This is a genomic window from Thalassospira sp. HF15 (assembly GCF_011806525.1).
Lineage (GTDB): Bacteria > Pseudomonadota > Alphaproteobacteria > Rhodospirillales > Thalassospiraceae > Thalassospira.
Genome location: NZ_JAAVKI010000008.1, coordinates 57,672 through 173,014, shown reverse-complemented (window position 1 = coordinate 173,014; position 115,343 = coordinate 57,672). Strand labels below are relative to the sequence as shown.

Here is a 115,343-nt window from a genome sequence, read left to right as displayed (position 1 = left end):
CAACTCCAATTCGAGGATAATTGGATCATGTTTCAATCACGCGGTTATCACGCGACACGTTGTTGTCGCTAAGTAAAGAGGCTCGAAAATCATGGCAGAACGTATTTTAAGCGGTTCGGAAGTAGTGTTGCAGGCCCTTGCTGATCAGGGTGTGGAAGTCGTGTTCGGCTATCCCGGCGGCGCTGTGCTACCGCTATATGACGAGATATTTAAACAGAATCGGATTCGTCACGTTCTCGTGCGCCATGAACAGGCTGCTGTCCACGCTGCTGAAGGTTACGCCCGCTCGACCGGTAAGGTCGGCGTAGTACTGGTGACCTCGGGACCGGGTGCGACAAACGCCGTTACGGGCCTTACCGACGCGTTGATGGATTCCATTCCAGTTGTCTGCCTGACAGGTCAGGTCCCGACCCACCTGATCGGGAATGATGCCTTCCAAGAAGCTGACACCACCGGCATTACCCGTCCGTGCACCAAGCATAACTATCTGGTGAAAAATCCGGACAAGCTGGCGCGCACGATGCACGAAGCCTTCCATGTCGCTTCAAGCGGCCGTCCGGGACCGGTTGTTATCGACCTGCCCAAGGACATTCTGGTTGGCAAGGCGCCATATCTGGAACCGGGACAGGTTCAGCACCGCACCTATAACCCGGTGGTCAAGGGCGAACGCAGCCAGATCGAAGAAGCCATGGAAATGCTGGCATCGGCCAAGAAACCGATCCTGTATTGCGGCGGCGGTGTGATCAATTCCGGCACGCAGGCCTGCAAGCTTCTGACCGAATTTACCCGCATGATCGGTGCACCGATCACACTTACCCTGATGGGGCTTGGTGCGTATCCTGCGTCGGACAAGCAGTATCTTGGCATGGTCGGAATGCACGGCACTTATGAATCGAACATGTCGATGCATGATTGCGACGTCATGGTTGCGATTGGCGCGCGTTTCGATGACCGTGTGACCGGCAATCTTGATTTCTTTGCGCCGAACTCGCAGAAAATTCAGATCGACATTGATCAAAGCTCGATCAACAAGAACGTTCCGGTCGATATTGGTATTGTTGGCGATGTTGGTCATGTACTCGAAGACATGATCAAGATCTGGAAAGCCAAACAGTACAAAATCGAAGCAAACGCGCTCGATAGCTGGTGGAAAGAGATCGAAGGATGGCGCTCCAAACGCTGCCTGTCCTACAAGCAGTCCAAGGATGTCATCAAGCCGCAACATGTTATCCGCTCGATCCATGCCGCAACCCGTGATCGCAAGACCTATATCACCACCGATGTTGGACAGCACCAGATGTGGGCCGCCCAGCATTTCGGGTTTGAACATCCGTATGAATGGATGACGTCTGGCGGTCTGGGCACAATGGGCTATGGCATGCCAGCCGCCCTTGGTGTGCAGGTTGCCCACCCGGATGCGACGGTTGTGTGCTTCACGGGTGATGCGTCGATCATGATGAACATTCAGGAATGCGCGACGATGACGCAGTATCGTCTGCCAATCAAAACCGTGATCCTGAACAACCGTTACATGGGCATGGTCCGGCAGTGGCAGCAGCTTCTGCACGGGTCGCGTTATTCCGAAAGCTATAGCGAAACCCTGCCCGACTTCGTCAAACTTTCCGAGGCCTTTGGCTTTACCGGACTGACCTGTGACAAACCGGCTGATCTTGATGATGCCATCAAGAAGATGCTGGAAATTGACGGTCCGGTAATTTTGGACGTTGCTGTTGATGACAAGGAAAACTGCTATCCGATGATTCCGTCGGGCAAGCCGCACAATGAAATGCTGCTTGCGCAGGACACCAGCGGCGACGAGGCCATTGATTCCGACGAAGGGATGGTTCTGGTCTGATCCGCACATACCAACTGTGCGCAAAGAACTTATCACATCAAAATGAAAAGGCCGGCGGGCGGCATCTTCCTGCCCCCGACCGAGCCCTAGCGGAGCGAAACCGTGAAAGAAACCGAAATTTCGAAACACACCATATCCGTTCTGGTGGATAACGAGTCCGGCGTTCTGGCCCGTGTTATCGGGCTGTTTTCCGGCCGTGGCTATAACATTGAAAGCCTGACCGTCGCCGAAGTCGACGCCAACGCCCACCAGTCGCGCATTACCGTGGTTACCTCGGGTACTCCGATGGTGATTGAACAGATCAAGGCACAGCTTTCCCGCCTTGTCCCGGTACACAAGGTCAGCGATCTGACCCTTGCCGGGCCAAGTGTCGAGCGCGAGCTTGCATTGGTCAAGGTGATCGCATCGGGTGAAAAACGTGTGGAATCCCTGCGTATCGCCGATATCTTCAAGGCGCGCGCAGTGGATGCGACCAATGATTCCTTCGTGTATGAAATCATCGGCAGCCCTGAAAAAATCGACGCCTTTATCAAATTGATGGAGCCGCTTGGGCTTTCGGAAATTTCTCGTACCGGTGTGGCTGCAATTTCGCGCGGCACACTGACGATGTGAGTTTGCCCTGCCCGGTGATCCGCATCGGGTACGGCATTGGGGCCTGCCCCATAATAATTATTACCATCCGCCACGCATGAAAATCAGCGTGGTCCAACGTCCAGAGGTATCGAAAGATGCGTGTTTATTACGACCGCGATGCAGATGTTAATCTGATCAAAACCAAAAAAGTTGCCATCATCGGTTACGGTTCGCAGGGCCATGCCCATGCACTGAACCTCCATGATTCCGGCGTTAAAGAAGTTGTTGTTGGTCTTCGTGAAGGCTCCGCTTCGCGCAAAAAGGCAGAAAATGCTGGCTTGAAAACCATGACCCCGGCTGAAGCTGCTGCTTGGGCAGACGTCGTCATGATCCTGACCCCGGATGAGCATCAGGCTGCGATCTATGCCAACGAACTGCGCGACAACCTGAAACAGGGTGCCGCCCTTCTGTTCGCACACGGCCTGAACGTTCACTTCGGCCTGATCGAGCCGCGCGCTGACCTTGACGTCATGATGATCGCGCCGAAAGGCCCGGGTCACACCGTTCGTTCCGAATATGCACGTGGCGGCGGGGTTCCGTGCCTTGTGGCCATCGAACAGAACGCATCGGGCAACGCGCTTGAAGTTGCTCTGTCCTATGCTTCGGCAATCGGTGGCGGTCGTTCGGGCGTTATCGAAACCACCTTCCGTGAAGAGTGTGAAACCGACCTGTTCGGCGAACAGGCTGTTCTGTGCGGCGGCCTCACCCAGCTGATCAAATACGGCTTCGAGACCCTGACCGAAGCTGGCTATGCGCCGGAAATGGCCTATTTCGAATGCCTCCACGAAGTTAAACTGATCGTTGACCTGATGTATGAAGGCGGCATGGCCAACATGCGTTACTCGATCTCCAACACCGCAGAATACGGCGACTATGTCACCGGCCCGCGCGTTGTTGATGCATCGGTCAAGGAACGCATGAAAGAAGTTCTTGCTGACATTCAGGAAGGCAAATTCGTCCGTGACTTCGTTCAGGAAATGCATTGCGGCCAGCCGATGTTCAAGGCAACCCGCCGTCTGAACGCTGAACACGAAATCGAAGAAGTTGGTACCAAGCTGCGCGCGATGATGCCGTGGATTGCTGCAAACCAGCTCGTCGACAAAGAAAAGAACTAAGCTCCGCTTGGATCGTTCTTACGCAAACGGCCGTCCCGATGGGACGGCCGTTTTTGCTTTGGGCAGTCATTTTGATTAATCAGGCCCCGTGTTTCATTTGACCCACCGGGAACCTGAGCTCGGTCAAGGCCCAGATCACCGCACACAGGATCGAAACCGCCAACCCAAGCGCCACGACGGCAGGCCATTCGCCCATGCCATAGGACACCGCTGCACTGGCCGAACCAAAAGCCCCACCCAGAAAATAACTGGCCATATAGCCCGTGGTCAGGCGGTTACGCGCTTCGGGGTTCAGGCGGTAAATCTCGCTCTGGTTTGAGATATGCGCGCCCTGAATGCCGAGATCAAGCAACACCACCCCGATGCCAAAGGCAATGATTGACCATTGCCCCCAATACAGCAGCGGCCAGCTTGAGATCGTCACACACAGGAAGCCACCAGTGCTGAGCCGTGCCCAGCCCTTGTCGGCGAGCTTTCCGGCAATGCGGGCTGCCAGAATGCCAATCGCCCCGATCAGGCCGAACATCCCGATCATGGCCTCGGACATCTGATACTGGCGCACCAGCATGAAGGCCATCGCGGTCCAGAAAATACCAAAGACCGCATATTGCAGGCCACCGATCAGGCTGCGTCGACGCAGTACGGCCTCATCACGAAACAGATGCAGGATCGACACATAAAGGGTGCGATAGCTGGTGTTCGAGGTCGGGGCCAGGTGCGGCAACACCCGCCAACAGGCCACGGAATACATCGCCATCAAAGCCGCCGCGACAATAAACACCGACCGCCAACCGGCAAGTTCGGCCATGACACCGGAAAAAGTGCGCGCCAGAAGAATGCCCATTAGCAAGCCGCTCATCACACCGCCCACCGCCGAGCCGCGCTTTTCATCCGATGCCAGATGGGCCGCCAGTGGTACGAGAAGTTGCGCTGTTACACAGGTGGTGCCGACCACGACACTAAAGGCCGCAAGTAACATGAAAGACGGGGCAAGCCCCATCGCCAGCAGCCCCAATGCCGTTAAAGCCGATGTAATGACCAGGAGTTTGCGCCGTTCGTGATGATCGCCCAGCGGCACGACAACAATCAGCCCTGCCAGATAACCCAACTGTGCCAGTGTCACCAGAAAACCGGCATTGGTTTCGCTAAGGCCGTATTCACGGGCAAGAAGTTCGAGCAACGGCTGAACATAATACAGACTGGCAACGGACAGGCCGCTTCCAACCGCCATAAAGGCCAGAAGACCGGTTGTCAGGGTGGGCTTGGCATGCATTTTCGGGTGGGCCTTAAGTCGGTTGGTGGTGCACCTACGATAGCCGCCAAATCAAAGACTTACAATCCAGGTTCAGGACCCATTAATTTGGTTAAATGGGTCCTGAACCTGACGCCTGACACAGGTGCCGTGCCGGTATGGAACCGGTTGATCCCGCCACGCACAGCAGCCATTCGCAAAACCGCTTGCTTTGCGCTGGATTTCAAAGGCCGACCTGTTTAATTCTGGGCTTTAAAACTCTCACTCAAAAACGAGTATGATGAATGTCGGACACTATTGATATCGCCCCCGAGGTCGCAGAAGCCTTTGCCGCAGGCAAGCCTGTTGTCGCCCTTGAATCCACCATCATTTCCCATGGCATGCCCTATCCGCAGAACCTTGAAACCGCGCGCGCAGTTGAACAGGATGTGCGTGACAATGGCGCGATCCCGGCCACCATTGCCGTGATCGGCGGTCGCTGCAAGATCGGCCTGTCCCCCGAAGAGCTGGAATATTTTGCCAAGGGGACCGACATTCTCAAACTGTCACGTCGTGACATCCCCTATTGCCTTGCCAAGAAACGTGATGGCGCCACCACCGTATCGGCAACCATGATCCTGGCCGAAAAGGCCGGCATTCGCGTCTTTGCCACTGGCGGCATTGGCGGGGTGCATCGTGACCTTGCCGGGAACTTTGATGTCTCGGCCGATCTGACCGAACTTGGCAAAACCGGTGTTGCGGTTGTTTGCGCCGGCGCCAAGGCGATCCTTGATATCCCCAAAACACTTGAGCATCTTGAAACGCTTGGCGTGCCGGTTATTGCCTATGGCACCGATGAATTCCCGGCATTCTATTCGGTCGAAAGCGGCCAGAAAGCCCCGTTGCGCCTTGACACGCCCGAAGAACTTGCCGCCTTCCTGAAATCGAAATGGGAATTCGGTCTTGAAGGGGGTGCGGTGATTGGCAACCCGCCAGAAGCCGACAAGGCATTGGCACGCGAAGCGATCGAAGGGGCGATTGACGATGCCCTGATCGAAGCCAAGGAAAAAGGCATTCAGGGGCGTGACGTCACCCCCTTCCTTCTGGCCCGTGTCACCCAACTGACCGAGGGCAAAAGCCTTGAAGCCAATATTGCACTGGTGCGCAACAATGCCCGCCTTGGTGCGAAAATTGCCGCTGCCATGGCAGACTGATCGACGCTTCGTCGTCATTGAACCTCAAAAAAAAACAGGCTGGCGAAGTTGCCGGCCTGTTTTACGTTTAGCTGCGTTGATAACCTTTGCCCTCGAACCCCGGCTTGATCCGGGCATCATCGACTGGCGCACCCCATGTCGTCCTGCAAGGCAGGACACCGGCCCAGACGCCAAGATCATAGTCTTCTTCATCATCAACCGGATCACCGGCCCGGATTTTTGCCGAAACCTGATCAAGGTCAAAACCAATAAACATGGTGGCCTTGAGTTCCTGCTTGTTGGGTTCTCGGATATGTTCCCACCGACCCGGTTCAAGCTTTTCGGTGAACAGTCGGGAATGCTCCATTTTCTCGGCGTCATCGGCCACAAGGGTTCCTTTGCCATAGATAACGACCGACCGGTAATTGGCCGAATGGTGGAACGCGGAACGCGCCATCACCAAACCATCAAGATGGGTGATGCACAGGCAGGCCTCTGCCCCCTCGGCAATGGCTGCAAGGATCCGGTTCTTTGACGCGCCGTGGATATAAATCCGTCCCCCTCCCCGCCAATGAGCGGTCGGAATCATCGCCGGGCGGCCGTCCACGACGGTTCCAACATGACAAATCAGCGCATCATCAATGATGGCATGGACCTGATCGCGGTCATAGGAAGCACGCTTGGCACCCCGGACAACTTTGGTGTGCGGATGGACTTGGTATTGATCAGACATAACAGACCCCGAATTCAAACTTGGTGGCAAAACTGCGCCGATCATGGATCAAATTGGACTTTTCAAAAGGTCCACTATAATAAAAATGACAGGACCAATTTTTCACCGGGGTCGCGATGGTGCGCAGTGATTACAGCTGGATCTATCCAAGCCAGTCGAACAATGCCGATGATGATGGCGGGACCACCGCTTATCGCCGTCTGTATCATGGCATCAGATCCGCCATTCTGGATGGCCGGTTGCATCCCGGTGAACGCCTGCCGGCCAGTCGCGATCTGGCAAAATCACTTGGCATATCTCGTAACACGGTGGTGACCAGTTTCGATCTGCTGACGTCAGAAGGATATCTTGAAACCCGGGTTGGTGCCGGAAGTTATGTTGCCGCTTCCTTGCCGGACAGGGATATGCAGACGGGTCAAAACGCCACAGACAAACACGCCATAGCCCCCGAAGACCGCGATGTCCGGCTCAGTCAAAGTGCCCAGCGCATGCTGACCTATCAGCGGCGCTTTGCGCGCTTTCGGGTAGCCCGGCCATTTAACCCGGCGACACCGGATCTTGATGCATTTCCGTTTGATCTTTGGGCCCGATTGCTGCGCCGGTCGTGGCGTGCGCCAGATATCGACCTGACCATCCCCGATGATCCACTGGGTCTGCCGCTGTTGCGCGATGAAATTGCCAAATGGCTGCGGCAATCCCGCGGGGTCAATTGCAACGCTGATCAGGTGATGATCGTTTCCGGCGCGCAGCAGGCGCTTGATTTGGCCGCGCGCGCCCTTGTCGATCCGGGCGACATCATCGCTACCGAAGACCCGGGCTATGAAGGCATTCGGGGTGTGCTGGCGGCAAGCGGGGCTGTGGTACATCCGATCACGGTTGATGAAGACGGCCTGGATGTCGCAGGCCTTGGCAAAACATCCTCGCCCGCACGGATTGTGGTTACCACGCCATCAAGGAACTATCCGCTGGGCACAACACTTTCACTCGCACGACGCCTGTCGCTTTTGCAATGGGCCCAGGATAACGATGCCTGGATTGTCGAGGATGATTACGACAGCGACTATCGCTATGACGGGCCGCCGCTGTCATCCCTGCAGGGCCTCGATACCGATAATCGGGTGATTTATGTCGGCACGTTTTCACGGGTGATGTTCCCCGGTATCCGGCTTGGTTATCTTGTTCTGCCCCCGGCACTGGTTCCGGCCTTTCGTGGCATTCGTGGTTTTGCTGATGGCGTGCCCGCACCAACAACGCAGGCCGCACTTGGTGCCTTTTTCGCCGAGGGGCATTTTGGCAGCCATGTGCGCAAGATGCGCCTGCGATACGGTGAGCGCCGTTCGCACTTGAAAGACCTGATTGCGGGTGATGCATCCGATATCCTGTCAGTCATGCCATCAGATGGCGGATTGCATCTTTGCACCCGTTTGATTGCGGATCAGGATGATATTAAAATCCAGGAAGAACTGGTGAAGGTCGATCTCGATTGTCGGGCACTTTCATCCTATTTCCATGATCACCGATCAAGAAGTCAGCCAATCCCCGTGCGCGGTCTTGTGCTTGGTTTTGCCGGCTGGAAAAAAGATGTGATTTCGCAAAGTTTCAGTGAACTGGTCAGAACCATCAAACGTATCTCTTGATGTACCCCGAGCCAGAGAGAGTGCTTCGACTTGCCTCTAAATGCTGTCACAGTCGTTTCACTCTCTCCCCTCCGGCATAAAACCCCTCCCCCAGAAGTTCAAAACTTGCAGGAACACAGATGACTGAACGCCCGATCGCCGTTATGTGGTTTAGAAACGACCTGCGATTGGCGGACAATCCGGCCCTTTTGGCGGCCTTGAAATGGGCCAGGGAAAATGACGGCGCTGTGCTTCCGGTCTTTATCCTTGATCCGGTGATTTCAGATCAGTTGGGCGGTGCGACGAAATGGTGGCTGGAAAAAAGCCTTTCGGCGCTCAATAAAGACATCGCAGATCACGGCGACACAAAATCCGATCGGGCACTACGCCTGTTCAAGGGCGATGCGAAAACCGTTCTTGAAGCCGTCGCCGATCACAAACCTGTTCAGGCAGTTTTCTGGAACCGTCTTTATGACCAGCCCTCGACCGAACGCGATATCGACATCAAATCAGTGTTGCAGGACCGCGGCCTGACGTGTGAAAGCCACAAGGCGAACCTGCTGTTTGAACCGTGGGAGGTCAAAACCGGTTCAGGGACGGATTTCAAGGTCTATAGCCCGTTCTGGCGGGCCTGTCAGAAACTGCCGACACCGCGTGAACCCTATTCCAAACCCAAGAGTATTGCGCTGTTTAAGGGTGACATTGAGGGTCAAATAAACATCACCGACTTTGATCTTTCCCCGAAGCCCGTGAATTGGGCCGAAGGCCTCGAGGAACGTTTCACCCCCGGCGAACAGGGCGCAAAAGACCAGCTATTTGAGTTCATTGATGATCGATTGACCGATTACGCAGATATGCGCGACCGCCCGGACCATCGAGTGACATCGGAACTCTCACCCCATCTGCGCTTTGGTGAAATCAGTCCCTATCAGGTCTGGCATGCCGCCAACCATTATGCTGATGCCAACCCGGGCAAAGGCAAAACCGCATCAAAATTCGTCGCCGAGCTCGGCTGGCGGGAATTTGCCCATCATATTCTGTTTCACGCCACTGATCTGCGCACGGTCCCGCTACAGGGCCAGTTCAAGAATTTCCCATGGTCCGAGGACGCAAAAGCCCTTCGGGCCTGGCAGAAAGGCCAGACAGGCTTCCCGATTGTCGATGCTGGCATGCGCGAACTTTGGCATACGGGCTATATGCATAACCGGGTACGGATGATTGTCGGCTCCATCCTTGTGAAACATCTTTTGATCCATTGGCGCGATGGTCTGGCATGGTTTGATGACACCCTTGTTGATGCCTGCCCGGCCAACAATCCGTTTTCATGGCAATGGATCGGTGGATGCGGGGCCGATGCAGCCCCCTATTTCCGTATTTTCAATCCGGTGCTTCAGGGTGAGAAGTTTGATCCCAAGGGCGAGTATGTCCGGCAATGGGTCCCGGAACTGCGCGACATGCCCGAACAATACATCCACAAGCCCTGGGAGGCCTCCCCGCTTATCCTCAAGGCCGCTGGCGTGACATTGGGCACGACCTACCCCGAACCCCTGATCGGCCTTAAGGAAGGTCGTGAACGCGCCCTGGAAGCCTATCAGGATATGAAAAAGGCTGTCGGGTGAACCCGACAGCCCTTGGCATTTGACACGCTGTTTGGCGCTACTTCCAGAAAACCTTCTGATCGATAAAGTCATGCATCGCGTCTTCGATACCCTCAAGACGATGATCGGCGCGCGCACCAAACCAGCCCGAAATCAGACCAACTGCAATCATGCCGTCTTTTGAAAGCTCAGGCGCCAGGGCCATCAGGCGCGCCTCGGCAACTGCGGCGTCCTGAAGCTGGCCGAGGATTTCCTGCATCGTGGTCAGTTTGGATCGGAACTTCTTGACCTTCTTCGTGCCATAGATCGCGCCGAAGAACTCGGTCCCATAGCGCATCTGTTTGACATCAAGGCGCAAGGCGTGAAGCTGTGGCGTGCTGAGCCCCGCAACATGATCACCACGTCTGGTGACACGTTTATAGGCCTGTTCAAGAAGCGGTTCGGCCATTTCTGAAACCGGCGCAGCCATCGCCTTCATCTGCACGGCACTGGCACCTGACGCCCAACGTGAATAGCTGGCCCATGCCCCGAGCAGCAAAAGCAACTGTCCGTATTCCGGCTGATCCAGCATATTGCGCGCGGCACCAAGCGCTGCTTCGCGTTGCTTTTCTGCCGCCTTTCTCAGCTCCGCGATGCCCGCATGATCGGGGAAACGTTGCTCGATCATCGGCAGCGTCTCGGTCAGGAACACATCCCAATCGCGCAGACCATCAAGGCCCTTGCTGCAAAGTTTAAGCAACCGGCGCAGCAAAACCGCCTCGCCCGCTGGCAGGTTTTTCTTGAACAGGTTCAAGGCAACCCGCAGACGCCGCATACCCACGCGCATCTGATGGCAGCCTTCGATATCAAGGTCCTGACGGACACAAACCTCGTTGCTCAGTATCATCCGCAGCCCTTGCGCAATCACGGCCCGAAAGGCTGTTTCCGCCGACATATCCGGGGTTAGCTGAACCGCTGCTGCGCGATAGGCGCCCGGCCCCTTACCAAGATACAGGTCACGACCGCGCGATGCCTTGGATCGCATGCTCAGCAACAGCGGAACGGTGCGTTGAAGTTCGAGTGCAAGGTCAAAAAGGGCTGCCGGATGGCCTTCTTTGAGCTCGAACTCGACCTCGGAAATCGGCACTTCCTTCTCGCCAGAGCGCACAACACCCTGATCAATCGCAAGCTCCATGACCGCATCGCGATACGTCAGATCCACTGCCCCGCGTTTGAGGTCACTCTCAAAGATGCGGTCGATCTTCTTTTTCTTCACAAACTTCTTGAGAAGCTTTTTGACGTCCTTGTCGGTGAAAAGGTCAAGATCAAGAACACCTTCTTCAAGCTCGACCGTCCATTCATTGCGTTCTGGCAGGGCCTCACGCAGGCCATTGGTCGCCTTGACGGTCTGTTCCCAGCCATGGGCGCCCTTCCTGCGCAGGCGGACGGCAAGGCCCTTTTCAGCCAGCGAGAGTTTCGGCGTATCGTGATAGATGGAAACAAGATGCGTTGTCACCAGACGGCGACCTTCCTTGACCTCGCGCAGGACCGGCGCACTTTTAAGGCGCGCAACATGTTTCGGATCGATGCGAAGCTTGAGTTCGATCTCGATCTGCTTCTCGGCCATCTGGTTCTCCCAAGCGAGTTATTATAACAGCGCAACGCACGCTGTTTCGCTACCAAGTAGTAACCAATTTTATGTTTCAGCAGTTTGAAACAGGCGGCAGGAATGATGGTAGCGAAATGCAAAATTTCCGCAACAAAAGGCAGAAATGCTACCGAAATCAAGCCTTAAACGACAGATCAACACTTTGCTCAGACGTTCGTTTTCATTCGAAAGCATTTTGAGTTAATTTTTGCGTGAAAGCAGTAAGGTGGTTGATAATCTATATGCCTACGATCTGGTCTGCATTGATCCAAATCCATCTTGGCGAATCAACAAACCGACTTTTAGTTGCGTTTGTAAAACCCCCATTTTCATCTTGCGATTGCCAATTCATTCCCGCACTAATACCCATGGCAATCTGAACCATTTTTTGTTTCGTTATTTACGTGAAACAAGAATTCGATCATAGATTTTTGTTTTCGGACGTACCTCAAATTCCAAGGCTCCGCGCGAATGAATTTTTTCAAAAGCACTCGGTTTTCAACATTCTCTGCTTTCTTTGGTTTGGTCATTCTGTCGGGCTGCCAAACCGTCGATGTCCCGGATCCCAAATATAATTGGTTTTCATCAAATCGGATGTTTGGCGGCTTTAACGTACCATCAGCTTCAAATGTTCCGGTCAGCAGTGTTTCTGGGGGGGTTCAAGCCGGGAACTTCAGGCGGTCGGCAGAACGATGGGTGCTCAACTGTAGTGCTGGCGATATCATTATTGAGCACGCCTCATTCACCGTTTACGACCGACAAGCATTCGACAGTGTAAAGGACGAGACCAAGTTTATAAAACGCTTCGAAAAGCGCCTGCCAACCCCAGATACTCCTTATCGCATTGAAAAAATAGATCAAATCGGGCCACTCGCAGTCGGACATATCGCATCTTTTGAGAATTTGGAGGGCGAACGCTGCCAACACGGACTTGTAATAATGCGAGCCCGCGACAAGCGGATAGATGAATGGGACTCCGGCTTTGTAGATACATTGGTAGATATTGATTATTGCGGAACGCCAGCATTAGACATCCGTAGTCTGATAGAAAACCTCAAACTTGCTTCGGAAATCCAGCCAAGAGATATACCTTCCGAAAATTGGTCGCCCGCTCAATGTCCCTCAATTGCAAGGCACTTTGACTTCGAGAAACCTCTCGACACAAAGTCTTTTGCAAAAATGTCGCTCATCTGGAACGGGAAATCTGTCGAAAACGAAGTTCGCGTCGTCGAATTCAATTCGAACAAACGTGAAGGCTTATTCAAATTCGCCAATCACGAAAATATTCTCTGCAGCGGCACTTATCAATCTGCTACAGACTTCCCAGTCGTTCAAGGCAACTGGAGTGTCATTTGCGACGATGGAAATTCGGCAATCGGAGAGTTCGCAACGTCCAAACCCGGTGTCATTATCGGCATTGGATACGACGCGAATGGCAGAGTGACCCGCTTTGAGCTGACGAACTTCGTTCTGAAAAAGAATGATTTGAAGCTCTCTGAAAACAACGTGAAGTAGCTCTAAGAACTCTGTTACTTACTCAGCAGCGACAAATTTGCGAGAGATCACGGGGTATTGCGATGACGCAGCAGTTACGAAGGGCCAAGAAGTTAGTTGTTGTTTTTGCAATGGCAACTCTCTTTGGCTGTGTCACGAACTCGCCGCCCACCTATCAAAGTCTGGTCGCGAAGATCGACAAACCGGGAATCCCATTCCTTCATAACTATATGACAAAAGCGAAGTTCGAATGGCCTCAGATTGGAAATAACAATACCTACGACATTTGGATTCGTAGCAACGTCGTAGGTGGTAGGTTTTATGTATATGGAACTCAGAATTGTCTCGGCCACTACGCTATGAGTAAAAGCGAGTATGCCGCTGATGGCCATTGGATAATCATTTGTGAAAATGACAGCTTGGCCAAAGGGACACTCATACTGTCCGAGGATCGAAGAATTCTTGCTCGCGGCGAAGATCAGAGCGGGCAGTCAGTAGCATGGCAGTTCGTAGACGTTCGTTAAGCTCACCCTGCTTGCTGGCCCAAATCGCCCACCTAACCAAAGAGCCAATCTCTCCCCACACCTTCGAACAGGTTTCATTAAATTCATAAGTGTTTATCGTGCTCTAAGGACGTAAAACACCGAGGGAAACAATGAAGTCTGAGAATTTTTTGCAGCGTCTTGCTGCAAGCATACCTTTTCTATTGCTGGCCGCGTGTCAAACCACCCCGAATAACAGTTTTTCCGAATGGCAAGAAAAACCACTGATGAGCACTCGGTTCAATGTGCCTACAGTTTCAACGATACCTGTTACCAAGCTGGAACAAAGTGACCGCAACAATGGCCAAGTGCAGAATGACCGCCTACAGTTAGCGTGCGGCCAAGGGTTGGTAATGATAGAATACACCTTTGACGTTTGGTTCACCCAACAAACTGAGACCGCGCTGGCAGATGAAAGCAAGTTCCGCGCAACGTTTAATAATTCAGAAATTTCTGTCGGTGAGATTTCGCCAATCACATCAAACGCAAATGGCAAAGCAGTTGGCTATTACGGAAATGCGAGTTTGAATGGTCAAGCCATCTGCAAAGTTGCTAAGTTTGGTGTTCGTGCAAAGAAGGGGCGCAAGATATACGACAATGACCGGGGCGGCATAGATACAGTTGTAACGGCCTTCTACTGCGGTTTATCTGAATTCGATCTTGAACGCTTTACCCACAACATCGCCCTTGTTGAAGACAAGGAAGCATATGGCGCAAGCATCGCCAATCTAGATACCCCTCAGTGCAAGGCTAAAACTTCAGCGTCTTTATTCCCCGAAAACACCGCCGGATAAGATAAAAAAGGTTACAGGCATAACGACGAAGAGATGTCGTGGTAACTAAATACGTATACTTCGAAGGATGCCCGCTTGATTGCCGGGCATTTTTTTGTTCGCCGAAAACCTACTTCCCGGATCTCATCATTTGCGATGTGCCAAACTTCGCTTAAAGTCACGAAGTCAAAGCTGCATCTGAGGGCACGAATGCACTCTCGAACACAAAAAATTATTATTTTGGCAGGTCTCTGCAGTTTGGTCATTGGCTGCACTAGCAAGTCGATCCCCCGCTACGAGGATTGGCATCCCCGGCAAGAGCTCTCCAGCCTGCCATACTCCACCAATGATACAGTGCAAATCGACTTGAACTGGTCTCGCATAGGTCCGTTTTCAAAGTTAGCCACACGCCTTAGCGCGAACGTCCTCGGTGGGGAAATGGAGTTATACGGCGCTCAATTCTGTCGTGGCCAATTCGTGCGGAACGATAACATGCTTCCCGCGAATGGATGGTGGGAGATCATTTGCGCAGATGGAAGTTACTCCGCTGGAAACTTTCGCGTTGGACAGAATGGTGACATCCGCGGAACAGGCGCAGATACCAACGGCGAACACGTATCCTTTGATCTTCCACTGCCGAAGTAGTTCGCAAACCAAACAAAAACTACAACAAAAAACCCGGCCAAAAGGCCGGGTTTTTTTGGCTACCGAAAGATGGTGCCCAGGGGCGGACTCGAACCACCGACACGCGGATTTTCAGTCCACTGCTCTACCAACTGAGCTACCTGGGCAAATCCGACTTTCGTCTCCGTTTCCGGAGTGTTCCCTGCGGAACGAGCGGGGTTATACAAACTCCTTTGGGGCTTGTCCAGCCTCAAATCGCATTTTTTTTGTGATCCCGCTACGGATTAAAATTCTTCTTCATCTTCAAGGTCTTCGAGATACTCGGGCGGTTCGGCGGCGGGGATGGCGTAGCTTTCGTTCATCCATTTGCCAAGGTCAAGATCCGCACAGCGTTTGGAGCAAAACGGCTTGTATTTTTCATCAGCCGGTTTGCCGCAAACCACACAGTCGGAGCTGGCTGTTTTCGTTATCTTTTTTTCACTCATACTCGTTTTTCTCCAACCGATAGGCATCGTCTTCAAGGCCCGGGTCCGTGACAATTTTTGGCGCACCCCCAAAAGCATTTGTCAGGATTTGGATCGCATCCGTCCGATCCGCAAGTGCCTTTGCCACGCAGGGGCTGACAGACAGAACCATCGCGCCAACCATCCCGTTTCGGATTTCCGCCACAACGTTGCGAAGCATAGAATTCAACGCAGCATCGGTCAAAAGCGGTGCGTGTTCCCGCTTGGTAAACAGGGTAGCATGAAGCGATTCGCCCGCCCGCTGACGACTGAATTCATAAAGTCCCAATCGCGTGAAGCCACCAATCTGGACCGCACCATCAAGTTCCGCGCCAAAGGCTTCGCGAATTGCCGCATCGAACTTGTCGCGCCCGGCGCGTGATTTCATCCGCAGCGGATCAATCACCACAAGCCCGCCAATGTTGCGTAGACGGATTTGATGCACGATCTCGTTTGCGGCCCGAACATTGACTTCAACAGCGCGGGTTTCGCTATCGCGTCCAGCCTCTGCGCCGGCGGCGTTCACATCAATCGCGCATAGTGCAGTTGCCGGCTCAATCGCGATCCAGCCGCCCCCTTGCAGTTCGACACGGGGGGCGAGCGCAGCGGCGATTTCGTCCTCGATATCCTGATCGTTAAATAACAGTCGGCTGCCGGTATGACGCACCAGATTCCCGTCGGACCGACCAAGCATCGTCAGCAACCCACGCAGTCGCACGAATTCGTCGGTTCCGTCGACAATACATTCACCACCGGCCATCAGATGCCGTTCGATCACCTGATCGGTTTCCGATTGTGCCTTGCTGACCAATCTGGGCTTGGAAGCCTCAGAGAGCGCCTTTTGAGCCTTTTGCCATTGCGATTTCAGAAGTTTGTATTCAGCGGTGATCGCATCACGCGTCCAGTCCAACGCGACGGAGCGGAGCATAATGCCGTCCTGACCGGCCTGAAGGGACGTCAACAGATCAAGCAGTTCGGTGCGCCTTGCCCCGTCCTTAAGCTTGCGAGGCAATTCAATATGGTTCGCAACGGGTCGCAGGATCATCCCGACACCTTCAATCGCAATCCGGGCCGTCAATTTCACGCCCTTGTCTTCGAAGCCAAGGCGGGAGATTTGTACCAAAACCCATTGTCCTTCGTGGAGTGGGCCGTTATGGCGATCAAAAGGAAGAAGTCCGTCGGGTAAACCGTCAAGAGCAACCATGGCCGCAGCCATTTCCGGCATCATCTTCGAGACACGGCCAAGATGGATATCAAAGCGTGCGGGTCCACCGCGATCAATCCACAGCCGTGTCAGGCGATCATTCTCGATCAGGGCAACCCTGCGCTCAAGCGCAACGGCATCAATCAGCAGGCGGGTAAGATGTTTGCCGCCAACTGCCATGATCAAACCTCTTTGGGATAATAGCCAAGACCGCGCAACAGACCGTCCACCTCGCAAAGCGACAGTCCGACGACATTGGAGTACGATCCCGAGATCGCCTTAACAAAGGTCGCAGCAAAGCCCTGGATGGCATAGGCCCCAGCCTTGCCCTGCCATTCATCATGGGCAAGGTAACGCTTCAGGTCATCCGCGCCAAGAGTACGGAACTTTACCTGTGTCTCGATCACTCGGGACCGTTCGGTACCATCGGCTGCGATCACGCAGATGCCACCATAGACACGGTGCCGACGCCCTGAGAGGAGCTCAAGAAACTTTCGCGCCTCTGCCACGTCTTCGGCCTTGCCAAGCGCACGTCTGCCGCAAGCAACAACCGTATCAGCCGCAAGCACAAAAGCCCCGCCATTGCTTTTGGCAACGGCACGGGCTTTTTCCTCCGCAAGGCGAAGAGCAAGCCTGCGCGGGCTTTCATCCGAAATTGGCGTTTCATCGATATCTGCGGGAACAACCTGATCTGGCACAATTCCGATCTGCGCAAGCAGCTCAAGACGGCGCGGCGATGCAGATGCCAGTATCAGTTTTGACAAAATGTGGCTCCCGGATATCCGTCCCAGACCGTTTCAATCAGAAATGTGATGATTACTCACATTTCCAGACGAGCAGCAAAAATGCGCCCTCACGGCAAGGGTAAACGCCCCGCCAGACAAGGTCAATTTGCGCTTGGTCGTGGTTTCAGATTACTTGAAACGGAAGGTAATACGACCTTTGGTCAGGTCATAAGGGGTCATTTCGACGCTGACACGGTCACCGGCGAGAACGCGGATACGGTTCTTGCGCATTTTACCCGAGGTATGGGCAAGGATTTCGTGGTCATTGTCCAGCTTCACGCGAAACATCGCATTGGGCAGAAGTTCAACGACAGTGCCCTGAAACTCGATAACGTCTTCTTTAGCCATGTGACTCCTAGCTTTCGTATTGCAATATCAAAATACCGGTGGGCCGCAAACTGCTCTGAACCGGGCAAAAGGTCAAGTCCTTTCACGCGCAAGGCGTGGCGTTACAGCACTGCGTAAAACGAATGGCCTGACAACAGGCTCTCCAAATCGCGCCAAAATGGATCATTCAAACAGAATACAGCTTGATCCCTTTTCGAACACCTGCTTGCCCCCTAAGATGTTCACTGAAGATGCCTGTAACTGAAAGCGCTCACTTATGACCAACCCGGACTTCACTGAAATTCGACGTGCCCGACGCGAAGACGCACCGGCACTCCATGCCATGATCTGCGAAATTGGCAAGGCGACCGGATGTGCGGACAAAATTGCCAGCACACCCGATGATCTGGCGCGTGATGGATTTGGTGAAGATCGCGCGTTTGATGCCCTGATCGCGATAGCAGAGGACACACCAGTCGCGATGTGCCTTTTCTTTCCAAGCTATTCGACCTTTCGGGGGCGGGCCGGGCTTTATATTCAGGATCTTTATGTTGCACGAAGCCATCGTGGCGGCGGATTTGCCCGACGCTTGGTTGGTGCTGTTGCGAAGCACGCCCGTAGCAGCGGGAAATCCTATATCCGGCTATCGGTTGATGTGGACAACATGACCGGCCAACGGTTTTACGAGAAGCTTGGCATGCGCCATGCCGAGGATGAGAAAATCTATATCCTTGATGGCGCTGCGTTTGACGCACTCACCACATCGGATTGACGCACGGGATCACATGGTTGGTGCCGGGCCGATCGGGAAACGGTCCAGAATGCGTTTTTTGATTTGGTCGCGCACCTGTCTATAGGCTTCAAGTCGTATTTCGCGCGAACCTTCGACAATCGTGGCATCAAAGGTATTCCAGAATTCCACATCACACGCCATCGTGCGGGTCATTTCGACCGCACGGTGCTGGGCTTCGGGTGACATGGTGATGATCAAATCAAAGAACCCGTCTTCAAGCTGATCAAAGGTTTTGGAATTATATGAGGAAATATCAAGGCCAATTTCCTCCATCACAGCAACGGCAAACCCATCAAGGTCACCCGCACGCACCCCGCAACTTTCAACATAGATGCGGGTTCCATGATAGTGACGCATCAAGGCAGCAGCCATCACCGAACGCACGGCATTATAGCTGCAGGCAAAAAGAACCGAGCCGGGGAGTTCTTCTGCCACCGTGCCTTAACCCCGGATGTGAAGGACACAAATCAGCGTAAACAGGCGACGGGCCGTATTCTCATCAATCGTCACCTTGTCAGCAAGCAGTTCGCGCAGCTGTTCGGAGCCTTCGTTGTGCAGACCACGCCTGGCCATATCGATGGTTTCGATTTGCGCGGCACTGGCCTTTTTGATGGCGTCATAATAGCTTTCGCAGATCATGAAATAGTCTTTGACGATCCGGCGAAACGGCGAAAGCGGCACGGGAATGGTCGTCAGGTTTTCGGTATCGTCATCGCCGCGCACATCCATATAGATGCGGTTATCCTCGATGCGCATATGCACCGAATATGGCCCTTCAAACCCGCCAGCCGGCTCGAAGTGATTCTCTTCCAGCAGGTCATAGATCGCCACCGCCTGCTCGTGCTCGACCTCAGGACGGCGCCTTACCTTGTACTTCTCGTCAAGATAGATACCGGCAATACACTGGTTTTCTGCCATGGCTCTCTCCCTGCGGTCCCCTCACACGCTGCATTGCAACAGCTTACATCTGGTTTGAACGGATCGCTACTGAAAGTCCATGCGCCTGCAGACCTTCGCTTTCTGCAAGGGCGATTGCCGCCGGGCCGATCTTCGCCAGACTTTCGGGTGTGCACTTGATCAGCGATGACCGCTTGATGAAGTCCAAAACCCCAAGACCGGACGAGAACCGCGCCGAGCGGGCCGTCGGCAGGACATGGTTCGGGCCGGCAACATAGTCGCCAATGGCTTCGGGCGTATAACGTCCCAGAAAAATGGCACCGGCATGATGAATGTCTTCTGCCAGTGCATCCGGGTCGTCTACCGCCAGCTCCAGATGTTCCGGTGCGATCCGATCCACAAGGGCCGGAGCCTGCGACAGATTTTCGACCAAAACAATTGCACCAAAGTCGCGCCAGCTTGCCCCGGCGATTTCCGCACGCGGCAGTTTTTCCAGATGCGCATCAATTGCCACCTGCACCTGACCGGCAAAGGATGCATCGTCAGTGATCAGGATCGATTGCGCCACCGGATCATGTTCGGCCTGCGACAACAAATCTGCGGCCACCCAGCTCGGATCGTTGCTGCCATCGGCGACCACAAGAATCTCGGACGGACCAGCAATCATATCAATGCCAACCTGCCCAAACACACGGCGCTTGGCCGCAGCAACAAATGCGTTGCCCGGGCCAACGATTTTATCGACCGGCTTGATGGTCTCCGTCCCATAGGCAAGGGCAGCGATCGCCTGCGCACCACCAATCCGATAGATCTCGTCAACACCAGCAATGCGGGCAGCGGCCAGAACCAGCGGGTTCATTTTGTCATCCGGGGTTGGTACCACCATAACGAGGCGTTCAACGCCGGCCACCTTAGCCGGAATGGCGTTCATCAGAACCGATGACGGATAGGATGCCAGACCGCCCGGCACATAAAGCCCTGCGGCCGATACCGCACGCCAGCGCCAGCCAAGCTCGACACCACTTTCATCCGTGTAGCGCTCATCGGCCGGCATCTGCTTTTCGTGATAGGCATGAATGCGCTTTGCTGCCAGTTCCAGTGAATTCAGAAGGTCGGGATGAACATCGGCAATGGCCGCATCAACCTCGGCAGCGGTGACAGCCATGCCCGAAGCGTCGATATTCAGACGGTCAAAGCGATTGGTATACTCACAAACGGCTTCGTCACCGCGCGCACGGACATCAGCAATAATGTTAGCAACGGCCGCATCAACGTCTGCATCCGATTCCCGCTTCATGCCCAAGAGCTTGACGAAATCTTCCTCGAAACTGGCGTCAGTAATGGAAAGCTTAAGCGGCATTGAGCACCTCGGAGAAACGGTCGATCCATGGCTGGATATCGGTCGGTCGGGTCTTGAGCGCGGCACGATTGACGATCAGTCGCGATGTCACATCTGCAACGTGTTCAATTTCACGCAGTCCATTGGCCTTAAGCGTATTACCCGTGGAAACAAGGTCAACAATACGGCGGCAAAGACCAAGGGTCGGTGCCAGCTCCATCGCACCATTCAGCTTGATGCATTCAGCCTGCACGCCACGCTTGGCAAAATGGGTACGCGTGATGTTCGGGTATTTGGTTGCCACCCGCACGTGCGACCAGCGCGACGGGTCATCGCCTTCGATCATTTCCTCGGGCTCTGCAACGGCAATTCGGCAATGACCGATATTGAGATCAAGCGGTGCGTAGATATCGGGATAATCAAATTCCATCAGGACATCATTGCCGCACACCCCGATATGCGCAGCGCCAAAGGCGACAAAGGTTGCGACGTCAAAGCTGCGCACGCGAATGATATCGATATGCGGATGGTTGGTTGAGAACCGAAGAGCGCGGGATTTCGGATCATCAAATGCCGCTTCGGGTTCAATCCCGGCGGATCGCACCAGCGGCATTACCTCATCAAGAATGCGCCCCTTGGGCAGGGCTAGCACCAGCTTTTCGTCACTCATCAATCAATCGCCTTACGCGTTTTTCAGTTGTCCGGTAGCCTTGATATCAGGCCGGAACCCGGACACGTTCGATCTGCGCCCCGCAGGAGCTCAGTTTTTCTTCAAGCCGCTCGTAACCGCGGTCGAGATGATAGACACGGTTAATAACCGTCTCACCCTCGGCTGCCAAGCCTGCAAGCACCATGGAGACCGATGCACGCAGATCGGTTGCCATGACTTCCGCCCCGGAAAGCTTCGCACTGCCACGCACAATTGCCGAACGGCCATGTACGTTGACATCAGCCCCCATACGGCTCAGTTCCGGGACATGCATGAAACGGTTTTCGAAAATGGTTTCGGTAATCATCGACGCACCGTTGGCAACCGACATCAGCGCCATGAATTGCGCCTGCATATCGGTCGGGAAGCCCGGATAGGGTTCGGTCATCACGTCAACGCCCTTAAGCGTTGCACGGTTACCACGGACTTTCATGCCTTCGTCGGTTTCTTCGACTTCAACACCAGCTGCACGCATGGCATCAACAAGGCTGTCGATCAGTTCCAAGCGCGTGCCGGTCAGCTCGATCTCACCACCGGTGATGGCTGCCGCAATCGCGTAGGTGCCAGTTTCGATCCGGTCTGGAACAACCGAGTATTCCGCCCCGTGCAGGCGCGGCTTACCGGTGACTTTAAGGGTATCCGTGCCAATACCTTCGATCTCGGCCCCCATGGCAACAAGGCAACAGGCCAAGTCGGAAACCTCGGGCTCACGGGCTGCATTGCCAATGGTGACAACACCGTCAGCAAGCGATGCCGCCATCAGGGCGTTTTCAGTGGCGCCGACCGAAACCTGCGGGAATAGGATATGGCCGCCTTTGAGGCCTTCGGGTGCGCGGGCTTCGATATAGCCCTCGGTCAAATGGATTTCCGCCCCCATGGCTTCGAGCGCCTTGAGGTGCAAGTCAACCGGACGGTTGCCGATCGCGCACCCACCGGGCAGCGACACACGCGCCACACCACAACGCGCGACAATCGGACCGAGCACCAACACCGATGCACGCATCTTGCGCACCAGATCATAGGGTGCCGTGGTTGAAGTGATTTCCTTGGCGGTCATTTCCAGAACGCGGCCATTATGCCCGCCATTGGGAGCATGCCCGTTCAGATGCAACGCAACACCATGCTGGGCCAAAAGGTTGGCCATTGATGTGATATCTGCCAGATGCGGCAGGTTCGACAGGGTCAGCGTTTCATCTGTCAGCAGGGATGCTGCCATCAACGGCAGAGCCGCGTTTTTGGCACCGCCGATTGCAATTTTGCCCTGCAGGCGGCGACCACCGGAAATCTTGATCTTGTCCATTCAGTCCTCATTTGTGCTGTGCGCATTGGCACAGCAATCGCGTGTCTTGGTGTATCACCACCAGATTTCTGCCATCCCTTTATCACAGGCGCGGCAATGTGACACCTTTTTGGCCCATATATTTGCCTGCGCGATCCGCATAGGAGGTATCGCATTCACTTTCCGCTTTCAGGAAAATGAACTGACAGGCCCCTTCATTGGCATAAATGCGCGCCGGAAGCGGTGTGGTGTTGGAAAATTCAAGGGTCACATGCCCTTCCCATTCGGGCTCCAGCGGTGTGACATTGACGATGATGCCGCAACGGGCATAGGTCGATTTGCCCAGACAGATCACCAAGGTGTCGCGCGGTATGCGGAAATATTCCACCGTGCGCGCCAAGGCAAAACTGTTGGGCGGGATCACACAGACATCTGTCTTGCGATTGACAAAACCGTCATCGGAAAATTCCTTGGGATCGACGATGGCCGAGTCGACATTGGTGAAAATCTTGAACTCGTCGGCGACGCGTGCGTCATAACCGTATGAGCTGACACCATAGGAAATCACACCATCGCGTTTGAACCCGTCAACGAACGGTTCGATCATTCCTTTTTCCTGCGCCATCTGGCGTATCCAGTGATCCGGTCTTACCGACATCGTGCACCCCTGTTTTTGCTAAATTCCCAACCACGTTCAGTACTTACGGTTTTACCCGCCCGTTGGCATCGAGATCAACCAAACGATGCGCGTGTCGACCACTAGGATAGATGAAATAAAGACCGGCTGTGATCAGTCCTCGCTTTTTTCATCCTTGGCGGACCCGCCTTGGTCATTTTTACGCGTACGTTGCTGTTGCTTGCGCTTGGCCAGGTTGGCACGCAAAGCTTCCGCTTCACGCTTTAAGCGTTCCTCGTTCACGGCCGGACGCATATCAGATTTTTTGGCAGTCATGGTTCCGTCAGATTTGTCCGAGTTGATTGATAGCCCCGTTATAAAACAGCACGCGAAAAATTACAGCCGATCTTGACGAAAACAGGGCGAAAAGCCCTGCCACGGGAACAATCGAAAAACTTCGTATAATTCAGGCTTGACCAATTACTGATACGTGGCCTATAACCCGCCCGCACCGCAAGGGCTCATGCTGCTGTAGCTCAGGGGTAGAGCACTCCCTTGGTAAGGGAGAGGCCGGGAGTTCAAATCTCCCCAGCAGCACCATTGCCCACCGGTCAGCCTGATTATCGGGCTGCTGTAGCTCAGGGGTAGAGCACTCCCTTGGTAAGGGAGAGGCCGGGAGTTCAAATCTCCCCAGCAGCACCATTTTCCAATGCATTCCCCTTTTACATTCGCAATCCATCACCGCATTACATTAGGTAGCTAATGGTATAGAACCGTATTCCGTAGAGTGCGCTAACCATTATCCCAATAACGGACAGCGGAATAAGGACCGTTGGGCAGCCAATCGCCCACGAGTAAATCTCCCGGCCGCCATTCAAAAGCGCAAGACCAAAGCCCTTACGTCGATCGAGTAGCTCAATAGCCGTGGCACCGAACAGGGTTCCGACCAGCATTGCTGTGACAGCCAAACCTCCTGACATCCCCGGCGATTTTCCCTCAACAAAGAAAAAACACAAAAACACCAAGAAACCAGCGAGAACGGCATCTGAATGCGACTTTTCGTAGCTACCCCGCAGCTTCCCCAACAACCCAACCGTCGCAATGGCGATCAAAGAACTCACAATGATCGCTTCGAATCCCCACAAATCGAGCAAGTCATGATAGCCCCATAATGATGGCACCAACATTCCTAAAACCCATGCCAGAAGTGCTATAAACAGAAGAAAAACCGCATTGTAGACCACCGAACAAGCGTACGCAGTTAAGCGGCAAGAAAAATCGCCAGATGTTGTTGGGACGCTGCCTTTGTGCTGGAACTGGAGTGCCGCGGAAAAACTGGCGAACGCGAAAACAAAAAACAATGCGTCTGAAATTATCGCCCCCAAAAGAATCAACGGCAACATTAGATAAACCAACACATAACACCACTTTTTGTGGTTTTCGCGTCGACTGAAGCCTTGGAACTCAAGTATCCGAGCCAGCAAAAGAGGAAGGGACAAGCCCCCCAGCAGGATGAACAAAAACCCAATATGCTCCAACTCGAGTCTGTCGCCTATGAGACCTATCAGAACTACCAAGAAAACGAATGATTGCTTTCTCCAATAGAGATTTTGGCTATTCACGGGGCGGAAAATCGTGTGCGACAAACTTGCCTTCATCGAGACCCATGCAAGGGCACGTCTTTTGAATTTGTACCCAAATTCGATTTGGTCTGCTCGCCACGCCAGCAAGCATATCGGGAACATGAAAAAGAAGATTACAGGCAATGGAGACCACGCTCCTTCGCGGTTCAACCAATAAGCCGAGACATACAACGCCACATTCCAGTCATCTCCCCCGAGGAAAACTTGTGCACCGATGGGCGCAGCCAAACAAAGAGCAATGAGCAGGAGCATTCTTTTTGCGTAAAGTCTTCGCGCCAGCAGTGTGAAAACGCAGGTGAGAACGATTGAAAGCCATAACCACGAGGGGTCCACTTCATTCGCAGAAGAAGGAAAATCCTGCGTCAGTTGACACCAAAGCAATGCTGAAACAATTAAGCCAACAAAACCATATATGGCATCTCGCCGGGTGGGATGAGCTGAAAACGAATAAACCCAGAAGCCCAGGACCAACGAAAAGGCGAAACCGAAAACACTGACGGTTACCGAATGTGAGCGCCCCGGAAAAACATCCATCCAATTAATGTTGAATGCATGTAGTACACCAAGACCCTCAATAACGGCGCAGATGGTCCAAAAAATCGACAATCCGGCAAAGACACGTGAAGTGAATTTGTGGACCGGCTTACCAAGCCATGACGATACATCGTCTGTATGTGAACTCTTTTTCGAACGCATCCCGGACACCTGCAATCTGAAGTTGACCAGATAATCGAAGACAAGCTGAGAACCTGCAACGAAAAAGTGGCCAGCCGGAAACTATGAGCTCACAAGTAGAGTTGGAAATCTCCGGGCAGATTATCCGTAGAAACTGCGATACCATTCAACGAAATTACCGATACCGGTTTCGATCGAGGTCGCCGGCTTGAAGCCAACAGCATCGGTCAGCGCATCGACATCGGCATAGGTTGCCGGAACATCGCCATCCTGCATCGGCAGCATGTTTTTCTCTGCCGTCTTACCGATTGCCTTTTCGATCGTATCGATCATGTACATCAGCTCGACCGGGCTATTGTTGCCTATATTAAAGACCCGATAGGGTGCCGAACTGGTTGCAGGATCGGGGTTGGCCGAATTCCATTCCGGGTTTGGTCGGGCGACGGTCGAGATGCAACGATACACACCTTCGACAATGTCATCGATATAGGTGAAATCGCGGCGCATCTTGCCTTCGTTAAAAACGTTGATCGGCTTGCCTTCCAGGATCGCCTTGGTGAACAGGAACAGCGCCATGTCCGGCCGTCCCCATGGACCATAAACGGTAAAGAAGCGCAGTCCTGTCGTCGGCAGTCGGTAAAGATGACTATAGGTGTGGGCCATCAATTCGTTGGCTTTTTTCGATGCCGCATACAAGCTGATCGGATGATCGACATTGTGATGCACGGAAAACGGCATTTCGGTATTCATGCCGTAAACCGAGCTGCTGGATGCGTAAACCAGATGCTTCACATTGTTGTGCCGGCATCCTTCGAGGATATTGGTGAAACCAACAAGGTTTGCATCAATATAGGCATGCGGATTTTCGATCGAATAGCGCACACCGGCCTGTGCCGCGAGATTGACCACATAGGTCGGCTTCTCGGTGGCAAACAGATCAGCAATGCCTTCGCGGTTTTCGAGGTCCATGCGGACGAATTTGTAACCCGGTTTACCTTCCAACCGCGCAAGCCGCGCCTCTTTGAGATTAACGTCATAGTAGTCATTGACGTTATCAAGCCCGACAACAGACGATCCTTGTTCCAACAGTTTCAGGCAAAGGTGGGAACCGATAAAACCGGCTGCACCTGTGACAAGCACCTTTTCATTGGCCGGGATGATAAAGTCGGACATGTGCGGCGGGATTCCTGATTGAATTACAGTTCTCGACGCTTGCAGCGTCGTTGGAAAATTTGGAATTTCTGATACCAGCAAGGATGCGGGTGCGCAAGTCATCATGCGTAACAATACAAGTGCGAAACCCTGTATTATCAGGGACGTTTTGCAAACGAGACTCCGGCCCTATTTTCTGCTATGGTGGGGCGTTATATAAAGATCATTCCGATGCAGAGTACGACGTAAAGTCAGATGATTTCAGCCGGTCAAACCATAGCCAACCCAAATGGGGGTGGATTGGGCGTTATCCTGAATGTTCGGGAAATCGCGCAAACCGCCGATGGACGCGTTTTGGCCGAATATGAAGCCATCGAAGTCCAGCGTCAGGGCGGCAACACAACCGGCCTATCGCCCTATGCGGTTGCAGGCACCGGACCTGAGGGCGCGCGCACCCGCATCGTTGATCCGCGTACCCTGACCGAAGCACAGGCTGTTGCCGGTGGCATAAGTCGCGCGGAATACCGCGAAGCCAGGGATGCCAGCGAAGAAAACGGCACCAACCAAGGAAGTACTTCAGCCAAAAGGGATCTCGACCCGGCAGAAGAAGCTGTGGTTAACCAACTGCGCGCCAGAGATTCTGCCGTTCGTCAGGAAGAAGAAGCGCATGCTGCGGCAGCCGGACCTTATGGCTCCGCCCCGCAATACACCTATCAGATTGGCCCGGATGGTAATGCCTACGCCATTGGTGGTCATGTTGATGTCAGTGTTTCGGTCTCCGGTAGCGCTGAGGATCGTGATCGCGCGTTGGCAACATTGCAGAACGCAGCGCTTGCCCCCAATGCACCATCTGGTGCGGATATGGCAGCTTTCCGCAAGGCCAGCCTGCAAAGAGCAACCAGTGATAGTATTGAACCGGTGAACACTACCAAAGAATCCGTGCAAAATGGGGCAACGGCTCGAAACGGCGCACAACAGAACGTATCAATTACCGTGTAATTTTTACGCTCGCAGTTCTCTCTGATCCCCTGATATACTATTCGACGTGCGACAAAATACTTACCCTTGTGTCAATATACCTATTCACTCGGATAGTTACCGCTATCAAAAACTATCCTGCCGTTTGACAGGGACACGGTTTTGTTGAATGCTGCGCTCGCGTCCGGGGGGGACGCTAGATTGAAAATATCAGAATCGCGCGAAACCGTATTTTTATTGCGGATTGCGTTTCCGAGGTCACTCGTCCCATTTTTGCAGTGAGCTTTGGACAAGAACAGGTACGGCATAAAAATGAACATCCTGCTAGCAGACGATCACGATCTCGTTAGAGACGGGATCACTTCCTTCCTAAAACTCGCAGCGCCGGAAGTTGAAGTCGCGCAGGCGAAAGACTTCGCAGAAGCACTTTCCGTCGTGGACGGAGAAGGCAATGTCGATCTGACAATCCTTGATTTGAACATGCCTGGCATGAATGGATTGTCCGGTTTGACCGTCATGCGCCAGAAGCATCCGGAAATTCCTGTGGTCATTCTTTCTGGCTCTGTCAAACGCAGTGACGTTCTCAATGCGCTCGAACATGGTGCTTCGGGCTATCTGCCCAAAACACTTTCGGGCAAGTCACTGATCAACGCGTTGCGTTTGATCCTGTCTGGTGAGAAATACATTCCGTCGGCATTGCTTGAAGACGATGGCACACAAATGCGCCCTGGCGAGATTGATCTTGATGGTCTCGCTCCCGACAATCCCTTGCGGCAGCTTACAAACCGTGAGCGCGAAGTCCTTGGCCTGTTGACCAAGGGACTGTCGAACAAGGAAATCGCCAAACAGCTGACGGTTCGCGAAATCACCGTGAAAGTGCATCTGACAGGCATCTTCAAGAAGCTTGGCGCGGCCAACCGCACGCAAGCAGTCAAAATTGCCATGCAGTTGGGGTGGGAAGCCTGATCTCTGGCAAAAGTATTGAACCAGTTTACGAAGAAAGCCCGGCATCAAGCCGGGCTTTCTATTTTTCACAGTGTATCATTGGCTTAGGCCAAACGCGCAATGGCACCTTAACTAAGCCGCCACCACTTCACACAGTTCGTCAAGCGTTCCCAAAAGCTCCTTAAGGTTCAGTGGCTTTGACATCACCATGACCGGTGCGTCTGTGCCCTCTTCATCTTCTACAGGCTTTTCTGCGTCTCCTGGGTGTCCCGTCATGACAATGACGGGCAATGACGGATTACGTTCACGCAACTCCTTTACGAGTGTATTGCCGTCCATTTGAGGCATGCGAATGTCTGTAATCAGGATATCGGGCGGGACAATGCCCGCAATCGCCAGCGCGTCTTCACCATCGCTTGCTGCGGACACATTAAAGCCCTGTGCTTCGAGATATCCCGAAATGATTTCCATTGCATCGAGTTCGTCATCAACCACGAGAACGCGTATGTTTCCACGTGCCGCCGCATTTGCTGGGGTTTTGGACAACCAGTCTTCATCAGGCATATCATCGGCAAGGTCTTCATCCTCCGTCAGGACGATCTCGGCAAGCGGAAGGGTTATCTCAAAACATGCCCCGTCACCCTCGTTTCGCACATCAATACGTCCGCCCATGGCTTCGACGATGCCAAAACTTACCGAAAGTCCAAGACCCGTCCCCTTGCCCACGTCCTTGGTCGTGAAGAACGGATGGAACAAGAGATCAATTGCAGCTTCGGGAACCCCACCGCCATTGTCGTTAACGGCTAGCCTCAGCGTTTTTCCAGTCTCGTCCACCATTGCACTTACCCGGATCAACCCGCCAATGCTTCCGGCATCATCACCATTTTCATTGATGGCATCACGTGCATTGCTCAGCATATTGACCAGAACTTGCTCCAACTGAACCTGGCGACCATTTACAAAGCAGCGTTGGCGCGGCGGCACAACATCAATGGCAATGCCCGACAAGCGGCAATCATGCTCGACCATGTCCACCGCGCGTTCGACTGCATTCATGACGTCAAAAGGTGCAAAGTCATCATCGTCCGGTCGGCTGTAAATTTGCAGATGCTTGATGATTTCGGACATCCGCTCTGTCTGAGAACTGATTAGCGACAGTCTTTCGCGCTGGAAGGCCGGTTTCACCGCATCCAGATCATATTGCAAGGCACAGGTGTCTGCGGCCATCCGGATGACGTTAAGCGGCTGGTTCATTTCGTGCGCCACGGACGCGGCCATTTCGCCAAGCGTTGCCAATTTGGAGGTCTGCACGAGTTGGCGCTCAACTTTACGCTTTTCAGTAACGTCCTCCGCCAGCATCAGCATCGCCGGTAAACCTTCATGGGTGAAGGCGATGGCCGAGACTTCCAACTCGACATTCTCACCTTCCGGGCGCTGGCAAATAATCGTGAAATCCGCACGCCCCGGATAACCGTTGCGGTAGCGCGAGATATATTCTTCGAGTGTCTCTCGGCTTGAGGGATGCACCATTTCCATAAAGGACCGACCGACCAGCGCATCACTGTCGCCCGCACCCAGTATGGTCACGCCCTGCTGGTTCATATAGACGATCTCATCCCCGCTCAGGACAGAGATCAGCTCGGGCGCAAGCTCAACCAGCTTGCGGTAGCGTTCTTCGCTTTCTTTTAGCGCACGCTCGGCGCGTGAACGTTCAATCGCATAGCGGATCGAACGGCGAATCGTACGACCATCAGGAAATTCCTTGGTCAGATAGTCTTCGGCACCATGTTGAAGAGCTTCAAACGCAAGTTCTTCGTCTTTGTGACCCGTAAGAACGACAACAGGTGCCGGGTTGGCACAGCTGCGCACACGGCTGATGGTTTCCACGCCAGATGAGTCGGGTAAAGTCAGATCCAGCAAAATGACGTCAAACGCAGCCTCGGCACCATCGTCGTTCAAAACCGCCATCGCAGACGCAAGATCGCTTCGATGTTCGATATCAAACGGTTCACCGGTTTCCTCCAAAAGCGTGCGCACCAGAAACGCATCCCCCGGATTATCTTCAACAAGAAGAATTCGGAACCGTTGTTCAGGCATTACATTCATTTCCAACTATCAGAGACACGGGTTTTCGGCCTGTTTGGCGCCGGTCGAAAACCCGTTGATTCTGTATGGTTTTGCAGATGTTAGCAATCCTGCACATCAACAAGCAGACGTCCCTGTACCTGACCTTTCAGGATCTTTTCGCCCCACGGCAGGATATCAGAGAGTGCAATTTTGGTGGTTGCGGCTTCCAGCTGATCTTTCGGCAATTCTTGTGCAAGCCGTTGCCATGCACGAACACGCTTCTCATAGGGGCACATCACCGAATCAATCCCGATCAGTTTCACACCGCGCAACAGGAACGGTATTACCGTTCCGGGCAGGTCAGGGCCACCAGCAAGCCCGCAGGCCGCGACAACGCCATGATACTTCATTTCGGAAAGAACGTGGGCAAGCGTGGTGCTGCCAACACTATCTATTGCCCCAATCCAACGTTCGGCCAGAAGCGGCTTGCTGGTATCGGTAAGCTCATTGCGGTCAACAATAGTGCTGGCTCCGAGATCGCGAAGATACTGATGCGTTTCCGCACGCCCTGTCGAGGCGGCAACCCGATAACCAAGCGATGAAAGGATAGAAACAGCGACCGATCCAACGCCACCAGCGGCCCCGGTCACAAGCACCTCTCCGTCCTGGTCTTTTGAAACGCCCTGCTCTTCAAGCGCCATAACGGCAAGCATCGCGGTAAACCCGGCTGTTCCAATCGCCATCGCCTGTGATGCTTCAAGCCCATCCGGCAACGGGACAAGCCAGTCTGCCTTGACGCGCGCAAGCTGGCCGTATCCGCCCCAATGCGCCTCTCCGACCCGCCAACCCGTAAGAACAACATTGTCGCCGGGCTTGTAACGGTCATCGGTCGATGAAACGACTTCGCCAGAAAAATCAATGCCAGGAACATGTGGGTAATTTCTTACAAGCCGCCCCAAACCGTTCAGGACCATGCCATCCTTGTAGTTGAGGGTCGACCATTTGACCCGAACCAGAACCTCGCCGTCAGGCAAGTCATCTGTGGTCAGGTTCTTGAACTCTGCTGAGACGCCTTTTTCTTTCTGGTTAAGCACCAGTGCGCGGAATGGTTCAGTCATGGGGTCCTCCCGATCTATTCGATTTCTGGATCAAGAGTATGGGGTGCTGTTGATTACGTCAAACCCGGACGTGCCTTCCAGACAAATACAGGCATTCAATCAAGGACAGGACCGTGCGCCGGCTCAAATGCAGCATTTCCTCCACCCATCAGGGCAATCAGAATCACGGCAACCGCCAGAATGCTAAGATAAACAAACAGCCTTCGAGACGTATTCGCGCTTTCGGGGTTATTCGGCACAACGTCGCCTTGCACCTCGACCGGTAGGCTGCGATAGGACAACCAACCCAGCAAAGGAACAATCACAAGATCATCCAACCAACCGAGGCCGACGATAAGATCGGGCAACAAATCAACCGGACTGATCAAGTAGACCAGTCCAGCAAGAAGCAAAAGTTTGGATTTCAATGCAACATCCTTGCGCAACAGGGTGCGCAACAAATTTGGGATGATCATCCAGACTGATGCATTTTTCACAGTATTGTTCCGTCTTAACGATGCAGTGGCGTGACATGAGCCGTATAGGCAACCCGCATCGCCTGTGCGAACTGCTCACGCTCATTGGCGGCATATCGCGGCTCTGCAATGTTTTCACCCAGTGAGGTGCACTTTCCCGCACATTTTGCGCGAACAGCCGATGGTAGTTTAAACTCATATGTTGCGCCCAAAGCAGCAGCCCCCTTCAAGGGCATCGCTTGGATCGATCGCGCATGCAAATTACTTGGCGGCACCGTCATCCATGCCAGACCCAATGCAAAACCAAGAACAGCCAGCATTGCCAGTTTATCAAGATACAGCATTTTAACGTCCCAACAGCATTTCTGTTAATTGTTGTTCGCAATTAAGAAAGGCCGAAGGGAGCGTTTTGTTCCCGCAGAAGTTAATAGGCGTTAACTTTTCAGACGCCTTCGAGTGTCTCGAACACATCGCCCCCCGGCGCATGGCCCAGAACATTTGCCTGATGCCACAGCGCATAGAACAGCAAATGCCAACAGGCCGCACCTTCGCGTTTGCCTGGGGTATTGAACAGCTTCTCGACACGCTCAGAGTCGGCGATTTCAACAATGCCAGCCTGTCGGGCGACCAAGGGACCAAGCTGTTGGCCTCGTCCTGATATCCACTCCGCGACAGGCACCGTGAAACCTCGTTTTTTGGCAAATGGTTCCGCCATTGGCAGGCAGCGTTCCAACCATTTACGCAACAGGAACTTGCCAACACCCTTCCTGACCTTGAGACGGTCGGGGAGTTGATAGGCGAACTCTGCCACAACGGGATCGAGGAAAGGCGTCCGCCCTTCCAATCCATGCGCCATCAGCATGCGGTCGAGTTTTAGGAGTAAATCATTTGGCAGCCAGTCAGAACAATCAACGGCCTGCGCGACCGAAAGGCGTGAACGTTTCCCACGATTTTCACGACTTTCCGAAGCAGCGATCCCATCACGCCAACCGTCGAGAACACCTGGACGCAATACATCAATCTTGTCAAATGTCCCCTTGGAGCGCATCACACGGCCACCAAGCAACAAGGGTCGCATGACCGAACGATAGCGGCCATAGCCGCCAAACAATTCGTCACCACCTTCGCCGGACAACACGACCTTGAAATCGCGTGCAGCTTCCTTGGCAAGTTTGTAGGTCGGCAAAATCGCATAATCCGCCGCCGGATCATCCATGCGTGATGCGACCTCGGGCAACAGCGTCCAGAAGTCCTTTTCAGAGAACATCACTTCGACATGATTTGCGTTGCATGCCTTGGCGACATCACGTGCAAGTTCGCGCTCGTCGTGGACGCTACCAGCCTCAAACGCCGCCGTATAAGCCGTTACCGGCCTTTCATTCAGGCGGTGCATCATGCCAAGCAAGGATGCGCTATCAACCCCGCCCGACAGGAACATGGCGTAGTCAACATCGGACCTCTGATGCAAACGAACTGTTTCTTCAAACACCCGGTCCCACTCGTACAGGGCATTGTCCAGACTGCGGCCAACAGCGGCGCTGTCACTCAACACCTGACGACGGCGACGATCAACGATACGTCCGTTCTTCAAGACGATGGTTTCGCCCGGCTGCAATCGCTTGATCCCATCAAGGATCATTGATGATCCAGTGGTGAATTGAACTTGAAGAAGCTCTGAACGGGCATCCTCGCGCACTTCCCGGCCAACAAGGCCCGCAGCGACCAACGCCTGCGCCTCGGACGCGAAGGCAAAATATTCTGGGGTTTCGACGTAATAAACCTGCTTGATTCCGAACGGATCGCGGCACAGCACCACCTGATTGTCGATCACGTCATGGATTGCAAAGGCATACATGCCGCGCAATTGATCAAATCCACCAACACCGTCGCGCGCGAAAACACGCAGGGCCGTTTCGCAATCAGAATGGGTTTTGAACCCCTCTTCGCCGAGATCTTTTCTAAGTTCGAGGTAATTATAGATCTCGCCATTGGCGATCAGGGCACTGCCATTTTCATGATAAAGTGGCTGATCACCGGTGTTCAGATCGATAATAGCAAGCCGGGTCTGAACAAATCCGACAGGCCCTTTGACATAACACCCATCGCCATCCGGCCCACGATGCGCAATTGCATCACGCAGACGGTCCAGTATTTCGGGGTCAAGGGTTTGCTTGTCCTTGGCGATATAACCGGCAATTCCGCACATTAAGATGCCACCTCGTCAAAGAAAGCCTTGTACCTTCCAACCACAACTTCCTCAGTAAAGTCTGCTTCAAATGCGGCGCGACCATTTGCCAAAAGTTTGCTTGAAAGTGCCTTGTCATCAAGCACCGTGCGCAAATCAGACGCCAATGCAGAAACGTCTTCAAGCGGCGATAGTAATCCACTTTCTCCAGGCTCAATCAACTGAACAGGCCCCTGACTGGCCTGTGCAACGACTGGCTTACCATGCGCCCACGCCTCAATCACCATATTGCCAAGTGGCTCGTGTCGAGAAGATGCGCAAAAAACGTCACAAGTCGCAAACAGATTGGCCACATCCCTCCGCCATCCCAACAACCTTACACGATCCGCAACACCGCATTCACCAGACAGCCTCAACAGATCTTCCCTGAGGTCGCCAGCACCCGCAATCCAAAGGTAAGCACTTGGTACATCGACCAAAGCCCGGATCAATGTATCGAAGCCCTTGTTTTCATGCAGGCGACCCAGACCAAGAATTAGTGGTACATCGTTTGGGGTGTTGAATTCGGACCGATCAATCGGAGTGCCAGGTTTTGCGTCTACAAAGTTCGGCAGATAGTGGGTGCGATCCTTTGGCCAGCCCTCTCGAACCAGATAATCACAAATATCGCGCGTATTGCCGATCAGGTGATCACAATCACTGAAATTCTTGAGCTTGTAATAGCCGCCAAGCCGGGCAACCTTGGTGAAATTACCAGATGGTGTCATTCGGCTGGCACGGTTCATCCAACTCAGAACGATTTTTGGTCTATGCTTTCTGATCTGCTGACGCAAAGCCCAAGGTGTTCGGAAATCAAGTCTTCCGCCAAAAGGCAATTCATCAAATGAGACACCATTTTCGGCAAGAACCGCATTTCGCCCTTCATTTGCTCGGACAACGCAATGCTGATCAATCCCGGCGCGCTGAAAGCCGCATGCCAGACGCACAAAGAACTCCTCCGCGCCGCCGAAAGGGCTTCCGGCCATGGTTTGCAGCAGCATGGTCATCAGCAGTTCTCCGGCACATGTAAGTTACTCATCGTCATAGCGTGCCTTGAGGTACGACACCATCGGGAACAATGCAGCCAGCAACGCAATCAGAAAGCCCAATCCACCTTCCTTGTATCCCTTGCGGGAGACAAAGCAACGCCAAAAGCGTGAGATGATGCGTCGGAAGTTATGTGCAAAACTTCCAATCTTGCCCGCCGCACGCAGATCGTTGGCGCGCGCGCTGGTGTAACTGTCAAACCGGCGAATCATATCGGAGATGTTGCGGTCCACAAAATGAACCAAGGCACCTTCAAGCCTAGGGCCTTTTTTACCAGTCAGTTCGAAGGAAGGATGGACCCGTTCGTTCCCCCAATGCTTGCGGCCTCTGCGATAAAGCCGCCAAACAGCCGACGTTCCAAAAGAAGCCCCCCATCCGTGACGAACAAGACGCTTTCCGACATAATTGTCGACCGGTATCAAGTAAGAGTCGAACTCATCAGACAGAACGGCTTCGGGAATCGCTGCTGCAAGCTCTGCATTTACATGCTCGTCTGCATCAAGCTCGAATATCCAGTCACCCGTTGCCTCTGCAATAGCGCGGTTGCGACGCTCACCTTCGATGTCCCAACTTCCCAAAACGGTCTTTGCGCCAAAGCTCTTGGCGATGTCTTCGGTTTTGTCTGTACATTTGTCACAGATGACCACGATTTCATCTGCGAAGGATAACTTATCGAGGCATGAAGGAAGTCTTTCCTCCTCGTTATGGGCACAGATTACAACGGAGATGCGCGGTTTTTTGTCACTCATAGCCAGTTTCCTGCAAGCGATAGTCTTTAAGAAGTTGAACTGCCGCTGCGACAACTTTCGCTACCGACAAAGTTTCCATCAAATTCTCTTTAGACAAGTAACTTTCGCGGTTTGCCATGATTTTATCAAACGACCAATCCGTACGCACCGCCCTTCCCCATCTCGAGTAAGGGCCGTAATGCTCCTCACGGGATGGGCCAAAAAGCCCGAGTGTAGGTCGCGCAGACGCCGCCGCCATATGCATCAACCCGGAATCATTGCCGATATAGAGATCTGCCTTTTTAATACAGGCCATAACGGTCAGAAGATGCTCTGTCCCAAATATCTCTACACGTCTCTCTAAGGGGATGCTCTCGATAACAGGCAAGGATGTATCACGCTCATTCGGTGCGCCGACAAGAAGCACACGAGCATTTTCAAGCACAGCGCCTGACTTGGTCAATTCCCCTATTGTTTTCTCAAAGCGTTCGGGATGCCAAGTCTTGCCAACCCAATTCGCAGAAGGTCCGACAGCCAACAACGCCCTACCATCATCCGGGATAAGGGTCTGAGCACGTGCCTCATCCTCCGGGCGGGTCCATATCATTGGCAATGGAGCCGGCTCAACACCGATCAGTTTTCCAAGTTGCGCGACACGGTGCAAATCATCATCATTTCCCGGCAAAACCACCCTTTTTCGCCCCAGCAAAACATAAGCTGTCGCACTGCCGCGCAAATCAACAATGATGTCCCACCAGTTCATGACAACTGATTTCCAAAGTTTCCACCAATGGCCGCCGCGCTTTTGCTTTGGCATTTTGATGATGCGTTCGAGGTTCGGAACACCTTCAAAAATTGGGGCTGCAACCGGCCCGCAGGCCACCGTCACACGGATACCCGGATAGCTTTCGACATAATGGCGCAGCACCGATGTTGAAAGCACCGCATCGCCCAAGCGGTTTGAGGTAATGAACAGCAGGCGCACGGGTTACAGTTTCTCCAGCTCACCAGCGACATGAATCCATTCGCGGCGATCATTGCGTGCGGCTTCGGATTGGCTGGCAAAGAACGACCGATCGGTCAGAAGCTGGGACGTGATATTCCCGAACGCGGCCTCATCAGGAACGATGTAGCCCGTCTTGCCATCCTCTACCCGGTTTTTGGCAATACCGCCATAGGACACAACCGGCGTTGCTGCGCCCAACGCATCGACGATCCATTGCCCGACATGATCCGTGCCGTACTTGCCGTGATGCAGGAACGCACGGGCATTGGCAACGGTTTCGGCCATATCGGCTTCGGGTTTGGGATGATGGACCCGAACCCCCTTGTCGATGGCAGATCGGACCATATCAAGCAGGTCGTCCGACACACTGTCATTTTCACCTGCCATGGCGCTGAACAGGTCATAAGCGTAGACTTCAAGGATCGCATTCGGCGCCTTGGGCGCGACATAGGTTTCCCAAATGCGAATGATCTGGGCAATTCCGGTCGAACTGTTGGCAACGGTGACGGCCAATTCATCGCGCGATTCAAACGCCCAGTGCATGTTCGATGCCATGACAAAGGATGTTGTTGCACCTGGCTTGACCACCATCGGCTTTTTGGCAAGTTCGGCATCAAAGGCATTTGCCTGCGCATCATCGGTAAAGATGACCTGAACTTTCTTTTCCTGCAGAACCAAACGTACATCATCGGCATTCAGCCGCGCCGGATCACCATCAAACCACAATGCCACGGTTGCACCATCTGGTACCGAGACGTGGCTTAGCAATGCCGGATCGCGCCAGACAATCACGGTATTGACCGCATCGCCACCGAACGGCGGCAATTCGGCATCAAGCTGTCGCCAGGCAACACCGTGCATGTCCTTGTCGATGCCGCCATTGCGGCGCGCCTCGACCTTGTGACCACGGGCAACAAGGGACTCTGCCAACGCAATGAAAGCACGCTGACATGTTCCGAGCGGACGGGCTTCGCGATCCTTTGGATCAAAGCCGATAGACTGATCAAGCATCAAGATTTTCATAAGTTTGGTTCTATCCGTTCGACGGCGTTTTATGAAGGGTTTTCTTATAACTTACATGGCCTTTATCCGCACAGACAGGTCTTGCGAAAATTCGACTATTGCCCCACATTTCGCCCAACAATTCCGATTTACCGGAGCCATAAATATCATGAGTGAGACTTTCTATGCCCTTTTACCGGATCGCGCGGTGATCCGTGTCAGCGGCCCGGACCGGGTCAGCTTCCTGCAAGGGCTGGTATCAAACAATATCGAAACCATATCGGCCGAGAAATCGGGTTATGGCGCGCTTTTGACGCCACAGGGCAAATTCCTGTTTGATTTCTTTGTCTATCACCAGGATGAAGACAGCCTGCTGATTGAATGCGAGCGCGGCGAAAATGGCGCGCGTGCGGCCGACCTGTTCAAAAAGCTTCGTATGTATAAACTACGCGCGAAGGCAGAACTGACCGATGTCAGCGACAGTTATGAGGTCATAGCCGTCTTTGGCAAGGATGCCCTTTCCTCCCTGTCACTGGATGCAACACCCGGCGCAACCGCACACATGGCCGATGGCATCAAGGCAGTTGACCCCCGCCTTGCCGCGATGGGGGCGCGCGTCCTTCTGCCCAAAAATGCGCTTGCCGAAATGGCCGCAATAGGTGCGCAGGAAAGTGATGTGGAAACCTATCACCAGATGCGTGTTTCGCTTGGCGTCCCCAATGGCAGTGAAGAACTGGAAGTCGAAAAATCCATCCTGCTTGAAAGCGGCTTTGAAGAGCTTGGCGGTATCGATTTCAAAAAGGGCTGCTATATGGGTCAGGAGCTTACAGCCCGGACCAAATATCGCGGTTTGGTGCGCAAGCGCCTGTTACCTGTCAAGTTCGATGGTTCGGCACCAAATGTTGGCGACGCCATCATGAATGGCGACAAAGAAGCCGGGATCATTCGATCTGTCCATGGTGACGTTGGCTTGGCCTTGATCCGGCTTGAGCGGGTTGAAGACGATGCGGATCTGCGTGCTGGTGATGCCAAGGTCACGGTTTCTGTACCTGATTGGGTTCAGTTGCCGGAAAATGCGGCCTGATTTCGACGCCCAGAACCAAAATTTACGTTTCAAACGGGTTCCGCGCTGCCGGGCCAGTTTTTCGTTAAAACCTGTTGCAACGCACCAACAGTCCCTATGTTAGAAGAAAAGAAAAATTGGGAACTGCGATGAAACTGTGGAACGGGGTCCTTTTTGTCCGGGGCTTGATGGCCGCGCTTTGCGCGCTTGCCATGCTGCCTGCTATTGCCGCGGCACAGCAACGTGCACCCGATTTAAGCGACGTCGCCGTTTCCGACATGTCAATTGCCGAGGCCGAAAAGGAACTGGCCACAATCACCGAGGCCTATAATCGCAAGGGTCACCAGATCAAGCAGATGGCGCTTGGTACACTGCTTCGGTTCTATCCGCAGAAAATTGTTCCGTGTGGCTCAATTGTCACCAATGTGCGCGACTGCATTGGAAATTATTGGCCTGACCTTAAGGACTATCCGGGTCATTTTCTTGGCCCGGAAGAAAAACCGGCACTCAGACCGACAATCGAACAAGCCCGAAAGACCGAGGAAAACTACCTTGATGCGGTTGATCGGTTGAACATGTTGTTGCGTGCTGTACGCTACGAAAGCACGCTTGCGCCCGAAGAACGGTACCGTGCGCAGCTTGATGCCGTGATTGCACATCTTACAGAATTGCGCGAGGCGGAGTATCACGACCGTCTTCTTTATGAAAAGCTCTTCAAGATTGGCGGCATTATCCTGCTGCTTCTGGGGCTGTCGGTTGGCGGCATGCTGGTGATGAAACACCTTGCCCAACGCAACGATCCATCAGCACCATCCGGCAAAAAATAACGGCAACGGGACCTCCCGTTGCCGTCTTTGTCTTCGCTCACAGTTCGATATTACCTGTGACGATTACTTGCCAAGGGCTGCCTGTGCGGCGGCAAGGCGTGCAATCGGCACGCGATAGGGGGAACATGATACGTAATCGAGTCCCTGTGCCTCACAGAAGGCGATTGATGCCGGGTCACCGCCATGCTCACCACAAATACCAAGCTTGATATCAGCGCGCGTTGCACGACCGCGTTCAGCAGCGATACTGACCAGCTCACCAACCCCTTCCTGATCCAGTGACACAAACGGATCACCGGCAAAGATATCCTTGGAGATATAAGTATCAAGGAAGCGCGACGCGTCATCACGTGACAGACCAAAGGTCGTCTGGGTCAGATCGTTGGTGCCAAAGCTGAAGAATTCGGCTTCCTCGGCAATTTCACCGGCCCGAAGGGCAGCACGCGGCAATTCGATCATGGTGCCGACCAGGTATTTCAGTTTGGCACCTTTTTCGTCTTCGACTTCGGCTGCGACCTTGATGATTGCGGCTTTCAGGATTTCAAGCTCCTTCTTGCCGACAATCAGCGGGATCATGATTTCCGGAATGACCGGGTCACCACCGTCTTTTGAAACTTCAATCGCGGCTTCAAAGATCGCGCGCGCCTGCATTTCATAGATTTCCGGATAGCTGATCCCCAAACGACACCCACGGTGTCCCAGCATCGGGTTGGCTTCGGCAAGATCAAGCAAACGGCGCTTGACGACGGCCTCAGACACACCCGCGGCATTAGCCACTTCGGCGATTTCAGCATCCCCGTGGGGCAGGAATTCATGAAGTGGCGGATCAAGCAAACGAATGGTAACCGGCAGTCCGTTCATGATCCGGAACAGATCAATAAAGTCCTGACGCTGATAAGGCAGAAGCTTTGCCAGTGCCGCACGACGGCCCTGCTCGGTTTCCGCCAGGATCATTTCACGCATGGAAATGATGCGTTCCGGATCAAAGAACATGTGCTCAGTCCGGCAAAGACCAATACCTTCGGCCCCAAAACCACGGGCGGTTTCCGCTTCTTCCGGGGTTTCGGCGTTGGTGCGGATTGTAAGGCGGCGCAATGCATCCGCCCATTCCATAAGTTGCGAGAAATCACCTGAAAGATCGGGTTTCAGCGTTGCAACTTCGCCCAACATGACCTCACCAGTGGCGCCATCCAGGGTGATCACGTCCCCTTCCTTAAGGGTGACACCGCCAGACATCATGGTTTTGTTGGCATAGTCGATCTTGACCGCACCAGCACCACAAACACAGGGCGTACCCATGCCACGTGCAACCACGGCAGCGTGGCTGGTCATGCCACCGCGCGACGTAAGGATGCCCTGGGCAGCATGCATGCCCGCGATGTCTTCCGGGCTGGTTTCGATACGCACCAGAACCACCTTGCGCCCCTTGCCAGCCCATTCTTCGGCGACTTCGGCAGAAAAGACGATCTGGCCGGATGCCGCACCGGGTGATGCCGGAAGACCCATGCCGACAACTTTGCGGGCGGCATCGGGATCAAGGGTCGGATGCAACAGCTGGTCAAGCTGTGCGGGGTCAACGCGTCTGATGGCGTCTTCCTTGGAAATCACACCATCGCGGCACATTTCAACCGCGATGCGCAAAGCTGCCTTTGCCGTGCGTTTGCCCGCGCGGGTCTGGAGCATGTATAGCTTGCCGGACTCGACGGTGAATTCCATGTCCTGCATGTCTCGATAATGGGATTCAAGTTTTTCGCGGATATCGCAAAGTTCCTTGAAGACAACCGGCATCGCGGCTTCCATCGAAATCAGGTCCGAACCGGATTCCTGTTTTTCAATTTCGGTCAGCGGGGCCGGTGTGCGAATACCGGCAACCACGTCTTCGCCCTGCGCATTAATCAGGTACTCGCCATAGAACCGGTCTTCGCCGGTCGACGGATTGCGCGAGAAGCAGACACCCGTGGCACAGTCGTCGCCCATATTGCCAAAGACCATGGCCTGCACATTCACCGCCGTGCCCCAGCTGGCCGGGATGTTATGCAAACGGCGATAGGTGTTGGCACGTGCATTCATCCAGCTGCCAAACACGGCACCAATCGCGCCCCAAAGCTGTTCGCGCGGGTCTTGCGGAAACGGTTCGCCGAGTTCGGTTTTGACTTTTTTCTTGAAGGCCTCAACGACTTCGGCCCAGTCATCGGCACTCATGTCGGTATCAAGGGTAACGCCCTTGTCTTCCTTGACGGTCTCAAGGATGTCTTCGAAGTGGTAATGGTCAACACCCAGAACGACGTCGCCATACATCTGAATGAAGCGGCGGTAGCTGTCATAGGCAAAGCGACGGTCACCCGAAACGCTTGCCAGACCTTCGACAGTTTCGTCATTGAGACCAAGGTTCAAGACCGTATCCATCATGCCCGGCATAGAGGCACGGGCGCCGGATCGCACGGAAACCAGAAGCGGGTCATTGGCGTTGCCGAATGTGCGGCCGACGATTTTCTCAACGGCAGCGAGGGCACTTTCGACCTCGGCATTCAGACCATCCGGGTAGGCACGGTCATTGTCATAAAACGCCGTGCACACTTCGGTTGTAATGGTAAAGCCGGGCGGGACAGGAAGTCCGAGGTTGCTCATCTCGGCAAGGTTCGCACCCTTGCCGCCCAGAAGTTCACGCATATCCGAACGGCCTTCGGCACTACCGCCACCGAAACCGTAAACCCATTTGGTCATCTTGCCTTTTCCTCATCTGATCGAGGCCCCGATGGGCCTCCCCGGATGGGGAAAGCCCCGCAACCTTGACCTGTTTTATGATTCGATCTTCGAGAAGTCGGCAATATCGTGCAATGCCGTCCGGATCTGCGCCAACAGCTTCAAGCGGTTGGCACGTTCGTCGGCATTGTCACTATTGACCGTGACCTTTTCGAAGAATGCATCGACCGGTTCACGCAAGCGCGCGAATTCGGTCATTGCCGCGGCATAGTCCTCGTCACGGAGTAGTGGCAAGGCCTTATGCCGGACATCAATGAGCGCCTCATACAGCTTGCGTTCTTCTTCCAGGCTCAGAAGATCCGCGGAGACGTCCGCGTCATAGGACATATCGTCCTTTTTCTCTTCGATGCGCAGAATGCTAGACGCACGCTTGTATCCGGCCATCAGGTTGACGCCGCTTTCACCGGAGACAAAATCGGAAAGCGCTTCAACACGGGCCAACAGGCGGACAAGATCGTCCTCGCCATCCAGTGCAAACACGGCCGACACCAGATCATGGCGGACACCCTGTTCACGCAGATGGACTTTGAGACGGTCGGCAAAGAAGACCAGAAGGTCTTCGACCGCCCCGTCACGACGAATATCTGCCGGGTACTGGGAAACCGCAAAGGCAAAGATACGCCCAAGCGGCAAACGCAAACCGTTTTCCAGAACCAGACGAATGATACCCAATGCCGCACGACGCAATGCAAACGGGTCTTTTGAACCGGTCGGCTTTTCATCGATCGCAAAGAACCCGGCAAGGGTATCAAGTTTCTCAGCCAGTGCCAGCGCAACTGAAACCGGTGCGGTCGGGCACATGTCCGACGGACCAGCAGGTGCATAATGCTCGGCAATGGCATTGGCGACTTCCGGGGCTTCGCCGTCATTTTCGGCGTAGTATTTCCCCATCAGTCCCTGCAGTTCGGTGAATTCAAACACCATCTGCGATACCAGATCGGCCTTGCCGATTTCGGCTGCGCGGTCGGCAAGTTTGACATCACAATCCGGAATTTCTGCTGATACTTCACGCGCAAGACCGCGCAGACGCAAGACGCGTTCGGCCAGCGACCCCAGCTTGGCGTGGAAGACGATGTTATCAAGTTTCGGCAGACGCGATTGCAGCGTCACTTTCCGGTCCTGATCCCAGAAGAACTTGGCATCATGCAGACGGGCACGCAGAACACGCTCGTTCCCGGCAATGATCTTGGCATTGTTGTCTGCTGTGATCATGTTGGAAACCGTGATGAAGCGCGCGGCAAGTTTGCCGTCCTTGTTTTCGACCACGAAATATTTCTGATGTTCACGCATCGAGGTCTCAAGAACCTCGCGCGGGATGTCCATGAACTCGTCATCGACCTTGCCCATGACCGGCACCGGCCATTCCACCAGACCACAAACTTCTTCAAGAAGGCCGTTGTCTTCCAAAAGCTCAAAGCCTTCGCTTGCGGCAAGTTTCTTGGCACCCTCAAGGATGACCTGCTTGCGCTCTTCACGATCAAGCATGACCTTGGCGCTACGCAGCTTTTCCTTGTACTCAGCAGCATTGGCAACGCTGAATTCTGCCGGGGCAAGGAAACGATGACCGCGCGTGCTATCGCCTGCGGCGACCGGACCATAGCTCACCGGAATAACCTTGCCATCAAACAGGCAGAGAATACGATCCAGCTGACGCACCCAGCGAATTTTCTGATCGGCCCAACGCATTGATTTCGGCCAAGGCAGTTTGTTCATCGCTTCTTCGATGATGTCTTTGATGACATCCGATGCCGCACGGCCTTTCTGTTCAACAATGGCAAACAGGAAGACGCCCTTTGGCGTTTCGCGCTTTTCGCACTGATCAAGCGTCACACCGTTCCCAGCAAGGAAGCCATTGATGGCTTTTTCCGGTGCATTGGCACGCGGACCACGGCGCTCTTCACGCAGGTCGGGCTGCTTTTCCGGCAGACCGTCAACAATCAGGGTCAGGCGACGCGGGGTCACCAGTGCTTCGACCTTGTCAAACGCCAGATCGGCCGACTTCAGGCCATCGGTAACCAGTTTTGAAAGGTCTTGGGCCGCGCGCGCCTGCATGCGGGCCGGGATTTCTTCGGAAAACAGTTCAAGCAGCAATTCGGCCATGACTTATGCCTCCTCTTTCAAATGGCCGCGCGAGCGCAGCCATGCTTCGCAGCAGGATTTCGACATGTCACGAACACGGCCGATATAGGCCGCACGTTCGGTCACGGAAATCACACCGCGCGCATCAAGGAGGTTAAAGAGATGGGACGCCTTCATGGCCTGCTCATACGCCGGCAGGGCCAGACCGCGTTCGATATTCACCGCACATTCGGCTTGGGCATCCTTGAAGTGCTGGAACAGCATTTCGGTGTTGGCGACTTCAAAGTTATAGGTCGACTGTTCTTTTTCATTCTGCAGGAACACATCGCCGTAGCTTACACCTGCGCCGTTATAATCAAGGTCGTAGACGTTCTCGACACCCTGAATGTACATCGCCAGACGTTCCAGACCATAGGTCAGCTCGACCGGGACCGGGTTGCATTCAAAACCACCGACCTGCTGGAAATAGGTGAACTGGGTGACTTCCATGCCATCAAGCCACACTTCCCAGCCAAGGCCCCAGGCACCCAATGTCGGGCTTTCCCAGTCATCCTCGACAAAGCGGATGTCATGGGCCATCGGGTCGATGCCCAGATGTTTGAGCGAGCCAAGATACAGATCCTGCGAATTGGCCGGTGACGGCTTCATCAGCACCTGGAACTGGTAGTAGTGCTGCAGACGGTTGGGGTTCTCGCCATAACGACCATCGGTCGGACGACGGGACGGCTGAACGTAGGCTGCATTCCAGGTTTCCGGGCCCAGCGCGCGCAAGGTTGTCGCGGTGTGGAAGGTACCGGCACCGACTTCCAAGTCATAGGGCTGCAGGATGACACATCCCTGATCAGCCCAATAGCTTTGCAGTCGAAGAATGATTTCCTGGAATGAAGGGGGACGTTGCGACCCGTCGAGCGCCATGGCGCGAACTCTCTATTTCTGTTGTCTATGAATTTATGGCGGCAAGCTACCGCCCTGCCCCCGCGCGGTCAAGAAGGCAAAAGCCCTGAGATGCGCTGAATTTGCAACCCTTGTATCCTGCCGACTGCCACGATGCCGCATTGCAGCAACATAGTTCATGGATAATCGGGAAAAATCCAAGACAAATTCGCGTCGCTGCCCCCAAAGTCGAATATCATCGGGTAGGCGGGTCAGGCAAAGGCTTGAGCGTTAGGCGAGAAGACCTTAACTGTCGCAGCGATGTGCGTTGCCTTCGGCATGGTAAACGCCGCAGTTCGGGCATTTTTCCAGCTCGTGGGCAATCGGCTTGGACTGTTTTTTCTTCTCGTGGCCGGTTTGTTTGGGTTGCTCGTTATTTGACACCTGTTTGCCGCGATTAAACAGTTTGAAGCCCTGCCAGACGACAACGACGACAAGCGCGGTGAATAGGATTTTCGAAAAACTCAGCATATCAGGTCCCAAAGCACGGATTTATCTGCAACATCTGTCACAGTCATCCCGTCCTTATATTGAAGTTCTAACGATTTAGAAACCGGGCAATGCCATTGGATTGCGCAAAAGAACATCTGTTTGCGGCAAATAGGCTCCGTCCTCGTCGTGCAGAACGATCCCCCGCCGCATGGTCAGCGGCGATGCAACGCCTTTGCGCGCAGACACAATAACGCGCAAGGGTGCGTCTGCATCAGCCTTGCTCCAGATCGGATAAACCGTCATATCCCCGGCCCGCCCATGCAAAAGGCCAATGATCCGGTCCAAATGATCGGCGCGATGCACCAGCGTGATGCGCCCCTTTTGCCGCACCATCTTAAGACAAAACGCAATCCAGTCCTTGAGGTCTGCGGTGCCTTCCTGATGGGCCTTGGCCCGGCTTTCGTTGCTGGGCCGCGTGCCCCCGGCATAATAAGGTGGATTGGAAATGACCTGATCAAAGCTTTCAGCCATCAGCGGCAGACGACCATCATTGATATCGCCATGCACCGGCGTCACACGGTCAGCCAGATCGTTTTCCAACACGTTGCGGCAAAACAGAGCATAGAGATCGTCTTGCAACTCAACACCAGTTACCTTGGCCGTTGTCAGGCGGCGGGCAACGCACAGCCCGGCCGAACCAACAGCTGCGCCGACGTCGAGTACCTTTTCATCGCGACGGGAATTGATCGAAACCGATGCCGCCAGCAAAACAGCATCGACCGCCGCCCGATAGCCATCAACTGGCTGCTTGAGCACGACAGACCCACCGAGGAGATAATCATGACTGATCCGCTCTTCGGGGAAATCGGGCACCTTAATGCTTGTCGCTGCACTCACGATCAATTGTCCTGAATATCATTTTGGTCTGATTGAATTGCTACTCGGACGCCACCGCATCCGAAGCATCGCCCTTGGCGTTATGCGCATCTAGTTCGCGCCTGGCAACATCAAGAACGTATTTGGCTCGACTTTCCTCTTCACCATCGACCATCAGACGCCTAGGCAGTGCCCCGATGGATCCCTCGATGATGCTGGCATGATAGTCAAAGATGTGACTGTCGATACCTTCATCAGCCAGAACAGCCTGCGCCCAGCTCAGTTCGATGGGATCGTTACTGCGAAAAAGTTCGATCATCTGCATTTTCCTTCAAACTGTGATCTGGTGAGGGTCAGGACCTATTCATACGTTTTGAAACACGAAGAAATCCAAAAAACGATAATATCTCTATAATGTAGGGTCTTGCAGTGGTGGTTTACAAAACAAGCTGCATAAACCCTGAATTATCTGAGGTTCAAGCAGGACCGTAACCGCATTTGTCCACTTGACCACAACAGCTTGGCCTATCTATGTTGAGGCCGCCTGCTGTTATTTGCAATCTTCGCCCATGCAGGCAGCGAAGATGACATTTGAGAAGTCGGAATACAGCGTGACCAATACCGCACCGCAGCCACAGACCGAGCCAAGCCTTGATTCACTGGTCAACCTTGTTGATGGCGACATGAAGCGCGTCAATCAGGTGATCATCGACAATATGCACAGCGAAGTCGCCCTGATTCCGCAATTGGCCACTCATCTTGTCGCTGCCGGCGGAAAACGCATGCGTCCGATGCTGACACTGGCATCGGCACGGCTTTGTGGTTATGGCGATGGGCCACATGCCGTCGACCTTGCGGCCTGCGTCGAATTTATTCATACCGCAACCCTTCTGCATGATGATGTGGTTGATGAAAGCCAGTTGCGCCGTGGTCAGGCATCGGCCAATGCCCTGTTTGGCAACGAAGCCAGCGTTTTGGTTGGTGATTTCCTGTTTGCCCGTGCTTTCGTCGTCATGGTCAAAACCGGATCGCTGCGCGTTCTTGATATTCTGGCACAGGCATCTGCTGTCATTGCCGAGGGCGAAGTGCTTCAGCTTTCGACCGCCAATGACATGGGCACATCCGAAGAAGCCTATCTCGAAGTCATCACCGCCAAAACCGCGGCCCTGTTTGGCGCGGCATCGCAAATTGGTGCGGTGATTGCCAACCGATCGCCTGAGGACGAAGAAGCGCTTCGTCTTTATGGCATTTATCTTGGTACCGCCTTCCAGCTGATTGACGATGTTCTGGATTATTCCGCCAATCAGGCAGCCCTTGGGAAAACCGTTGGCGATGATTTCCGCGACGGCAAGGTGACGCTTCCAGTGATCATTGCCTATGCCAATGGTGGCGATGAGGAAAAAGCGTTCTGGCGTCGTTGCATGGAAGAACAGGACTTCCAGGATGGCGATCTGGACCGCGCACAGGAACTGATCCGCAAATATAATGCCCTGGATGCATCCATGGACCGAGCCCGTGAGTTCGGCCAGAAGGCGATCGATACCCTGACACGTTTCGAAGATGGCCCCATCAAGGATGCCATGGTCGAGGCTGTCGAGTTCTGTATTTCGCGCCCATATTAACCGATATTCCCTTTGCGCATGCCGGGGTCACTCGGAAACGCACAAAAATATCTTGCGTCGATTGTGATAAACCATTATCACCCGGCTTCGCAGAATGACGGAGCGTAGCTCAGCCTGGTAGAGCACTGTCTTCGGGAGGCAGGGGTCGGAGGTTCGAATCCTCTCGCTCCGACCATCATTCAAAGGCCCTGAAACGGTTATTCGTTTCGGGGCCTTTTGCGTTTCAGGCCTCCAATTGTCGCGCTCTGATCATGATCCCATCAATGATTTTCAATCAGGTCGTCATCCGCCCGGGTCGTGCGCCGACAAAGGGACTTTTTTTAACCCGAAACGACCGGTTTATGCTTGATCCGCGCCGAAAGAAGAGCTAAACCTCCGCCCACTGACGGAGCGTAGCTCAGCCTGGTAGAGCACTGTCTTCGGGAGGCAGGGGTCGGAGGTTCGAATCCTCTCGCTCCGACCATCAGTCGGGCGGTCTTTCTTTGAAAGGCCGCCCGTTTTCATTTTCGCCGGCTTTAAACAACACGTCCGAGTGCAAAATCTGCTGCATCTGCGCTATCGCATGACAACATGACAGTGCAAAGACGCATTCCAACCGCAACCGTCATAACATTCACGAATGACATCGAATCCCATACTTAAATGTAGGGTCATACGGGAATGGATACCTAAATCACGGGTATCATGTGACTTTTTGACCTATAACTTTCGGACAAAATGAAAAAGCGCCAATTGCGCATTCCCGTGCGGAATTCCTGCTTTTGCGCCAGAAAGCAAGTTGCGTTTTTGCGCTGCAATAAAGATATTTTCTTTCGCCAGCGAGGAAACAAACTTGCTCATCCTTGCGAAATACGCTTATGCTTCGCCCTGCAACATAAAAATCGGGGAGAAAACCGCCCAATAATAAAACCAACAGGCGGTGGTCGGCCTCACGTGGTATTACCAATTTCGGACTTCTTAGGGAGGAAGACGAATGACTTTTTCTAAAGTGCTTAAATCGGCAACTTGTGCTGCCGTTATTGCTGCGGCTGCTTTCACTGCAGCCCCGACTGACGCGGATGCCCAAGAGCGCGTTCGCTGGAAAATGGGCTCCACCTATCCGGGCAGCCTGACCCAGCTTGGTACGCTTGGCAAACGCGTAGAAGAAAAGATCGAGCAAGTTTCCGGCGGCAATGTCCGCATCAAGTTCTATGAGCCAGGCGCGCTTGTACCGGCGCTCGAAGTTTTTGATGCCGTTTCGACCGGCTCAATCGATGCTGCCTACTCCACGCCGGGTTACTGGGCAGGCAAGGTTCCGGCACTGCAGCTGTTTGGTGCTGTTCCGTTCGGCCCACAGGCTGGCGAATATCTGGCATGGGTCAAATTTGGCGGTGGCCAGGAAATCTTTGACAAGCTGTATGCCGAACATGGCATCAAGTCGCTGTTCTGTGGTCTGATCGCACCGGAAGCATCGGGTTGGTTCTCCAAGGAAATCAATTCGCCAGAAGACCTCAAAGGTCTGAAAATGCGCTTCTTCGGTCTTGGCGCGAAAGTCATGGAAAAGCTCGGCGTTTCGACCCAGCTTCTGTCGGCTGGCGACATTTACCCGGCGCTTGAGCTTGGCACCATTGATGCCACCGAATTCTCCATGCCGGCAATTGACCTGAAGCTTGGCTTCCATCAGGTTGCCAAATACTACTACTTCCCGGGCTGGCATCAGCAGTCGACCCTGTTCGATCTGATGATGAACAAGGAAAAGTGGGACGCATTGTCCGAGACCCAGCAGGCCCAGATCGAATCAGTATGTAATGACAACCTTGCATATGGTTTCGCAGAAGGCGAAGCGATCCAGTTCAACGCCCTGAAAGAACTTCAGGAAAAAGGCGTTCAGATCAAGAAATGGTCGCCAGAGATGCTTGATGCCATGCGTGGTGCTTGGCAGGAAGTCGCAACCGAGCTTTCGGCTGAAGATGCGAACTTCAAAATGGCTTATGAAAGCCTCCAGAGCTTCCGCGAAGACTACAAGATCTGGAAAGACATCGGTTATCTCGATTAATCCAACAGGTCTGAAAGACTGTTGAGTCAGTCGACAAAAACAAGTCTCGGCAAGGCCGGGTGCTCCGTGCCCCGGCCTTGACCGCGATAAGAAGACCCGGGAGACCTTCTATGGAAGCGCTACTGAAATTTAGTGACGGCATCGACGCCATCGTAACCCGTGTGGGGAAGTGGGCCAGCCTGCTTGCGATACCGTTGATGATGGTCATCCTTTATGACGTGATTCAACGTAAATTCGGCGGTCAGGGATCGATCAAGCTTCAGGAGCTTGAATGGCACCTCCACACTGGCCTGTTTATGTTGTGTTTCGGCTTTGCCTATATTCGCGACTCACATGTCCGTATCGAACTTATTCGCGATAACCTTCGCCCCCGCACCCGCGCGATCGTCGAAATGCTCGGCGGACTTATTTGCGTTTTGCCATTCTGCGCGCTGGTGCTGTATTTCGGATTTGATTTTGTTGTCCGTTCCTTTGAAAACCACGAAGTTTCGGCGGCTACGACCGGCCTGACCCATCGCTGGATCATCAAATCGACCATCCCCATCGGCTTTGGCCTTCTCGCCATGGCGGGGCTTTCGATCTTCCTGAAATGCTTCGTCTATGTTTTTGGCCCGACAAACCTGCACAAGCGTGCCGGGTACTATGTCGGTACCCACCATCTTGAAGACCTTGGCTCAGCCAAGCTCGAAGACTGAGCGGAACGGGGATAATTCCAAATGGGTAACTTCTATATCGAAGACTGGTTTCCGCTGTTCATGTTTGCCTCGCTGGGCATTCTTGTCTTCACGGGACTTCCGGTTGCATTCGTCATTTCCGGCATCGGGATCGCCTTTGGCTTCCTGGGCATGGCGTATGACGTTTTCTCCTTTATCGAATTCTTCAATATCGTTTCTCGCATCTGGGGCGGCATCTCCGAAAACATGGTGATGGTTGCTGTGCCGATGTTCATCTACATGGGTACGATGCTTGAAAAAAGTGGTGTTGCAGAAGATCTTCTGGAATGCCTGAACATGCTCCTGCGCAAGGTGCCGGGTGGTCTGGCCCTGTCGGTAACCTTGATGGGTACCATCATGGCGGCAACCACCGGGATTATCGGCGCATCGGTCGTGATGATGACGCTGCTGGCCCTGCCGGTCATGATGCGCCGCAACTATGACCCGTCGCTTGCCACAGGTACAATTGCCGCCTCGGGTACGCTTGGTATTCTGATCCCGCCATCCATCATGCTGGTTCTGATGTCCGACCTTCTGTCGGTATCGGTCGGCAACCTGTTCCTGGCGGCCATCATCCCTGGCCTGATCCTGGCCAGTCTTTATACCGTTTATATCTTTGTGCGCTGTCAGCTCAATCCGTCACTTGCCCCACCACTCCCCGAAGGCGAAGCAGTTCATGGCAAGGACCTTGTCATGATGGTGGTGCGCAGCTTCCTGCCGCCTGTCTTCCTGATCGTTCTGGTTCTGGGGTCGATCTTTGCCGGTTTCGCCACTCCGACCGAAGCTGCAGGCGTTGGTGCCGTTGGTGCGACCTTCCTTGCACTGGTCAAGGGACGCCTGAAATGGCCGGTCCTTAAGGATGTTTGCGAACGTTCCGCCCTGACAGGGGCAATGCTGTTCTTCCTGTTTGCAGGGGCAACGGTCTTTTCCTATGTGTTCCGTTCGCTTGGTGGCGATGACCTGGTGATTGATCTGGTCGAAGGTGCAGGTCTTGGACCATGGGGCGTCTTGCTCTTGCTGATGCTGATCGTCTTCATCCTTGGCTTCTTCTTTGACTGGGTCGAGATCACCCTGATTGTTCTGCCGATCTTTGCACCGGTCATTGCCCAGCTTGATTTCGGTCATCACCTCGATATCGGTGGCCTTGAAGCAACCGAAGCACAGGTGCTGACATGGTTTGCGGTCCTTGTGGCGGTGAACTTGCAAACAAGCTTCTTAACGCCCCCCTTCGGGTTTGCACTATTCTACCTAAAGGGCGTGGCGCCGAAGTCGATCACCATTCAGCAGATCTACAAGGGCATTATACCCTTCGTGCTTCTGCAGGTCCTGGGCCTGATACTGGTGATGTATTTCCCGGAACTGGCCCTATGGATGCCAAACACGCTTCTTGAATAGCAAGAAGCCAAACAATCGGCAAAAAGGGCGCTGTCAAAGACGGCGCCCTTTTTTTGTATGACACCAACTGCCCAAAAGAAAACCGCCCGATCATCGATCCGGGCGGTTTTGTCTTTGTTTTGAATGCGACGGGACGTTTGATCAGTGATGCATCGCCCGTTCGCCGGGAAGCTGCAACATACGGCCCATCAGGTAATCGACATCGTCTGAGTCGAACTCGACACCGAGGTCCCCGTACTGGGTCAAAACCCGTTCAATCATCCGGCGGGAATAGCGTTCCTTGTCATGCTCTTCGCCATCAAAGGATGTCTCGCGCGCCACTTCGATGGCCGCACGTACACCCGGGAAGAAGTGCTCGGGCATACCGGCCTTATTGTAAATTGCTTCCAGACCAAATGGCCCACTGTCATGGATCAGAATGCGGGTATTGATCAGCGACACACCGGCGCGTTTCGCCAACGCGGCCTCAAAGAAGGATACGTCACCCATGCAAAGGGCACGCAGGATCAACCCACTGGTCAGGCGATTGTTGGTGTAAAGGTGTTCAACAAGCAATTCGACGTCGCGGTCTTCAACCCCGTCGCCGAGCAAGCCAATGGTCGCACTTTCCTGCGACTGGGTCATCACGGCATTAACGATGCCTTCGGGGATGTGTCCACGCGAAATAAGTTGCGAACGCATCCGTTCAGACACCAGCGTCACCATGCGTTCCGCGATCGTGATCGGCAGATGGTTGCGTTCAATCATCGGTTTCTGGATGCGTTCGTTGTCGCCGAAATCATCGACGACCTTTTGCAGGGAAACCTCGCTGATTTCCGCGCCCTGGTTCGACATAAGATCGACCATTACGTCTTCATGGCCGATATCGACCAGCGTTGCCGACACAACTTCGGAAACATGAGCACGCGAGGCAATTGCGCGCTGCTTTTCAACACTGTCTGCATTATCACCAATGATATCGACAAGATCGTCATCATTGAGAACTTCGGAAAATTCAAGAACCGGTAGCGCAACATCATCAACATCGCGCGCCAGTGTTGCGGCAACATCGTGGGGCACCAAAGGTGTCTGTGCGAGGTTCTTGGCAAGCGCCTTGCGCACACGGACTTCCGCGTCCCTGATCATCAGACGGAAAATATCCTCGGCCAGAACACGTTCGCTATCGGTCAGGGTTTCGGTCGTGAATTCACGGCTAATCTTTTCGGCCGTGTCGGCACGGTTTGCCCCGGACGGGTCCTGAACCAGTTTGCTCAGATCTTCTTTGGTGATACGTGGCAATAGATATCTCCTGGCACGCTTCTCACATGGCTGCCAAATTACTGCCCAAGATTATACTTCTGGCAGGGAATCGACAAACATATTTTCCTTAATTGGGGCACAAGGTCCTGATTTTCAACCATCCTATTGGTCGACACGCCACAGGGCTGTCCGCCCCAATAGCTTGACGCATAAATCCAACCACATGCCGCCATAGCGGAAACACAGTATTTCAGCCGTAATTTATTTGCCAGCAATCAAAAGTGGTGAAATCTGGCAAATTCCGACAGCTGTTTGAAAAATTGACTAAACTCAAATTCTTCGGGATCACTATATGATAAATCTGGTTACCAGTTTTTGAAGATCAACCGGTGTCGCACCATGTAATATCGCGACAAGACGCCTAAGTTGACCTTGCGGTTACCCACAGATGCCCCAAAAAGCGGTGCATTATCCCGTCCATCGGGAACTTCGAAATAAGAGAGAGGCTCCATAATGACGTTTTCGCGCAAACTGGTTCTCGTTGCCAGCTCCCTCGCCTTCCTGTCTGCGGCACCTGCAATTGCCGGTGATGCGGCAAAAGGTGAAAAACTGTTCAAACGCTGCGCTGCCTGCCACAGTCTTGATGCGGGTGTAAACAAGGTCGGACCGAGCCTTGCTGGTGCATTTGGTCGCGAATGCGGCACGGTTGAAGGTTTCAAATATGGTCGTGGTTATCAGGCGGCCTGTGAAAAAGGCTTCGTCGCTGATGAAGCGTTCCTGACCGACTATCTTCAGGACCCGTCCGCGAAACTCAGCGAAATCGCCGGTTCCAAACAGCGCTCCAAAATGGCCTTCAAACTCAAGAAAGAGTCCGATATCGCCGACATCATCGAATTCCTGAAATCGCAGTAATTTCCGTTTTCCTTTGAAAACGCAAAATGGCCGGTAGCAACATGCTCCGGCCATTTTTGATTTGGTGATAGTGTTCTGTACAGGTTGCTGGACGTGTGTGCGTTATGCGGCCTCACGCCGACGCAGTAACTCTTCACCCACGGCGCGCATGTGGTCGACCGTCGCCACATTCAAGGTCGAGGTTACTTCCAGTTCGCGATCCTCATAGACATCACGATCCGGGTGTTTTTCCATCCAGTTTGCCACAGCCTGATCCCGCTCGCGGATCAGCTTTTCAATCTGCGGGCGGAAAAGCACCATCATACCCGAGACCCAACGATTAACCGGCCAGGATGGCTGCGCATGGTCGATCACAAACCCGTCAAGCATGCCAACGACATCTTCTGCGTCATACCAGACCTCGCCGGTGACCCAGCGGTTGGTCGTAAACAGACGCTGACAGAAGCCAAACTCGTCCATCGAAAACGCAATCAGATGCGAAAGGGCATCATTTGGGCCTTCGGGATAATCGAAGCCGTCAATCTGTTTGGGTTTACAACCATCAGGCATCCCGCGCGGGCGCAGGAATGTATGGAAATGGCCGTGTTCGTCCCAATCCCGGCGTTCTTCCTTGGGGTGGGCGTGGTAATAGAACTGCGCATGAGACTGGCGATCATAGACATCGCCTTCGGGATAGTGCGTCCATTCATAGAATGTACCAGCCCCCTTGATCAGCTCACCAACGATGTTATCGCCCGTGGCAGTCAGCACCCGATGGCATTCCATCACGTCACGCCCGGCCGCCAACATCTTTTCAAGCTGATCCGTCGGGATCGAGGCCAAATCAAGTGTGTCTTCAGTCATGTGTTCACCAACATCGTTTCGATCCACCCATCATTCCACTTGGGCAGATTAAGGTGGCTTTTGACCGATCACGCCAATGAAACCCTATCAACAGTTAGTGATTTCAAGACGCTTTGCAACAAGCTTTGGTTCAGGGCGCAGAACGTTCGCGCAAGACAGATGCTTCTAACCGGATATGCGCAGATCTAACGGTCGCGCATCACCCGAAAACCGATCAGGATATGTTTGAGAAACTCCGGCCGACCGTGCCGCGCTGCCGGGCGACACACACCGCAGCCGCGATCATCCCATGATCCGCCTTTGACAATGCGGTAGCCCGCCTGCGACGAAGAAGACGTCCATTCAAAGACCTGTCCGACACCATCCTGAAGGCCATACGGACCTTCTTCAAACTGGCCGACCGGCATCGTATCAAACGGACCGTTATCCGCACTGTTCAACTGGCTGGGATCAAAGATATTGCCCCAAGGATAAAAAGTTCCATCGGGTCCGCGCGTGGCTTTTTCCCAGTGGAGCTCGTCTGGAAGGTGCCAGCTTTCGCCGGTTTTTTCACTCAACCACGCAACATAGGCATTGGCATCCTGCCAGGAGACAAGAACAACAGGGTGATCACCACGCCCGCTTGGCGGCCGGTCCTTGTTCCACACGAACGGCATGATGGTATCATATGTATAAATCAGCCCCTGACGTTCCCAATCTTCCTGGCTGATAGTGGGTGCCGGGTGGCCGGTTTCTTCGATAAAAACGGCATACTGATCATTTGTGACCGGCGTCTTGCCGATATCGAAGCCGTAAAGATGGACACGCCATTTATCGCTTTCGAGATCGTACCAGCGATTGCGGCGACTGATGTCATGGCCATAGACCTGCTCATCAATCTGATAGGCATATTGGCGTTCGACGGAATCGGATCCCTGCCAGAACCAGCCGGACGGAATATGAACCATCTCGGGAATTCCGCCCCCAGCTGCCTGCGCCTGGGAGACCCCCATCAGGCACGCAACCGCGCAGAATTTCCAAATATCTGAGATACAGTCCCCGACTTTCATACACACTTCCGTCCTGATCGGCGATGCGTCTCACACTTTCTTCAAGCAGCTCCGCATTTCAAATCGCCCTTCCACCTGGCACCAAGATGCGGAAATTTCATCGCGTTTTCAATCGGTTTGACCAAGGAATGTCAGTATTTTTGACATTCTCTTTAAGAAACAGGGTTCTAGTAGGATGGCTGCAACGTGTCGTTCGAACACGTCGGACTCACACAACAGTGAAACCATGTGACGCCGCATCAAGGACGAATTGGACCATAGTGCCTTCACCGACGGGCGATGGAACGCCCGGGTTTAAATTTACCGGACCTTCAGAGAGGCACGACATGAACAAGAAATCCATGACCTTCACCCAAAAGGCACTGATCCCGGCAATGGCGATTGGCACCAGCCTTGCCATGGCAACCCCGATGGCGATGGCAGCACCGCTTCCGACCCCGACCGCCGAAGTTGCCAGCTGCGCACCTTGCAGCCCATGTGCTGCTAACCCGTGCGCGGCCAATCCGTGTGCCGCTAATCCATGCGCGGCCAACCCTTGCGCTGCAAAGAAAGTTGTAAACCCTTGCAGCCCCTGCAGCCCTTGCGCCGCCAACCCCTGTGCTGCAAACAACCCATGTGCAGCCAATCCGTGCGCTGCTAACCCGTGTGCAGCGAACTGATCATCTCGTCCGTCCCAACGGCAACGGGGGCGATGCCATGGCATCGCCCCCGTTTCTTTGTTTAACCGGTTGCACAGTCAGGCTTCAGTCGCGAACGACCATGACTGAACATTCCGCATGACGCACAACGCGTGCCGCGTTCGGACCCAGAAGATAATCTTTGAGTTCCGGGCGATGCGATCCGATCACAATCAGATCGCAATTGGTTTTCTTGGCCATCTGCAAGATGACCTCATAAACCGTCCCCTGCCCGACGATATGCTGCACTTTAATGTCCGAGGGGATGTGCTCGGACACAAACTTGTGCAGGCGTTCGTTATAGGCTTCCAGAACCTTGGTCTCGTAGCCCTTCGGGAAGAACTGACCGACCATCGACATCCCCACTGTGGGCACCACGGTCAGAACATGAAGGCGCGCACCAAAGCTTTGCGCCTGCTTGATCGCGACCGGAACGGCCTTCTTCCAGGAAGACTCATGCTCAAGATCTACTGTGACCAGAATATCCTTGTACATCTTCACTCTCCCTGTCAGGCCGTACCAAGCGCGTCTTCACTGCGCTTGCGTCGGCGTTGAAGAACAATGATCCCGCCCAGCAACAGGAAGGCCGGGATAAAGAAGACTTCCTTGGGCGGACGATCAGCTTCGACCTTTACAGCCGTGATTTCAAAATCGAAATCAAGTCCTGCTTTCTCTGCCGGACCGGCAAAGACCAGATCATCGATATAGATGCGCCCGTCCTCATCGCGAATGCCGATACCGGCATTATACAGACGATCCTCACCCGAACCTGCCGGACCAAGCGGCAGCATCACGGATTTGGAAACCTCGTCGCCTTCAATGCTGATCCCCTCAACATCCAGCAGAATGCTGGAATCAGGCGGCATGTTGGCAGCGTCTTCGACGATGGTTGTCGCTGGCAGGTTCTCATAAGGCGGCGCAATCATGTCGAGCCAGAACCCAGGACGGAACAGGGTAAAGGCGATCAAAAGCAGTGCCGCACTTTCCCATAGCTTCGAACGGGCAAAGAAGTAGCCTTGCGTCGCTGCGGCGAAGACGAGCATGGCGATTGTCGAGACCACGATGACAACCATCACATCGATCGGATGATCAAGACCAATCAGCAGCAATTCCGTATTGAAGATAAACAGGAAAGGCAGAACCGCTGTGCGCATTGAATAGAAGAACGCGACAAAGCCTGTCTTCATAGGATCCGAACCCGAAACAGCGGCAGCAGCAAAGGATGCCAAGCCGACCGGAGGGGTCACATCGGCCATGATGCCGAAATAGAAGACAAACAGATGCACTGCGATCAACGGCACGATCAGCCCGTTCACTGCCCCCAGTTCAACGATCACAGGTGCCATCAGGCTTGAGACCACGATATAGTTCGCTGTGGTCGGAAGCCCCATGCCCAGAATTAGGCTGATAACCGCAGTGAAAACGAGGATAAGAGGAAGACTACCACCCGAAATCAGTTCGACGAATTCAACCATCACCTGACCGATACCGGTCAATGACACCGTACCGACGATGATCCCTGCAGCCGCCGTTGCAACACCGATGCCGATCATGTTCCGCGCACCGGTGGCAAAGCCGTCAATGACGTCAATGACACCAAGTTTCAGGTCATTGGCAAAATCGGGTTTCTTTCGGAAGAAGCCCTTGGCCGCATGCTGGGTCAGCATGATGAAAATCATCAGAACCGTCGCCCAGAAGGCCGACAGACCAGGTGATTTCAACTCGATCATCAGGAACCAGACAAGCACCACAACCGGCAGCAAATAATGCAGCCCGGCCTTTGCGGTTTCGCCAAGAGCCGGGAGTTCCAGAACCGGTTCGTTCGGATCATCCATTTCCAGATCAGGATATTTTGCCGCGTAATAAAGCCCGGCAAGATAGATCGCCCCGCATTCGACCGCGACAATCCAGCCAACTGCGTCACCAAACAACTGTTTCTGGAACACGATGGCGTAATACACGAGACCGGAAAGCACCACGAGCGACAGCACGAAGAGAAGCGACCTGATCAAGGTCTGACCAAGGGTCGAGGTGACCCGTTTCGGCAGACCCTTCATGTTCGCCTTAAGCGCCTCAAGGTGAACAATGTAAATCAGCGCAATATAGGAAATCGTTGCCGGCAAGAAGGCATGCTTGATGACTTCCGGGTATGGAATGCCGACATATTCGACCATCAGGAAGGCTGCTGCCCCCATGACCGGCGGCATAATCTGACCATTGACCGAGGATGCCACTTCGACCGCCCCGGCCTTCTCGCCAGAGAAGCCGACACGCTTCATCAGCGGAATGGTAAAGGTTCCGGTCGTCACAACATTGGCAATCGAGGAGCCGGAAATAAGACCGGTCATTGCCGAGGACAACACGGCTGCCTTTGCCGGACCACCGCGCATGTGACCAAGGGCCGCAAACGCGACCTTGATGAAATAGTTACCTGCGCCCGCCTTGTCGAGAAGCGATCCAAACAGGACAAACAGGAAAACAAAGCTGGTTGATACGCCAAGTGCGATACCAAACACGCCCTCGGTGGTGATCCACTGATGCGACATCGCCTTGGAGAAGCTTGCCCCGCTCCATTGCAGAACATCCGGCACCCACGGTGCATTGCCAAAGAAGACATATGCCAGGAAGATCATGGCAACGATCATCAGCGGCGGGCCAAGGGCCCGGCGGGTTGCTTCAAGCAACATGACTAGGCCAACACCAGCTGCAACAAGATCAGCCGTGATCGGCAGCCCCGGACGATCCGAAAGTTCGCGATAGAATATGTAAATATAAGCCGCACAAAACGCACCAACCGCAGCCAGAACCCAATCGACGATCGGGATGTAGCTACGTGGGGAATTCTTGAAGGCCGGATAGGCCATGAAGGCCAGGAAAATAGCAAATGCGAGATGGATCGACCGTGCCTCGGTCGAGTTCAAAACGCCAAAATTAAAGATAAACGGCAATGGCGAAGCAAGCCAAAGCTGGAACAGTGACCATGCAACGGCAAGCCACAACAATATCTTCGCCGTCAAACCACTTGGCTGACGGGCCCCTGTATCATTTTCCGCAATCAGGTCCTGCAGCCCCTGATCAACGGACGGATTTTCCGTTTTTTTCTCGTCAGTCATCACAAACTCCCGGTCACTACGAAAGCCAATTGAACTGGTGGTCCAGATACAAAAAGCCTCCGTCGACACACACCCGGTCCCCCACGGAGTACTCCAACACCACAATGACGGCGTTAAATTTATTCAGTTTTTGTGAGCAAACCCGTTGGGCGCAAAAGAAAAACGGAGGGCGAAAACGCCCTCCGTCCCGAGGCTGATTACATCAGGCCTGCTTCTTTGTAGTACTGTGCTGCGCCGTCATGCAGCGGAGCCGACAGACCGTCCTTGATCATTTCTTCTTTCTTCAGGACGCCAAATGCCGGATGCAGCTTTTTGAAGTCATCGAAGTTTTCGAAGACGGCTTTGACAACGTTGTAAACGATGTCTGCATCAGTGTTGGTCGAGGACACGAAGGTCGCACCGACACCAAAGGTGGTGACATCATCCGGGTTACCACGATACATGCCGCCCGGAATGGTGGCTGCACGGTAGTAAGGGTTGTCAGCGATCAGCTTGTCGATGGCCGGACCGGCAACTTCAACCAGAACAGAATCACAGGCAGTGGTTGCTTCCTGGATCGAACCGGACGGGTGACCAACGGTATAGATCATTGCGTCGATCTTGTTGTCGCAAAGTGCCTGGGACTGTTCAGCCGGCTTCAGTTCGGATGCCAGCGAGAAGTCATCAAGCGTCCAGCCCTTGGCAGCAAGAACGATGTCCATGGTGCCGCGCTGACCGGAACCCGGGTTACCAATGTTCACGCGCTTGCCTTTGAGGTCGTCAAAGGTCTTGATGCCGGCATCTGCACGGGCAACAACGGTGAACGGCTCCGGATGAACGGAGAATACGGCGCGCAGGTCTTCGAACGGGCCCTGGTCTTCGAATTTCGAAGTCCCATTATAGGCATGGTACTGCCAGTCAGACTGGGCAACACCCATGTCCAGCTCGCCGGTACGAATGGTGTTGATGTTGTAGACCGAACCACCGGTGGATTCGACCGAGCAACGAATGCCGTGCTCTTTGCGATCCTTGTTCACCAAACGGCAGATCGCGCCGCCGGTCGGATAGTACACACCGGTCACGCCACCGGTACCGATGGTGATGAAACGGTTTTCCTGTGCCGAGGCCTGACCGGCAAACAGCGAGGCGCCTGCAATTGCAGCGACTGCACCCGCTACAGCGATAAGTTTTTTCATTAGGATTCGCTCCCTTTTTACACCCTGTTATTAGGCATTTCAGCGTTCGACATCGAACCACTGAATTAAACGGAAACATCAGATAAATCAGATGTTTCGACGATGGGGATTATAGTGTCCGACATGGCGGAATAAAACCCTATAACCCCGAAACCTCCTGACGAATTTACGTGTTTTTGCGTATTAGTTGTTTCGTTTTGCCCCTCCTACCACATGGGTTGCATAATCTGGCGGGCCTGTTCGCCTGTGGCGACCTGCCGCCCCATCAGGATCGAACCATCATGTGCCTGGGCAATAAGCTCAGCATTGTTCGAAGCGGGCGATCCGTCAACCCTAAGGTGATTATTCTCAAACCCGATCCGCGCATGCCCACCCAATCCTGCACCGGTAAGAATGCAGGCATTTTCATATGCCCCGAAAGCACACAACATCCATTCCGAGACATACGGACTGGATTCTATAAATGGCAAAAGATCAGAAGGCTGAGATACCTGACCAGCGGTGTAGCGGCCCAGCACGAACAGAACCGGGAACTTGTCACCAGGCAGAACACCAATTTCAATGAGCTGATTGAACCGCGCAACATCGTCAGGCGCATAAAGGATCAGCTGCGGCGAGATCTTTGCCTCGCGCATGAAGTCGAAAAACGCTTTCAACGCATTGAGGTCCGCGTCGTCTGGTGCAATTTCACGCACGGCAATGGAAACCGCTTCGGGCACAAGACTTCTGATCATCTCCATCTGCTGTTGGGCCGAATACATGCCAACAGCTTCGGTCGTGACCTGCAAAAGCATGTCGTCGCCGACGGCCGATTTCACTTCGGCCAGCATTTCGCGATAGCGACCAACGTCCAGGCTGTGCCTCTGATCATCATCACGAACATGCAGGTGCATCATCGACGCACCTGCAGCCTTGCATTCAGACGCCGTTTTGGCGACTTCGGCTGGCGTAATCGGAATGTTTGGCAAATCCGCCTGTGTCTTGCGTGCGCCATTAGGGGCGGATGCAATCAGAAACGGTTTCTCACCATACTCCATTACGCCAGCCCCTCTGCCTTGAACACGTCATCAAGTGCACCAGCAAACAGGTCGACGATCTTGGCGACATCGTTTTCATCAATGATGAAGGCCGGGGCAAACAACACATGGTCGCCGCGAACACCATCAATCGTTCCACCCATCGGATAGGCCATCAAACCACGGGCAAAAGCGGCCTTCTTGATCTTGGCATTGATCTTAAGGGCCGGGTCAAACGGATCCTTGGTTTCGCGATCCGTCACCAGTTCCACGCCGCGAAACAGACCACGTCCGCGAATATCACCCACAAACGGGTGCTGACCCAGTTTTGCCTGCAGCGCGTCCACAAGGTTCTCGCCCTGCTTAACCACATTGGCCAGAAGGTTGCGTTCCTTGATGGCGCGTTGGGTCGCAAGGGCAGCGGCACAGGCCGTTGCATGCCCCTGATAGGTGTGACCGTGCTGGAAGAAGCCAGATCCTGTCGCGATGGCATCATTGATTTTCTTGGAAACAAGCACGGCACCAATCGGCTGATATCCGGCACCAAGGCCCTTGGCGATGGTTTGCAAGTCGCCCGAAATGCCTTCCTGTTCAATCGCATGCAGCGTGCCCGTGCGGCCCATACCGCACATGACCTCATCAAGGATCAACAACACGCCATATTGGTCGCAAATCTCACGCACGCGTTTGAAGTAGCCCGGCACTGGCGCCAACGCGCCTGCCGTTGCACCGACGACCGGTTCAGCAACGAATGCCGCGACGTTTTCTGCACCCAGTTCAAGGATCGCCGTTTCCAGTTCATTGGCAACACGAAGACCATAGGCCTCTGGCGTTTCATCATCACGCTGGTCGCGATACTGATAAACAGGTGCGATGTGGCTTGCGGTGATCAGAAGCGGCTCAAACTGTTTGCGCCGCCACATGTTGCCACCAACCGAAAGCGCCCCAAGGGTATTGCCGTGATAGGATTGACGACGGGCAATGACGTATTTGCGTTCCGGCTGGCCAATTTCCAGAAAATACTGGCGCGCCATTTTAAGGGCAGCTTCCGTGGCCTCCGACCCGCCGGACACAAAATAGACCTTATCCATCGCCGCAGGCGCTGATGCGACAAGTTCATCAGCCAGTTCTTCCATCGCATCGGATGAAAAGAAACCTGAATGGGCGTAAGCGATCTGATCAATCTGGGCATGCATTGCTGCCCGGACGTCCGGATCAGAATGACCAAGGCACGACACGGCAGCACCGCCGCAGGCATCCAGATAACTCTTACCGTTCTGATCAAAGATGTAGATCCCCTCGCCCCGGACTGCGCGCGGCGGGATAGACGTGCTCGTGCGATGCAGGACGCGGGTTCCGGCATTTGGAACAGAGGCAGGGGAATGGGCAGAGTTTGACGCGTTGGTCATGATCGGAAGTTCCGTAAAAAAGACTATTCTTCGAGATATGTATCGAAGCGTGCCAGTTGTTCTTCTGCAGCGGCAATCCGTTGCAGGGCCTTATGACCACCCCGTGCGACAAGCAGGGCGACAAGCGCCTGCATCATGGAAAGGGAGGCGGTAAAACTTTGAAAAAAGGACTGTGACGTATCTCGCACCACAAGCTTGCAAAGAGCATCGGTTGCAATTGGGGATACATCAGAATCCGTAACAGCAATCACCGGGCAATGCTGAGAGCGGGCAAACTCAACCGCACGCACCGTATCGCGGATATAGGGTTTTGCCCCGAGTGCAATCAGAAGGTCCCGTCGACCGATCCCGCGCAACTCATCGCCAAAGGTACCGGAATGGCCGTCCACCAGAACGCCATTGTCGCAAAACAGTCGATATGCATACGCAAACTGGAATGCTGCCGGATACGCAGCCCCGCGTCCAACAATGAAGACCTGCCGGGCATTTTCAATCGCCTCGCAGGTTTCGATCATTGACGAGACCATCTCGGGCGTAAACGCCGCACTCAGATTATCAATTTCAGTGCGGCAAATGCTTTCAAGAAGATGCTCGTCCCGGTTGGCATCATTTTCCGTGCGTTGCGTTTCCCTTGCGCGCTGGGCATAGCTTGCAGGCTGGTCGAGCAGTCGATTCTGATAATGGTCGCGGAATTCCTGCCAGGTCTCGACACCAATCGCGCTCATCAGGCGTGTAACTGTACTTGGTGGAACGTTGGCCGAACGCGCAACGGCACGCATGGACCGCAGGGCGACATCACTTGGATGATCGAGGATATAGCGCGCAGCCTTTTGCATTTGCGGACTAAGCTTGGCGTAGTCCGAAATCAGTTTTTCACGCAAATCAGTTTGCACACCCATCACCCGGATACCCGTGAATCCTCAAGGAAGACGTGATTACGACACAGGTCACCCCAACACTCAACAAATGTTTCATAATTCCGCTATCTGAAACATATGTTTCGGTGTTTTGTTTCATTTGAATGCCGGACACATTTTGTGTGACACCGAAAAAACATGGACTTATTAGAAAAAACTGTAAAAATACCTGAGTTCAAAGATGAAACCTTTGCGTTTCATACAGCAAACCAAAAAGTGCTTCTTGGTGGAGATCAAGACACCGAATCGGTGGATACCCCATGGAAACGAAGATCATTGAATCCCTTAAACAGGCGCAGGCAGGCATTGCGCTCTTTGATGCAGACGAACGGATTGTCTTTGCCAATCCGGCGTGGGAACAATTGATCTCGGGTGTTGCCGAGGAAGACCTTATCTTCAGTGAAACCGAACTTGCAGATGGCGGCATGATTTCTGTCTGCTTTGTCAAACCGCAGGTATCACAGTCCGAACGCCCTGATCTTGCGAATTCGGCCAACGACGCCAAGATCGGTACGGTGATCATTGCCGATGACAGTGAAAGCAACCGCATGGTCGCGCGGCGTATTCTTCAGTCCGAAGGATATGGCATTGTCGAGGCCAGCAACGGCCAGACAGTATTGAACATGCTCAAACGTGGCGTGAATGCCGACCTGATCCTGATGGATGTCGAAATGCCCGATATGGACGGCCTGCACACCACCCGCCGGATCCGGCACATGAGTGGTCCGGTGTCGCGTACGCCGATCATTGCATTATCCGCCCATCAGTCTCGGGACTGGAACGTCATTGCCCGCCAGTCGGGTGTTGATGATTTCATCAACAAACCCATTCAGCGGCAAAAGCTGATCGATACCATGCAGGATCTGATCGCACGACGCAGCGGAACTAACGGTGACCCGAATGCGCTACAGAAACGCAGTAAGGGTGCGCGAATTGGCCGACCTTCCCGCCCGGAATCGCTGACAAGTCCGGTTCTTGATGTCCGCATTCTAGAACAGCTTTATACCGACGCTGGCGATGAAGGTGCCGGATGCGGGATTGAAATCTTTATCAACGAAACAGAATCCCGTCTGGTCAAGATCGACAAGGCCCTGTCCGAAGACGACATGACCACCGTGCGCAACGAAGTCCATGCGCTTAAAAGCACGTCGGGCACCTTTGGTCTGCGCCAGCTTTCTGAACTGTGTGAAACAACCCAGACCGTCTTTGAGGACAATGAGCCTGACGAAAGCCGTTTGCTATCGCTTTCACGGCAAGTGGTGCAACTCGCACCAACGGCATTGACCGCGCTTAACCTGTATCGCCGGTCACGCAGTATCAGCAGTGCGCCCAACGCCTGATCCATCCAACTCACGCCAGATCTGCCAGACCATCAGCGCCCAGACACTAAGCGCCATATCCAGATCGTTACCTGATATTGCACGCTTCCAATATTCCGCCCTGGCCTCTTGCGAAATCTGAGCATCCTCAAAGACTACGGCAAGAATGCGGGCCTCATCCCCCCACAGATATCTGGAAAGCTCCGAAAGCCACTTTGCTACTGGTGGATTGAACCCGATCTTACGGTTTTGAGCATGCCCTGCTGGCAGGTACGGCGCGATGGCCTGCCGCCACAGTGTCTTGGCGCCCTGACTAAAATGCCGTCTCGTTGGTGCTGACGCTGCAAGGCGGACAACATCATGCCCCAAAAGCGGCAGCCGATATTCCAGTCCGTGCGCCATTCCACAGCGATCAGACATCACCAACTGATTGCCCGGAAGTGTCACATCCCGGTCAAAATCCATCATGGCTTTGGTCAGTCCGCGACCAAAATCTGGTCGCGCTGTTAGTTGGGATTTACATTCTGGAATGGCACAGCGGTTGTTCCATATGGCAAAGGCATGGTCGCGCCCTTGTGATGCGCCCGAGAGAAAGCGATGAAGTTCCCTATGATGATTGCCAGCCCCAATTAAGCTTGCCAGCAAGCGTCGTAAGGGTGCTGGAACATGCCGCCAGTATTTCTCGTACAGCTGTGCTGCCCGATATCGTGGATAGCCGCCAAACAGCTCGTCCCCGCCATCTCCAGACAGGCAGACTTTGACATGTGCGCCCACTGTTTTTGAAAGACGGCGTATCAAAACAATCGATGGGTTGGCAAAAGGCCCGCCGACACTGCGCAAAGCCTCGACAAGCTCCTGATAAATTTCCTCCGGCTTTGTTGGTGCCTGAACGATTTGCAGCTCTTGCCCGAGATGGCGACAAAGGTTTTGAGCAGCAGACGTTTCGTCAATCGCCGGATCATCAAATCCCATGACAAATGCCTTGGGAGCCCTTTGTCCGCGTTCGCGGGCAATGTCACACGCCAATGCCGAGACACCGGCACTGTCCAGACCGCCTGAAACCAAGCATCCAACCGGGCAATCAACATCCATCGCATCGGCAACCGATTGCCGCACGGCTGACAGCAATGTTTCTGTTTCTGTCACCTGCCCTGCCTGGCGCACGGGATGGGCAATCTTCGCCGTCGTGACCTCGCCCGCCCGCCATCGCAGGATCGTTCCGGGCGGAAGAAGCATCACGTCCTCTGCACCCGTCTTTGGCGCTGGCACGAACAGATGCGCAAGATATGCCGCATTGATGGTTTTATCAGGGACCATCGGCGCAACAGCCGAAAACGCAGCCATCTCAGACGCAAATGCAATCTGCCCATCTGGGCGGTTCAGAACATATAATGGTTTGATACCAAGCGGATCACGCGCCAGCCACAAACTGGATTGCGTCTGATCCCACAAGGCCAGTGCATACTGCCCGGACAAGCTTTCAAGTATGTGAGCGGGGCTACCTCCGCGCTGGATCTCGTTTGCCAGCAACTGCAGAACAAGTTCCGCATCGCTCCGTGTTTTGAATGTCAGTCCACCGCTGGTGGCATCGCTGATTTTACGACGATGTCCGGCGATATAGCCGTTAAACACCATAACAAATCGATCATCGGCGGTGACAAGCGGTTGATTGGCCACCGCATCCAGATCAGTTGTGGCAAGACGCGCGCATCCGAGGGTGATTTTTCCGCCCGGATCAGCCCAGATATCATTGCCATCCGGCCCGCGATGGGCAAGGCGTTGCAGCATGGCATTCACAGTGCTTTGATCGCCGGGTTCTGTTGCGCCTGCAATGCCACACATCGATAGGGTGCCTAAACGTGATCGTCAGGGCCGACTGCATCAGACCGTTCATCGTCACCATCCGCCGCCAACCGATTTTGCAGATCACGCAAAACGAACAGGCGCAGGGCACTCGATAGATTGCCCTCGCGGTCCGTGTCGATTTCGACAACCAGTTCGGCCAGCGTCATGTCGCGGCGCTGTGCGATGCCGACCAACTCTTCCCAGAAAGCATCTTCGAGCGAAAAACTGGTCCGGTGCCCGGCAATTGTCACGGATCTTTTACGAACGGCATCATCCATCAGCGTTTAAATCTTTAATTCCAGTGCAAAAACGACCATGATTTCAAAAGCTTTCCGCCATGATAGGGCATCGACATGAAATTCATACATCTTTCCGACCTTCACATTCTGGCGCGAAATGACATATCGCGCCAACCTGATGCGGCGGCCACCCTGCGTAAGGTGATTACCGAAGTGAACACCTATCACAGCGATGCCGAAATCTGCATCATCACTGGTGACATTACCCATCGCGGCACCCCGGAACAGTATGAAAACGCGGTCGAAATCCTTTCAAACCTTGCCATTCCCTATCTGATCATTCCGGGCAATCATGACATCCGCGAAGCATTTTGCGATGCCTTCCCAACCACCGAAACCGACACCCGTGGCTTTGTCAATTTTGGCCAAACCTTCAATGGGGTGCGTTTTGTCATGATGGACAGCATTGTACCCGGCCATCACCACGGCACATTATGCCCGCACCGACTTGACTGGTTGCGCGATGAACTGACCGCACACAAGGACACGCCCACCTTCCTGTTCATGCATCATCCACCAATGGCAATGGGTCTGCCCTTTATGGATACCATCCGTCTGGATGCAGAGGATGCGCTGGGTGAAATCGTCTCGGCCAATCCACAGATCAAGCATCTGTTCTTTGGCCACCTGCATCGTCCGGCCACCGGCACGTGGCTTGGCGTGCCGTTTGTTCTGGGCAACAGCACACAGTCGGGCGAACCGCTTGATTTCAGACATGAAAAAGAAGAAGAGCTTGAAGACCCCAACCCGCTTGGACCGGGCTATGGCATTGCCTTTGCCGATGAAAAAGGCGGGCTTCGATATCACTTTAATTTCGTGAAGTTCGATATGTAAAATTGATCAGGCGGTTCTGGCCGCCTGATCCCATTCAGCCAGAACCGTCGGATCAGTCTCGGCTTTCATCCGGGCGTTCATTAGGTCTGTAAATTCTGCTGCGCTCATCAACTGTGACAGGGCCCAAACGGCACTTGCGCGGATCAGCGCACTTTCATCATCAAGAAGGCGTTTAATCCGGCCAACCAGATGGGGTGCGCTGCTATTGCCCGCCGCAATCAAAACATTGCGCAGGAACTTTGCCCGACCAATCCGCTTGATCGGCGACCCAGTGAAGAACTTGCGAAACGTTTCGTCATCCAGATCAAGGAAATCGGCCAATCTTGGCGCGGTCAGTTCGGCCCGCGGGATAAAGGCAAGCTCTGCCGTCCGGGTGGCAAACTTGTTCCATGGGCAGACCGCCAGACAATCATCACAGCCATAAATTCGATTGCCCATGGGTTTGCGGAATTCGACCGGGATCGGTCCATCATGTTCGATCGTCAGATACGAAATGCATTTGCGCGCATCGAGCTTATAGGGGGCAGGAAAGGCATCAGTTGGACAGGCCGACAGGCATTTTGAACAGGACCCGCAATGATCAATCTCGGGTTCCGCTTCGGGCAGATCAAGGGTCGTAAAAATCTCCCCCAGAAACAGCCAACTGCCAAATTCGCGCGAGACAAGGTTGGTATGTTTTCCCTGCCAGCCAATGCCCGATGCCTGCCCTAACGGCTTTTCCAACACCGGGGCAGTATCGACAAACACCTTGACCTGTTCTGTCCCACCTGACTGCTCAACAACCCAGCGTGCCAGTTGCTTCAGGCGCTTCTTGATCAGGTCGTGATAATCCTTGTTCTTGGCATAGACGGAAATCATCGCCCGATCCGGATGATCCAACAGTGCCATCGGATTTTCGGCAGGACCATAATTGCTGCCAAGGACGATCACTGATCTGACATCGGGCCAAAGCATTTCCGGATCACGCCGACGCGGCAGGCGTTCGGGATCATTCATCCAGGCCATCGACCCGTATTCACCCGCGGCGACGAATTCATCGAGACGTTCCTGATTGCGAGCATCCACCTTTGGACGCGCGACACCACAGACATCAAAGCCGATTTCGCGGGCTTTGGCCTGAAGCAACTCAAACGTAATGTTTTCGCGCGTTTTGGTGGTCATGGCATCGGCTCAGTCATTTGGCCTGTTTGTTCTTTGGCGCGTTATATCGCGTTCATATGATAACGCAAAAGGCCGCAACATGATGCTGCGGCCTTTTTAACAAACTCATAAGCGCAGGTTCTAGCCGCGGCCGCGATAGGGTGCCACGCCCTGCTCGGGGATCCAGACACCTTCGGGTGCCGGGCCGGTCTGATAAAAAACATCAATCGGAATGCCACCGCGTGGATACCAATACCCCCCAATGCGCAGCCATTTAGGATCAAGCGTTTCGACTATGCGCTTGCCAACCTTGATCGTGCAATCTTCGTGGAAAGACCCGTGATTGCGGAACGATGTCAGGAAAAGCTTCAGTGACTTGCTTTCGACCAACCAGTCACCGGGCACATAATCAATCACCAGATGGGCAAAATCCGGCTGACCGGTGATCGGGCAGAGGGATGTGAATTCCGGCGCGACGAACCGCACACAGTAATCGGTTCCGGCCTGCGGGTTTGGTACGCGCTCCAGAACCGCTTCGTCTGGTGATGCTGGCTGTTTGGTATCGCCGCCCAGCATGGTCAGGTTGTCGTAAATGGTTTGATCAGCCATGACTTAGTCCTCGATAATCGGCACCGGATCGATATCCCCGCCTTCCTGTCCAGCATGGAAATCTCGCGCGAACGCATCCATGCGGCCTTCGGCAATGGCTTCGCGCATGTCGCGCATCAGATCCTGATAATAGGCAAGGTTATGCCAGGTCAGCAGCATCGCCCCAAGCATCTCACCCGATTTGATCAGATGATGCAGATAGGCGCGCGAATATTTCGTGCAGGCCGGGCAACCACACTGATCATCAAGCGGGCGGTCATCATCACGATGGCGGCCGTTTTTAAGGTTCAGCGTGCCACGATGGGTAAAGGCCTGCGCATTGCGCCCTGATCGGGTCGGCAGCACGCAGTCAAACTGGTCAATCCCGCGCATCACTGCACCGACAAGATCAGACGGCTTGCCAACCCCCATCAAATAGCGCGGCTTGTTGGCAGGCAGCATATCGACACAGAAATCAAGCGTATCAAACATGATCTGCTGGCCTTCACCAACGGCAAGTCCGCCAACCGAATGGCCAGGAAGATCAAGTTCAGCCAGCTTTTCCGAGCTTTCACGACGCAGGTTTTCAAAAACACTGCCCTGCTGAATGCCATAAAGCGCATAGCCTTCGCGTTCGACAAACGCATCCTTGGACCGCTTTGCCCAGCGCATCGACATCTGCATGCTTTCGCGCGCCTGCTGTTCGGTCGCCGGGAACGGCGTGCATTCATCAAACGCCATGGTGATGGTCGAGCCCAGCAAATGCTGGATTTCCATCGAGCGTTCCGGTGTCAGGTTGAACTTGCGCCCATCGATATGACTTTTGAAGGTCACACCTTCTTCGGTGATCTTGCGCAATTTCGCCAGCGACATCACCTGATACCCGCCACTGTCGGTCAGGATCGGCTTGTCCCAGTTCATGAATTTGTGCAGGCCACCCAGACGCGCGATACGTTCAGCCCCCGGACGCAGCATCAGGTGATAGGTATTGCCCAAAAGGATCTGCGCCCCCGTGTCCGCAACGTTTTCCGGCAACATGCCCTTAACGGTCGCGGCTGTGCCGACCGGCATAAAGGTTGGCGTATCGATCACGCCATGTGCGGTGTGAATGCGCCCCAGACGGGCCTTGCCATCCTCGGCAAGCAGTTCATAGCGAAATTCGGTCATCGGTTCTTATGTCCGTGCATCAATTTTGTTGGCGCATTCAAGCAGGCTGCAATCGCCATAGGAATAAAAACGGTATTCGTTGTCGATGGCGTGGCTATAGGCCGCCTTCATCCGATCAAACCCGGCAAAGGCCGATACCAGCATAAACAAGGTCGAACGCGGCAGATGGAAGTTGGTCATCAGCATATCGACCGCGCGGAACTTGTAGCCCGGTGTGATAAAGATGTCGGTTTCTGCCTCGAACGGTTCAACCACACCATCTTCGCGCGCGGCACTTTCAAGCAGGCGAAGCGACGTGGTGCCAACCGCGATCACGCGACCACCATTGGCGCGCGTCTCGTTGATCAGATCAGCGATTTCCTTGCTGATCGATCCCCATTCGGCATGCATCTTGTGATCATCGGTGTCATCAACCTTGACCGGCAGGAACGTGCCCGCCCCGACATGCAGGGTAATCGTGCGGCGCTTGATCCCGCGCGCATCAAGATTGGCCAAAAGTTCCGGGGTGAAATGAAGCCCGGCCGTCGGTGCGGCAACGGCACCGTCCTTTTGCGCAAAGATCGTCTGATAGTCTGATTTGTCCTGATCATCACCACCCGCCTCGCGGCGGATATAGGGCGGCAAAGGCATTACGCCAAATTCTTCGAGTGCCGCAATCAGATCTGCACCCGATTTGTTAAAGCGCAGGGTAACCTCGCCGCCATCCTTCTTATCAAGAACCTCGGCTTCGAAGGTATCGTTGACCTTGAAGATTTCCCCAATGCGCAGCTTTTTGGCCGGTTTGGCAAATGCCACCCAGGTGCCAAGACCTTCCTGCTTGTGCAGGGTGACTTCAACCTTGGCTTCCCCGCGTTTGCCAAACAGGCGGGCCGGGATCACGCGCGTATCATTGGAAATCAGCAAATCACCGGGGCGCAAAACATCAGGCAATTCGCGCACGATACGGTCAACTGTGCCGGAACCTGACAGATCAAGCATACGGGCGGCATCGCGCGGATTTGCCGGATGTTCGGCAATGCGGTCGCGCGGCAACTCAAAATCGAACAGATCGACTTTCATGGATCAGGACAATTCCGTTCAATGAACAAACAAATGAAGGGGCGTCTTATGCGCCCCTTCAGAACAAACCACAAGGTCGGGGATGGCATATCTGATCGCCTTTCCCCTGCAACCCTGTACCGGCCGACATTAGCCTCGGGCCGGTTCCGTATTGGTACGCGGTGTAACCACAGTCATCAAAAGACGGAAGGGTGCCAAGCAAGTCAGGGCCATGATCATCTTGGCGGCAAAATCACCCATCGCCCAAGTATCCCAAGGAAGACCTGTGCCGGCGAACGCGATTGAGAAGAAAAGCGCAGTATCAACCGCCGACCCGATACCAGAGGACACCAGTGGTGCTTTCCACCAGCTTGCACGGCGCAGTTTGTCAAACACGGTGACATCAAGCATCTGGGCAATCAGGAATGCCGAACCCGATGCAATCGCAATGCGCGTATCAGCAAAGATCAGCGAAAGAACCACTGCCAGTGCAAAACCGGCCAGCACCACAACCCGTGCCGCTGCGGCGCCGCGTGCGCGGTTGGTCAGGTCGGTTACGAGGAAAGCGACCGGATAAGTAAAGGCGCCATAAGTCAGCCAGTCAGCCAGAACGCCCGGCAGGGGATATTCGACCAGAATGTTCGATGCGACAACGGTCACCGCCATGGCGAAGACACCGAAAATGATCGCTTTCATGTTTTAGCCCTTCTAAGCAAGTGAACCCACGCATAACAAATCTCGCGGCCCACCGAACTGGGCGACGATCACGAACGGATTCTGTGTAACTTTGGTGCGGCTGTTTACGCGCAGACCAAAGGCTGGTCAAGGAAAAACGGCGATCAGGAAAACCTGATCGCCGCTGCAGATCGCTGCAAGCCGCCCCGGGGAAAATGGGGCGCCGTGCCGCGAAACTATATTCTTTTGCGATTACAGCATGATGCCGCGAATGGTGAAGAACAGCAAAGCCCCAAGGAAGGCACCGGCCGGAACCGTCACCACCCATGCGGTTGCAATCGTCACGGCATAGCGACGACGTACCAGAAGGCGTTTGCGGAATTTTTTCTCGGCCTTTTCGGCCTCATTCGGGTCAATCTGACGTAGCGCCTCGATATGATCGTCTGCCTGCGCGCTTTCAGCACGGTCGACCAGCATCGGCGGTGCGATCTTGCGACGACGATGCGAAAGGCTTTCGCGCAGGAAGCCAACCCCGAATACAGCACCAACCGCAATGTGGGTCGAACTGACCGGAAGCCCCAGCGCAGATGCGACAATCACCGTAAGTGCGGCGGACAAGGCGACAGTATAGGCGCGGATCGGATCAAGCTTGGTAATTTTCGAACCAACCGTCTTGATCAGTTTTGGACCAAACAGGATCAGACCGGCAGAGATACCGATCGCGCCAATCACCATCACCCAGATCGGGATCGGGGCCGAGGTGACAATTTCACCGCTATCAACGCCGGAAACAATGGCTGCCAGTGGGCCAATTGCATTGGCAACGTCGTTTGAGCCATGCGCAAAGGACAGAAGAGCTGCTGAAACCACAAGCGGAATACGAAACAGCGATGCAATCTCCTTGCGACGACCGCTCATGCTTGCCGATGCCCGGAAGACGGCCTTGCGTACCGGGATCACCGTCAAGAAGAACGCCGCGATCCCAATTGCGATGACAACCGTGGTGTCGGCCTTCCAGACTTTTTTCACACCCTTCATCATCAGGTACATCGAAAATGCCGAAACCATCACGCCAACAAGGATCGGAACCCATCTACGTGCAGCCGTGACGCGGTCTTCGGTATAAAGGATGCGGAATTTGATAAAGGCCAGAAACGCAGCAGCGATTAAGCCCCCCAGAACCGGGGAAATCACCCAACTTGCGGCAATCTTGCCCATGGTCGGCCAATTCACAGCGCCAATGCCAACAGCAGCCATGCCCGCGCCCATTACACCACCAACGATGGAGTGGGTGGTTGAAACCGGAGCCCCAAGCCAGGTCGCCAAGTTCAGCCACAAGGCCGCCGCCAAAAGGGCAGCCATCATGGCCCAGACAAAAGTCTGTGCATCAGGCATCTGGGTCGGATCAATAATACCGTTCTTGATCGTGCCGACAACATCGCCACCAGCAATGATCGCACCAGCCGCTTCGAAGATGGCGGCGATCAAAAGCGCACCTACCATGGTCAACGCCTTGGAGCCAACCGCCGGGCCAACATTGTTGGCAACATCGTTGGCGCCAATGTTGAGCGCCATGTAGCCGCCGATAACGGCAGCGGCGATCAGAAAGCCACTTTGCGGTAAACCGCCCATGTGGAAGGCGACAAACGCACTACAGGCAAGCAGGAAGACAAGGGCAAGACCAAGCTTTGCACTGATCGACGCTGTTTCACCCAGCCCCGCATCCATGCGCTTTTGCCACCTGAGATCCTTATCCAGAGCAGTTTTCTTTACCGACATAATCAACCGTTACCATCAAAGGGAATCGACGGGCGGATCATGTCGAAGCCGGACCTCTTTGTTAAGGTTTTTTTGCTGTTTTATGACAATCCAACATCAACTTATTGAACTGAAACAAAAACGGCCCCGCAAAGCAGGGCCGTTTTATCAAAATCACATCGGTTAAACGCCTTAGCGACCGAACTGATTGAGCAAACCTTTTAGCAGGCCTTTCGCCGCATCTTCGGCGGAACCACCGCCAGAACCGGATGAACCATCACTCGATCCGTCACCACCAAGGGCCTTGTCGAGGATGTTATCAAGAACCCTGACAGCAACCTTGTCCATGCGTCCGGTAATGGCCGGATCATCAATTTTGCCTTTGGCATAGACGCTAAACGGCGGCAGTTCTTCGATCTTTTCGGAGAAATCAAAGTCTGCCTGCGTATCCATGACCCAACGCGGCAGATCAAGGGTTGCATCCGCATCAGCAGTCCCAACCCGTGAAACAGCCGCCACACGGGTGGTTTTGGCAATCCCGTTGGTGATTGTCATATCGGCTTCAAGCGACTGCAACAGATCGTTATTACCAACCCCTTCAACCACCATTGCCTGTGGGCCCTGACGCAGCAAGGCTTCGATATTCAGGCGCGGATCCGTTGAACGCTTGTCGGCATTGCTAAAGCGCACATCATTCAACACAAGATTGGCCGTGCCGTTCAGGGCGGACACCAGACGACGCGATGTGTTGCCATTGGCCTTCACATCAAATGTCAGGCCCGCACCACCAAGGATGGTGTCATTGGCCACCCGGATCGGAGACAGGCTTTCAATCCGTGCGCCATCAAGGCTGCCAGCAAGTGCCAATTGCGGCACATCGCTGTTACGCGCATCAAAGGTTCCGTTGACGGCAAGGTCGCCCTGCCCCAGAAGCCCGGTAAAGGACGGAATGGTCAAAAGGCCATTAACCAGATTTGCCTTCAGGTCGGGATTGATCAGGCTGTAGGTATCAAAATCAAGCTGATCCAAGGCGATGGCGACATCAGCATCGATTGAACGCAGGGCCGAAACATCAATCACATTATCGTCCCACGGCGTGCCATCGCGGGTATCAACACGGGTGACATTCATGGTTTTCGGCAAATTAAACGCCGCCTTGCGCGGGCCACTGCCAATACCGGGCATCAGACTTGCCCGTTCTGCTGCCGGCAGGAACGGATCAACCACAAGCTTGCCACCAGAAAGGGCAACAGACACCTTCGGCTGCGCCTGTGCTCCATTGAACTTCACTGTTCCGGCGGTTTCGAACGCCCCGACAATCAGCTTCAAGCCGTCAATTGCAACGTTTTGCGCATTACCATTCACGTTGCCCGAAACAGCCAGTCGCCCGAGGTTACCAGACGGCGTGTAATCAGGGGCCAGAAGCGCCAGTGCGCGGTTAAGACTTGATGCCTGCACCGCAAGTTTGCCATCAAGGCCCGGATTGGCGCCAAGCATTTCCGAAACAACACCGTCAAGGGCCAGTTGAATCTGCGGGTTGGATACATCAACCGCAATCGTCGGTCCCGTGACCGGGCCATTCAGGCCAAGATTGGCCTGCACACTTTTGTAACTGCTGGCCGGTGCCGGCAGCGTTATGCCCGTAAGCTTGGCCAGCGGCTCAAGCGTTTTGGCTGTCACCCGCAGGGAAAATCCATCGAATGCCGGCACACTGCCAGAACCGTTGAAGACACCCTTTGCACTGGCCGAAAGACCCGCAGCATCAGCAATTGCAAAATTGGTCAGTGTGATGTTCGGGCCGCTGATGCTGCCATCAATTGCAATACCACGTACCGAAACACCAGATGAGATGATCTCATCTGCTGCCAGACGATAATTTGCCGCCAGTCCTTCAAGCGGGGCCAAGGCATCCTTGATAACCTTAACCATATCGGTCTTAGCGGCCGATCCAGATGACGCAGTGCCTGCATTGCCTGATGAAGCAGTTTCATCAGCATCAGACGTCGTCGAGACCGAAACTTCGGCATCCGGTGTTGCTGCGACATACTGATCAAGGTTGATCCGGTCCAGTTTCAGACCAATGCCCAACGCTGGCAGGCCCGATCCGCTAAGATTGGCAACAACCGCGCCACGAATGGCGGTGTCGTCAACCCGCATATCAAGATCGGAAATATTGAGCTGCTCGGAGGTGCCTTTGATGCCCCCGGTCAGCGAGAACCGACGCAATCGATCTGCACGAACGCCATCGATATCCACCCCCAGCCAACGAATGACCGCACGGATGTTTTCCGAGGCGACTTCATAACTCAGCTCAGCACTTGGTTTCGGTGTTTCACCGGAAATGCTGCCAAAGACGGCCACGTCCGTTCCACCCGGCAACCCGGCGGAAACTTCGTTCAGCGTGACTTTGCTGTTGGCGATTGCCGCATTGATCCGCGCATTATGAACCGGTGTCTGATTATAGATCAGGGTTTCGACTTCAAAATCGATCGAGGCGGTCAGATCTGCAGGAATGGCCGGTGCATTGGAGGCACCGGATTTCTTGACAGAGCTTTGTGAAGGAATTGACTGCGCACCATCGGCACCATCGCTTGACGCTGTGGACGTCGCCTCGTCACCGTTGGCTGCGGGCGATGCAGCATCCCCCATATCGGCCAGTACCAGAATGCTATCAAGATCAAGCTGATTGAAGCGCAGCGCAACATCTGCGCTCAGGCTTGGTTCCTGATCAATGGCAATCGCGCCCGAACCACGGGTTTCACCAAAGCGGATCGACAAATCATTCAGCGTGACCGATTTGGCATTGGCTGTAATGTGCCCGCCAAGATCAAACGGCTTGGCCGCGATATCAGGGATATCTGCATTGTCACCGGCAATCCGAAGGGCTGCTTCGCGCAGATCATCGAAATTGCCGTCAATTTCACCATCAAAACCGGGGTTTTCGGTTGAAAGATCGACACGCCCGGCGACGGTAAATCCACCATCAACCTCATCAATGCCCAGCTTGACACTGACGGGGAACGGAGCGGTCTGGCTGATTTGCCCAACATTCAATGCAAATGTCAGCGGAATACCACGATAGAAGACATAACCTTCACCCTCAATCGGACCGTTCAGGGTTTGCGCCGACACACCAAGGGTCAGGCCCTCGATCCGTTCTTCGGAACCGGGCGCGCGGTAGATGATCGTCGCATTTTCAATTTCAAGCCGGTCAACCTGAATGGTGCTGGCGAAATCACTCTCAGAACTATCGGCTGAAGCTGCTGGCGGGGTTGATGCGCTATCTGCTTCACCCGGCGTGGTAATCAAGCCTGCATCGGGGCCGGACCGTGCGGCCTGATTGGGATCAAACACCAGATTGTTGGTGCCGTCTTCAAAGGTCTCGATCGAAATCACCGGATTGATCAGGCTGACTTCGGTAACCTGCACATTACCGGTCAGGAGCGGCATCAGGGCAACGGAAACCCGAACCTCGCCAATTTCGACCATATCGGCATCTTGCGCGCCCGCCACGTTGCCCAGACTGACATCCGTTGCCGTCAGGGAAGGCGACGGGATCAGCGACATTGAAAGATCACCCGCAAGATCAAGCTCGCGGCCGGTCGCATCGCGGACAGCCTGACTGATCTGTGCCTTGTAGCCATTCCAATCAATCAGGGATGGAATGATCAGCAACGCGGCAACAAGAACCACGAGAATTGCACCAAATGCGGCAAGTATTTTTTTCAACAGTCGGGCTCCGCTAAATCGCAAGATCGCCAGCCAAATCTGACAGCGTCTTTCAAAGGTTTGATTTTATGTCCGAAAGCATAAGGCTCGTGCTGGCTCTCGCAACAGAAAATGGCCAAAGATTGTAGCTTATTTCGGGCAAGCTTGATCCATCAGCAACGCTGCGATCACACCCTATGTTCCGTTCGCACCATCTTCATGTGTGCCAACACAGCCACGGGATCAAGCATCACGTTGATATTGCATTGTTTTGAAACGTTAAAAACACACCCGGAATCCACGGAAAGAAAACCATTAACGCCGTTTGCGAATTTACCAAATGGCGAAATACGTAGTTTAAAATCAATTAGATGGTGGAAAACAGCCTTTGAAATGATACATTTTATAAAACAGAAAAAGAATTCAATCCTGACTTTCATTCTGACCAAATGATCGTTGTACGCAATCGCGACAGGGAGGATAAAATGACCGATACAACAATCGAAACGCCTGAAAAAGCGGTCGACCCCGGTCAGCGCGGAATCGCTGTACGTAGCATTACCACCGACCAATCTGGCGCCTGGCTGCAAGCCGGATGGCGTGATTTCAAACGAACACCTGCTATCGGCCTGACCTATGGCGCGCTTTGCACCGTTGCCGGCTGGCTCATCGTGCTCAGCATTTTCCAATCCGGGCAACCCTATTTGACCCTGCCACTTGCTGCCGGCTTCATGTTGCTTGCGCCACTGGTGGCCGTTGGCCTTTATGAGACCAGTCGCCGTCTTGAAATGGGCGAAAACGTCACCCTTTGGCATAGCCTGAACGGGTTTCGCCGCAATCCAGGGCAGATTGGTGCCATCGGCGTGCTTTTGATGCTGTTCTTTTTGGCCTGGACGCGCATTGCAATGTTGCTGTTTGCCCTGTTTTACAACGGAACCATGCCGTCGCTTGATGTTCTGGTCTGGGAAACCTTCTTCTCGCGCGATGCGATTACCTTCCTGATTACCGGTGGTCTTATCGGTGGTGTGCTTGCCGTGATTGCTTTTGCCGTCTCGGTGATTTCAATCCCGCTTCTGGTGGATCGCGATGTTGACGTGATTACTGCGGTCATCATCAGTGTTTCCGCCTTTCGGAAAAACTGGAAGGTCCTGATTGGCTGGGCAGCAGTGATCGCCATCCTTTCGGCTTGCGGTATGGTTTTGTTCCTGTTCGGACTTGCCGTCACAATGCCGCTTCTGGGCTTTGCCAGCTGGCATGCCTATCGCGGCATCATTGATGAAAGTCAGGCAGATGTCGCAAGACTGCGCCGTCAAGTACCCTGATCATTCCGGACTCTGATCAAAGACAAAGCGACCAAGTCGCAAGAAGTAAGAAGAAGATGGGCGGGGTTTCGCAAATGCAGAACCCCGCCCTTAATTTGTAAATAACAGAAAATGAATCGGCAAATTGCGTTTCAATATCCCCGGATATTTAAGATTCCATCTTCAAATTATTTGCAAATTCAGAGTTACGTTATTTCATAATGCTGAATAAATTTATTATCGATATATATAAAAACCACAAAAATGGGATATGGTTATTTTAAATTGATTAATTACATATGATGTTAAAAACAAACATAAATTGTGAAATCCAAATAGGTGGCATATTCAATAGAATCCGTAATTAACAAACTACGCTGCTACATTGATCTTGATGACAGCGAGTGGGCAGCATTGCGTGCGTTACCTGAAAAAATGATCGAACTTGAAACCGGTCATGAAATCGTCCACGAGGGACAAAGTCATCACAATGCCTTTATCCTTCTGAATGGATGGGTATCATCTTACAAAGTTTTGCCCGACGGCACTCGGCAGATCATAGACTTTCAGATTCCGGGTGATTTTCTTGGCCTTCGCAGCCTGCTTTTGCGCACCTCTGACCATAGTTTCGAAGCAATCACCGCCGTTACAGTCGCCGAAGTTTCATCCAGAAAAATGTTTGAGGCCTTCAACAAATCACCCAGACTGGCAACTGCGGTTCTTTGGGCCGCATCGCGCGATGAAGCCATGATTGTTGAACATCTCATCAATATCGGCCGACGCTCTGCAATTGCGCGAACAGCTCATTTCCTGCTGGAGCTTGGTGCCAGACTTCGACTGATCGGCGTCGGATCCGAGGAAGGTTATCCTTGCCCGTTATCGCAGTATTTGTTGGCCGATGCACTCGGCCTTAGCGCGATCCATGTCAATCGGGTTCTACGCGAGTTACGCGAACGTAAACTGCTGACATTTCAAAAGAAGAGAGTTCGGTTTGATAACTTCGACAAACTGGTCGAACTGGCCGAGTTTCAGACTGCATACCTGGACCAGAGCGGCCCGATCATGAAGTCAAAGCCGCATTTTTCATAAATCTATTGCGACACATGGAAACAATCCACGACATTGCGCGTATATGGTAATTATGCAAATCAGAATTAACTGTGTAACACTACGCCATAAATTGGGCTAAATCAGAATTGAAGTTGCACTAAGAGCCCGACAAAACGGCGGATTTATTGAGAAAAGCTTAGATGCCCAAGCCAAAAACTGTCATTTCGACCAAAACCACATTGTTTGCAATGATAACATTGCTTGGAACAGTCGAAGTCGCAAACGCGCAAACCAATACGGCAGATGGCCCGCAGTCTACCCGCACACCAGACGACAAGTGGGGTGTATCATTGTCGGTCGAGAACGATCTGTTCACACCGACAAACAGCGATCAGCACTACACGAATGGTGTGCGCCTTGCCTTTATCTCACCAGAAGATAACGCCCCGGCAAGTTTTCTGAACGTTGCCAAGAAAGTCCCGTTCTTTGCGTCAGAGGGCCGTATTCGCACCAGTTATTCCCTGGGCCAGACAATGTACACGCCCGACGACATAACAGTAGCTACGAACCAGCCGGACGACCGTCCGTGGGCCGGGATGCTCTATGGCACTGCCGGGCTTTTGTCTGATACCGGCCTTAAGCAAAAGGGATCGGACAGCAACTATTCGCGCATTGATACCCTGGAACTGACCCTTGGCGTGGTTGGCCCGGCATCCCTTGCCGATGAAACGCAGTCATTCGTCCATAAGCAGATCAACAGCCCCCACCCCGAAGGCTGGGATAACCAGATCAAGAATGAACCGATCATTGGCCTGACCTATGAACGGAAATATCGTGGCTGGTTCGAAGCTGATCTTTTGGGTGTCGAATTTGACGCCACCCCGCACGGCGCGCTGACGCTGGGCAATGCCTTTACCAATGCGGAATTGGGCACAATGTTCCGGATGGGCTTTGACCTGCCGGCCGATTACGGCCCTCCGCGCATTCGGCCCAGCCTGCCGGGATCAGATTTCTTTGTGCCCGATACGGATGGCTTCCCGCTGAGCGGTTATGTCTTTGCGGGCTTCGCAGGGCGATATGTAGCGCGCGACATTACCCTTGATGGCAGTACGTTCGCCAACAGCGCCTCAGTCGACAAGGAACCATGGGTGGGCGATCTGCAGATTGGTCTGGCGGTGATCATTGATCAGGCCCGTCTGACCTACACCCATGTCTATCGCACGCCGGAATTCACTGCCCAAAGCGGGGCAGATCAATTCGGGTCGCTATCGCTTTCCTTCCGGTTCTGATCTGCAAACAAAAAAACGGGGCAGAATGCCCCGTTTTCAATTAGATAACCCTATTAGTCTGATGATTTCAAAGACCGGGGATCAGCTTGCCCGGATTCATCAGACCTTTGGGATCAATTGCATTTTTGATCGCGCGCATCATCGCAATGGTGTCTTCGCCATGCTCGGTCACCATGAAATCAAGCTTGCCATAGCCAATGCCATGCTCACCCGTGCAGGTACCACCCAGTTTAAGTGCGCGTTCGACCATCCGCTTGTGCAGACGGTTGGCCTCTTCCATCTGGGCCGGATCTTCGGGATCCAGCAGGATCAGGGTATGGAAGTTACCATCGCCGACATGGCCAATGATCGTGCAGGTCAACGGGCTGGCATCGCAATCGGCGCGCGTTTCAGAAATCGCCTCGGCCAGTTTTGAAATCGGTACACAAACATCAGTCGGCATGCCAGCCTTCCCCGGTTCAAGCTGCAAGGACGCATAATAGGCCTTGTGACGTGCAGCCCAAAGCTTGTTGCGGTCTTCCTGGCGGGTGGCCCACTGGAATTCCTCCGCACCAAATTCCTCGGCGACCGATTGCACGAACTCTGCCTGTTCCTTCACACCGGCTTCAGTACCGTGGAATTCAAAGAACAGGGTCGGCGCTTCTTTGTGGTCCAGCTTGGAGTAGTTGTTGACCGCGCGCACCTGTAACGGATCAAGGAATTCAATACGCGCCACAGGAATACCGGCCTGAATGGTCAGGATGACGGTATTAACCGCGTCTTCGACTGTCGGGAAAGAACAAACAGCCGCCGACATTGCCTCTGGGATACCATAAAGCTTCAAACCGATTTCCGTAATCACACCAAGCGTGCCTTCGGAGCCAACAAACAGCCGGGTCAGGTCATAGCCCGCCGATGATTTCCGCGCACGGTTGGCGGTCTTGATGATTTTACCATCCGGGGTGACGACGGTCAGGCTCAACACGTTTTCACGCATGGTGCCATAGCGCACTGCATTGGTCCCGGATGCACGGGTCGCGGTCATGCCGCCGATGGAGGCATTCGCACCCGGATCAATCGGGAAGAACAAACCGGTATCGCGCAAATGGTCATTTAGTTGTTCGCGGGTCACACCGGCCTGAACGCGGCAATCAAGATCCTCGTTATTGACCTCAAGGATCTGGTTCATTTGCGACACGTCGATGCAAATCCCACCGCGAAGTGCCGCGACATGGCCCTCAAGCGACGATCCGGTGCCAAACGGCACAATCGGTACATCATGAGCTGCACACAGCTTTACCACCTCAGCCACTTCCTCGGTCGAATGCGCAAACACCACCGCATCGGGCGGGGATGACTCGTGCCAGCTTTCATCCTTGCCATGCTGTTCAAGCACGGATGCGGCCGTTGAAAGGCGATCACCAAGTATCTCGCGCAAGGCGCTGATCAGACTTTCCGGGGTTTCGATACGTTCATACTGACGAACTGACATGATGTTTACTCTTTCGGCCTGTGTGGTCCTGATGGCGGTCGTCCGGCTGCGGCCTTGAACTGTGGGGGAAGACAGCACCGGACAGAAATTTGGCAGACACCCTACGCCGTGATGCCCGGAATTGGTATTACCTTTTGCCCACGAATTGCAAAAAATTGTCGCTGTGGGGATCTGCAAAGGATGCGGGAATATCGCATAGCGCCTGATTTTGGCGATACCCCCGCCACCTTGAACACCACAAAACGGTATTGGGGTCAGTTCTAGCCCTTGTTGCGATCCTGCGGCAGGGCAGCCGCAATCCGATCGGCCAGACGCGAGAATGGCAGGCTTTGCAGCCACACAGTCCCCGGCCCTTCGAGGGTGGTAACAAAAAGCCCTTCACCGCCAAACAGCGCATTGGTGAAACCACCAACAAACTTGATCGAATAGTCAACGGATGGCGTCATGGCCACCAGCGCACCGGTATCCACGCGCAGAGTTTGGCCCGGCTGAAGGTCCTTGCGAATGATCGTGCCCCCGGCATGCATGAAGGCCATGCCATCACCGCTCAGACGTTGCAGGATAAAGCCTTCGCCACCAAACAGTCCGGCACCGAGTTTTTTGGAAAAGGCGATGTCGATATCAATGCCCGCAGCTGCGCACAGAAACGCATCCTTCTGACAGATGATCTCGCCACCATGTTCGGTCAGATCAAGCGGCACCACCTTGCCCGGATAGGGCGCGGCAAAGGCAACATGCCCCTTGCCCGACCCTTCATGGACGAAGCTTGTGATAAAGAACCCCTCGCCAGTCAGCATGCGCTTGAACCCGGAAAACAGGCCGCCGCCGGTTCCTGTCTGCATGGCAATGCCATCGCCCATATACATCATGGCTCCGGCCTCGGCCCGAACTCCCTCGCCCGGGTCGAGTTCGACTTCAACCAACTGCATCTCTTCGCCATGGATTGTATAATCGATCACGTCTGCCATCCGGGCGTCTCCTGTTTTTCTGAATTAATCGGGTTTATCGAGCAAGTTTGGAACCTGTGGAATTCATTCGCAAGAAAAAGGGGCAAAAACACGACAATCGCACTTGAAATCGACCGAAGCGGTATAATCTCTCACGACTATACAAAAGATTAAAGGCATCCAATCAAGATGTTGAAGTGAAAGCATTTTGTTAAGACGTTTCCGATAGTCCTAATAGTACTATGCTATAATGTATATTTGGACGGTCAGGTTGACTGATCGGCTTCGGACAAAGGCACTTGCGATGGTCTTGCTTAGGAAAGTTGACTGGATCAGTCAGGACGATGCCATGAAGGCGTCGCTTGAGAAATGGCAGCGTGTTGTCGACCTGATGACACAGCTTCTTGGTGCCAGAGCCGGTTATGTCGTCGAATATAACGGAAAAATCGGTTTTCGTGAGGCCCTGACAAGCCGGAACCCCGAAAACCCATTTCCCAAGGTTTCCAAAAAGCCGCAGCCTTTGGACTGCAACATCTATTGCCGTCGCGTGGTCGAAACAAAGCACGCCTTCTATGAAGCCGATGCCACCGGCAAAGCCGAATGGGCCGATAATACCGAACTGACCGAAGCGGGGTTTGTTTCCTATTTCGGTGTGCCGCTGTTATGGCCAAACGGCGATGTTTTCGGAACACTTTGCGTTTTTGACACCAAAGCCACGCAATATGAAAACACCCTGCAAGAATTGATGGAGGTCTTTCGCGATCTGATCGAAGGCGACTTGCGCCTGTACGAGCAGTACGAAGTCATGCGCAACCTGTCGATGACAGACCCCCTGACCGGCATGAACAATCGTGCCGGGTTTGAAATGCTGGCGCACCAGAAAATCCGCATTGCCAAACGGTATCATCACAATATCGGGATTATCTTTATCGATCTTGATGACATGAAACACTGGAATGACAATTACGGTCATGCTGCCGGGGATGCCGCCCTGCGCGCAGTTGGCAAGGCGATCACCGAGAGCATCCGTGAAGTCGATATTTGCGGACGCATCGGCGGGGATGAATTTGCCGTTCTGGGTTATGTGCGCAATCGCGGTGATCTGACAACAATCGTCACCCGGGTGCGCAACGCCCTTGATCACGTCAAGCTGACCGTGCCGAATTCAAAATCGCCAATCCACGAAACACCACAAATCAGTTCCGGGGCATCGGTCTTCTTCGAGCCGCTTGATAAAAGCCTTGAAGACATGATGGCAGTGGCGGATCTTGAGATGTATCGCGACAAGAAAATCCGGCGCAAATAACGGCCTGCCAATCCCAAACCAAGTCACACCAGGTTATTAAAAACGCCACTCCGGCCTTTGGCGGCTGCGTGGCATTAACCTCCCGGTATTCTTTTTGGGTGAAACTCAAGTCAAAGGGTCTGACCCAAAAGAACAATGACTTAGAGTTTGTCTCATGCAGATACGCAAAGGTACCACAGACGACCTTCCTGATGTGCGTGCGATTTCGGAGCGCACAATTGAGGTCGGTTGTCTTGCCGAGAACGTTGATGAGACAACGAAAGCCTATGCGCATAACTTGATCGAAACGGCGATTGATGCGTTTTTGGCAGGTGTTCCGTCTGACAATCACTCTGTCTATATCGCGACACGTGATGATGTTGCGTTGGGCTATGTTGTCGCCATCCACGATGCGCCCGAAATCTGCTGGATCGTGGTTGATCCGTCTGCCCAAGGCGGCGGTGTCGGCAAGGCGCTTATGATTGCCGCCCTTGATGCCTTGGCTGAAAGCGGGGTACGCGGCAATGTGCGCCTGACCGTACCGGTCACCAATGAACGCGCCAAGGCGTTTTACCGCAAATTCGGTTTCATGGTTACCGGCCCGGTCAATGACCATAAAATACCAATGATCGAAATGCAGCGCGCGGCTTGACAAATGCGCGCAATCGGACAAATTTGCGTCCGAACCTTACTCGGAGATTTTATGTCAGAGTCCCGGCACAGCCGCTGATCGCGGTTTGACAGCCAAGAGCCTGTTCCAATTTGTTGGACCGGCCCGACTTCCAGACCGCTGATCAGCAGATTGGACCGCCTGCCCGACCACTAATCGGGTGTGCGTGACCGGTACTGTTGTGCCTGTCCCGATCGGAAACCTCTCTACTTGCTGGTTTTCGGACTTTGACCGATGAATATTTCAAAAAATGAACAGCGCGTGTTGCATGCACTCGCGCAAGGCGGCCTGATCAAAGTGATTAAGGACGACAAAAACCATGTTCTTGAAGCAGATTGCATTACACGCGACGGCTGGTTTCTGACCGCTTGTACCCTTGATGTCTTCAAGAAACTGCGCAAACGCCGTTTTATCCGCTCACAAGGGGGTGCACCCTATCGCATTACCCGGGAAGGATTGCTGGCGGTCCGCGCAGAACTGTGTCAACGCTAACAGCAAAGCCCGGCTGCTTTTGCAGCCGGGCTTTGTGTTGTTTATCCGAGTTTTTGTCTCTCGCTATTGCGCAGCTTTTTCTCCCGCAATGGCCTTTGCCCGTTTATAGGGCCCGAACGGGATTTCCTTGGGATCGAAGGTTTCCGGTGACGCACGTTCCCAGCGCGAATGCCAGTCATGAAGTTCGTCGATCTCTTCGCCTGAGATCAGGAAGCCTTCGGGCAGGTAGGGATACGCTTCGTTGCCATCGATGAATTCGTTGTCTTTCTGGCGCACCATGAAGTGATAGGGCATGAATTTACGCGGGTCGGTCAAACCGGCAGCGCCGGTGATTTCAGCCAGAGCATGCATGGTGTTTTTGTGGAAGCGGGCAACACGTTCGCTTTTGTCACCGGGATGAAGGGCGCGCTGGCGGATTTTATCCTGTGTCGCGATCCCGACCGGGCAGCAGTTAGTATGACAGCTTTGGGCCTGAATGCAGCCAAGAGCAAACATGAAACCACGCGCGGCATTCACCCAATCGGCACCAAGGGCCAGTGTACGGGCGATATCAAAGGCCGAGACGATTTTGCCTGCTGCCCCGATCTTGATCTGATCGCGGATACCCGCCCCGCGCAGGGCATTATGAACAAAGGTCAGGCCTTCCTGCATCGGCATGCCGACATGATTGGCGAACTCGACCGGGGCCGCACCGGTGCCGCCTTCCTTGCCATCAACAACGATGAAATCCGGGGTAATGCCGGTTTTGAGCATCGCCTTGATGATCGACATGAATTCGCGACGGTGGCCAATACAAAGTTTGAACCCAACCGGCTTGCCGCCCGAAAGATCACGCAACCGACCGATGAATTCCATCAGGCCAATCGGGGTTGAAAAGGCACTGTGTGCCGCAGGCGAAACGCAATCCTGCCCCATCGGGATGCCGCGCGCCTCGGCAATTTCAGGGGTTATTTTCGCAGCAGGCAGCATCCCGCCATGGCCGGGTTTCGCCCCCTGGCTCAGCTTGACCTCGATCATTTTGACCTGCGTTTCGGCCGCGGTTTTGGCAAATTTTTCCTCGGAAAACGTACCGTCTTCGTTGCGCGCCCCGAAATAGCCCGACGCCACCTGATAGATCAGGTCGCCCCCACCTTCACGGTGATAGCGTGAAATACTGCCTTCGCCGGTATCATGGGCAAAGCCGCCCTTCTTGGCCCCCTTGTTCAGCGCCAGGATCGCATTGCCTGACAGGGCGCCAAAACTCATGGCCGAGATATTATAAAGGCTGCAATCATAGGGCTGCTTGCAGTGCGGGCCACCGACGCGCACCCGGAAATTGGTGTCTGTTATGTGCTTGGGTGCCACCGAATGGGTAAGCCAGGAATAGCCGGATTTATAGACTTCGGCGATCGTGCCGAACGGGCGTTTGTCTTCGGCACCTTTGGCGCGCTGATAAACAAGCCCGCGTTCCTGACGGCTGAACGGGATTTCATCCTGATCGCTTTCAAGCAGGTATTGGCGGATTTCAGGACGGAAGCTTTCAAGGATAAAGCGGATATGCGCACTGATCGGGTAGTTGCGCAGGATGGAGTGCTTGTTCTGATAAAGGTCATGAAAACCAACCAGCATAAGCGCCCCGAAAAGCGTCGCCGGAACCCAGAACCAACTGTCAACCGACAGCGCCGCAATCATCGATGCGAGTGCCAGGACAAAAACACTGGTGATCACGAAATAGCGCTGATTCAATATGAAGAATTTCACGGTGCTCTCATTCTGTCTGTTCAGACCGACTTTACTAATCCCGGACGATCACCTACGGGCAGGCAACAACACCCCGGTCTTGATAGCAACAATGCCTTGATCATCCCTGATTTGGGCACGGGCCTCAATGGCAATGTCTTTGATATTGAAAGAAACCCCTTTGATAAGTGCATTTGGGGATGATCGTGGCAACATCAAGAAAAAGCCGCCTTGCAACAGGGAGCAAGGCGGCTTTGGGGACCGAAAACATCAGGTGGTTAAGGGGGGAACACGTTCCCGGTCCGCGAGATCTGGTAATGCAGGGGCCGATCAGGCCTTGCCGTATCCCCCGCCGCCCGGTGTTTCGATGACAAAGACATCACCGGCGTGCATTTCCGCACCGTCTGTGCCCTTGAGCTCAATCACCGTGCCATCGACGCGTTCAACCGCATTGCGGCCAAGTTTGCCGGGCTCCCCGCCCTGGCAGGCCTGAACCGGCACGCTACGGTGGTTGGACAGGATTGATGCAGTCATGTCTTCAAGGAAGCGGACACGACGGATCGCACCATCACCACCCTTGTGTTTGCCATTGCCACCCGACCCTTTGCGGATTTCAAAGCTTTCAAGCAGCACCGGGAAGCGCCATTCGAGAACTTCCGGATCGGTCAGGCGCGAGTTGGTCATGTGTGAATGAACAGCCGCCGTGCCATCAAAGTCAGGCCCGGCACCGGTCCCGCCACAGATGGTTTCGTAATACTGGTGCGTATCATTGCCCCAGGTGAAGTTGTTCATCGTACCCTGACCGCCCGAAAGCACACCAAGGGCTGCATACAGCGTGTCTGTGACATGCATGCTGGTTTCAACGTTCCCGGCAACAACAGCGGCCGGATAACGCGGATTAAGCATCGATCCTTCTGGCACGATCAGATTGACCGGCTTCAGGCACCCGGCATTAAGCGGAATGTCATCATCAACAAGCGTTCTGAAGACATAGAGAACAGCCGCACGGGTCACCGCAGATGGCGCATTGAAGTTGTTATCAAGCTGATCGGACGTGCCGGTGAAATCGACCGTCGCCGAACGGTTTTCCTTGTCGATGGTGACCTTGACGCGGACGACCGCGCCATTGTCCATCTCGTAAGCGTATTCGCCGTCCTTGAGAACGTCGATCACGCGACGCACGCTTTCTTCGGCATTGTCCTGAACGTGCTGCATATAGGCATGCACGACATCAAGGCCAAAGTGTTCGACCATCCGGCGCAGTTCCTGCACACCCTTTTCATTGGCCGCAATCTGTGCGCGCAGATCGGCAATGTTCTGATAGGGGTTACGTGCCGGATATTTCGCACCTTCCAGAAGTGCTGTCAGGCCTTCTTCGTCAAACGCCCCCTGATCAACCAGTTTGAAGTTGTTGATCAGAACACCTTCTTCTTCCAGAACCCGCGAATTCGGTGCCATGGAGCCCGGCGTAATGCCGCCGACATCGGCATGGTGCCCACGCGAAGCGACATAGAACAGCACTTCCTTGCCATCATCGCCAAACACCGGGGTGATCAACGTAATGTCAGGCAGGTGCGTGCCGCCGTTATAGGGGTCATTGAGCATATAAACATCGCCCGGCTTCATATTGCCGGCGTTGTTTTTGATCACGGCCTGAACAGACTCTCCCATCGAGCCAAGGTGGACCGGCATATGCGGGGCGTTGGCGATCAGAAGACCTTCCTGATCAAACACCGCGCACGAGAAGTCCAGACGTTCCTTGATGTTGACCGAGTACGAAGTGTTGGCAAGGGTCACACCCATCTGTTCGGCAATGTTCATGAACAGGTTGTTGAACACTTCAAGCATCACCGGATCAGCCTGGGTGCCAATCGCCTCAGTACGTTTCATTGCGACAACACGGGTCAGGATCAGATGATCAAGGCCATTGACCTTGGCTTCCCAGCCCGGGTCGATCACGGTGGTGCCGACCGGTTCGACAATGACGGCCGGGCCGCGCACGGTCGCACCGGGCTTGAGGTTTTCGCGTTTGTAGAACGGGGTTTGTTCGGTTTTGCCATCAAACACGACCGGACGGGTCGCAAGCGGCTTGAGCATGACTTCCGCACCACCGAGTTCGGCGGACGACGCAGGAAGGCTTTGGGTTTCGCCGATGGCCTCAACCGCGACGGCTTCGACCACCAGCGGTTTTTCGCTCATGACAAAGCCGTAACGCTGTTTGTGTTGTTCTTCGAACTGCGCCTTGATGGCATCGACATCGCCGAAATCAACGATCAGAGGGGTGTCGGTGCCGTCATAGCGCAGATGCAGGCGTTTCAGCAGGCGGATCTTGTCATCGGAAATGCCCTGTTCTTTCAGTTCAGCCAGTGCATCGACGGCCAGAACATCAAGCTGCGCATCAAGATCAGAAAGACCTTCGGCGGCAAGTTTGCCTTCGACGGCCTGTTCGCGCATTGCACGGATATCGGCAAGCCCCATACCGTATGCCGACAGAACACCGGCAAACGGATGGACAAAGACCTTGGTCATGCCAAGCGTGTCAGCAACCTGACAGGCATGCTGACCACCAGCACCGCCAAAGCACTGCAGGATATAGTCGCTAACGTCATAGCCGCGCTGCACCGAGATCTGCTTGATTGCATTTGCCATGTTTTCAACGGCAATGCGCAAAAAGCCTTCTGCGACTTCTTCGGGGGTGCGGATCTGGCCAGTGTTCTTTTCAATGTCAGCCGCCATTTCCTCAAAGCCCTTGCGAACGGCCTCGGCATTGAGCGGTTCGTCGCCTTCGGGCCCAAAGACATTCGGGAAGAAGTCCGGCTGAACCTTGCCCAGCATGACGTTGATGTCGGTCACCGCCAACGGACCGCCACGGCGATAGGCCGCCGGGCCGGGGTTTGCACCGGCACTGTCCGGGCCAACACGGAAACGCGCACCATCAAAATGCAGGATCGAACCGCCACCGGCGGCAACGGTGTGGATTTTCATCATTGGCGCACGCATGCGTACACCGGCGACCTGGGTTTCGAAATCGCGTTCGTATTCGCCGTCATAGTGCGAAACGTCAGTCGACGTGCCACCCATATCGAAACCGATGACCTGTTTGTAGCCATCCATTTCAGCAGTACGAACCATGCCGACAACACCACCAGCCGGACCAGACAGGATTGCGTCCTTGCCCTGGAACTTGGCGGCATCCGTCAAACCACCGTTCGATTGCATGAACATCAGCTTCACGCCGCCGAGTTCACCGGCGACCTGATCAACATAACGACGCAGGATCGGCGACAGATAGGCATCGACCACCGTGGTATCGCCACGTGATACCAGTTTCATCAGCGGGCTGACCTGATGGCTCACCGAAACCTGGGTAAAGCCGATATCACGGGCAACCTTTTCGGCCGCCAGTTCGTGTGCCGTATAGCGATAGCCATGCATGAAAACGATGGCGCAGGCGCGAATGCCACTGTCATAGACCTTCTGCAAATCGGCCCGCAGCGCATCGAGGTCCATGCCTTCGAGTTCTTTGCCCTGCGCGTCAAAGCGGCCTTCGGCCTCGATCACAGTTTCATACAGCGTTTCGGGCAGGATGATGTTGCGATCAAACAGGCGCGGGCGGTTCTGATAGGCCAGACGCAGGGAATCACGGAACCCCCTGGTCGTGACCAGAACAGTGCGATCGCCTTTGCGTTCGAGCAGGGCATTGGTCGCGACCGTGGTACCCATCTTGACGGCCTCGATTTTCTCAGCCGGGATTTTCTCGCCGTCCGCAACCTCAAGCAGTTCGCGGATGCCCTGAATGGCGGCGTCCTTGTAGCGCTCCGGGTTTTCCGACAGCAGCTTGTGGGTGACAAGCGCGCCATTGGGTTTGCGGGCAACGATATCGGTAAATGTGCCGCCGCGATCAATCCAGAACTGCCATTTTGGCTGTCCGGTGGTCTGCGAGGTGGGCGAATTTTGGTCGAGCGGTGCCATGATGCGCACTCCTTAAGGCATCTGTAGTCAAACAATTCGGATAGTTTATTCGGTTCAAAACTTGAACCTTAGCCACTCATTTGCGTTGGCAGCCACGTCACAATCCCCGGGAAAACGGTAATCATCAGGGCGGCAAACAACAGCAGGAAGAAGAATGGCAAAGCAGCAACTGCAATCTTGAACAGGTTCTTGCCCGTCAGGCCTTGCAGAACGAATAGGTTAAAGCCAACCGGCGGTGTGATCTGCGACATTTCGACCACCAGCACCACATAGATGCCAAACCACAGAAGGTCGATGCCTGCGGCCTGAACCATCGGCAGGATTACGGACGTAGTCAAAACCACCACCGAAATACCGTCAAGGAAACATCCCAGCACGATAAAGAAGATGGTAAGTGCACCAAGCAGGGCATAGGGCGACAGCTCCATATGGGCAATCCATGCCGCCAGTTCACGCGGCACCCCGGTAAAGCCCATGGCAACCGTCAACACAGCCGCCCCTGCAAGAATAAAGCAGATCATGCAGGACGTGCGGGTGGCCCCCATAATACCGTCAATCAGACTTTCCTTGGAAAGCGATCCACTCAGCGCTGAGAGGATCAGCGCACCGACAACCCCAAAGGCCGCAGCCTCGGTCGGGGTAGCCACCCCGCCATAGATCGAACCGATCACAGCCGCGATCAGAACGATGACCGGGATCAGACGCCCCGATGCGCGGATTTTCTCGGCAAACGGAATGCTGGGCGCGGCGGCTGGCATCTTGTCCTTGTTGATCGTCGCCCAGATGCCAACGAAGCTCATGAACATGACGATCAGCATGGCGCCGGGAATGACGCCGGCAATGAAAAGACGGGCAATGGAAAGCTCTGCCGAAACACCATAAACAATCAGAATGATCGATGGCGGGATCAGAAGACCCAGCGTCCCGGAACCGGCAAGGGTGCCAAGGATCAGACTATCGGCATAGCCCTGTTTGCGAAGTTCGGGGATCGACATACGACCGATGGTCGCCGCCGTCGCAGCCGAGGACCCCGATACGGCCGCAAAGATACCACATCCCAGAATGTTCACATGCAGCAACCGGCCTGGAAGCTTGTTCAGCCACGGGGCAAGTCCGGTGAACATGTCTTCTGAAAGGCGGGATCGGAACAGGATTTCACCCATCCAGATAAACAGCGGCAGCGGTGCCAACGACCAGGTCGCCAGACTTGACCATGCCGTGGTTGCGATGATCGGACCGGTTTGCGCGCTAGTGAAGACATCCATGGCGAAAACGCCGATGGCGAAAAGTGCGAGTGCAACCCATAGACCAGCACCCAGAAACAGGAACAGCAGGCCCATCAGGATAAGACCGATTTGAAGTACTTCCATGACCGCCCCCTACTCGTTCAATTCGTTTGCTTCGCCGCTGACAAAAGCGGGTTCGCGGCCAGCCAGAAGATCAACAAAAGCTTCGAGCAGAGCGATGGTAAAAACAACAAGTCCAAAGGCCATGGCGGTCTGCGGGATCCACAGCGGGAAGGCCAGAACGCCGGGCGACGTATCGCCATAAGAAAAGCTTTCCTCGGCCAAGACGGCCATCCACCATGCGAAGTAACCGGCAAAATAGATCGCAGCCAGCAGGGTGATTGCTTCCATTGTCCGTCGAACACCGCCTTTGAGGTGGGACAGGACGATCATGACCCGAATGTGGGTCCCGGCACGCAGGGCCGGACCAAGGGCAAGGAACGTACCGGCAGCAAGCGAGAAACCGGCCAGTTCGTTGGCGTCATGAACGGCAATCCCGACAAGCCGACCCAGGGACTGGGCCAAAATCAGCAAAGCAATGATTACCAGGAATGCTGCCGCCAAAACGGCACTGAATTTGAATAAATAATCTAGCAGTCTGCGCACAGCAGTCCCCCTTTCCGCCAACGATTATCCCCAAGGCGTATCGTACCAACGGACAGTAACATTAAAATGTGCGGATTGTCCGGGACCGAGCGGAGGACGACAACCGCCCGGCCCCGACAATTGGCAAGAACCAGCTATCAGTTCTTGAACGCGTCGATGATGGCCTGGCCTTCATCGCCGGTTTTTTCCAGCCATGCAGCGACCATCTTGTCGCCAGCTTCTGCCAGACCGTCTTTGAGTTCTGCACTCGGTGCAGCGACGTTCATGCCGTTTTCAGCCAGAACTTTCTTCTTGGCTTCGGCTTCTGCCATGCTCATTTCCCAACCGCGGGTCTCGGCTTTGGCCGCAGCGTCAAGAACAGCTGCCTGAACATCAGCAGACAGGCCGTCAAATGCGCTTTCGCTTACGACGACCATGTTTTTCGGAAGCCATGCCTGAACGTCATAGAAGTTCGAAACAAAGTCCCAAGCCTTGGAGTTCGCACCGGTCGACGGCGAAGTGATCATCGCTTCGACAATGCCGGTTGCAAAGGCGGTCGGGATTTCAGGAACTTCAACCTGCGTCGCAACCATGCCGGTCAGGGACGCCAGTTCGGAAGTGGTGGCGTTGTAAGCACGGAATTTCACACCTTCGAGGTCAGCAACGCTGTTGACTTCGTCTGCGGTGTAAAGGCCCTGTGCCGGCCACGGAACAGCATAGAGAACTTTCAGACCGTCTGCTGCCAATGCAGCCTCGATACCGGAACGCGAAACTTCCCAAAGCTTCTTGGCGTCTTCATAAGACGTCGCAAGGAACGGGATCGCGTCAACGGTGTAGATGGGGTTTTCGTTTGCCAGCAGCGAAACAAGGGTTTCGCCGATCGGAATCAGACCACGCTGAACCGAACGTTTGATGTCGGCATGCTTGAACAGCGAACCACCGGAATGAACGGTGATATTCAGTTCGCCGCCGGATGCTTCGTTCACGTCCTTGGCAAATTCAATGATGTTCTGAGTGTGGAAAGTCGCGTCAGGATACGGCGTTGCCATGTCCCAGGTTTCTTCAGCGGACGCAAATCCGGCTGACATGGTGATCGCTGCAACAGCAACCGTCGAAAGTGCTTTTTTCAACATTTTTCAAGTCTCCCTGTGTGTGATGCAAGCCGATACACGTAATCGCGTACCGAGACTCCAAAGTAGCCTCCCGACACATTGATTACATTTTACCGACAAATTGTCAAATTCATTTCATAGCAGATATGCAGAATGCGGGAAACAAACCGGTAAATGAGTCTGCGGAAGTCCGCACATGAATCTGCGGAACCCCGCACAAATCGGCCCTTAGACTGATATTTTTGTTGTCATTGTTGCCCGCCGAGGCCATTCACATAACGGTCAAAGAAATAATAAATGGGGAAAGGTCCACATGCATAATCTATCGGGGAAGTCTGTCTGGATTACGGGTGCCGGCAGCGGTATCGGCGAAGCGATTGCCAAATCCCTTGCCGCGGCCGGGGCACAAGTTGCCCTCTCGGCGCGGCGCGAAGAGACACTCATGCAAGTCGCAGATGACATTGCGGCAAGCGGTGGGAAAGTCGAAATTCACCCGCTGGACATCAGTGACAGCGACAAGGTTCTTGAAGCAGCGCAAAACATCAAAAGCTCGATGGGGAGAATTGATGTCCTGATCAACTGCGCTGGTGTTAACACACCCAATCGGCACTGGCGGGATCTTGATATTAAAGACTGGCAGCGTATCGTCGCGGTCAATCTGAATGGTGTCGCGAACACCGTTTGCGCAACCTTGCCAACAATGCGCGAGCAACAAGACGGACTGATTATCAATATTGCGTCCTGGGCCGCAAAGCATGAGTTCCCGGTCGCAGGCCCTGCCTATATTGCATCCAAGCGCGGTGTGGTGGACCTGTCGCACAGCATCAATCAGGAAGAACTCGATAACAACATCCGCTGCTGCTGCATTTCCCCGGGCGAAGTTGCCACCCCGATCCTGCAGCAACGTCCCGTCCCGCTGGAACAGGAAGAACTCGACCGCCTTTTAAAGCCAAGCGATCTGGCGGAAATCGTAACTTATGTGGTTTCGGCACCAGCGCGGGTTTGCTTCAACGAGATCGTGATGTCGCCAACCCATAACCGCACTCTTTTGCCTATCAAGCCCTAGGCACCGATTTTGGATATCGGGGATATCAGACAACGTCGCAGCGCGGTTTACATCGCGCTTGCTGCACGTGATGCCTGATCATAGACGCCGGAAATCGCACGGAGCGTCTTGGCAACATCCCCGACTTCCTCGCTATTCACACCAAGCCGCTGGAAAGTTTCAACAAGACAGTCTTCGCGGACCTGACGGTATTTCTCGCACATTTCACGTCCGTCTGCTGTTGTTGCGTAATGCACTTCCTTGCCCCGCTTGACACCCTCAACCAGGCCAAGTTTGCGAAGCTTCTTAAGGGAATAGTTCACAAGGTGGCTATCCTCGACATTAAGGACAAAGCAAACCTCAGACAGGCTTTTTTCCCGTTCGCGGGAATTGACGTTGTGCAAAACCAGAATATCGAGAACAGACACATCGGGCATGCCTGCCGCACGCATGCAACGCACCATCCAGCGGTTAAATGCGTTGCCAGACAGGATCAAAGCAAATTCAAGCTCCGACAACTCGGCGGCGCGTTCCGACACAAGATGAGATGAAGAGACGATACGTGTTTTATCAGCCATCCGACGTTCCCTGTAATGCAGCTTTTACGGTCACAAATGCAGTTTTCGACCGCCTTCATTGGAAGTTTGTCGGAATTTTATCGTGATAAAGGCGACAGAGTAAAGCCCCTGCCGCCTTATACTTATCGGCAATTCGTCATTAAAGTGTACGCATCCGTTCAAGGAAACCATCAATCTGGGATCGTAAGTCACCGCTCTGCTGACCAAGGTTATTGGCCGATGAATTGACATTGCCGGCCGCTTCATTGGTCTCATTCACGGCAACAGACACGCCTTGCATGGCCGACGAGATTTCCTCGGTCCCTGCGGCTGCCTGTTCAACGTTTTGCGATATCTCGCTTGTTGCAACGGTTTGTTCCTCCACCGCGGCGGCAACGGCGGCTGCCCGTTCACTGATGTCTGAGATCATTTTGACAATCTCGTCAATCGCATCAACAGCAACGCTTGTCGCTTGCTGGATATCGTTGATCTGGGATGTGATTTCCTCGGTCGCCTTGCCGGTCTGATTGGCAAGGTTTTTCACCTCGCTTGCGACAACTGCAAACCCCTTGCCCGCATCCCCTGCACGCGCTGCCTCAATCGTCGCATTAAGCGCAAGAAGGTTGGTTTGTTCGGCAATATCGCTGATCAAGCTGATGACTTCGCCGATCTTGATCGCGGAATCATTGAGCCCCTGAATATTGTCGTTGGTATTGCGCGCACGCTCAGTCGCAGATTGCGCCATACTTGACGTTTCGGTGACTTGACCTGAGATCTCGCTGATAGAGGCCGAAAGTTCGGTCGCCGCGGTGGCAACAAGTTGCACGTTCGAAGAAGCCTCTTCTGCGCCGGATGAGACAGCCATTGATTGATTGGTCGCTGTTTCAACACTGTTGCGCAATACACCTGACACCTGATGGAGCTGCTCGACCGCGGCCCCGACATCGGTCATGACGGCCACGACGGCCTGATCGAACTCCTGGATGTAACGTTCCTGTTTGTCCATCCGCTTGCGGCGTTTTTCGTCTTCCGCCTTTTGGGCGGCTTCAAGTTTAACGCGCTCGATACCGTTTTCGCGGAAAACCAGAACAGCGCGGCCCATCTCGCCAATTTCATCGGCCCGGTTCACTTCGTTGATATCCACATCAAAGTCGTTTTCGGCCAATCGGGTCATTTTTCCGGTCAGGCCGGTAATCGCCCTGACAATGGCTCTCGCCAACAGGAACGTCAGGCCCATCAATGCCAGAACACCAACTAAATACATGATGACCGTGACCATCAAGCTGGTTTCGGCAATCTTTTCAGCCCGGTCCTTTTCAGTCTGTGCAATTTGGCCAATCGACTGACTGATCTCATCAAGGATCGGTTCAGCCTGGGCATAATAGTCAGATAAAAAACCCAGTTCGGACTCTCGCTGAAGGATTTTCTCAGACAGAGCTTTGAAGTCAGCGACATACGACTTCATTAAATTGGTGATTTTTTCCTGCTCGGCGGCAGGAATGCTTGATGCGGCCAATGCTGGCCCAAACTCGGCAAGGCGGTCATCAATCCGACCGACATACTTTGGATCAAGGCGGGCCAAAAAGTCTTTCTCGTGGCGGCGCATCATCAACATGATGACAGTCAGGTTGTCCGCTTTATATTTCTTGAGCGCTTCTTCGACATTGTGCACCGACTTGCGCAACCGACCGAGAAGACCTTCTTCCTCGTTGAGTCCGATTTCTCGCTGCAAACCGACAACCACGGCAAACTTCGCATCGTAGTTGGCAAAGGCTGTCGCGATTTCCTGAAGCTGCGCGTCAAACGCTTCCAGTTCAGGGGCTTGCTCAAGCTGCTCAAGCCCCGCATTGACGTCCTCCACGACACTGTCATGTTGAGAAACATATTTCTCATCCATGCGCAGAAGGAAATCCTTTTCGCGTCGACGTGCATTCAGGAATTCACGAGAAACAGCGTCAGCGATCAGCTTGTTCCCCAATGCACTCTCGGCGACTTCTTCGGCTGACTGCCTTTGTTGCTCAGCAATGAACTGCACTGTACCAACGACGATAAAAATCAAAAGCGCCATGCCGCCGATCAGCGATATTTGATAGAGAAGCTTCATCCGGGAAAGAAAATTCATCTTGGCCCCCAAGCATTTTGCCGCGCCTGTGCCACAGCTGCTTGCCCAATGGCATCAGCGCAGGTTTACATTCAACAACGAAATGAAGACACCTATCGCGCCCGCCAGTCCAAACCGGGACATCTTGCCCCGTGTGTCGGGAAACCATCTCGGCCTCTTGGCCGTGGCAAGACATTCATGATGCTTGCCGGGTGCCTGTTTCTTACTCAACTGAGTCACATTTGGTTTCAGGCACAATAAAACAAGGGGAAAGATCACTCTTTCCCCTTATTCTAATTTCAATATGGAATGATGTCTTTTGCTGGCGGCCTATGAGATTGAGCGCATTCTCTCAAGGAAACTGTCGATACGCTCGCTCAGACTATCACTTTGACGACCCAAGTTATCGGCTGATCCACGAACATCGTCAGCAGCCTCGGTGGTCTCGGCAACAGCAGTTGAAACGCCCTGCATGGCATTTGAAATTTCGGTGGTTGCCGATGCAGCCTGCTCGACATTCTGGGAGATTTCGCTGGTCGCAACGGTCTGTTGCTCGACCGCGGCGGCCACGGCCGATGCTCGTTCACTGATCTCCTTGATCATGTGAACAATGCTATCAATCGCGTCGACTGCCGATTGCGTGGCCTGCTGGATATCATTGATCTGGCTTGAAATGTCTTCTGTCGCCTTGCCCGTCTGGTTGGCAAGGTTCTTGACCTCGCTGGCAACCACGGCAAAGCCCTTGCCGGCATCGCCCGCACGCGCCGCTTCGATCGTGGCATTGAGTGCCAGAAGGTTTGTTTGTTCGGCAATATCGCTGATCAGATTGATGACTTCACCAATGCGCACCGCCGCCGCGTTCAGGCCCTGAATGTCATCATTGGTGGTTTGAGCACGGTCACTGGCCGTCGCTGCCATTTTTGACGTGTCACTGATCTGTCCAGCGATCTCATGAATGGAGGCCGACAGTTCAGTTGCCGCCGTTGCGACAAGCTGAACATTCGAAGATGCTTCTTCACTACCGGCAGAGACGGTCGTCGATTGTTCGTTGGCAGTGACCGCACTATTGCGCAGCACCTCGGATACAGAATGAAGCTGCTGCACTGCTGTGCCAACCTCGCTCATCATCGCGACAACGTCATCGTCGAACTCCCGAATATGACGCTCTTGCAACTCCAGGCGCTGACGCTGCTGTTCATCAAGTTCACGCTGCTGCGCTTCAAGCTTCTGACGCTCCAGACCATTTTCGCGGAACACCACAACCGAACGACCCATTTCGCCAATTTCATCTTTTCTGTCTGCTTCATCAAGTTTGACATCAAAATCGTTCTTGGCCAAACGGGCCATCTTGCCCGTAAGGCCGGTGATTGCCCGAACAATGGCGCGCGCCAGAATGACCGACAGAAGGATCATGATGATTGCGCCGGCGATGAAAATGCCAAAGGTGACCTGGACACCGGTATGGGCGATTTCCTCGGCACGCAGTTGCATGTTTTCCGCAACCGTTCCGATTTCTTCGCTCAGAGTTGCAAGAATGGGTTCGACCGCCGAATAGTACTCACTCAGGCGAGCAAGTGACTCTTCGCGTTCAAGTGCTGCGGCGGCCAGTGTCTTGAAATCCGCCACATAAGAGTCCATCAGCTTGCCAAGCTGCTCTTTCTTTTCGTCCTGAATACTGCCTGCTGCTGCAAGTGACGCAGCAAACTGCTTCGCTGTTTTCTCAACACTCTCGACATAGGCGGGATCAAGGCGGGCAAGGAAATCTTTTTCGTCCCGGCGCATTTGCAGCACGGCGATCGACAAATCCTTGGTTGCAGACAAGCCCAGCATCGCTTCAAGCTTTGCAACTTCGCCAAGGGCAGATTCAACCTCGGAGGCCGCATTGCGCATCTCGCCGAGCAGGCCGGAATTCTCATCAAGGCCAACTTTGCGCTGTAACGCCACCACGTTCGCAAATTCAGCCACATAGTTATCGACCGCAGCTTGCGCCTGCGCAATCTGATCGAGCAAATCGCCAAGCTCTTCGCGCTCGGACAGTTGGTCCAGCCCGGCATGGATCATGGCCGCAGATTCAGCATGCGCGGCGACGTATTCCTCGCTGCGGCGAATGACAAAGTCTTTCTCGTGACGGCGGGCATTAAGAAAAGCCCGCGATACGGCACTTACGGTAACGGAATCCTCACTGGCGGACTTGGCAATCAGCTGTGCCGATTGACGCTGTTGATCCGCGACAAACTGTGTGATCCCGACAATGGCGAAAATCACCAAAGCAACAATGCTCAGCAACGAAATCTGGTAAACCAGCTTCATACGCGACAAAAAAGACATGTTTCCACCCCACTCTTCAGGTTCTTGGGATTATTTTTGTTATTTCAACACCATAAAACATTCTACTATCAGTAGATATATAAAGACTAAAGTATAGACTAATTGCTAATCTACTCTACCTTTGGACATTGATCACGAAAAATAGTCCATTCCTTTTCGCGGGCTGCGCATTATGTTTGTATCTTCCGCCTGAACGGCACCTATGCTTTCAGCTAAATGCCGCACCGGAAGACAACAAACAGGATGAAATTCACCTATGAGCATTTGGGGTAAGATTATCGGCGGAACTGCGGGTTTTGCCTTGGGCGGACCGTTGGGCGCAATCCTTGGTGCAGCAGCCGGCCATGTTGTTGACAAGTTCAAAAACAGTGCACGCGGACCGCAGGCTGGCGGACATGATCCCCGCCAGATTGCCTTTGCAACCGGTGTAATTGTGCTGGCTGCCAAGATGGCCAAGGCGGACGGTCATGTCAGCCGCGATGAAATCGATACCTTCAAACGCGTGTTTCATATTCCGCCGGGCGAAGAAAAGAATGTCGGGCGCATCTTTGATATGGCGCGGAAGTCTTCTGACGGGTTCGAGATCTATGCCCGCCAGATGGCCACCATGTTTCGCGGCGAACGTGCGATCCTCGAAGGCGTGCTTGAGGCACTCTATCAAATCGCCATGGCTGACGGGAAACTTCACCCGGCAGAACAGGACTACCTGAAAAAGGTCGCGCACATCTTTGGCTTTGCTGATGTCGACTTTGATCGTGTCCATCATGCCTTTACCGCTTCAAACGGCCCGGATCCCTATGAACAGCTCGGCCTGACCCGTGATGCCAGTGATGATGACCTGAAATCGGCCCATCGCAAACTGTCGCGCGAAAACCACCCAGACACCCTGATGGCCAAGGGCATGCCGCCCGAATTCATCGAACAGGCCAATGACAAGATGGCGCGGATCAATGCCGCCTGGGATCAGATCCGCAAGGAACGCGGCATCAAATAACCTCCCCAGCTATGATCAGGCGATCTGACATACAGCCCATCAACAGATGATTTCCCTTGCAACAGCGCCTGATTTGCTGTTTGCAGGGGGCCGGTCATTTCGACCGTATTTACATTCTCAAGCTTATCGGTTTTCTCATGGCGCCACCGCTGATCAATATAAATGACATTCACCTGACATTTGGCGGGAACGATCTGTTTTCCGATGTGTCCTTTGCCATTGGTGATCGTGATCGTCTGTGTCTTGTCGGGCGCAATGGTGGCGGGAAATCGACTTTGCTTAAAATCATCGCCGGTGAAATCGAACCGGATGGCGGCGAACGGTTTGTTCAGCCGGGTTGCAAGGTTGCCTACCTTAATCAGGAACCCAAATTCGACGGCTATGACACCGTCGAGGATTTCGTTCTTTCCGCCCTTGATGACCATGAACAGGACTATGCCTATCGCGTTGACATGTTGTTGGCATCGGTCGATATTGATCCGAAATCCGACCCAAAACAGCTTTCGGGTGGCGAAGGCCGCAGGGCCGCAATTGCGCGTGCGCTGATTGCCGACCCGCAGGTCTTGTTGCTTGATGAGCCGACCAACCACCTTGATCTACCGACGATTGAATGGCTTGAAGGCGAAATCAAGAATTTCCGTGGTGCCGTTGTCGTCATCTCGCACGACCGTGCTTTCCTGAATGCCGTATCGAATGGCGTCCTGTGGCTTGATCGCGGGATCATGCATCAGGGTGCGATCAACTTTTCCCAGTTCGAAGAATGGTCCGAGGAAATCTATCGTAAGGAAGCCGAGGAACGCGCCAAGCTTGATAAGCTGATCGCACAGGAAACCGTCTGGTCGGTTCAGGGTATTTCCGCACGCCGCAAACGCAACCAGGGCCGTTTGCGCCGGCTTTATGACATGCGTGCACAGCGTTCCCAACAGGTTGACCGTATTGGCAATGTGTCGCTTGCGGCTGACGCCGGTGAAACATCCGGCAAGGTGGTGATCGAGGCCACCGACATTGCCAAATCGTTTGGCGATCGTCCGATCATCTCGGACTTTTCCACCCGCATCATGCGTGGTGACAAGGTCGGCATTATCGGCCCGAACGGGGCGGGCAAAACAACCCTTCTGAGAATGCTGACCGGTCAGATCGAACCCGATAGCGGAACGATCAAGATCGGCACCAATCTGAACCCCAGTTATTTCGATCAGAAACGCGCAGCCCTTGATGACGACAAAACCCTTTGGGACACGCTGTGTGACGTCGGTGGCGATCAGGTGATGGTGCGCGGCAATCCCCGCCATGTCGTCAGCTACTTGCGTGATTTCCTGTTTGACGAAAAACAGGCGCGAAGCCCTGTTGGCGCACTTTCGGGCGGTGAACGCAATCGTTTGTTGTTGGCCAAACAATTGGCAAAGCCGACCAACCTTTTGATCATGGATGAGCCGACCAACGATCTGGATATGGATACGCTAGATCTGCTGCAGGAAATGCTGAGCGACTACGAAGGCACGCTGCTTCTGGTCAGCCACGATCGTGATTTCCTGGATCGCGTTGTCACATCCTCAATCGTGATGGAAGGCGATGGCACGGCCATCGAATATGCTGGCGGTTATTCCGACTACATCGCCCAGCGCAAACTGTCGCACGCCGAGGCGGCCAAGGAAGAAAAGGCTGCTGCCAAACAGGTCAAGAAAACCGCACAAGCAAGCGCACCTAAGTCCAAACCATCCGGCAAGCTGAGCTACAAGGATCAGCGCGAATATGACAATCTGCCGGGTGCCATGGCCAAGCTTGAAGGCGAAATCGCAACTCTTGAAGAAGCGCTATCGGATAGCAGCCTGTTCACCAAGGACCCGGACGGTTTCCAGAAAAAGGTCGACCGTCTGGATGCGGCACGTGCAGAACTTGAATCCTCCGAGGAACGCTGGCTTGAACTTGAAATGCTACGCGAGGAACTTGCTTTGCAGTGTTAACCTCTTGTGATAGTACGTGTTGACTAACCAAAAGAAACTATGGATAATACACTTAATTAGTTAGGAGGGTATGTCGTGCTTAAAATGATTGAAAAATACCCAGGAAACTCGTTGCTAAGTGCCGTTATGGTAATCAGCACTTTGGCGAGTTCTATACTATTGCTTACGCAGTAGACTATTAGATTTATGTATCAGAGGAAGTTGTCTGATACATAACAGCGACAATCATGCCCAAATATATATAGCCGAACAAGGCTTCAGCAGCAGCCAAAATGCGAAGGTGGCTAACGGGCTGAAAATCTCCATATCCAAGTGTCGTAAATGTCACTATTGAGAAATATACTGCATCCAAATACCCACTATCATTTCCCTGTAGTACAATAATTTCTCCGCCCGAAAACAATCCGCTAACATAGTGCACATTAGCGAACGACAACAACGAAACAAGCCCGCATAGCACAATGGCAGGTATCGCGACGACATTATTTACTGCGTGATGAGAGTAAGCGTTGAACGATACAAACACTGGCATGCAAATACTACAAACCAGCAAAACAAGCCAAAAGCCCAAATCTGAATAAGTCTCAATATTTAGCGTTACTAAAAACGTAATGCTGATCATAAAAAGAGGCAACACAGCAAAGCTTATTACATAGATATGAGCAAGAAAGAGAATCCGTAATTTAAGCCAAGCCCCACTCATTACGCACACCTAGATCACAGACAAAACACATAGACCTAAATCAACTATTACACGAAAAATATCACATGCCAATAAAAGCCTTGCTTATGGCCTTTTCCGTCGCTGTAATCTGGGGCGTGAACATGCTGACCGTTAAAGGCGCGGTTGGTGAAATCCCGCCTTTTATCCTGACTGCAATGCGTTTTGCGGCTGTCGCGATCCTGCTGATCCCATTCACACAGGTTCCGCGTGGCCGTTTCGGCAAGCTTGCCCTGATCTCTGTAACTTTTGGTGGTCTGCATTTCGGGGTTCTGTTTTACGCCCTTTCGATGATTGATGCCGGGCCGGTTGCCATCATCATTCTTCTTGGCGTGCCATTTTCATCAATGCTTGCGACCTATTTCTTCAATGACCGGCTGGGCTGGAAACGGCTATCGGGCATGGCACTGGCCTTTATCGGTGTGACGATCATGTTCTGGGACCCGACCATGACCGAGTTGCAAATACCACTGTTGCTCGTGGTATTTGCATCTTTCATGTGGGCGGTTGCCAATGTCATGATCAAAAAACTTGGCGATATTGACACCTTCCAGCTTAATGGCTGGATGGCGTTGATGGCCGCACCACAGCTATTCATCCTTTCACTGATCTTTGAACCACATGCCTTTCAAGCGGTTGCCAACGCAAGCTGGGTAGCGTGGGCCAACCTAGCTTTTACCGTGGTGATGTCTTCCATCGTTGCCTATGGCTTCTGGTATCATTTGCTGAAAACGCAGGATGTGAACGCCGTTGTCCCTTGGATGCTGCTGGCGCCGGTGATCAGCGTCATCGGATCTTTCCTTGTATTTGACGAGCCGTTCTCGTTGCTTAAAATCATCGGCGGCGCTGTCGTTCTGTGCGGTGTCGCAGTGATTATGCTCCGCAAGCCGGTTCAACGAAAAGTACAGGGGATGGATTGATCCGCATGGGTGAAAAGGCCACCAAAGCGCTATCAGCGGAAAACATCATTTCGCATCCTTCCCCCAATTTCGGCGACCGTCCGGATGGTTGCCCGATTGATATTCTGGTACTGCACTATACCGGCATGCAATCGGGTGACGCAGCCCTTGAACGCCTGTGTGATCGGGAAAGTTCTGTTTCCAGCCATTACCTGATCGAGGAAGATGGCCGCATCTTTCAGCTTGTCGACGAAGAAAAACGCGCATGGCATGCCGGGGTTGGCCACTGGCAAGAATGCGACGATGTGAATTCCCATTCCATCGGGATTGAAATCGTCAATCCGGGGCATGAATTTGGCTACAGCTCCTTCCCCGAAATTCAGATCACATCCGTCATCGCACTTTGCACGCAAATCCTTGCCCATCATCACATCCCGGCCAGCCGCATCATCGCACATTCTGATATGGCCCCCGACCGCAAGGAAGACCCGGGCGAATTGTTCCCGTGGCGACACCTCGCCGAAAACGGCATTGGGTTATGGCCCGGATACCAAGGCGTTCCTGAAATCATGTCTGACGTGGCAGGAAACCCTGGCAGCCCGGATGAGTTTCATCGCCTGCTTGAGACAATCGGCTATGGCCCGGCGGACAGCGACGAAGACCAAACCAAACGCACCATCGCCTTCCAGCGTCATTGGCGCCAGACCAACATTTCAGGCGAGGTGGATGAAGAATGCTTTGCCATTGCCAAGGTTCTGGCAAGCGTGATTACGCGTTAGGCAGCTTTGCCTTCACCGCTTTTTCTTGACGCCACCGCTGATGTAACCTAAATCCCCGTTCACCAGATGGCCGGATGGCTGCCCTGATTGTTCGCAATCGGGGAGGAAAGTCCGGGCTCCACGGAAACACGGTGCCAGATAACGTCTGGCGGGGGCGACCCTAGGGAAAGTGCCACAGAGAGGATACCGCCGGATCGCGCAAGCCATCCGGTAAGGGTGAAAGGGTGCGGTAAGAGCGCACCGGTCCTTCAGCAATGCGGGACGCATGGTAAACCCCACCGGGAGCAAAACCTAATAGGAATGGTCGGCCGGATGCTTCGGCATTGTCGGCAGGTGGGTTTTCGCACCACCATTCGGGTTGGTTGCAGGAGGCGTTCGGCGACGGACGTCCCAGATGAATAGTCATCCAGTGCGGTTCGCCGCATGGACAGAACCCGGCTTACAGGCCATCTGGTCTTACTTTTTTGAAGACACACAAAAGCGTTCAGTCATACGCGCCCGATCAGCCACGCTCCGCGATGGAATTGGCAAAATACCTGTCTGCTTCTTCCTGGGTGCTTTCGGGGATATCTGATGATGTCTGATCCTTGATCATCTTGCCCAGTGTTGGCAGCGTTTTGCGCTCGATCCGGGTTTCAGGCTCCCACAGCTTGGAACGCATCAACGCCTTTGCACAATGCAGGAAGGCTTCTTCTACCTTGATCTTGATCGCGGTGACCGGCGCCTTGGGTGTATCGGCAAACAGTCCCATCAGTTCCGGGTCAGTGCTAATTTCCGCAATACCATTGATGCGCAGCGTTTCGTTCACACCCGGTACGAAAAACAGCATTCCGACTTTCGGGTTATCGACAATGTTTGACAAGGTATCGACACGATTGTTCCCCGGTCGATCCGGCATCACGATGGTTCTGTCATCCAGCACTTTGATAAATCCCGGCCCATCTCCACGCGGGCTGACATCTGCATCCCCGTTAGGCCCCGCCGAGGAAATCACCGCAAAAGGTGCGAGTTCGATGAAACGCTTGCAGTGCGCATCAAGACTTCGCAGGCACTTGGCAACGGCGATGTCCATCGGTGCACCATAGATCGCACGAAGCTTTTCCTGAGTATCAATTTTGGGCATTTTGGGCACCTTTTGCGGGAGTCAGACGACGAAAGTGCGTCAGCTGCAAACGAACGTCAATTGCTGATCAGCCAGCTATAATCTCATCGACATTTTTGACAGCCGCGAACTCGCCATTCAGGCTGGCAAGCGCCACATCATGGACCAGATCAGCCGGGAAAACCCGCCCATCCGGAAGGCTGCGATCAAATGTCGCACAGGCATCAGCGGCAATGGTCGCGTCAAATCCAAGATTCCCGGCCATGCGCGTGGTCGTATTCACGCAATGGTCGGTCGTAATCCCGCAAAGCACCAACTTCGAAATCCCCCGCGCGCGCAGATCGGCCTCAAGCTTCGTCCCGATCAGGGCGGAATTGACATTCTTGCCATAAACAGGCTCACCATCGATGGGCTCAAACCTCGGCTTGAACGCATTGCCCGGATGATCTGGATGGAGGCGCGATTGCGGTTCGGTTGAATCGTGCTTTGCATGAAAAACCGGCCACCCTTTATCGCGCCAGTGCGCCAGCAGTTTCTGCCCATTGGCTTCAGCGTCGGGATTGTTTCGATTTCCCCAATATCTGGCGTCATCAAATCCTTGCTGCCAATCAATCAGGATCAGGGCGGTCTGGCTCATTGAGGGGCTCCAAATTCGGAAAAAAACGCACGGATCAAACTAACAGCAGACAGTCAGCTTAAAAGGACAAAATCCCAACGATTATCGACAAGTAGCCTATAGCCAGCCCTTGCGTTTGAAATAAAGCAGCGGCAGAACAGCAGACAGCACCATCAGTCCAATTGCCACCGGATATCCGAACTCCCATCCCAGTTCCGGCATGAATTCGAAGTTCATGCCATAGATGCTGGCGATCAGTGTCGGCGGCAGGAAGGCGGCGGCGGCGACCGAGAAAATCTTGATGATGTTGTTCTGCTCAAGATTGATCATGCCCAGGGTCGCATCGAGCAGGAAGGTAACCTTGTTGGCGATGAAATTGGCGTGTTCGGTGATCGAGACAATGTCGCGCGACAGGATTTTAAGCCGCGCCTTGGCATCCTTTTTAAGACGCGCCTGTGTCGTCAGGAACAGTCCCAGCCGATGCAGGTTCAGAAGACTGTCCTTGGCCTTGCCCGAGAGGTTGCCGGTACGCCCGATTTGACGCAGGGTTTCACGATGATCGCGGTCAGAGCCCTGATCGTCCGGACTGATGAAGACCTGATTGGACAGATTTTCAAGATCGGTCGCGGTTTGCTCCATCAGATCGGCCAAACGATCAACAATCTGTTCAAGCAGACCAAACAAAACAGCCTCGGCACTGTTGGCAAGCGAAGGGCTCCGTTTCACACGCCGGATAAAGGTTTTGAACGGTACCGGTTCGGCATATCGCACCGTAATCAGGGTCTTCTTGACCAAAATGAACGTGACTGCGGTCGTTTGCGGTGCGTCGGTGGTTGCCCTGGTCAAGACCGAGATCGTCATGAACAGTGCACCGTCCTCTTCATACAGGCGAGATGACAGCTCGATTTCCTGCATTTCTTCGCGGGTGGGCATTTCAATGCCAAAGCGTTGTTCGATCTCGTGAATTTCTTCGGGTGTCGGAGAATGCAAATCCACCCAGACCGGAGGCCGTTCTGTCGTTACCGACGCTGGTTTTGCGTCGACATGGTCCACGGAGGTCGAAGCTCCAGCAGCACTGCCACCAGCAGCGTCATCAGATATCGCCGGAGCAGCTGCAGTGCCGTCGTCACCGCTTGTGCGCATCGGGGCATAGAATTCGTTGGTATCCATGAGCCTCTCCGTCTCTTCCGGCTTGCCGATGGTTACGGATGCCAGTTTATCTGTTGCTTGTCATGTGATGAATGCGTTTCGGATCAAAGCGCCCCTAAAACGGTAGCACCGTCTGGAAGGCAAACGGATCGATATCAGGATCAGACCCACGTTTTTCATCATATGTCGTGTGGGCTTTTGCCATGAACTCTTCCTTGGTGATCATCTTGTCACCATCGCCATCGTAATCGGGAAACAACAGAACAAGTCGACGGCTTTCTGTACGCAATCTTTGGCGATTGGCATCCGGTGAACCGGGCAGTTTTTCAACAGCGGCGAATTCACGGGCGACCAGTACATTATCCCCATTGATATCGCGCCTGCGGAACATCCAGCTTGCATACGCAGCAGCCTCGTCAGCACTAATCCGGCCATCCTGGTCAATATCAACTGGATGATACTGTTCACGATAGACCTTGACCTGTTCGGGTACGCCCAACGGTGCAACACCCGTTCCACCATTTTGCTGGGCAAGGGCCTTTGCAATCGCCTCGCTGAGACCGGGAATATCTGCGCCCCCATCGCCAGTCATTCCGGGCACACCTGTGGCCGAAGTCGCCCCATCAAGGCCGTTCAGACCGGAAAGTCCGCCAAGACCAAACTGCGACATCAGTTCCGGATTGTTTTGCAACTGCTGCATGATCAAGGGCAGCAATTCACGCATTTGCGGCGATGAAACTTCCGGCGAGTTTGATCCGCCACCCGCCGGATCCAACGATAATCCTTGCGCCATCGCCACCCCGCCCGCGACCGGCTTAAATCCGGGGACCAAGGCAGCACACGAAAATGCGCAACCCATTAATAGAATGGCAGCTTTTATCCGCAACAATCGCTTCCTTCGTTTCACTGACGCTGCCCCGCGCCAGAAGAGGCTGCCCCGCTCGGGGCTGTTTTCATTCATGATGGTCGAACAAAACCATCAAAGTTCTTTCTGACATTTTGCAGGAGTTTGCCCGCGCATCAAACCCGATTGGCCATCAAATCGCAAATTGTCTTCGACAAGCCCATGCAAATCCAAATCATCAACATGTCCATCAAAACCCAAATTCCGGTTTTTAGATGGTCTTCCCATGGGTCCCCATGGAACTGATTTGGGATTTTATGGGCAGAAGATGGAATGCTGCCGGTTTTCCGGCATTTTTGGCTGAATTCAGCCTTTTTGCATATAGCGCAGAAACCCTTGAGAAGCGCTGAAACATCATAATTTTGCCCATCAAATCCCATTGACCCCCATCATTTCCCATGGTACCCCATAAAGAGGCACAAATTCCGTGCCATGCGGGGCATATCCATTTCAGACACCACACCGTCGCAAGACAGCCCGACAGGGGCCCGTGTTCTGAAATCGGATTTTTGATCAGGGGAATGGCGACGTGCTGTTCACAGGGACGCACATTCACAAGCTGGACCGGAAGGGACGCGTATCCGTCCCCAAGCGGTTCCGTGCGGCCCTCGACAACGAAGAATTCGCTGGCATCTACCTGTATCAATCCCACAAGGAAAGCGCGCTTGAAGGCTGCAGCCACAGCCATATGGAGCGCATTGCCGCTTCGCTTGATGAACTCGACATGTTTTCTGACGAGGCTGACGATCTGGCAGACACCATCCTTGGTTCCTCGCATATGCTTCCTTACGACGGCGAAGGCCGCATCATTCTGCCCGCAGAACTGATCGAATTTGCCCGTATCGAAGATCAGGTCGCCTTTGTCGGCCGTGGTCGCACCTTCCGCCTGTGGAACCCTGACATCTTCAAGCCCCTGCAAGAAGCCAGCCGGACCCGCACGCTCAATCGTGGTGCGACATTGAAGCTCAAACCGATGGCAGAACTCCCCAAAGGTGCACGTCCCGGCACCTCTGACGAGGAGGACGCATCATGAGCACGAATGACCTGAGCTTTGCCACCGAAGATCGCCCGCACAAGCCGGTCCTGCTTCGCGAGGTCCTAGAAGCCCTGGCACCCGCCGACGGCGAGATCATGGTGGACGGTACCTTTGGCGCAGGCGGTTACTCCCGCGCCATTCTTGATTCTGCCAATTGCGAACTCTACGGCATTGATCGCGATCCGACTGCGGTTGAAACCGGCAAAAAACTTGAAGCAGAATATGAAGGCCGCTTCCATATGGTTGAGGGCTGCTTTGGTGATATGGGACGTCTGATCCCAGCGGCCGGAGCCGAGCAGGTCGACGGCATCGTTCTTGATATCGGCGTTTCATCCATGCAGCTTGATCAGGCTGAACGCGGCTTTTCATTCCGCGAAGACGGTCCGCTTGATATGCGCATGTCGATGTCGGGCCCGACAGCGGCCGATTTCGTCAACACAGCCGAAGAAGAAGACATCGCCAATGTCATCTATCGCTATGGCGAGGAACGCGCATCGCGCAAGGTCGCACACAAGATCATTGAAATGCGCGCCGAGGAACCCTTTGCAACGACATCGCAACTTGCCCGTGCGGTGCGTTCGGTCGTGCGCAAATCCAAGGATGGCATTGATCCGGCGACCCGGACGTTTCAGGCGCTTCGCATTTACGTCAATGACGAACTTGGTGAACTTGAACGCGCCATGGATGCCGCTGAAACGCTTCTGAAACCGGGCGGGCGTCTGGTGGTGGTGACCTTCCACTCGCTCGAAGACCGGCAGGTCAAAACATTCATGAAGGCGCGCTCTGGCGATCCGAACAAGATGTCACGCCGCCTGCCGGGTGAACCGGAAGTCACCATTCCGACCTTTACGACCATCACCCGCAAAGCCGTTACGGGTCAGAAAGACGAGATCCGCGCCAATCCGCGTGCGCGTTCGGCCAAGCTGCGTGCCGTTGCGCGCAACGAACAGCCCGCATCACCGCAGGGAGGTCGCAAATGACCCGTGCGGTAACCATCATTGGCCTCGTTCTGACCATTCTGATCGGCACTGGCACCTACTGGGTCAGCCACGAGGTGGAACGCCTTGAAAAGCGTTATGCCGAAATCCAATCCGACATTCTGGCCGAGCAGGAAAGTATCCACGTCCTGCAGGCAGAATGGAGCTATCTGAACAATCCGGAACGTATTGAACGCCTGTCCCGGCAGTATCTGAGCCTTGACCAGATTGACGTGCTGCAGATGGCAAGCATCGACGATCTGCCCGAAGACGCCGATCTGCATCAGTATCGCATCGACAAGTTCGGCGAGGCGGTTGCCTTCATGCCGCCACCCCGCGCCCGTCCGGGTGACCTGATGTATGACGAGGCGGCTGACTCCATGATCATTGATGCCCCGTCCGTCGCAACAGGAACGGGGGGCGCACAATGAGCCTGACCCGTTTTTCATATTGGCTGCGTGGCGACCGCCCGGAACTGGGCCCGGATCAGCGCGAACGTCTTGCCCTTGAAACCGCGCGCAACCGTATCTTTATCACCGGCACGATGTTCATCATCGGTTTTTGCTGGATCACTTATGGCCTGGTTGACGCATCAGTCCTGCGTCAAGGCAATGAACCGGCTGTGGCATCGGGTACTGACACACGCGAACTCAAGACAGAGCGCGCCGATATCGTTGACCGCAACGGTATGTTGCTGGCGACCGATCTCCCGACCAATTCGCTTTATGCCGATGCCCGTGTCGTCAAGGATCCGGTTGAGTCGGCTGACCTTCTGTTGACCGTGCTGCCCGATCTGGACCGCGATAGCCTGATCCGCCACCTGAGCTCGCGCAAGGCATTCGTCTGGCTGCGGCGCAACCTGACACCCGAACAGCAATATGAAGTCAATTCGCTGGGTATTCCAGGTTTGAACTTCCAGCGTGAAGAACGCCGCGTTTATCCACACGGTCGCCTGCTGTCCCACGCACTGGGCTTTACCGACATCGACAATAACGGCATTGCCGGTG

General features: G+C 53.9%; 103 protein-coding genes, 5 tRNA genes and 1 other RNA gene (1 of these 109 only partly in view). 41 read left to right on the top strand and 68 right to left on the bottom strand.

The annotated features are described in order from the left end of the window. Positions 1–91: 91 nt before the first annotated feature. The 3 genes from HED22_RS17660 (at position 92) to ilvC (ending at position 3,603) form a co-directional block, all read left to right on the top strand. The gene (locus tag HED22_RS17660; protein ID WP_167724715.1) at positions 92–1,855 is read left to right on the top strand and encodes an acetolactate synthase 3 large subunit; all 1,764 of its coding nucleotides are present in this window, start codon (positions 92–94) and stop codon (positions 1,853–1,855) included. A 102-nt stretch (positions 1,856–1,957) separates the two neighbouring features. After that, positions 1,958–2,467, top strand: coding sequence for an acetolactate synthase small subunit (gene ilvN / locus HED22_RS17655; RefSeq protein ID WP_167724712.1), 510 nt, complete (start codon positions 1,958–1,960; stop codon positions 2,465–2,467). Positions 2,468–2,583: 116 nt separating this feature from the next. Further along, positions 2,584–3,603: a ketol-acid reductoisomerase gene (gene ilvC, locus HED22_RS17650; RefSeq protein WP_167724710.1), complete on the top strand. Its 1,020-nt coding sequence runs from the start codon at positions 2,584–2,586 to the stop codon at positions 3,601–3,603. Between the two features lie 79 nt (positions 3,604–3,682). On the opposite strand, the gene HED22_RS17645 is transcribed toward ilvC, so the two are convergent. Continuing rightward, a complete protein-coding gene (locus HED22_RS17645; RefSeq protein WP_167724708.1) occupies positions 3,683–4,876 on the bottom strand; it encodes an MFS transporter in 1,194 nt (397 codons plus the stop codon). A 263-nt stretch (positions 4,877–5,139) separates the two neighbouring features. Here HED22_RS17645 and HED22_RS17640 point away from each other — a divergent pair, with 263 nt between their 5' ends. Next, a complete protein-coding gene (locus HED22_RS17640; RefSeq protein ID WP_167724706.1) occupies positions 5,140–6,048 on the top strand; it encodes a pseudouridine-5'-phosphate glycosidase in 909 nt (302 codons plus the stop codon). Positions 6,049–6,115: 67 nt separating this feature from the next. Here HED22_RS17640 and HED22_RS17635 read toward each other — a convergent pair whose 3' ends face one another. Further along, positions 6,116–6,760, bottom strand: a complete 645-nt coding sequence (locus tag HED22_RS17635) for a pyridoxamine 5'-phosphate oxidase family protein (RefSeq protein WP_167724704.1) — start codon at positions 6,758–6,760, stop codon at positions 6,116–6,118. Positions 6,761–6,876: 116 nt separating this feature from the next. On the opposite strand from HED22_RS17635, the gene HED22_RS17630 reads away from it, so the two are divergent. Continuing rightward, on the top strand, positions 6,877–8,397 hold the full coding sequence (locus HED22_RS17630) for a PLP-dependent aminotransferase family protein (protein ID WP_167724702.1): 1,521 nt from the start codon (positions 6,877–6,879) through the stop codon (positions 8,395–8,397). Between the two features lie 119 nt (positions 8,398–8,516). Beyond that, positions 8,517–9,995: a deoxyribodipyrimidine photo-lyase gene (locus HED22_RS17625; protein WP_167724700.1), complete on the top strand. Its 1,479-nt coding sequence runs from the start codon at positions 8,517–8,519 to the stop codon at positions 9,993–9,995. Positions 9,996–10,032: 37 nt separating this feature from the next. Here HED22_RS17625 and HED22_RS17620 read toward each other — a convergent pair whose 3' ends face one another. Continuing rightward, a complete protein-coding gene (locus HED22_RS17620) occupies positions 10,033–11,580 on the bottom strand; it encodes a CYTH and CHAD domain-containing protein (protein ID WP_167724698.1) in 1,548 nt (515 codons plus the stop codon). A 492-nt stretch (positions 11,581–12,072) separates the two neighbouring features. Between HED22_RS17620 and HED22_RS17615 the strand changes: the two genes are divergently transcribed. From HED22_RS17615 to HED22_RS17605, 3 genes are all read left to right on the top strand, one after another. Then, entirely contained in the window at positions 12,073–13,116 is a 1,044-nt protein-coding gene (locus HED22_RS17615) for a hypothetical protein (RefSeq protein WP_167724696.1), read from the top strand. Positions 13,117–13,178: 62 nt separating this feature from the next. Beyond that, positions 13,179–13,619, top strand: coding sequence for a hypothetical protein (locus tag HED22_RS17610; protein WP_167724694.1), 441 nt, complete (start codon positions 13,179–13,181; stop codon positions 13,617–13,619). Between the two features lie 131 nt (positions 13,620–13,750). After that, positions 13,751–14,431 carry a hypothetical protein gene (locus HED22_RS17605; RefSeq protein ID WP_167724692.1) on the top strand — a complete coding sequence of 227 codons (681 nt, stop codon included), beginning with the start codon at positions 13,751–13,753 and terminating at the stop codon, positions 14,429–14,431. Positions 14,432–15,125: 694 nt separating this feature from the next. On the opposite strand, the gene HED22_RS17600 is transcribed toward HED22_RS17605, so the two are convergent. From HED22_RS17600 to infA, 5 genes are all read right to left on the bottom strand, one after another. Continuing rightward, a tRNA-Phe gene (locus HED22_RS17600) sits at positions 15,126–15,201 on the bottom strand. Positions 15,202–15,318: 117 nt separating this feature from the next. Continuing rightward, on the bottom strand, positions 15,319–15,519 hold the full coding sequence (locus HED22_RS17595) for a DNA gyrase inhibitor YacG (RefSeq protein WP_167724690.1): 201 nt from the start codon (positions 15,517–15,519) through the stop codon (positions 15,319–15,321). Then, entirely contained in the window at positions 15,512–16,921 is a 1,410-nt protein-coding gene (locus HED22_RS17590; protein WP_167724688.1) for a ribonuclease E/G, read from the bottom strand. Before HED22_RS17590 ends, HED22_RS17595 begins: the two co-directional genes overlap by 8 nt. Positions 16,922–16,923: 2 nt before the next feature. Continuing rightward, entirely contained in the window at positions 16,924–17,505 is a 582-nt protein-coding gene (locus tag HED22_RS17585) for a nucleoside triphosphate pyrophosphatase (protein WP_167724686.1), read from the bottom strand. A 150-nt stretch (positions 17,506–17,655) separates the two neighbouring features. Continuing rightward, complete coding sequence (gene infA / locus HED22_RS17580) at positions 17,656–17,874, bottom strand: translation initiation factor IF-1 (protein WP_007092059.1); 219 nt, start codon at positions 17,872–17,874, stop codon at positions 17,656–17,658. A gap of 256 nt (positions 17,875–18,130) precedes the next feature. Here infA and HED22_RS17575 point away from each other — a divergent pair, with 256 nt between their 5' ends. Further along, on the top strand, positions 18,131–18,625 hold the full coding sequence (locus tag HED22_RS17575; protein WP_167724684.1) for a GNAT family N-acetyltransferase: 495 nt from the start codon (positions 18,131–18,133) through the stop codon (positions 18,623–18,625). Between the two features lie 9 nt (positions 18,626–18,634). On the opposite strand, the gene HED22_RS17570 is transcribed toward HED22_RS17575, so the two are convergent. The 7 genes from HED22_RS17570 to HED22_RS17540 all read right to left on the bottom strand — a co-directional run bounded on the left by HED22_RS17570 (position 18,635) and on the right by HED22_RS17540 (position 23,822). Continuing rightward, positions 18,635–19,081, bottom strand: coding sequence for an arsenate reductase ArsC (locus HED22_RS17570; RefSeq protein ID WP_167724682.1), 447 nt, complete (start codon positions 19,079–19,081; stop codon positions 18,635–18,637). Positions 19,082–19,087: 6 nt separating this feature from the next. Beyond that, entirely contained in the window at positions 19,088–19,564 is a 477-nt protein-coding gene (locus HED22_RS17565; protein WP_044828074.1) for a UPF0262 family protein, read from the bottom strand. 43 nt (positions 19,565–19,607) lie between these two features. Continuing rightward, positions 19,608–20,903 (bottom strand): histidinol dehydrogenase, encoded by a 1,296-nt coding sequence (hisD, locus tag HED22_RS17560; protein ID WP_167724680.1) that lies wholly within the window; start codon positions 20,901–20,903, stop codon positions 19,608–19,610. Further along, positions 20,893–21,552 carry an ATP phosphoribosyltransferase gene (gene hisG, locus HED22_RS17555; RefSeq protein WP_175581298.1) on the bottom strand — a complete coding sequence of 220 codons (660 nt, stop codon included), beginning with the start codon at positions 21,550–21,552 and terminating at the stop codon, positions 20,893–20,895. Before hisG ends, hisD begins: the two co-directional genes overlap by 11 nt. Positions 21,553–21,598: 46 nt before the next feature. Then, entirely contained in the window at positions 21,599–22,891 is a 1,293-nt protein-coding gene (murA, locus tag HED22_RS17550) for a UDP-N-acetylglucosamine 1-carboxyvinyltransferase (RefSeq protein WP_167724676.1), read from the bottom strand. Positions 22,892–22,973: 82 nt separating this feature from the next. Beyond that, positions 22,974–23,528 (bottom strand): dCTP deaminase, encoded by a 555-nt coding sequence (dcd, locus tag HED22_RS17545; protein WP_044828071.1) that lies wholly within the window; start codon positions 23,526–23,528, stop codon positions 22,974–22,976. Positions 23,529–23,660: 132 nt separating this feature from the next. Then, the gene (locus HED22_RS17540; protein WP_167724434.1) at positions 23,661–23,822 is read right to left on the bottom strand and encodes a hypothetical protein; all 162 of its coding nucleotides are present in this window, start codon (positions 23,820–23,822) and stop codon (positions 23,661–23,663) included. Between the two features lie 189 nt (positions 23,823–24,011). On the opposite strand from HED22_RS17540, the gene HED22_RS17535 reads away from it, so the two are divergent. Together HED22_RS17535 and HED22_RS17530 are read left to right on the top strand one after the other, a co-directional pair. Continuing rightward, a tRNA-Thr gene (locus tag HED22_RS17535) sits at positions 24,012–24,086 on the top strand. A gap of 27 nt (positions 24,087–24,113) precedes the next feature. Next, positions 24,114–24,188 (top strand) — tRNA-Thr (locus HED22_RS17530). 44 nt (positions 24,189–24,232) lie between these two features. Here HED22_RS17530 and HED22_RS17525 read toward each other — a convergent pair. Next, complete coding sequence (locus tag HED22_RS17525; protein ID WP_167724675.1) at positions 24,233–25,825, bottom strand: hypothetical protein; 1,593 nt, start codon at positions 25,823–25,825, stop codon at positions 24,233–24,235. Positions 25,826–25,945: 120 nt separating this feature from the next. Continuing rightward, entirely contained in the window at positions 25,946–26,977 is a 1,032-nt protein-coding gene (locus HED22_RS17520; protein ID WP_167724673.1) for an NAD-dependent epimerase, read from the bottom strand. A 234-nt stretch (positions 26,978–27,211) separates the two neighbouring features. On the opposite strand from HED22_RS17520, the gene HED22_RS17515 reads away from it, so the two are divergent. Next, complete coding sequence (locus HED22_RS17515; protein ID WP_167724670.1) at positions 27,212–27,955, top strand: putative metalloprotease CJM1_0395 family protein; 744 nt, start codon at positions 27,212–27,214, stop codon at positions 27,953–27,955. A gap of 291 nt (positions 27,956–28,246) precedes the next feature. Beyond that, positions 28,247–28,900, top strand: a complete 654-nt coding sequence (locus tag HED22_RS17510; RefSeq protein WP_167724660.1) for a response regulator transcription factor — start codon at positions 28,247–28,249, stop codon at positions 28,898–28,900. A gap of 111 nt (positions 28,901–29,011) precedes the next feature. Here HED22_RS17510 and HED22_RS17505 read toward each other — a convergent pair whose 3' ends face one another. From HED22_RS17505 to HED22_RS17465, 9 genes are all read right to left on the bottom strand, one after another. Further along, on the bottom strand, positions 29,012–30,976 hold the full coding sequence (locus tag HED22_RS17505) for a response regulator (protein ID WP_167724658.1): 1,965 nt from the start codon (positions 30,974–30,976) through the stop codon (positions 29,012–29,014). A gap of 89 nt (positions 30,977–31,065) precedes the next feature. Beyond that, on the bottom strand, positions 31,066–32,064 hold the full coding sequence (locus HED22_RS17500; RefSeq protein ID WP_167724656.1) for an MDR family oxidoreductase: 999 nt from the start codon (positions 32,062–32,064) through the stop codon (positions 31,066–31,068). A gap of 95 nt (positions 32,065–32,159) precedes the next feature. After that, positions 32,160–32,540, bottom strand: a complete 381-nt coding sequence (locus tag HED22_RS17495; RefSeq protein WP_368484515.1) for a DUF1232 domain-containing protein — start codon at positions 32,538–32,540, stop codon at positions 32,160–32,162. A 14-nt stretch (positions 32,541–32,554) separates the two neighbouring features. Next, complete coding sequence (locus tag HED22_RS17490; protein WP_167724654.1) at positions 32,555–32,863, bottom strand: hypothetical protein; 309 nt, start codon at positions 32,861–32,863, stop codon at positions 32,555–32,557. 98 nt (positions 32,864–32,961) lie between these two features. Beyond that, a complete protein-coding gene (asnB, locus tag HED22_RS17485; RefSeq protein ID WP_167724652.1) occupies positions 32,962–34,725 on the bottom strand; it encodes an asparagine synthase (glutamine-hydrolyzing) in 1,764 nt (587 codons plus the stop codon). After that, positions 34,725–35,750 (bottom strand): glycosyltransferase, encoded by a 1,026-nt coding sequence (locus HED22_RS17480; RefSeq protein WP_167724650.1) that lies wholly within the window; start codon positions 35,748–35,750, stop codon positions 34,725–34,727. The genes asnB (HED22_RS17485) and HED22_RS17480 overlap by 1 nt, the downstream gene beginning before the upstream one ends. Positions 35,751–35,774: 24 nt before the next feature. Then, positions 35,775–36,539: a glycosyltransferase family 2 protein gene (locus tag HED22_RS17475; protein WP_167724648.1), complete on the bottom strand. Its 765-nt coding sequence runs from the start codon at positions 36,537–36,539 to the stop codon at positions 35,775–35,777. After that, positions 36,532–37,503, bottom strand: a complete 972-nt coding sequence (locus HED22_RS17470; RefSeq protein ID WP_167724646.1) for a glycosyltransferase family 9 protein — start codon at positions 37,501–37,503, stop codon at positions 36,532–36,534. The genes HED22_RS17475 and HED22_RS17470 overlap by 8 nt, the downstream gene beginning before the upstream one ends. Before the next feature lie 3 nt (positions 37,504–37,506). Then, the gene (locus tag HED22_RS17465; protein WP_254870260.1) at positions 37,507–38,535 is read right to left on the bottom strand and encodes a glycosyltransferase; all 1,029 of its coding nucleotides are present in this window, start codon (positions 38,533–38,535) and stop codon (positions 37,507–37,509) included. A 160-nt stretch (positions 38,536–38,695) separates the two neighbouring features. On the opposite strand from HED22_RS17465, the gene HED22_RS17460 reads away from it, so the two are divergent. Both HED22_RS17460 and HED22_RS17455 read left to right on the top strand, forming a co-directional pair. Then, positions 38,696–39,610, top strand: a complete 915-nt coding sequence (locus tag HED22_RS17460) for a folate-binding protein YgfZ (RefSeq protein ID WP_167724642.1) — start codon at positions 38,696–38,698, stop codon at positions 39,608–39,610. A 128-nt stretch (positions 39,611–39,738) separates the two neighbouring features. Further along, positions 39,739–40,416, top strand: a complete 678-nt coding sequence (locus tag HED22_RS17455) for a hypothetical protein (protein WP_167724640.1) — start codon at positions 39,739–39,741, stop codon at positions 40,414–40,416. Positions 40,417–40,479: 63 nt separating this feature from the next. Here HED22_RS17455 and ppdK read toward each other — a convergent pair whose 3' ends face one another. The 6 genes from ppdK to HED22_RS17425 form a co-directional block, all read right to left on the bottom strand. After that, entirely contained in the window at positions 40,480–43,140 is a 2,661-nt protein-coding gene (gene ppdK, locus HED22_RS17450) for a pyruvate, phosphate dikinase (RefSeq protein WP_167724638.1), read from the bottom strand. Between the two features lie 75 nt (positions 43,141–43,215). After that, positions 43,216–45,279, bottom strand: coding sequence for a glycine--tRNA ligase subunit beta (gene glyS / locus HED22_RS17445; protein ID WP_167724636.1), 2,064 nt, complete (start codon positions 45,277–45,279; stop codon positions 43,216–43,218). Positions 45,280–45,282: 3 nt separating this feature from the next. Next, complete coding sequence (locus HED22_RS17440; RefSeq protein ID WP_167724633.1) at positions 45,283–46,173, bottom strand: glycine--tRNA ligase subunit alpha; 891 nt, start codon at positions 46,171–46,173, stop codon at positions 45,283–45,285. A gap of 264 nt (positions 46,174–46,437) precedes the next feature. Continuing rightward, entirely contained in the window at positions 46,438–46,662 is a 225-nt protein-coding gene (locus tag HED22_RS17435) for a hypothetical protein (RefSeq protein WP_167724631.1), read from the bottom strand. Between the two features lie 75 nt (positions 46,663–46,737). After that, complete coding sequence (locus tag HED22_RS17430) at positions 46,738–47,520, bottom strand: tRNA1(Val) (adenine(37)-N6)-methyltransferase (protein ID WP_368484514.1); 783 nt, start codon at positions 47,518–47,520, stop codon at positions 46,738–46,740. Between the two features lie 40 nt (positions 47,521–47,560). Then, entirely contained in the window at positions 47,561–47,818 is a 258-nt protein-coding gene (locus HED22_RS17425) for a DUF2007 domain-containing protein (RefSeq protein WP_167724629.1), read from the bottom strand. Between the two features lie 265 nt (positions 47,819–48,083). Between HED22_RS17425 and HED22_RS17420 the strand changes: the two genes are divergently transcribed. The 3 genes from HED22_RS17420 to HED22_RS17410 all read left to right on the top strand — a co-directional run bounded on the left by HED22_RS17420 (position 48,084) and on the right by HED22_RS17410 (position 49,584). Next, a complete protein-coding gene (locus tag HED22_RS17420; protein WP_175581296.1) occupies positions 48,084–49,121 on the top strand; it encodes a polyprenyl synthetase family protein in 1,038 nt (345 codons plus the stop codon). A 98-nt stretch (positions 49,122–49,219) separates the two neighbouring features. Then, positions 49,220–49,296: transfer RNA gene (locus tag HED22_RS17415), tRNA-Pro, on the top strand. A 211-nt stretch (positions 49,297–49,507) separates the two neighbouring features. Next, positions 49,508–49,584 (top strand) — tRNA-Pro (locus HED22_RS17410). Between the two features lie 236 nt (positions 49,585–49,820). On the opposite strand, the gene HED22_RS17405 is transcribed toward HED22_RS17410, so the two are convergent. Further along, complete coding sequence (locus HED22_RS17405) at positions 49,821–49,961, bottom strand: hypothetical protein (protein WP_167724627.1); 141 nt, start codon at positions 49,959–49,961, stop codon at positions 49,821–49,823. A gap of 133 nt (positions 49,962–50,094) precedes the next feature. On the opposite strand from HED22_RS17405, the gene HED22_RS17400 reads away from it, so the two are divergent. The 3 genes from HED22_RS17400 to HED22_RS17390 all read left to right on the top strand — a co-directional run bounded on the left by HED22_RS17400 (position 50,095) and on the right by HED22_RS17390 (position 53,264). Next, positions 50,095–51,156, top strand: a complete 1,062-nt coding sequence (locus HED22_RS17400) for a TRAP transporter substrate-binding protein (RefSeq protein ID WP_167724625.1) — start codon at positions 50,095–50,097, stop codon at positions 51,154–51,156. Between the two features lie 110 nt (positions 51,157–51,266). Next, on the top strand, positions 51,267–51,851 hold the full coding sequence (locus HED22_RS17395) for a TRAP transporter small permease subunit (protein ID WP_167724623.1): 585 nt from the start codon (positions 51,267–51,269) through the stop codon (positions 51,849–51,851). Between the two features lie 21 nt (positions 51,852–51,872). Beyond that, a complete protein-coding gene (locus HED22_RS17390) occupies positions 51,873–53,264 on the top strand; it encodes a TRAP transporter large permease subunit (RefSeq protein ID WP_167724621.1) in 1,392 nt (463 codons plus the stop codon). 141 nt (positions 53,265–53,405) lie between these two features. On the opposite strand, the gene HED22_RS17385 is transcribed toward HED22_RS17390, so the two are convergent. After that, positions 53,406–54,542 (bottom strand): DUF2336 domain-containing protein, encoded by a 1,137-nt coding sequence (locus HED22_RS17385; protein ID WP_167724619.1) that lies wholly within the window; start codon positions 54,540–54,542, stop codon positions 53,406–53,408. Between the two features lie 474 nt (positions 54,543–55,016). Between HED22_RS17385 and HED22_RS17380 the strand changes: the two genes are divergently transcribed. Next, positions 55,017–55,415: a cytochrome c family protein gene (locus HED22_RS17380; RefSeq protein WP_167724616.1), complete on the top strand. Its 399-nt coding sequence runs from the start codon at positions 55,017–55,019 to the stop codon at positions 55,413–55,415. Between the two features lie 102 nt (positions 55,416–55,517). Here HED22_RS17380 and HED22_RS17375 read toward each other — a convergent pair whose 3' ends face one another. The 9 genes from HED22_RS17375 to HED22_RS17335 form a co-directional block, all read right to left on the bottom strand. Then, on the bottom strand, positions 55,518–56,258 hold the full coding sequence (locus HED22_RS17375) for a hypothetical protein (protein WP_167724614.1): 741 nt from the start codon (positions 56,256–56,258) through the stop codon (positions 55,518–55,520). Positions 56,259–56,443: 185 nt separating this feature from the next. Next, complete coding sequence (locus tag HED22_RS17370; RefSeq protein ID WP_254870256.1) at positions 56,444–57,205, bottom strand: SUMF1/EgtB/PvdO family nonheme iron enzyme; 762 nt, start codon at positions 57,203–57,205, stop codon at positions 56,444–56,446. Positions 57,206–57,515: 310 nt separating this feature from the next. Beyond that, positions 57,516–57,932, bottom strand: coding sequence for a hypothetical protein (locus HED22_RS17365; protein ID WP_254870255.1), 417 nt, complete (start codon positions 57,930–57,932; stop codon positions 57,516–57,518). 118 nt (positions 57,933–58,050) lie between these two features. Continuing rightward, positions 58,051–58,479 (bottom strand): universal stress protein, encoded by a 429-nt coding sequence (locus HED22_RS17360; protein ID WP_167724608.1) that lies wholly within the window; start codon positions 58,477–58,479, stop codon positions 58,051–58,053. A gap of 14 nt (positions 58,480–58,493) precedes the next feature. Then, a complete protein-coding gene (locus HED22_RS17355; protein WP_167724605.1) occupies positions 58,494–61,097 on the bottom strand; it encodes a TRAP transporter permease in 2,604 nt (867 codons plus the stop codon). A gap of 197 nt (positions 61,098–61,294) precedes the next feature. Further along, positions 61,295–62,272, bottom strand: a complete 978-nt coding sequence (locus tag HED22_RS17350) for a TAXI family TRAP transporter solute-binding subunit (protein ID WP_167724603.1) — start codon at positions 62,270–62,272, stop codon at positions 61,295–61,297. A 206-nt stretch (positions 62,273–62,478) separates the two neighbouring features. Next, on the bottom strand, positions 62,479–63,309 hold the full coding sequence (locus HED22_RS17345; protein WP_167724602.1) for a 3-keto-5-aminohexanoate cleavage protein: 831 nt from the start codon (positions 63,307–63,309) through the stop codon (positions 62,479–62,481). Continuing rightward, positions 63,309–64,697: an aspartate aminotransferase family protein gene (locus HED22_RS17340; RefSeq protein WP_167724600.1), complete on the bottom strand. Its 1,389-nt coding sequence runs from the start codon at positions 64,695–64,697 to the stop codon at positions 63,309–63,311. The genes HED22_RS17345 and HED22_RS17340 overlap by 1 nt, the downstream gene beginning before the upstream one ends. A gap of 23 nt (positions 64,698–64,720) precedes the next feature. Then, entirely contained in the window at positions 64,721–65,596 is an 876-nt protein-coding gene (locus HED22_RS17335) for a MurR/RpiR family transcriptional regulator (protein WP_167724598.1), read from the bottom strand. Positions 65,597–65,874: 278 nt separating this feature from the next. Here HED22_RS17335 and HED22_RS17330 point away from each other — a divergent pair, with 278 nt between their 5' ends. Continuing rightward, positions 65,875–66,954 (top strand): response regulator, encoded by a 1,080-nt coding sequence (locus HED22_RS17330; RefSeq protein WP_167724596.1) that lies wholly within the window; start codon positions 65,875–65,877, stop codon positions 66,952–66,954. Here HED22_RS17330 and asnB (HED22_RS17325) read toward each other — a convergent pair. After that, on the bottom strand, positions 66,922–68,775 hold the full coding sequence (asnB, locus tag HED22_RS17325; RefSeq protein WP_167724594.1) for an asparagine synthase (glutamine-hydrolyzing): 1,854 nt from the start codon (positions 68,773–68,775) through the stop codon (positions 66,922–66,924). The two genes, HED22_RS17330 and asnB (HED22_RS17325), sit on opposite strands and share 33 nt — an antisense overlap. Before the next feature lie 11 nt (positions 68,776–68,786). Then, complete coding sequence (locus HED22_RS17320; RefSeq protein ID WP_167724592.1) at positions 68,787–69,056, bottom strand: ribbon-helix-helix domain-containing protein; 270 nt, start codon at positions 69,054–69,056, stop codon at positions 68,787–68,789. Between the two features lie 75 nt (positions 69,057–69,131). Here HED22_RS17320 and HED22_RS17315 point away from each other — a divergent pair, with 75 nt between their 5' ends. After that, positions 69,132–69,911, top strand: coding sequence for a phosphodiesterase (locus HED22_RS17315; protein ID WP_167724590.1), 780 nt, complete (start codon positions 69,132–69,134; stop codon positions 69,909–69,911). Between the two features lie 6 nt (positions 69,912–69,917). On the opposite strand, the gene queG is transcribed toward HED22_RS17315, so the two are convergent. The 7 genes from queG to HED22_RS17280 all read right to left on the bottom strand — a co-directional run bounded on the left by queG (position 69,918) and on the right by HED22_RS17280 (position 80,006). Further along, on the bottom strand, positions 69,918–71,072 hold the full coding sequence (gene queG, locus HED22_RS17310; RefSeq protein ID WP_167724588.1) for a tRNA epoxyqueuosine(34) reductase QueG: 1,155 nt from the start codon (positions 71,070–71,072) through the stop codon (positions 69,918–69,920). Positions 71,073–71,192: 120 nt separating this feature from the next. After that, positions 71,193–71,660 (bottom strand): preQ(1) synthase, encoded by a 468-nt coding sequence (queF, locus tag HED22_RS17305; protein ID WP_167724586.1) that lies wholly within the window; start codon positions 71,658–71,660, stop codon positions 71,193–71,195. Positions 71,661–71,663: 3 nt separating this feature from the next. Further along, a complete protein-coding gene (gene tgt / locus HED22_RS17300; RefSeq protein ID WP_167724584.1) occupies positions 71,664–72,806 on the bottom strand; it encodes a tRNA guanosine(34) transglycosylase Tgt in 1,143 nt (380 codons plus the stop codon). A gap of 6 nt (positions 72,807–72,812) precedes the next feature. Then, complete coding sequence (gene queA / locus HED22_RS17295; RefSeq protein ID WP_167724582.1) at positions 72,813–73,865, bottom strand: tRNA preQ1(34) S-adenosylmethionine ribosyltransferase-isomerase QueA; 1,053 nt, start codon at positions 73,863–73,865, stop codon at positions 72,813–72,815. A 129-nt stretch (positions 73,866–73,994) separates the two neighbouring features. Next, positions 73,995–74,540: a VUT family protein gene (locus HED22_RS17290; protein ID WP_167724580.1), complete on the bottom strand. Its 546-nt coding sequence runs from the start codon at positions 74,538–74,540 to the stop codon at positions 73,995–73,997. A gap of 231 nt (positions 74,541–74,771) precedes the next feature. Further along, entirely contained in the window at positions 74,772–76,298 is a 1,527-nt protein-coding gene (locus HED22_RS17285; RefSeq protein ID WP_167724578.1) for an inorganic phosphate transporter, read from the bottom strand. A 171-nt stretch (positions 76,299–76,469) separates the two neighbouring features. After that, positions 76,470–80,006 (bottom strand): AsmA family protein, encoded by a 3,537-nt coding sequence (locus HED22_RS17280; RefSeq protein WP_167724576.1) that lies wholly within the window; start codon positions 80,004–80,006, stop codon positions 76,470–76,472. Positions 80,007–80,470: 464 nt separating this feature from the next. Here HED22_RS17280 and HED22_RS17275 point away from each other — a divergent pair, with 464 nt between their 5' ends. From HED22_RS17275 to HED22_RS17265, 3 genes are all read left to right on the top strand, one after another. Continuing rightward, entirely contained in the window at positions 80,471–81,307 is an 837-nt protein-coding gene (locus HED22_RS17275) for a DUF2189 domain-containing protein (RefSeq protein WP_167724574.1), read from the top strand. A 318-nt stretch (positions 81,308–81,625) separates the two neighbouring features. Then, a complete protein-coding gene (locus HED22_RS17270; protein WP_368484513.1) occupies positions 81,626–82,375 on the top strand; it encodes a Crp/Fnr family transcriptional regulator in 750 nt (249 codons plus the stop codon). Between the two features lie 161 nt (positions 82,376–82,536). Continuing rightward, entirely contained in the window at positions 82,537–83,625 is a 1,089-nt protein-coding gene (locus tag HED22_RS17265) for a lipid A deacylase LpxR family protein (protein ID WP_167724571.1), read from the top strand. Positions 83,626–83,692: 67 nt separating this feature from the next. Here the strand turns inward: HED22_RS17265 and HED22_RS17260 are convergent, their stop codons facing one another. Both HED22_RS17260 and HED22_RS17255 read right to left on the bottom strand, forming a co-directional pair. Further along, positions 83,693–85,096 carry an FAD-binding oxidoreductase gene (locus HED22_RS17260; protein WP_167724569.1) on the bottom strand — a complete coding sequence of 468 codons (1,404 nt, stop codon included), beginning with the start codon at positions 85,094–85,096 and terminating at the stop codon, positions 83,693–83,695. 260 nt (positions 85,097–85,356) lie between these two features. Next, complete coding sequence (locus tag HED22_RS17255; RefSeq protein WP_167724567.1) at positions 85,357–86,064, bottom strand: TIGR00266 family protein; 708 nt, start codon at positions 86,062–86,064, stop codon at positions 85,357–85,359. A gap of 250 nt (positions 86,065–86,314) precedes the next feature. On the opposite strand from HED22_RS17255, the gene HED22_RS17250 reads away from it, so the two are divergent. From HED22_RS17250 to HED22_RS17240, 3 genes are all read left to right on the top strand, one after another. Beyond that, a complete protein-coding gene (locus tag HED22_RS17250) occupies positions 86,315–87,349 on the top strand; it encodes a sensor domain-containing diguanylate cyclase (protein ID WP_254870242.1) in 1,035 nt (344 codons plus the stop codon). A gap of 154 nt (positions 87,350–87,503) precedes the next feature. Continuing rightward, entirely contained in the window at positions 87,504–87,980 is a 477-nt protein-coding gene (locus HED22_RS17245; protein ID WP_167724565.1) for a GNAT family N-acetyltransferase, read from the top strand. Positions 87,981–88,232: 252 nt separating this feature from the next. After that, positions 88,233–88,490 carry a YjhX family toxin gene (locus HED22_RS17240; RefSeq protein WP_167724564.1) on the top strand — a complete coding sequence of 86 codons (258 nt, stop codon included), beginning with the start codon at positions 88,233–88,235 and terminating at the stop codon, positions 88,488–88,490. 63 nt (positions 88,491–88,553) lie between these two features. Here HED22_RS17240 and HED22_RS17235 read toward each other — a convergent pair whose 3' ends face one another. From HED22_RS17235 to HED22_RS17215, 5 genes are all read right to left on the bottom strand, one after another. Beyond that, complete coding sequence (locus HED22_RS17235; protein ID WP_167724562.1) at positions 88,554–90,230, bottom strand: FMN-binding glutamate synthase family protein; 1,677 nt, start codon at positions 90,228–90,230, stop codon at positions 88,554–88,556. A 309-nt stretch (positions 90,231–90,539) separates the two neighbouring features. Continuing rightward, complete coding sequence (locus HED22_RS17230) at positions 90,540–94,181, bottom strand: hydantoinase B/oxoprolinase family protein (RefSeq protein WP_167724560.1); 3,642 nt, start codon at positions 94,179–94,181, stop codon at positions 90,540–90,542. Between the two features lie 68 nt (positions 94,182–94,249). Beyond that, on the bottom strand, positions 94,250–95,551 hold the full coding sequence (locus HED22_RS17225; RefSeq protein ID WP_167724558.1) for a TRAP transporter large permease: 1,302 nt from the start codon (positions 95,549–95,551) through the stop codon (positions 94,250–94,252). A 9-nt stretch (positions 95,552–95,560) separates the two neighbouring features. Further along, positions 95,561–96,073 carry a TRAP transporter small permease gene (locus HED22_RS17220; protein WP_167724556.1) on the bottom strand — a complete coding sequence of 171 codons (513 nt, stop codon included), beginning with the start codon at positions 96,071–96,073 and terminating at the stop codon, positions 95,561–95,563. 137 nt (positions 96,074–96,210) lie between these two features. Then, entirely contained in the window at positions 96,211–97,185 is a 975-nt protein-coding gene (locus HED22_RS17215; protein ID WP_167724554.1) for a TRAP transporter substrate-binding protein, read from the bottom strand. Positions 97,186–97,477: 292 nt separating this feature from the next. On the opposite strand from HED22_RS17215, the gene HED22_RS17210 reads away from it, so the two are divergent. Next, entirely contained in the window at positions 97,478–98,230 is a 753-nt protein-coding gene (locus HED22_RS17210; RefSeq protein WP_167724552.1) for an SDR family oxidoreductase, read from the top strand. Between the two features lie 47 nt (positions 98,231–98,277). Here the strand turns inward: HED22_RS17210 and HED22_RS17205 are convergent, their stop codons facing one another. The 3 genes from HED22_RS17205 to HED22_RS17195 all read right to left on the bottom strand — a co-directional run bounded on the left by HED22_RS17205 (position 98,278) and on the right by HED22_RS17195 (position 103,195). Beyond that, positions 98,278–98,787: a winged helix DNA-binding protein gene (locus HED22_RS17205; RefSeq protein WP_167724551.1), complete on the bottom strand. Its 510-nt coding sequence runs from the start codon at positions 98,785–98,787 to the stop codon at positions 98,278–98,280. Positions 98,788–98,926: 139 nt separating this feature from the next. Beyond that, positions 98,927–100,888 carry a methyl-accepting chemotaxis protein gene (locus tag HED22_RS17200; RefSeq protein ID WP_167724549.1) on the bottom strand — a complete coding sequence of 654 codons (1,962 nt, stop codon included), beginning with the start codon at positions 100,886–100,888 and terminating at the stop codon, positions 98,927–98,929. 309 nt (positions 100,889–101,197) lie between these two features. Further along, positions 101,198–103,195, bottom strand: a complete 1,998-nt coding sequence (locus HED22_RS17195; RefSeq protein ID WP_167724547.1) for a methyl-accepting chemotaxis protein — start codon at positions 103,193–103,195, stop codon at positions 101,198–101,200. Between the two features lie 256 nt (positions 103,196–103,451). On the opposite strand from HED22_RS17195, the gene HED22_RS17190 reads away from it, so the two are divergent. Both HED22_RS17190 and HED22_RS17185 read left to right on the top strand, forming a co-directional pair. Then, positions 103,452–104,189 (top strand): TerB family tellurite resistance protein, encoded by a 738-nt coding sequence (locus tag HED22_RS17190; protein WP_167724545.1) that lies wholly within the window; start codon positions 103,452–103,454, stop codon positions 104,187–104,189. Positions 104,190–104,326: 137 nt separating this feature from the next. Then, a complete protein-coding gene (locus tag HED22_RS17185) occupies positions 104,327–106,153 on the top strand; it encodes an ATP-binding cassette domain-containing protein (protein WP_167724543.1) in 1,827 nt (608 codons plus the stop codon). 184 nt (positions 106,154–106,337) lie between these two features. Here the strand turns inward: HED22_RS17185 and HED22_RS17180 are convergent, their stop codons facing one another. Continuing rightward, entirely contained in the window at positions 106,338–106,856 is a 519-nt protein-coding gene (locus tag HED22_RS17180) for a potassium channel family protein (RefSeq protein ID WP_167724540.1), read from the bottom strand. A gap of 65 nt (positions 106,857–106,921) precedes the next feature. On the opposite strand from HED22_RS17180, the gene HED22_RS17175 reads away from it, so the two are divergent. The 3 genes from HED22_RS17175 (at position 106,922) to rnpB (ending at position 109,010) form a co-directional block, all read left to right on the top strand. Then, on the top strand, positions 106,922–107,794 hold the full coding sequence (locus tag HED22_RS17175; RefSeq protein WP_167724538.1) for a DMT family transporter: 873 nt from the start codon (positions 106,922–106,924) through the stop codon (positions 107,792–107,794). Positions 107,795–107,799: 5 nt separating this feature from the next. Further along, the gene (locus tag HED22_RS17170) at positions 107,800–108,552 is read left to right on the top strand and encodes an N-acetylmuramoyl-L-alanine amidase (RefSeq protein ID WP_167724536.1); all 753 of its coding nucleotides are present in this window, start codon (positions 107,800–107,802) and stop codon (positions 108,550–108,552) included. Between the two features lie 62 nt (positions 108,553–108,614). Beyond that, an RNA gene (rnpB, locus tag HED22_RS17165) (RNase P RNA component class A) lies at positions 108,615–109,010 on the top strand. 44 nt (positions 109,011–109,054) lie between these two features. On the opposite strand, the gene HED22_RS17160 is transcribed toward rnpB, so the two are convergent. The 5 genes from HED22_RS17160 to HED22_RS17140 form a co-directional block, all read right to left on the bottom strand. Beyond that, positions 109,055–109,675, bottom strand: coding sequence for a pyridoxamine 5'-phosphate oxidase family protein (locus HED22_RS17160; RefSeq protein WP_167724534.1), 621 nt, complete (start codon positions 109,673–109,675; stop codon positions 109,055–109,057). Between the two features lie 67 nt (positions 109,676–109,742). After that, the gene (locus HED22_RS17155; RefSeq protein ID WP_167724532.1) at positions 109,743–110,291 is read right to left on the bottom strand and encodes a cysteine hydrolase family protein; all 549 of its coding nucleotides are present in this window, start codon (positions 110,289–110,291) and stop codon (positions 109,743–109,745) included. Between the two features lie 96 nt (positions 110,292–110,387). Beyond that, positions 110,388–111,440, bottom strand: coding sequence for a magnesium/cobalt transporter CorA (gene corA / locus HED22_RS17150; RefSeq protein ID WP_167724530.1), 1,053 nt, complete (start codon positions 111,438–111,440; stop codon positions 110,388–110,390). A 94-nt stretch (positions 111,441–111,534) separates the two neighbouring features. Continuing rightward, complete coding sequence (locus tag HED22_RS17145; RefSeq protein ID WP_254870223.1) at positions 111,535–112,212, bottom strand: EF-hand domain-containing protein; 678 nt, start codon at positions 112,210–112,212, stop codon at positions 111,535–111,537. Between the two features lie 227 nt (positions 112,213–112,439). Next, the gene (locus HED22_RS17140; protein ID WP_167724528.1) at positions 112,440–112,703 is read right to left on the bottom strand and encodes a hypothetical protein; all 264 of its coding nucleotides are present in this window, start codon (positions 112,701–112,703) and stop codon (positions 112,440–112,442) included. A 149-nt stretch (positions 112,704–112,852) separates the two neighbouring features. Between HED22_RS17140 and HED22_RS17135 the strand changes: the two genes are divergently transcribed. The 4 genes in view from HED22_RS17135 to HED22_RS17120 are tightly spaced (each overlapping or abutting the next) and all read left to right on the top strand, a layout consistent with a single transcriptional unit that may run on beyond the window. Further along, the gene (locus tag HED22_RS17135) at positions 112,853–113,356 is read left to right on the top strand and encodes a division/cell wall cluster transcriptional repressor MraZ (protein WP_167724526.1); all 504 of its coding nucleotides are present in this window, start codon (positions 112,853–112,855) and stop codon (positions 113,354–113,356) included. After that, positions 113,353–114,339: a 16S rRNA (cytosine(1402)-N(4))-methyltransferase RsmH gene (gene rsmH, locus HED22_RS17130; protein WP_167724524.1), complete on the top strand. Its 987-nt coding sequence runs from the start codon at positions 113,353–113,355 to the stop codon at positions 114,337–114,339. The genes HED22_RS17135 and rsmH overlap by 4 nt, the downstream gene beginning before the upstream one ends. Next, a complete protein-coding gene (locus HED22_RS17125; RefSeq protein ID WP_167724522.1) occupies positions 114,336–114,767 on the top strand; it encodes a hypothetical protein in 432 nt (143 codons plus the stop codon). Before rsmH ends, HED22_RS17125 begins: the two co-directional genes overlap by 4 nt. Continuing rightward, on the top strand, positions 114,764–115,343 hold the beginning of the coding sequence (locus HED22_RS17120; protein ID WP_167724520.1) for a penicillin-binding protein 2. 1,139 nt of this gene lie beyond the right edge of the window; the window shows 580 of its 1,719 coding nt (coding positions 1–580); it begins with the start codon at positions 114,764–114,766; the stop codon falls past the right edge of the window. Before HED22_RS17125 ends, HED22_RS17120 begins: the two co-directional genes overlap by 4 nt.

Bases quoted from the DNA above. Each gene is read 5' to 3' on its own strand.
- HED22_RS17210 (WP_167724552.1), top strand. From the start codon at position 97,478: ATGCATAATCTATCGGGGAAGTCTGTCTGGATTACGGGTGCCGGCAGC.
- HED22_RS17140 (WP_167724528.1), bottom strand. From the start codon at position 112,703: ATGGGATTTGATGGGCAAAATTATGATGTTTCAGCGCTTCTCAAGGGT.
- HED22_RS17395 (WP_167724623.1), top strand. From the start codon at position 51,267: ATGGAAGCGCTACTGAAATTTAGTGACGGCATCGACGCCATCGTAACC.
- HED22_RS17285 (WP_167724578.1), bottom strand. From the start codon at position 76,298: ATGTCGGTAAAGAAAACTGCTCTGGATAAGGATCTCAGGTGGCAAAAG.
- HED22_RS17225 (WP_167724558.1), bottom strand. From the start codon at position 95,551: ATGGAAGTACTTCAAATCGGTCTTATCCTGATGGGCCTGCTGTTCCTG.
- HED22_RS17435 (WP_167724631.1), bottom strand. From the start codon at position 46,662: ATGCTGAGTTTTTCGAAAATCCTATTCACCGCGCTTGTCGTCGTTGTC.
- HED22_RS17190 (WP_167724545.1), top strand. From the start codon at position 103,452: ATGAGCATTTGGGGTAAGATTATCGGCGGAACTGCGGGTTTTGCCTTG.
- HED22_RS17505 (WP_167724658.1), bottom strand. From the start codon at position 30,976: ATGCCTGAACAACGGTTCCGAATTCTTCTTGTTGAAGATAATCCGGGG.
- HED22_RS17375 (WP_167724614.1), bottom strand. From the start codon at position 56,258: ATGACTGAAGACACACTTGATTTGGCCTCGATCCCGACGGATCAGCTT.
- infA (WP_007092059.1), bottom strand. From the start codon at position 17,874: ATGGCTAAAGAAGACGTTATCGAGTTTCAGGGCACTGTCGTTGAACTT.
- HED22_RS17615 (WP_167724696.1), top strand. From the start codon at position 12,073: ATGAATTTTTTCAAAAGCACTCGGTTTTCAACATTCTCTGCTTTCTTT.
- HED22_RS17520 (WP_167724673.1), bottom strand. From the start codon at position 26,977: ATGTCCGACTTTATCATCCCGGCCAATGAAAAGGTGCTTGTCACAGGT.
- HED22_RS17290 (WP_167724580.1), bottom strand. From the start codon at position 74,540: ATGAAAGCGATCATTTTCGGTGTCTTCGCCATGGCGGTGACCGTTGTC.
- HED22_RS17340 (WP_167724600.1), bottom strand. From the start codon at position 64,697: ATGACCAACGCGTCAAACTCTGCCCATTCCCCTGCCTCTGTTCCAAAT.
- HED22_RS17490 (WP_167724654.1), bottom strand. From the start codon at position 32,863: ATGCTGTATCTTGATAAACTGGCAATGCTGGCTGTTCTTGGTTTTGCA.
- HED22_RS17160 (WP_167724534.1), bottom strand. From the start codon at position 109,675: ATGCCCAAAATTGATACTCAGGAAAAGCTTCGTGCGATCTATGGTGCA.
- hisD (WP_167724680.1), bottom strand. From the start codon at position 20,903: ATGCCGCTTAAGCTTTCCATTACTGACGCCAGTTTCGAGGAAGATTTC.
- HED22_RS17660 (WP_167724715.1), top strand. From the start codon at position 92: ATGGCAGAACGTATTTTAAGCGGTTCGGAAGTAGTGTTGCAGGCCCTT.
- HED22_RS17360 (WP_167724608.1), bottom strand. From the start codon at position 58,479: ATGTACAAGGATATTCTGGTCACAGTAGATCTTGAGCATGAGTCTTCC.
- ppdK (WP_167724638.1), bottom strand. From the start codon at position 43,140: ATGACCAAATGGGTTTACGGTTTCGGTGGCGGTAGTGCCGAAGGCCGT.
- HED22_RS17370 (WP_254870256.1), bottom strand. From the start codon at position 57,205: ATGGTTCATATTCCGTCCGGCTGGTTCTGGCAGGGATCCGATTCCGTC.
- HED22_RS17480 (WP_167724650.1), bottom strand. From the start codon at position 35,750: ATGACCATGCTGCTGCAAACCATGGCCGGAAGCCCTTTCGGCGGCGCG.
- murA (WP_167724676.1), bottom strand. From the start codon at position 22,891: ATGGACAAGATCAAGATTTCCGGTGGTCGCCGCCTGCAGGGCAAAATT.
- HED22_RS17605 (WP_167724692.1), top strand. From the start codon at position 13,751: ATGAAGTCTGAGAATTTTTTGCAGCGTCTTGCTGCAAGCATACCTTTT.
- HED22_RS17440 (WP_167724633.1), bottom strand. From the start codon at position 46,173: ATGGCGCTCGACGGGTCGCAACGTCCCCCTTCATTCCAGGAAATCATT.
- HED22_RS17275 (WP_167724574.1), top strand. From the start codon at position 80,471: ATGACCGATACAACAATCGAAACGCCTGAAAAAGCGGTCGACCCCGGT.
- queF (WP_167724586.1), bottom strand. From the start codon at position 71,660: ATGGCTGATCAAACCATTTACGACAACCTGACCATGCTGGGCGGCGAT.
- HED22_RS17330 (WP_167724596.1), top strand. From the start codon at position 65,875: ATGGAAACGAAGATCATTGAATCCCTTAAACAGGCGCAGGCAGGCATT.
- HED22_RS17230 (WP_167724560.1), bottom strand. From the start codon at position 94,181: ATGGCACCGCTCGACCAAAATTCGCCCACCTCGCAGACCACCGGACAG.
- HED22_RS17320 (WP_167724592.1), bottom strand. From the start codon at position 69,056: ATGGATGATGCCGTTCGTAAAAGATCCGTGACAATTGCCGGGCACCGG.
- HED22_RS17125 (WP_167724522.1), top strand. From the start codon at position 114,336: ATGACCCGTGCGGTAACCATCATTGGCCTCGTTCTGACCATTCTGATC.
- HED22_RS17590 (WP_167724688.1), bottom strand. From the start codon at position 16,921: ATGGCAGTTGGCGGCAAACATCTTACCCGCCTGCTGATTGATGCCGTT.
- HED22_RS17205 (WP_167724551.1), bottom strand. From the start codon at position 98,787: ATGGCTGATAAAACACGTATCGTCTCTTCATCTCATCTTGTGTCGGAA.
- HED22_RS17255 (WP_167724567.1), bottom strand. From the start codon at position 86,064: ATGGCAGACGTGATCGATTATACAATCCATGGCGAAGAGATGCAGTTG.
- HED22_RS17455 (WP_167724640.1), top strand. From the start codon at position 39,739: ATGAAACTGTGGAACGGGGTCCTTTTTGTCCGGGGCTTGATGGCCGCG.
- HED22_RS17575 (WP_167724684.1), top strand. From the start codon at position 18,131: ATGACCAACCCGGACTTCACTGAAATTCGACGTGCCCGACGCGAAGAC.
- rsmH (WP_167724524.1), top strand. From the start codon at position 113,353: ATGAGCACGAATGACCTGAGCTTTGCCACCGAAGATCGCCCGCACAAG.
- HED22_RS17265 (WP_167724571.1), top strand. From the start codon at position 82,537: ATGCCCAAGCCAAAAACTGTCATTTCGACCAAAACCACATTGTTTGCA.
- HED22_RS17420 (WP_175581296.1), top strand. From the start codon at position 48,084: ATGACATTTGAGAAGTCGGAATACAGCGTGACCAATACCGCACCGCAG.
- HED22_RS17380 (WP_167724616.1), top strand. From the start codon at position 55,017: ATGACGTTTTCGCGCAAACTGGTTCTCGTTGCCAGCTCCCTCGCCTTC.
- HED22_RS17390 (WP_167724621.1), top strand. From the start codon at position 51,873: ATGGGTAACTTCTATATCGAAGACTGGTTTCCGCTGTTCATGTTTGCC.
- HED22_RS17565 (WP_044828074.1), bottom strand. From the start codon at position 19,564: ATGGCAGAAAACCAGTGTATTGCCGGTATCTATCTTGACGAGAAGTAC.
- ilvC (WP_167724710.1), top strand. From the start codon at position 2,584: ATGCGTGTTTATTACGACCGCGATGCAGATGTTAATCTGATCAAAACC.
- HED22_RS17640 (WP_167724706.1), top strand. From the start codon at position 5,140: ATGTCGGACACTATTGATATCGCCCCCGAGGTCGCAGAAGCCTTTGCC.
- asnB (WP_167724652.1), bottom strand. From the start codon at position 34,725: ATGTGCGGAATTGCCGGTTATATCGCCAAGGACAAGCAAACCCTTGAC.
- HED22_RS17185 (WP_167724543.1), top strand. From the start codon at position 104,327: ATGGCGCCACCGCTGATCAATATAAATGACATTCACCTGACATTTGGC.
- HED22_RS17335 (WP_167724598.1), bottom strand. From the start codon at position 65,596: ATGGGTGTGCAAACTGATTTGCGTGAAAAACTGATTTCGGACTACGCC.
- HED22_RS17245 (WP_167724565.1), top strand. From the start codon at position 87,504: ATGCAGATACGCAAAGGTACCACAGACGACCTTCCTGATGTGCGTGCG.
- HED22_RS17405 (WP_167724627.1), bottom strand. From the start codon at position 49,961: ATGAGCAAGTTTGTTTCCTCGCTGGCGAAAGAAAATATCTTTATTGCA.
- HED22_RS17175 (WP_167724538.1), top strand. From the start codon at position 106,922: ATGCCAATAAAAGCCTTGCTTATGGCCTTTTCCGTCGCTGTAATCTGG.
- HED22_RS17460 (WP_167724642.1), top strand. From the start codon at position 38,696: ATGAGTGAGACTTTCTATGCCCTTTTACCGGATCGCGCGGTGATCCGT.
- asnB (WP_167724594.1), bottom strand. From the start codon at position 68,775: ATGTGTGGCATTGCAGGCGCAACAGAACCCGGCGATCAAAGCACTGTG.
- HED22_RS17635 (WP_167724704.1), bottom strand. From the start codon at position 6,760: ATGTCTGATCAATACCAAGTCCATCCGCACACCAAAGTTGTCCGGGGT.
- HED22_RS17630 (WP_167724702.1), top strand. From the start codon at position 6,877: ATGGTGCGCAGTGATTACAGCTGGATCTATCCAAGCCAGTCGAACAAT.
- HED22_RS17170 (WP_167724536.1), top strand. From the start codon at position 107,800: ATGGGTGAAAAGGCCACCAAAGCGCTATCAGCGGAAAACATCATTTCG.
- HED22_RS17625 (WP_167724700.1), top strand. From the start codon at position 8,517: ATGACTGAACGCCCGATCGCCGTTATGTGGTTTAGAAACGACCTGCGA.
- HED22_RS17155 (WP_167724532.1), bottom strand. From the start codon at position 110,291: ATGAGCCAGACCGCCCTGATCCTGATTGATTGGCAGCAAGGATTTGAT.
- HED22_RS17260 (WP_167724569.1), bottom strand. From the start codon at position 85,096: ATGTCAGTTCGTCAGTATGAACGTATCGAAACCCCGGAAAGTCTGATC.
- dcd (WP_044828071.1), bottom strand. From the start codon at position 23,528: ATGTCGGTAAGACCGGATCACTGGATACGCCAGATGGCGCAGGAAAAA.
- corA (WP_167724530.1), bottom strand. From the start codon at position 111,440: ATGGATACCAACGAATTCTATGCCCCGATGCGCACAAGCGGTGACGAC.
- HED22_RS17145 (WP_254870223.1), bottom strand. From the start codon at position 112,212: ATGGCGCAAGGATTATCGTTGGATCCGGCGGGTGGCGGATCAAACTCG.
- HED22_RS17610 (WP_167724694.1), top strand. From the start codon at position 13,179: ATGACGCAGCAGTTACGAAGGGCCAAGAAGTTAGTTGTTGTTTTTGCA.
- queG (WP_167724588.1), bottom strand. From the start codon at position 71,072: ATGACCACCAAAACGCGCGAAAACATTACGTTTGAGTTGCTTCAGGCC.
- HED22_RS17500 (WP_167724656.1), bottom strand. From the start codon at position 32,064: ATGACTGAACCATTCCGCGCACTGGTGCTTAACCAGAAAGAAAAAGGC.
- HED22_RS17180 (WP_167724540.1), bottom strand. From the start codon at position 106,856: ATGAGTGGGGCTTGGCTTAAATTACGGATTCTCTTTCTTGCTCATATC.
- HED22_RS17350 (WP_167724603.1), bottom strand. From the start codon at position 62,272: ATGAAAAAACTTATCGCTGTAGCGGGTGCAGTCGCTGCAATTGCAGGC.
- HED22_RS17215 (WP_167724554.1), bottom strand. From the start codon at position 97,185: ATGTTGAAAAAAGCACTTTCGACGGTTGCTGTTGCAGCGATCACCATG.
- HED22_RS17510 (WP_167724660.1), top strand. From the start codon at position 28,247: ATGAACATCCTGCTAGCAGACGATCACGATCTCGTTAGAGACGGGATC.
- HED22_RS17525 (WP_167724675.1), bottom strand. From the start codon at position 25,825: ATGCGTTCGAAAAAGAGTTCACATACAGACGATGTATCGTCATGGCTT.
- HED22_RS17400 (WP_167724625.1), top strand. From the start codon at position 50,095: ATGACTTTTTCTAAAGTGCTTAAATCGGCAACTTGTGCTGCCGTTATT.
- HED22_RS17355 (WP_167724605.1), bottom strand. From the start codon at position 61,097: ATGACTGACGAGAAAAAAACGGAAAATCCGTCCGTTGATCAGGGGCTG.
- HED22_RS17465 (WP_254870260.1), bottom strand. From the start codon at position 38,535: ATGCTTGATCAGTCTATCGGCTTTGATCCAAAGGATCGCGAAGCCCGT.
- HED22_RS17595 (WP_167724690.1), bottom strand. From the start codon at position 15,519: ATGAGTGAAAAAAAGATAACGAAAACAGCCAGCTCCGACTGTGTGGTT.
- HED22_RS17645 (WP_167724708.1), bottom strand. From the start codon at position 4,876: ATGCATGCCAAGCCCACCCTGACAACCGGTCTTCTGGCCTTTATGGCG.
- HED22_RS17240 (WP_167724564.1), top strand. From the start codon at position 88,233: ATGAATATTTCAAAAAATGAACAGCGCGTGTTGCATGCACTCGCGCAA.
- HED22_RS17315 (WP_167724590.1), top strand. From the start codon at position 69,132: ATGAAATTCATACATCTTTCCGACCTTCACATTCTGGCGCGAAATGAC.
- HED22_RS17425 (WP_167724629.1), bottom strand. From the start codon at position 47,818: ATGATCGAACTTTTTCGCAGTAACGATCCCATCGAACTGAGCTGGGCG.
- hisG (WP_175581298.1), bottom strand. From the start codon at position 21,552: ATGAGTGACGAAAAGCTGGTGCTAGCCCTGCCCAAGGGGCGCATTCTT.
- HED22_RS17620 (WP_167724698.1), bottom strand. From the start codon at position 11,580: ATGGCCGAGAAGCAGATCGAGATCGAACTCAAGCTTCGCATCGATCCG.
- HED22_RS17345 (WP_167724602.1), bottom strand. From the start codon at position 63,309: ATGGAGTATGGTGAGAAACCGTTTCTGATTGCATCCGCCCCTAATGGC.
- HED22_RS17540 (WP_167724434.1), bottom strand. From the start codon at position 23,822: ATGACTGCCAAAAAATCTGATATGCGTCCGGCCGTGAACGAGGAACGC.
- HED22_RS17515 (WP_167724670.1), top strand. From the start codon at position 27,212: ATGATTTCAGCCGGTCAAACCATAGCCAACCCAAATGGGGGTGGATTG.
- HED22_RS17200 (WP_167724549.1), bottom strand. From the start codon at position 100,888: ATGAATTTTCTTTCCCGGATGAAGCTTCTCTATCAAATATCGCTGATC.
- glyS (WP_167724636.1), bottom strand. From the start codon at position 45,279: ATGGCCGAATTGCTGCTTGAACTGTTTTCCGAAGAAATCCCGGCCCGC.
- queA (WP_167724582.1), bottom strand. From the start codon at position 73,865: ATGAAAGTCGATCTGTTCGATTTTGAGTTGCCGCGCGACCGCATTGCC.
- HED22_RS17475 (WP_167724648.1), bottom strand. From the start codon at position 36,539: ATGAGTGACAAAAAACCGCGCATCTCCGTTGTAATCTGTGCCCATAAC.
- tgt (WP_167724584.1), bottom strand. From the start codon at position 72,806: ATGACCGAATTTCGCTATGAACTGCTTGCCGAGGATGGCAAGGCCCGT.
- HED22_RS17195 (WP_167724547.1), bottom strand. From the start codon at position 103,195: ATGTCTTTTTTGTCGCGTATGAAGCTGGTTTACCAGATTTCGTTGCTG.